This window comes from Mesorhizobium sp. LNHC221B00 (assembly GCF_000502935.1).
Taxonomy (GTDB): domain Bacteria; phylum Pseudomonadota; class Alphaproteobacteria; order Rhizobiales; family Rhizobiaceae; genus Mesorhizobium; species Mesorhizobium opportunistum.
Window position 1 is genome coordinate 111,442 of record NZ_AYWR01000013.1, and the last position, 112,661, is coordinate 224,102.

Genomic DNA, 112,661 nt, shown 5'->3' on the forward strand with positions numbered 1-112,661 from the left:
TCTGAAATGTCGAATTGGCCGATCAGGCTGTTCATGGCGCGTCCATTCGTGGGAAGATTGCTGCTTTCCCCCGATGTAGGCGTGAAGCCGCGCCGAGACAATCGGCAATGGAGATCCATGTCGCCGAATGACAGCGTCCGCTCGATGCGGGCGCCGCTTTCTGGTCATGAAAAACGCGTCATACTCGCGGTTCTGTGCAAGAGGCCGGGATCAGGGCAGCGCGGCAAAACCATCGGCGAAACCCTTGAGGTCTACCGGGATGCCGATGCCTTCCTCAGGTGTCTGGAAGACGATGAACGTCGCCGATGTGCCGGTCTTCAGCGTGTCGAGCAGCGGCTTTTCGAGGATGACCTCGGCATAGCATCCGTCCTGGAAACAGCGCACGAAATAGGCGCGGCCGATATCCTTGCCGTCGACATTGAGGCCGAGCCCGTTCGGCAAAAGCACGCCAAGCGGCGCCAGCACGCGCAGGATCTCGGCCTTGTTGTCAGCGGTGCGCAGCACGACGACCGACAGGCCCATTTCCGGACGGTCCTCGGCGACGACGTTCTGCATCATCACGCATTGTTCCGAGGTGGCGCCGGCCGGCGTGTCGCAGATGATCGACCAGGCGCCATGCGTCGAGCGCACCGTGCCGCTCGGCTGGGCGGCGTTGGCCTGACCGGTGACGAACAGACCGGCCGCCGACAGGGCAGCGACAAGCATGGCCTTGACCAATGTGCTCGAAAGCCCCGGTCTCGTATGCCCCAGTCCTGAAAGCCAAGAGTTCATGACGGCTCCATTGCGAATCACGGCACTTTAAGCCGCGCCAATGCCAAGTAAAGGACGAGACCGCACGCGAACTGTCCCGAAACAGGCGATGCAGCGCTTTTCCCTGCCAATTTCGCCTGAATTACGACGCTCCCCGCGTCCTGCCGACATGAAGCGGGTGGCCTGCCGAACATACGCGTTTCGTCGTCGCGGCCGCTGCCCCGGAGGGGCCATGCCAGCCTGCGCGCAAAAATGCCGCACGGTTTCGGCCGCTCCTTTCTTGCGGAGGGAAAAAGAGTATGGTTTGAACCAGCTTGAGACTGTCGGGATTCCCGTCCCGGCATTGTTCGTTATTCTCGTTGGCATCGCCGCGAGGAACTGGGAGACGAAGAGGGCGATGAGAAATTTTCTAGCTAGCGCCAGGTTTCCAGCAAGTGCCAGGTTTCTGAGTGCCAGGTTTCTGAGCACTTGTGCCGCTGCCACGATTTTTGCCGGCACATCCGCCCGGGCCGATCAGCCGGTGGAATGGGAGACGACCTTCCAGGCGCCGGCGACCGACATGATGCGGCAGATCGAATGGTTCGGAAACTACACGATGTGGTTCATCGCCCCGATCACCATTCTGGTGCTGCTCCTCCTCGCCTATTGCATCGTGAAATTCCGCGCGAGTGTGAACCCGGTTCCCTCCAAGACCAGCCACAACACGCTGATCGAGGTGGTCTGGACCGTCGGCCCCGTCGTGGTCCTGCTTTGCCTCGCCATTCCCTCGTTCCAGCTCCTGACCGCGCAGTACACGCCGCCGGAAGACGCCAAGCTGACCGTCAAGGCCACTGGCAACCAGTGGAACTGGGATTACGAGTACCAGACCGACAACACGCTCTCCTTCAATTCGGCCATCCTCCAGGATGGCGATCGCGCCAAGGCGGGCAAGGAGGATCGCAAGGTCTATCCGCGTCTGCTCGCCGTCGACAACGAACTGGTGGTGCCGGTCAACACGATGACCCGCGTGCTTGTCACCGCGACCGACGTGATCCACTCCTTCGCCATGCCGTCGTTCGGCATCAAGATCGACGCCATTCCGGGACGCACCAACGAGACCTGGTTCAAGGCGGAGAAGGAAGGCCTTTATTATGGCCAGTGCTCGCAGCTTTGCGGCAAGGACCATGCCTTCATGCCGATCGCCATCCGTGTCGTCTCGGACGCGCAGTTCAAGACCTGGCTGGCTTCAGCCAAGACCGATCTGCCCGGCGCCAACAAGACGCTGATGGCCGAGGTCGACGGCCAGAACAAGGTAGCGGCCGCCGGCAATTGATGCCGCGGGTTAGCAAGATTTAGGGAACGGAGCCGAACATGGCAGACGCTGCAGCTCACGACGGGCACGACCACAAGCCTTATCACGGCTGGGTGCGCTGGGTTTATTCGACCAACCACAAGGATATCGGTACGCTCTACCTGATCTTCGCGATCATGGCCGGCATCATCGGCGGCGCGCTGTCGGTTGCGATCCGCATGGAGCTGCAGGAGCCTGGCATCCAGATATTCAGCGGTCTGGCGCAGATGGTCTACGGCATGAACGGTGACGCGGCGGTCGATGGCGGCAAGAGCATGTACAATGCCTTTGCCACCGCCCACGCGCTGATCATGATCTTCTTCATGGTCATGCCCGCGCTCATCGGTGGTTTCGCCAACTGGATGGTGCCGATCATGATCGGCGCTCCCGACATGGCGTTCCCGCGCATGAACAACATCTCCTTCTGGCTGCTGCCGCCGGCCTTCATCCTGCTGCTCACCTCGATGTTCGTGCCGAGCGCGCCGGGTGCCTATGGCGTCGGCGGTGGCTGGACGCTTTATCCGCCGCTGTCGACCTCGGGCCAGCCGGGGCCGGCCATGGATCTGGCGATCCTGTCGATCCACATCGCCGGTGCCTCGTCGATCCTCGGTGCGATCAACTTCATCACCACCATCTTCAACATGCGCGCTCCTGGCATGACGTTGCACAAGATGCCGCTGTTCGCGTGGTCGGTGCTTGTCACCGCATTCCTGCTGCTGTTGTCCCTGCCGGTCCTGGCCGGCGGCATCACCATGCTGCTCACCGACCGCAATTTCGGCACGGCCTTCTTCGCGCCGGACAGCGGCGGCGATCCGCTTCTGTTCCAGCACCTGTTCTGGTTCTTCGGTCACCCGGAAGTCTACATTCTGATCCTGCCGGGCTTCGGCATCATCAGCCATATCGTCTCGACCTTCTCGAAGAAGCCGGTGTTCGGCTATCTCGGCATGGCTTACGCCATGGTGGCGATCGGCGCCGTCGGCTTCATCGTCTGGGCGCACCATATGTACACGACCGGTCTGTCGCTCGACACGCAGCGCTATTTCGTCTTCGCCACGATGGTCATCGCGGTGCCGACCGGCGTGAAGATCTTCTCCTGGATCGCCACGATGTGGGGCGGTTCGATCTCGTTCAAGACTCCGATGCTGTGGGCGCTGGGCTTCATCTTCCTGTTCACCATCGGTGGCGTCACCGGCGTCCAGCTGGCCAATGCCGGCCTCGACCGCTCGCTGCATGACACCTATTTCGTGATCGCCCACTTCCACTACGTCCTGTCGTTGGGCGCGGTATTCGCCATCTTCGCCGGCTGGTACTACTGGTTCCCGAAGATGACCGGCTACATGTACTCGCCGGTGATCGCCAACACCCACTTCTGGGTCACGTTCGTCGGCGTCAACCTGATCTTCTTCCCGCAGCACTTCCTCGGCCTCGCCGGCATGCCGCGCCGCACCATCGACTATCCCGATGCGTTTGCCGGCTGGAACTATGTGTCGTCGATCGGGTCCTATATCTCGGCCGTCGGCGTGGTGATCTTCCTCTACGGCGTGTTCGAAGCCTTCCAGAAGAAGCGGATCGCCGGCGCCAATCCGTGGGGCGAGGGTGCAACGACGCTGGAATGGCAGCTGCCTTCGCCGCCGCCTTTCCACCAGTGGGAACAGCTGCCGAAGATCAAGTAAGGCGGCTGCCCGCTCGAATACGAAGCCGCCGGTCCGCCGGCGGTTTCGGCCAACGGAATAATGGACTTGAGTACGCATGGCCCTAGTCGACGAAACCAGCATTGACGAAGCCGGCTTCCGCATGTCGGAAGCGACGGCGGGCGATTTCTTCGCCCTGCTGAAGCCGCGCGTCATGTCCCTGGTGGTGTTCACGGCCTTTGTCGGCCTGGTCGCGGCGCCAGTGACCATCAATCCGTTGCTGGCGGTGATCGCCATCCTGGCTATTGCCATCGGCGCCGGTGCCTCGGGCGCGCTCAACATGTGGTACGACGCCGACATCGATGCGGTGATGACCAGGACCGCCACCCGTCCGGTGCCGTCCGGCCGCATCCAGCCGCACGAGGCGCTGACCTTCGGCCTGGTGCTGTCGGCGCTGTCGGTGATGACGCTCGGCGTGCTCGCCAACTGGCTGGCGGCGACGCTGCTGGCTTTCACCATCTTCTTCTATGCCGTCGTCTACACGATGTGGCTGAAGCGCTGGACACCGCAGAACATCGTCATCGGCGGCGCGGCCGGTGCGATCCCGCCGGTCATCGGCTGGGCCGCGGTGACCGGGTCGGTCAGCGTCGAAAGCATCGTCCTCTTCCTGATCATCTTCCTGTGGACGCCACCGCATTTCTGGGCCTTGGCGCTGTTCAAGTCCGAGGACTACGAACGCGCCGGCATCCCGATGATGCCGAATGTCGCCGGCCACGCGTCGACCCGCCGTCAGATCTTCGCCTACGCGCTGGTGCTGGCGCCGGTCGGTGTGCTGCCGTGGCTGCTCGGCTACACCACGCCGATCTATGGCGTTGCCGCTGTGCTGCTCGGGGTTGGCTTTGTCTGGTATGCGTGGAAGGTGCTCGGCATGGCCGACGACGACCGCGTCATGAAGCCGGCCAAGGCTTTGTTCGCCTATTCGCTTCTCTATCTCTTCGCCATCTTCGCCGCCTATCTGGCCGATAGCGTGGTCGAACGCGCGCTTGCCATGGGTGGGGCATGACCATGATCGAGGAAAAGCTCGAGACGGTCACCTTGACCGAGCGCCAGAAGAAGGCGCGGCGCAGCCGTTCCGTCGCCATTGGCCTGGCGCTGGCGGTGCTGGTCGTCATTTTCTACATCGCGACGATCATTAAGTTCGGCCACAATTTGGGCACCATGTGATGAGCGCCGGGACATCCAGGCCGGCCGGCAGGAACAGCAACCGCATCGTCGCGGCTGTCTGCCTCGCCTTCTTCACCGGCATGATCGGCATGGCCTACGCCGCCGTTCCGCTCTACAAGATGTTCTGCCAGGCGACTGGCTATGGCGGCACGACGCAACGGGTCGAAAAACAGTATGCCGGCCGCGTGCTAGACCGTGAAATTACCGTCCGCTTCGACGCCAACATCGCGGGCGTGCCATGGGAGTTCCAGCCGGTCCAGCGCTCGATGACGATGAAGATCGGCGAGACGGTGCAGGCGCATTACCAGGCGACCAACAAGTTCGACCGCCCCGTTACCGGCCGCGCCACCTTCAACGTGCAGCCGGAACTGGCTGGCCCGTACTTCAACAAGGTCGAGTGTTTCTGCTTCACCGATACGACGCTGAAGCCCGGCGAGACGCTGGACATGCCGGTCGTCTTCTATGTGGACCCCGACATTGTGAACGTACCGGAACTGAAGGACATGAAGACGATCACGCTGTCCTATACGATGTTCCCGGTCGAGAAGAACAAGCCGGTCGCCTCCTCGGAGCCGGCAAAGGGCAGTAGCAAGACAATTTCAAATACCGAAAATCTCGGGGGTTGATATGGCAGACGCGCACGCACAACATCACGACTATCATCTCGTCGATCCAAGCCCGTGGCCCTTCCTGGGATCGGTGGGGGCGCTCGTCACCGCTTTCGGCGGTGTTTGCCTCATGGAATATTTGAAGGGCGGCTCCTTCCCGATCTTCGGCTTCAACATCGCCAATCCGTGGCTGTTCTTCATCGGCATCGCGATCGTCCTCTACACCATGTTTGCCTGGTGGTCGGACACCATCAAGGAAGCGCATGAGGGCCACCACACGCGGGTCGTGTCGCTGCACCTGCGCTACGGCATGATCATGTTCATCGCCTCGGAGGTGATGTTCTTCGTTGCCTGGTTCTGGGCCTATTTCGACGCCAGCCTTTTTGCCGGCGAGGCACAGAACTACGCGCGCCACGCATTTACCGGTGGCGTTTGGCCGCCGAAGGGCATGGAGGTTCTCGATCCCTTCCACCTGCCGCTCTACAACACCGTCATCCTGCTTCTGTCGGGCACCACGGTCACCTGGGCGCACCATTCGCTCATCCATGGCGATCGCAAGGGGCTGGTCAACGGCCTGGTGCTGACCGTCGGCCTCGGCATGCTCTTCACCATGGTCCAGGCCTACGAGTACATGCACGCTCCGTTCGGCTTCAAGGATTCCATCTACGGCGCCACCTTCTTCATGGCGACCGGCTTCCATGGCTTCCATGTCATCATCGGCACCATCTTCCTGCTGGTCTGCCTGATCCGGGCGATGAAGGGCGACTTCGCCCCCAAGCAGCATTTCGGCTTCGAGGCAGCCGCCTGGTACTGGCACTTCGTCGACGTGGTCTGGCTGTTCCTGTTCGCCTCGATCTATGTCTGGGGATCGGTCGGCGCGGTCATCGAAGGCCACTGACCCAGTCTTTAGCATTTCGATTTCGGGAAGGCGGCCGCGGCGACGCGGTCGCCTTCTTCTTTTCGGCGCCTTCTTCTTTTCGGCGCAATGATCGCCGATCGATTGCCGATGCGGCGGACGGTTTCCCGGGCGATTTGCGCATTTATCCTCCTGGCATTCCCGGCCCTTGCCGCCGAGAAGGTCGATCTGGTGCGTGTCCACAAGGCGGAACGGCGCCTTGAACTGATCGGCGACGACAAGGTGGTGCGCAGCTACGGCATCGCGCTCGGTGGCGCTCCGGTCGGCCACAAACACCAGGAGGGCGATCAGCGCACGCCCGAGGGGCGCTATATCCTCGACTGGCGCAACCCGAACAGCATCGCCTACAAGTCGATCCACGTCTCCTATCCCAATGCCGACGATCTGGCGGCGGCGAAGAGGCGCAATGTCGACGCCGGTGGCATGATCATGATCCACGGCCAGCCAAACGGTTTCGGCTGGTGGGGCTGGCTGCTTCAATTGGTCGACTGGACCGACGGTTGCATTGCCGTTACGGACTCGGACATGGACGAAATCTGGGCAAAGGTGGCCGATGGGACACCCATCGAGATCGGGCAATAAGCATGAGTGACGGGCCATCCATGACTGAAGACAAGGCGATCTGGCCTCCCATCGAGCCGATTTCGGCCGGCCTGCATGGCCGCTGCCCGCGCTGCGGCGAGGGGCGGCTGTTTTCCGGCTTCCTCACCGTCGGCAAACGCTGCGTCAATTGCGGCCTCGATTATTCCTTCGCCGATGCCGGCGACGGGCCGGCGGTCTTCGTCATCCTGATCATCGGCTTCATCATTGTCGGCCTGGCGCTCTGGGTCGAAGTGACGCTGAGTCCGCCGCTCTGGCTGCACCTGCTGGTCTGGATTCCGATGGCCCTGGTGCTGTGCCTGACGGCGCTGCGGCTGATCAAGGGCGTGCTGCTGACGCTGCAATACGCCAACAAGGCGTCCGAGGGCCGGCTGGATCGTGGCGAATGAGCGAGGCCTGCGTCAAAGGCAGCGGCCCCTCGCGGCCACGATCTCTATTGCTGCTCGGCCTTGGCCTTGTGCTGCTGTTGATCCTGCTGGCGCTCGGCACCTGGCAGGTCCAGCGCCTGCACTGGAAGGAAGGCCTTCTGCAGACCATCGACCAGCGCACCCATGCGGTGCCACGGCCGCTGGCCGAGGTGGAAAAGGAATTCGCCTCGACCGGGGATGTCGACTACACGCCGGTCACCGTCAGCGGAACCTTCCTGCACTCGGGCGAGCGGCATTTCTATGCAACCTGGGAAGGCGAGGCCGGCTTCAACGTCTACACGCCGCTGGCGCTGGACGATGGCCGCTTTGTCCTGATCAATCGCGGCTTCGTACCTTACGACCTCAAGGATGCCGCCAAGCGCGCCAAGGGACAGGTGACTGGCAAGGTCACGGTCACCGGGCTTGCCCGCAATCCGCTGCCGGCAAAGCCGTCGATGATGCTTCCCGAGAACGATGTGGCGAAGAACATCTTCTACTGGAAGGATCGCGACGTGATGGCGGGGAGCGCCGGCCTGCCCGCGGGGTACACCCTGGTGCCGATCTTCATCGATGCCGACAAGACGCTGAATCCGGGCGGTCTGCCGGTCGGAGGCGTCACCATCATCGACCTTCCGAACAGCCATCTGCAATATGCTGTCACCTGGTATGGGCTTGCCGCGGCACTGGCAGCCGTGCTCGTCCTGCGGCTTCGCCGTCCCGCGAAAGAGGATTGAAGGTGACCGAACCCCTTTCTACCATTACCCCCCTTTCTATCATTACCCCTTGCTACCATTACCCTTGACAGGGCGGGGGTAGGCACCTCATTTCGGCGCTGACGAACCGGCCAGGATTCAATGCTTCAGACAACCACCAAGCCTCCGCTGACGATCCGGCTCTGCCAGCCGCGCGGCTTTTGCGCCGGCGTCGACCGTGCCATCCAGATCGTCGTGCTGGCGCTGAAGAAATATGGCGCGCCGGTCTATGTCCGCCACGAGATCGTGCACAACCGTTATGTCGTCGAGGGACTGCAAAGCCTTGGCGCCGTCTTTATCGAAGAGCTTTCCGAGATTCCGGCCGAACACCGGCAGTCGCCGGTCGTCTTCTCCGCGCATGGCGTGCCGAAGTCGGTGCCGGCGGATGCCCAGGCGCGCAACCTGTTCTATCTCGACGCCACATGCCCGCTGGTCTCCAAGGTCCACAAGCAGGCGATGCGCCATCAGCGGCTCGGCCGCCATGTCCTCTTGATCGGCCATGCCGGGCATCCCGAGGTGATCGGCACGATGGGGCAACTGCCGGAAGGTGCCGTGACGCTGGTCGAGACCGAGGCCGATGCGGCCAGCCTTGCGCCCGCCGATCCGCATGCGCTCGGCTTCGTCACCCAGACCACGCTGTCGGTCGAGGACACCGCCGGTATCATCCGGGCGCTGCAGGAGCGCTTTCCCGACCTGCAGGCGCCGGCGGCGGAATCGATCTGCTATGCCACCACCAACCGCCAGGAAGCCGTCAAGGATACCGCGCCGGGTGCTGACCTCTATTTGATCGTCGGTGCCCCCAATTCCTCCAATTCGCGCCGCCTTGTCGAAGTGGCGGAGCGAGCCGGCGCCACGATGTCGCTTCTCGTGCAGCGCGCCGCCGAGATTCCGTGGAATGACATCGGCAACATCTCGACGCTTGGCCTGTCCGCGGGGGCGTCGGCACCGGAGATCATCGTCGACGAAATCATCGACGCGTTCCGCCAGCGCTTCGATGTGACCATCGACCTGGCCATCACGGCCACCGAAACGGAGGATTTCCCGGTCATGCGGGTATTGCGCGATGTCGAACTGACGCCGGCCGACATGGCCTTCGTCAACGGGGCTGCGTAAGATCCATGGCTGTCTACACCGATGTTGCGGAAGGCGAACTCGGCGCTTTCCTGAAGCACTACCCGGTCGGCGATCTCCTATCCTACAAGGGCATCGCGGAAGGCACCGAGAATTCGAACTTCCTGCTGCACACCTCCAGCGGCTCCTACATCCTGACGCTTTACGAAAAGCGCGTCGAGAAGGCGGATCTGCCGTTTTTCCTCGGCCTGATGAGGCATCTTGCCAACAAGGGCGTGTCCTGCCCGCTGCCGGTGACCGCGCATGACGGCAGCGTCATCGGTACGCTGGCCGGTCGGCCGGCGGTCATCATCACCTTCCTCGAAGGGCTTTCGCTGCGGCGTCCGGCGGCAGCGCATTGCGCCGAGGTCGGCAGGGCGCTGGCGGCCCTCCATTTGGCCGGTGCCGATTTTTCGATGACCCGCCCCAACGCGCTCGCCATCGACGGTTGGCGCAAGCTGTGGGACGCGTCCCGCGCCCGCGCCGACGAGGTCGAGCCGGGCCTAGCGGCCGAGGTCGACGCCGACTTCGCCGATTTCGAGCGCAACTGGCCGAAGGACCTACCCCAAGGCATCATCCACGCCGATCTGTTCCCGGACAATGTCTTCTTCCTCGGCGAGAAGCTCTCCGGCCTGATCGACTTCTATTTCGCTTGCGACGACCTCTACGCCTACGACGTTGCCACCTGCCTCAACGCCTGGTGCTTCGAAAAGGACTTTTCCTTCAACCTCACCAAGGGCAAGGCACTGCTCGAGGGCTATCAGAGCGTGCGCCCCCTGAGCGACGGGGAAAAGACGGCGCTGCCGATGCTGGCGCGCGGTTCTGCGCTGCGGTTCATGTTGACCCGGCTCTACGACTGGCTCACCGTTCCCGATGGCGGCCTGGTCATGAAACGCGACCCGACCGAATACATCAGACGGATGCGGTTCCATCGGGCGATCAAATCTGCTTCGGAATATGGGCTGGCATGAGCAAGAAAGTTGAAATCTTCACCGACGGCGCCTGTTCGGGCAATCCTGGTCCAGGCGGCTGGGGCGCTATCCTGCGCTTCAACGGCGCCACCAAGGAGCTTTCCGGCGGCGAGGCGGAGACGACCAACAACCGCATGGAGTTGCTGGCGGCCATCTCGGCGCTGAATGCGCTGAAGGAACCCTGCACGGTCGAACTTCATACCGACAGCAAATATGTCATGGACGGCATTTCCAAGTGGATCCACGGCTGGAAGAAGAACGGCTGGAAGACCGCCGACAAGAAGCCGGTCAAGAACGGTGAACTCTGGCAGGCGCTGGACGAGGCCAACCGGCGTCACAAGGTCACCTGGAACTGGGTCAAGGGCCATGATGGCCATGTCGAGAACGAACGCGCCGACGAATTGGCGCGGCAAGGCATGGCGCCGTTCAAGAAAGGCCCGTTCAAACCTGCAGCGCAGCCGAAGCCGGCAGCGCAGGCAAAGCAGCCGGCGGTGGCCAAGGCGCGGCGCTCGACCCAAAGTTACTGAGCTTCGAGGCGTTCCGCTCGCGCGCAGGAGCCTTTGCCGTGTCGACCTTGGTCTACATCACGCATCCCCAGGTTCAGGTCGATGCCAGTGTTCCGGTGCCGGAATGGGGCCTGTCCGACATCGGGCGGGTGCGAGCCATTGCCATGCTCGATCAGCCATGGGTCGGGCCGATCCGGCGTATCGTCTCGTCGGCTGAGCGCAAGGCGGTGGAAACCGCCGAGATCCTGGCAAGGCATCTGCGCCTTGCAGTCGAGGTGAGGCAGCGGATGCATGAGAACGACCGGTCGGCGACAGGCTTCCTGCCGCCGCCGGAGTTCGAAGCCGTCGCGGACCAGTTCTTCGCCAACCCATACGGCAGCATTCGCGGATGGGAGCGGGCGATCGATGCCCAGAACCGGATCGTGAGCGAGGTCGACGCCGTGCTGGCCACCAGGCAGGCCGGCGATATTGCCGTCGTCGGCCATGGCGGCGTCGGCACGCTCCTGCTGCTGTCTCTCACCGGAGGGGAGATCAGCCGCGAAGCGGATCAGCCACCGGGCGGCGGCAACTATTTCGCTTACGATATCGGCGCGCGCCAAGTCATCCACGGATGGCGGCCGATCGACAGGTAGTCTTGACCAGCACCCGTTCAGCCGGCGTAAGCATATGGTCGGCAAGCCCTCTTGGTGGCGTTGGAGTTGCTCAAGGGCGTGGATGGGAGTAATATTTCCTACCATCGAGCAATAGGAAGCTACATGGCAAACGTGGAAAAAATGAGCGTGGCCGTGACCCCGCAACAGGCCGCGATGATGCGAGAGGCGGTGGAAGCGGGCGAGTATGCCACCGCAAGCGAGATTGTGCGCGAAGCGATGCGGGATTGGCTGGCCAAGCGCGAACTGCGGCATGACGATATCCGCCGGCTGAGGCAGCTCTGGGATGAAGGCAAGGCAAGCGGGAGACCGGAGCCTGTGGATTTCGACGCGTTGCGAAAGGAAGCTCGGCAAAAGCTGACGGAAGCCTCGCCGAATGGCCGTTAGGCTTGTCTGGTCACCCACAGCCAAGGCGGATCTCATCGACATCTACGTATGATAGGCAGCGAAAACATACGGGCGGCCGATCGCTACTACGATCAGTTGGAAGCGCGGGCTTACAGCTGGCAGACCAGCCACGCATGGGTGTCAGGCGACCGGACATCAGGCCTTCCGCACGAATGCTGGTGGAGGCGCCGTTTGTACTGCTCTACGAAACGGTACCGGACACCGACGATGGCCCTGTTGAGTGGGTTGAAATCGTTCGTGTGATGGATGGGCGGCGGGATCTGAACCGTCTGTTCTAGTTCTCTAACGGATCAGCAGCGCAGTGCCCCAAAGCCCAATCGCGAACACGGTGTGCGAGACCAGGTTGAGTGCCCGGATCTGCATCGGATTGGGCCGCTTCGACGCCGCCCATCCGGCACCCATCCCAGGCGCCAGCAGGAACCAGCCGGCGCCGACAGTGACGATGCCCAGGATGAAAGCCGGCAGGAAAGTCGGCGCCGCAAGCCAGGCGGCTCCTGCCACCACGACCAGGATGATGCCGTAGACGATGCCGACGAAATAATGAAACGCCCAGCCCAGCGCCACCTCATTCGCGTAGGGCGCGGCCACGCCGATATCGTCGTGGAAGACCTTGTCGCGCAAGTGCCAGACCCAGCGGCCGACAGGCCCCCAATTCGGCCGCGGCTGGCCGAATGCGTAGTGGAGGAAGAAGGCCCAGATATCCATCAGCGCCGTGGCGCCGATGCCGATCGCGACCGCGCGCCAGAGGATGTCAAACATCGTTGTAATCCCCCCAAATTGTCACTTCTGGACTACAAACTCGATCGTCGGGCGAGGGCGGCTACTGTGGCCCCGCACGCCCGACGCCGTCGTTGAGCTCAGAGCTGTCCGAGAATATGAGCCGCACCGGACTCGTCGACGCCGGGCTTGGTCTCGACGTTGACCGCGGTGACCTTGCCGTCGTCGACGATCATCGAAAACCGCTTCGAGCGCAGGCCCATGCCGCCCGCGGAAAGGTCGTTATCGAGGCCGACCGCCTTGGCGAAATCGCCATTGCCGTCGGCAAGGAACAGGATCTTGCCCTCGCCGCCGGTGAAGCGCGCCCAGGCGCCCATGACGTGGACATCGTTGACCGAGACGACGGCGATGGTGTCGACGCCGCGCGCCAGGATGGCGTCGTGGTTCTCGATGTAGCCGGGCAGGTGGTTGTTGCTGCAGGTCGGCGTGAAGGCGCCGGGAACGCCGAACAGCACGACCTTCTTGCCGGAGAAAATCTCGGCTGACGTGATCGCCTTGGCGCCGTCGGCGGTCATCGTCTTGAAGGTCGCTTCAGGCAGCTTGTCGCCAACGGAAATGGTCATGAGTTCCTCGCTTGGGGAATGGGAAGGATGCGTGCCTGCGTAGCGAACTCGGCGGCGTCCTGCAACTCTCGAGGCAGGACATCACGGGAAAGGCAGAAGCCCTTCGACCGCGCCCGCCGAACTCGTCAGTGTATAGTGAAGCCCGCCATCGGTTGGTGTCGTCGAAGGGCGGTCGAGGATCGGTACGGTGAAGATCAGCTTGCCGTCCTTTTCACTGCGCGAAGGGGGGCCGAACATGTAGTCCCGCTCGCCGGCGACGAAGAAATCCGCCGCCTCCGGATCGCCCGGAAAACTCGCCTCGACAACCAGCGTCTCATGATCGCCGGGCAGGACATTGATGCCGAAATCGGACCTTGCCGGTGCGGGCAACGCCGCGAAGCTCGCCTTCACCAGTGCCGCATCCTCGGCATTGTCCGGGTCGGAAGCGGGGTCGACGGTCAGCCGCGTCTGCACGGGGATGCAGATCGTTTCGCAGATGCCGAGAAAGACGTTGGCGTCGATGACGGCCTGATCCTTGGCCGCCGACAGCGTGAACACCACCGGCAGCGACACCGGATAATCGTAACCTGCCCATTTGCCATAACCATCGTCATGACGCTGCGGCGCCGGAAAGGACAGCTTGGCATCTGTGATGTTGGTGCTGGCGGAAACATCGAGTTGCGGCGGCACGCCGGCGTCGCCCGGATCACGCCAGTAGGTCTTCCAGCCCGGCTTTAACGCAATGTCGAGAACGCCCTGGATGCGGCCGGCATTGTCCGGCTTGCCTGACGTCACCAGCCGCACCTTGCCGCCTTCGCTGCTGTACCATGCCGACGAGGACGCTATGGCGGGAACGATGCTTGCCGAAGCGATGACGGCGCCGAGCAACAGGATTTTCAAGCTTTGCATGGCGGTGATTTGATCGTCCGTTCGTGGCGGTGCAATGATTTCATGGCCTTGCCGATATCATATTTGCGTGACCCTTGCGGACAAACTATGCGGGCCTGGCGGCAGGGCTTTGGTCGAATCCACCGCTGCGCATCTTTTCGGCGCCGGGGAAACGCGTTACCCTCGCTGCCATGGATTTGTTGCGCCACAAGAAGACAGCCGCTGGACGCGGCTTTCTCGACGATCAGTTCCTGATTGCCATGCCCGGCATGAAGGACGACCGTTTCACGCGCTCGGTCATCTATGTCTGCGCGCACAGCGATGAAGGCGCGATGGGCCTGATCATCAACCAGACCCAGCAGATGCTGTTTCCGGACCTGTTGGTGCAGCTCGGCATCATGAACGAGCAGGAGGCGATCCGCTTGCCCGCGCAGGCGCGCGATTTCGTCGTGCGCAATGGCGGGCCTGTCGATCGCAGCCGGGGTTTCGTCCTGCATTCGGGCGACTACCGCGTGGAATCGTCGCTGTCCGTTTCCGATGACATCTGCCTGACCGCGACCGTCGACATATTGCGCGCCATTTCGTCGGGTCGCGGGCCTCGCCGCGCGCTGATGGCGCTGGGTTATTCCGGCTGGGGCGCCGGCCAACTGGAAACCGAGATCGCCGAGAATGGCTGGCTGACCTGCCCGGCCAGCCCCGAACTTCTGTTCGACGCCGACATCGAGCGCAAATACGATCGTATCCTCGCCTCGATCGGCATCGATCTGGCGCATCTCAGCCTCGCCGCCGGACACGCCTGACCCATCAGGCCGACACAGAGGCCGTTTCGAAACTCGCTCATGCGAGTCATATGATGGTGATTTCGAGAACCGGAGCGGAGCGTACTTAGGTACGTGAGCACCGGAAGCGCAGAAAGCGCCATCACATGGCCGCAGGAGCAGAGTTTCCAAACGGCCTCTAAGCCTGCGTCAGCGGATATTGCTCCTTCAGCGTCTTCAGCACCTGGTCGCCTGGCATAGGCGCGCCGAACATGAAGCTCTGCACATATTCGCAGCCCATCTGGCGCAGTTCCAGCGCATCGCGTTCGTCTGAAATGCCCTCGGCCACCACCGAAAGGCCGAGCTCATGGGCCATGTTGACCATGGATTTGAGCAGCACGGCGCGCTTAGGTGTGCTGTCGTCGACAAAACTCTTGTCGATCTTGATGGTGTCGAAGGGGAAACGCGTCAGATAGGCGAGCGAGGAATAGCCGGTGCCGAAATCGTCCAGCGACAGGCCGATGCCGAGCTGCTTCAGCTTCGTCAGCACGTGGGCGGTCTGTTCCGGATTGTCCATCACCAGGGATTCGGTGAGTTCGAGCCGGAAGCAGCGCGGCTTCAGGTTGGCCCGTGCGATGACGGAGCGGACGTCGCTGACCAGGTCGCGGCGGATGAGCTGGCGGCTGGACAGGTTGACCGAGACCGACAGCGGCGCGTCGCCGATCTGCTTTTGCCATCCGGCAAGATCCTCGGCCGCCTGCTGCATGGCGAACAGCCCAAGCTGGACGATCAGCCCGCAGCTTTCGGCGACGGGGATGAAATCGGCAGGCGGGATCATGCCGCGGCGCGGATGATCCCAGCGCAGCAAGGCCTCGAAGCCGGCGACGCTGCCGTCCTCCAACCGCACGATCGGCTGGTAGGCAAGCGTGAATTCGCGCCGCTCGATGGCGCGCCGCAGGTCGGATTCGAACTGCAGCCGGTCGGTGCCGACGGTGCGGAAAGCCGGGCGGAACGGCTCGATCCTGTCGCCGCCGAAACGCTTGGCCTGATGCATGGCAAGCTCGGCGTCCTTGACCATGTCCTCGGCCGAGGTCTGCGCCGAGGTCCAGGTGATCAGGCCGATCGAGGCGGTCAGCACGATCTCGCGCTTGGCGAAGGTGATCGGATTGTTAATCGCATGCTTGATGGCATCGGCCACGCCGGCGATGCGGGCAGGGTCTTGTTCGGAAAGCAGCATCAGGGCGAATTGATCGCCGGCGAAGCGTGACAGCGAATCCTTCGGCTTCAAGAGCCGATGCAGCCGGCGCGCGATGGTGAGCAGGATGGTGTCGCCGGCCGAGATGCCTAGCCCGTCATTGACCTGCTTGAAGCGGTCGATGTCGATGACGAATACGGTCGGCCGCACCTTTTCCTCGGTGCGGGCGATCGAGATGATCGCCTCCAGCCGGTTCATGAACAGTTCGCGGTTCGGCAGGCCGGTCAAGTTGTCGTGCACGGCATCGTGCAGCAGCCGTTCCTCGGATTTTTTTTGCTCGGTGACATCGACCATGGTGCCGACGCAGCGGATGACCTCGCCGTCCGATCCGATGACCGGGCGGGCGCGCAAGGCGAACCAGTGATAATGCCCGTCGGCGCCGCGCAGGCGGAAGTTCTGCGACACCCGTCCGCGGCGGTGCTCCAGCACCACGTCGAGCGTCGTGCGGAACGTGTCGCGGTCGTCGGCATGCAGCACCGGCAGCCAGTTGCGTGCCGCACCCCCCAGGCTGTTGGGGGCCAGGCCGAGCTGGATGCTGACATCGGGCTTGGTCACCACGCGGTCGCGCAGCACGTCCCAGTCCCACACCGTATCGCCCGATCCGGCCACCGCCAGCGCCTGGCGCTCGAGGTCGGAGAACAGCCCCTGGTGCAATGCACCGCCGGCAAAGGCGTGCTGCATGACGGTGAAGCCGATCAACAGGATGATCAGTATCAAGCCGCCGCCGAGCGCCGGCTGGGCGATGTCGTTGTCGAGCATGCCGGTGATCGCCATCCACGATCCACAGAGCCACAGCAGCACCATGACCCAACTGGGCACCAGCATGATGGCCCGGTCATAGCCGCGAATCCCGAGGAAGATGATCAGGCCGAGCCCGGTCAGCGCCGTGGCGGCGAAGGATATCCTGGCGATGCCGGCGGCAACCGCCGGATCGACGATGGCGACACCGGCGATCAGCACCAGCCCGAGGATCCAGACCAGCGCGCCATAGCTGAAATGGCCGTGCCATCGGTTGAGGTTGAGATAGGCGAACAGGAAGACCACGAAGGTCGCCGCGAGCGCCACCTCCGTTCCCGCTCGCCACATCTGCTCGTTGCCGGGCGATATCTCTATGATCTTGTTGAGGAAACCGAAATCGACGCAGATATAGGCGAGCACCGCCCAGGCGAGTGCCGCGGTTGCCGGGAACATCGAGGTTCCCTTGACCACGAAAAGGATGGTCAGGAACAGCGCCAGAAGGCCGGCAATGCCGATGACGATGCCGCGAAACAGCGTGTAGGAATTGACCGAGTCCTTGTAGGATTCGGGATCCCACAGATAGACCTGCGGCAGCTTCGGCGAGGCGAGCTCGGCGATGAAGGTGATCACCGTGCCGGGGTTAAGCGTCACCCGGAACACGTCGGCATCCGGGCTGGTCTGGCGGTCGAGCGCGAAGCCTTCGCTGGGCGTGATTGCGGCGATGCGGGTCGAGCCGAGGTCGGGCCAGAAGATGCCGGAATTCACCAGCCTGAAATGCGGCGCGACAATCAGCCGGTCGAGCTGCTGGTCGGTGGTGTTGGCGAGCGCGAACACCGCCCAGTCGCCGGTCGAGCGTGCATCGTTGGCCTCGACCTCGATGCGCCGCACGATGCCGTCCGGCCCGGGTGCGGTCGACACCTGGAAATTCTCGCCCTGGTTGCGGTAGATCTCGACGGCGCCCGAAAGGTCGAGCGCGACGTCGTCGCGGGCAATCTTGATCGGCTCGACGGCGAAGGCCGACGAAGCCGCGCACAGCGTCAGGATCGTCGCAATGATAAAGGCGAACAGCGGCCCGTTTCGCAGGAAATTCGTCAAAATCAGTCCTTCGTTCCAGCGCCCGGCGGATCGTCCGCGATCCGGGCGTAGAGGTAGTGGTCCTGCCAGATGCCATTGATCCTGAGATAGGATCGAAGAAGTCCTTCGCGCTGGAATCCGGCTTTTTCAAGCACGCGGATCGACCGGATATTGTCGGGGATACAAGCCGCTTCGATCCGGTGCAACCTCAGCGTATCGAAGGCGAAGCGGGCCACCAGCTTGACCGCGTCGGTCATCAGGCCACGGCCGCCGAAGCGCTCGCCGATCCAGTAGCCGATATGGCCGCTTTGCGAGACACCGTGGCGAATGTTGCCGAGCGTGATTCCGCCCGCCAGCTTGCCACTCGACTTCTCGAAGATGAAGAAGGCGATCGCTGTTCCTTGTGCATAGTCCTCGCGGTAACGGCTGATGCGCAGCCGCCATGCCGTGCGGTCGAGCTCATCGGGCGTCCAGCGCGGTTCCCACGGTTCCAGGAAGGCGCGGCTTTCGCCGCGCACCGCCGACCACTCGCGATAGTCGTTAGTCAGCGGCACGCGCAACGTCACGCGTTCGCCCTTCAGTGCCGGCAGGTCACGGCGAAAGAAAGGGAGCGCGAACACGACGCTTTGGGGGCTTAGACGGCGAGCCTGCGGGCCGTGGTCTGCGTACCCGGAAGCGAATCGAGGATCGCCTCATATGGTGCCAGCGTACCCACAGGCCCGACAGCGGTAAGCGTCGGCTTGGTCGAGAACATCCGCGACGACAGGTCGGTCAGCCGTTCGATGGTCAGCGCCGACAGGCGCTCCATCAGCTCTTCCTTGGCGATCGGGCGGCCGAACAGAAGCAGTTGCCGCGCGATCTGCGAGGCACGGCTGGCCGGGCTTTCGGCGGACATGATCAGCCCGGCCCGATATTGGGCGCGCGCCCGGTCGAGTTCTTCCTGCAGGATGCTCTCGCCGGCCTTCTGCAGCTCGTCGATGATGACCGGCACGAGCTCCGCGATGTCGCTCTGCCCGGTCGCGGCATGGACGCCGAAGATGCCGGTGTCTGAAAAGCCCCAGTGGAAAGCATAGACCGAATAGCACAGGCCGCGCTTCTCGCGGACTTCCTGGAACAGGCGCGATGACATGCCGCCGCCAAGGATCATCGACAGCACCTGCGAGGCGTAGAAGTCGCGCACATGGTAGGCGCGGCCTTCGAAACCCAGCACAATCTGCGCGTCCATCAGGTCGCGATCCTCGCGGAAATCGCCGCCGACATATTGCGCGTATTGCGGAATGGTGCTGTCGGCCTTGCTGCGGAAGCCGCCGAGCTGCTTTTCGACCTCGCGCACGAAATTGTCATGCTTGATGTCGCCGGCAGCCACGATCACCATCCGCTCGGCGCCATACTGGCGCTCGATGAAATCGTGCAACTGCTTGGACGTGAAGGATTTGACGGTCTCCGGCGTGCCCAGGATCGAGCGGCCGATGGTCTGGTGGCGAAAGGCCGTCTCGGTGAAACGGTCGAAGACGATATCGTCGGGCGTATCGTGCGCGGCGCCGATCTCCTGCAGGATGACGTGCTGCTCGCGCTCGAGTTCCTGCGGGTCGAATTCGGACTCCTGCAGGATGTCGGACAGGATATCGACGGCCAGCGGCACGTCGTCGGACAGCACCCTCGCATAGTAGGACGTCGTCTCGACACTGGTGGCGGCGTTGATCTCGCCGCCGACATCCTCGATTTCCGAGGCTATTTCGAAAGCGCTTCGCCGCTTTGTACCCTTGAACGCCATGTGCTCGAGCAAATGGGCCATGCCATGCTCGTCGTCACGCTCGTTGCGCGCACCGGACTTGACCCAGGCACCAAGGGCAACCGATTCGATACTTGGAAGGGTTTCGGTGGCGACTGTCAGGCCGTTCGACAGACGGCTTACCTCAACACCCATATGGCTCTTACTCCCTAACGCGCCGCTCGCGCGCGGCGGCTGACGTAATCTTCCACCATTTTCAGGTCGGATGGAAGTACCGTGTATTTTTCCTCTGCCGTCATCAACCCGCCTAGCCATGCAGGCAGGGCGGGGTGGATACCGCTGGCGGCTTCGACCGCGGCTGGAAACTTTGCCGGATGAGCCGTGCCCAGCACCACCATCGGCACGGTACCGGCGGGCCTGCCTGCGGCGACGTGGACCGCTGCCGCCGTATGCGGATCGAGCAGGTAATTGCTGGCCGCAAGCGTTGAGCGGATGGTGGCAGCGACTTGGTCCATATCGGCACGGCCGGCGTCGAATTCGGTCCGCATCCCAGTGATTTCCTGGGTTTCTATGCTGAAAGCACCCGACTGCTTGAGCCCCGCCATGTAACGCCGCACGGTCGAGGCATTGCGGCCGGAGGCCTCGAACAGCAGGCGCTCGAAATTCGACGACACCTGGATGTCCATCGACGGCGAGGTGGTCGCGAAGACGCCCTTTGTGCGGTATTCGCCGGTCTCGAAGGTGCGCGCCAATATGTCGTTGTCGTTGGTGGCGATGACCAGCCTTTCGATCGGCAGGCCCATCTTCTTGGCCGCGTAGCCGGCGAAGATATCGCCGAAATTGCCGGTCGGCACGGTGAAGGATACGGGCCTGTCCGGTGCGCCGAGCGACAAGGCCGACGAGAAATAATAGACGATCTGGGCCATGATGCGGGCCCAGTTGATCGAGTTGACCCCCGAAAGTGCCACCCGGTCGCGAAAGCCGTGATCGTTGAACATGTCCTTGAGCAGGCCCTGGCAATCGTCGAAATTGCCTTCGATCGCCAGCGCGTGAACGTTCTGCGCGGTCGATGTCGTCATCTGCCGCTGCTGCACGGGCGAGACGCGGCCATGCGGGAAGAGGATGAAGATGTCGGTGCGGCTGCGCCCGGCAAAGGCGTCGATGGCCGCCCCGCCGGTATCGCCCGACGTGGCGCCGACGTTGGTGGCATGCTGGTCGCGCTCGGCGAGCACATGGTCCATCAGCCGGGCGAGCAACTGCATCGCCACGTCCTTGAAAGCCAGCGTCGGGCCATGGAAAAGTTCGAGGACGAAGGTGTTGGGAGTGATCTGCACCAGCGGGCAGACGGCTTCGTGGCGGAAGGTGGCATAGGCTTCACGCACTAGGCGCTCGAAGACCGGCGCCGGGATTTCGCCGCCAAGGAAGGGCGACAGCACGCGGATCGCAAGGTCGGGATAGGCAAGGCCGCGCATGGCGCGGATCTCGGACGGCGAAAACTGCGGCCACTCGCGCGGCACATAGAGCCCGCCATCACGCGCCAGGCCCGCCAGCACGGCGTCGGAAAATCCAAGCGCGGGCGCTTCCCCACGGGTACTCACATATTGCATGTCACAGATCCGTTTGCCGTGTGGCTTTCCGTTCACCACAAGGTGGTTAATTTCTGCGCTGGCTCAGTCGCATTTTTGCCGCGCCGTTGATATACGTCACCAGCTTTGCGAGAGGGAAGTGGGAGTTTCATGGCGTTTCATACATTTAGCGGTCGCTTTGTGGCGGGTCTGGCGCTTACCGGCTTTATGCTCGCCGCCGCCGGTTGCCAATCGGGCGACAATGGCATCCTTAACCTCGGTTTCGGCAAGAAGGACCCGACCGCGCCGCCACCGCCGCAGGATCCCAAGATTCTGGCCAGCCAGTTGAACGCCTATTGCCCGAGAGTGACGGTGCGCGACGGCACCGCCTTCTTCAACACCTATGCCAACGAAGCTCGGAAGCCCAAGCCCAAGCTCAAGAAGACCGGCGACGCCGAGGCCGACGCTGCCGCCCAGGCTGCGGCCGACGCCGCCGCGGCCACGCCGCCGGACGATTCGGCGAGGATCATCTATCAGGCGTCGATCGCCGACGTGACCCGCGATTGCAGCCGTGCCGACGGGCAGCTGACGATGAAGATCGCGGTCGCCGGCAAGATCGTGCCGGGGCCGAAGTTCTCGCCCGGAACCATCACCATGCCGATCCGCACCGCGGTGATGCACGGCACCGACGTGCTCTATTCGCAGATTCACCAGTATCAGGTCCAGGTCACCGATCCTTCGGTCGCCACACAGTTCGTGTTCACCGATTCCAATGTCGTCGTGCCGGCTCCGACGGCGCCGGACTATCAGGCCTACGCCGGTTATGACGAAACCGCGCCCAAGACGACGACGGACAAGCCGAAGAAGACCCACAGGAAGCGGGCGGCCGCGACAAACTGAGCGGCCTCAGAGCATTTCACCGTTTCACGGAAACGGCGAACCGCTCCATCTCTTTGTTTTTACACAATTCCCAAGGGAAAGCGCTACGCGCTTTTCCCGGGAAAACCGTGTCACACTTTTCCTGGAATTGCTCAAGGCCCGCGTGCATCGGGCTGGACGCTTGTCAGGCGTCCGCCGACCACTCCGACAGTGCGGCGATCACGCTTTTCAGTTCAGCCCAGCGGCGGATCACCGTCTCGGCGCCGGCTTCCGTCAGCGCATCGGCATGGCCGGGGTAGCTGTGGCTGGCGCCGGTGAAGCCGATCACGCGCATGCCGGCGGCCCTGGCGCCATGGACGCCGTGCACGGAATCCTCGATGACGAAAGTATTCGCCGGGTTGGCGTTGAGTTTCTCCGCCGCCAACAGGAAAACGTCCGGAGCCGGCTTCGTTTTGCCGGTGGGCGTTTCCAGCGCCGAGAAGATGCGGCCGGCGAAAAACGGCAGCAGGTGCACCTTCTCCAGCATGAATTCTATCCGCTCCGAGCGTGAATTGGAGCAGATGCAGCGTTGCGTCGTGACCGATGCAACCGCCTCGCGCACGCCTTCGAGGGCACGCACGTCGCTGCGCAGCTTCCGGTCGACCAGTTCTTCGGCGCGATCGATCAGCGACACCTGGAACGGGATTTTGGACTTCTCCTCGATCCGCATCAAAATGTCCTTGAAGGTCAGGCCGGCATAGGTCTCGGCGATTTCCTCGGCCGAGACCTCGTATCCGGCCAGGGTTATCAGTTCGGCCTCGACCCGCGCGGCGATGATTTCGGAATCGACGAGCACGCCGTCGCAATCGAAGATGACAAGATCTGGCTGGGGCATGACGATCCGGGACAAGGAGGATGGAGGGATGGCCGCTACGGGCTCAGGCGGCGCGGCATACACCAATGGCACCGCCTTCGCAAACCCGGCAGGTCGTTGCGCCGGCCTTCACCGAATATTTACGCTGATCGGTAACCATAACAGACGGTAAAAACAGTAACGCGTGCCTGGGGTGTAAAAATGTCTGCAGTGCGTCTTCTCGACGAGCTTTCCCTTGCTCCCCAGCAATCCGAATGGCTGGACACGATCCTCAAGGGCGACTGCGTCGCGGCCCTCGACCGCCTGCCTGAGAAGTCGATCGACGTCATCTTCGCCGATCCGCCTTACAATCTGCAGCTCGACGGCGACCTGCACCGCCCCGACCAGTCCAAGGTCGACGCGGTCGACGACGACTGGGACCAGTTCGAAAGCTTCGAGGCCTACGACGCCTTCACCCGCGCCTGGCTGCTGGCGGCGCGCCGCGTGCTGAAGCCGAATGGCACGATCTGGGTCATCGGCTCCTATCACAACATCTTCCGGGTCGGCGCCAAGATGCAGGACCTGGGCTTCTGGATCCTCAACGACGTCGTCTGGCGCAAGACCAATCCGATGCCGAATTTTCGTGGGCGCCGCTTCCAGAACGCGCATGAGACCATGATCTGGGCCTCGCGCGACCAGAAGGGCAAGGGCTATACGTTCAATTACGAGGCGCTCAAGGCGTCGAATGACGACATCCAGATGCGTTCCGACTGGCTGTTCCCGATCTGCACCGGCGGCGAGCGGCTGAAGAACGACAATGGCGACAAATTGCATCCGACGCAGAAGCCGGAGGCGCTGCTGGCCCGCATCATGATGGCCTCGACCAAGCCGGGCGACATCGTGCTCGACCCCTTCTTCGGCTCCGGCACGACCGGTGCCGTGGCCAAGCGTCTTGGCCGCCACTTCGTCGGCATCGAGCGCGAGCAGGCCTATATCGATGCCGCCAACGAGCGCATTGACGCCGTGCGGCCGCTGGAAGATGCCGACCTGACAGTGCTGACCGGCAAGCGCGCCGAGCCCCGCGTCGCCTTCGTCAGCTTGATCGACACCGGGCTGATGGTTCCGGGTGCGACGCTCTACGACGCCAAGAAGCGCTGGGCGGCCAAGGTGCGCGCCGACGGCACGGTGGCGATCGGCGACAGTGCCGGCTCGATCCACAAGATCGGCGCCGAAGTGCAGGGACTGGACGCCTGCAACGGCTGGACCTTCTGGCATTATGAACGCAGCGGCGGCTTGACCCCGATCGACGAACTTCGCCGCATCGCCCGCCTCGGCATGGAACGGGCAGGGGGCTGAACCCCTGCCACCGGCGCAATTCCTCGTAGATTCAAAATCTCAGCGGATTGCCGGAAGCGATTCAGATCACGCCTTGATTCCGAAGCGCTCAAGGTCTGCTTGAAGCGTCCTGGCGTCGGTGAACAGCACCGATTGCCAGCCTGCCGCCCTGGCGCCATCGACATTCTTCTGGCTGTCGTCGATGAACAGCGTCTCCGATGGCTCGAGGCCGAACGCGGCCACGTGATGGTCGTAGATGTCGCGGTCCGGCTTGATCTTGCCGATCTCGCCGGAGATGGTGACGCCGCGCGGCCGCTCGAGGAAATCGAAGCGTTTGCGGGCCTCGGCAAGCGTGTCGGCGGCGAAGTTGGTCAGCATGGTCACATCGTGGCCGCTCTCGATCAGCCCGAGCATGATGGCGACGCTGTCGTCATAGGCGTGCGGCACCATCTCGTGCCAGTGGCGGCGGAAGCCGCGGATGTTTTCCGCGTGCTCGGGATGATCCGCGATCAGCAGCGCCTCGGCCTCTTCCCAGCTCCGGCCGCGGTCCTGCTCGAGGTTCCAGTCATGCGTGCAGATATTGTCGAAGAACCACTTTCTCTCTTCGGTATCGGGAATGAGGCGGCTGAACGGGATATTTGGGTCGTAGTGGATCAGCACCTTGCCGATGTCGAAAACGATGTGGCGGATTTCAGTCATGGAGCCTCTTTCAATGCGGGCGTGGCTTTTTCGTCGCGCCGGGTATCGCCGCTTCGATTGCCTTTTTCATGACAGTGGGCAGCGCCTCCCCGGAAATTTCATGGGCCAGCGACCAGAAATGCCCCGCTGGCGCGGCGCTGTCCACCTCGGCACGAAAGACGTCGAGTTCGAGCGCGAAATGGGTGAAGACATGCGCGATCTGGCCGGCACGCCGCCAGTTGGCGGGGAAAGGCGCCGCCGCCTCGGTGGTTGCGCCGTCGATCCGCGCGGTCCATGCGGTCGTCGGCACCTCGGTCATGCCGCCGAGCAGGCCCTTGTCCGGCCGCTTGCGCAAAAGAATGGCGCCGTCACCGCGCACGGCCACGAAAGCCGCGCCGCGCCGCTGCGGCTTGTCTGCCTTCGGCAGGCGCACCGGGAAATGCTCGGGGTCACCTGAAACGACGGCGCTGCAGTCTTCGCGCAGCGGACACAGCATGCAGCGTGGCCGGCGCAGGGTGCAGATCGTGGCGCCGAGATCCATCATCGCCTGGGCGAAGTCGCCTGGCCTTGTCGCCGGCACCATGCGTTCGACATGGACCCGGATTTCGCCCTTGGCTTCGCTCAGCGGCGTCGGGATCGAAAACAGCCGGGAGATGACGCGTTCGACATTGCCGTCGACAACGGCGGCGGGGCGATCGAAGGCGATCGCCGTGATGGCCGCCGAAGTATAGGCGCCGATGCCGGGCAGGTCTCGCAGGGCAACCTCCGTGTCGGGAAATTGGCCGCCACGCGCCGCCACCAGATCGGCGCAGGTCTTGAGATTGCGGGCGCGGGAATAGTAGCCGAGCCCCGCCCAGGCCTTCATCACGTCCTCGGTCGGCGCCGCGGCCAGCGCCTCGACATCGGGCCATTTCTCGACAAAGGCGCGGAAATAGGATTTCACCGCCTCGACCGTGGTCTGCTGCAGCATGACTTCGGACAGCCAGATGCGGTAAGGGTCGGGCCGCGCGCCGCGTGCATGTTCGCGCGGGGTCACGCGCCATGGCAATTCGCGGTGGTGCACGTCGTACCAGGCGAGCAGGCGCGACGCGGTATCGTCCGAGATGGTCTTGCCGGTCTGAACCTCGCGAGTCTGGGTCTCGCCAATCTGGGGCTTGCGAGCCTGGGCCTTGCGGGTCTGGTCTGCTGGTGCCATTGATCTCTATGGGCCTGGCCGGTATCTGCTGGGATGATGGCTGGAGAAGGTACATGGCAGGGAGAACGCCCTACGGCAATCCCGTCCCGGTGAGCGATCTTGCGACCAAAATCCTCGATCCGGTGCTGCGCAAGCGGGCGGGCATCTCGATTGGCCTCGTCCAGTCCTGGGAAGAGATCGCGGGCCCGCGCCTCGCCAGCCGCTCGCGGCCTGAAAAGATCCAGTGGCCGCGCCGCCTGCATGAGGACGATCCTTTCGAGCCGGCGGTGCTGGTCATCGCCTGCGAAGGCATGGCCGCGCTTCATCTGCAGCACGAGACCGGCGAGATCATCAACAGGGTGAATGCCTTCCTCGGCTTCAACGCCATTGGCCGCATCAGGATCGTGCAAAAGCCGGTGACAACGGATAAAGGACGGCCCAAGCCGACCTTCAGGCCGTTGACGGCGGCGGAGAAGACGAAATTGTCCGGCACAGTCGAATTGATCGAGGATGAAGGGCTGCGCGCCTCTCTGGAAAGGCTGGGTGCGACGATTCTTGGTGAAAAAAAGTCGAAAACCCCTTGAAGACAGTCATGGATTTGTCGTCAACATCTCGCATTCGTGATCGCCCTTGTCAGGTTTCGCGATTGGATTGGGGACGGAGATGCCTTAATTCGCGCCAACTCTCGCCTTTTCGTGCCTTTGCATTGCAAAATTCAACCCTTGTCAGGTGATTCGTATGAACCGTCCCTCGTTCGGCAAAAGTCTGTCTCGCAGAAACGTCCTGTCTTCGCTGGCCGCCATTCCCGCGGTCGCCCTGCTCGCCGGCTGCAGTGACTCCGGCGAACAGGCCAAGGCTGCGAATGTGAAGCCTGCTGACCCGGCCACTCCCGCAAAGCCGGCCACGCCGGCGGCGGCCCAGGTGCCGGAAGCGCAGGGAACCGTCGACATGGCGGAACTGCTGAAGCCGGGCGCACTGCCCGACAAGCAGCTCGGCAAGGACGACGCCAAGGTCACCATCGTCGAATACGCCTCGATGACCTGCCCGCATTGCGCGCATTTCGCCGAGACCACCTTCCCGGAACTGAAGACGAAGTACATCGACACCGGCAAGGCTCGCTACATCCTGCGCGAATTTCCGTTCGATCCGAGCGCGGAAGCCGGTTTCATGCTGGCGCGCTGCTCCAAGGATAACTATTTCCCGATGGTCGATGTGCTGTTCAGGCAGCAGGCGAACTGGGTTGGCGTCCAGAACACCAAGGATGCGCTGCTGCAAATCTCGAAGCTTGCCGGTTTTACACAGGAGTCCTTCGAGGCCTGCTTGACGGACCAGAAACTTCTGGACGATGTGAGATCGGTCCAGAAGCGTGGCGCCAATGAATTCAAGGTCGACTCGACACCGACCTTCTTCATCAACGGTAAGACCTACAAAGGGGCGATGTCGATTGAGGAAATATCGGCCATCATCGACCCTCTGCTCTGACATCGGCTCAGCGCTGAAGCGGCAGCGTTCCGGCGCTGCCCGCTCTAGCGTTTTGACGCGGTTTCTTGCCGCAAAACCGCGGAACAATTTCGCGGAACCCGCCTTTGAGGCGCGTGAATGAAGTTTTCGCGCCTCCGCCTTCTTGGTTTCAAGTCGTTCGTCGAGCCCGGCGAGTTCGTCATCGAACGCGGCCTGACGGGCATTGTCGGGCCGAACGGCTGCGGCAAGTCGAACCTTGTCGAGGCGCTGCGCTGGGTGATGGGCGAAAGCTCCTACAAGAACATGCGCGCGTCCGGCATGGACGACGTGATCTTTTCCGGTTCGGGCACCCGGCCCGCGCGCAACACCGCCGAGGTCACGCTTTTCCTCGACAACAGCGACCGTTCCGCGCCCGCCGCCTTCAACGATGCCGACGAATTGCAGGTATCGCGCCGCATCGAGCGCGAGGCCGGTTCGCTCTACCGCATCAACGGCAAGGAGGCGCGCGCCAAGGACGTGCAGCTTCTGTTCGCCGACCAGTCGACCGGCGCGCGCTCGCCGTCGATGGTCGGCCAAGGCCGCATCGGCGAACTGATCCAGGCCAAGCCGCAGGCGCGTCGCGCGCTGCTCGAAGAGGCGGCCGGCATTTCCGGCCTGCACACCCGCCGCCACGAAGCCGAACTGCGGCTGAAGGCGGCCGAACAGAACCTTGAGCGCCTGGACGATGTCGTCGGCGAGCTCGAAAGCCAGATCGAAAGCCTGAAGCGCCAGGCGCGCCAGGCATCCCGTTTCAAGAATCTGTCGGCCGATATCCGCAAGGCCGAGGCGACATTGCTGCACCTGCGCTGGACGCTGGCCAAGACGCAGGAAGGCGAGGCGCGCTCGGCGCTGGCTGTCGCCACCGCACTGGTCGGCGACCGCGCCGCCGCGCAGATGAACGCGGCCAAGGAGCAGGGCATCGCCGCCCATCGCTTGCCCGACCTGCGCGACGCTGAAGCCGCCGCCGCCGCCGCATTCCAGCGCCTGTCGATCGCCAGGTCGCAGATCGAGGAGGAGGCGGGCCGCATCCGCGCCCGCCAGGCCGAACTCGAGCGGCGTTTGCAGCAGCTCGACGGTGACATCGCCCGCGAGGAGCGGATGGTGCGCGACAATGCCGATGTTCTCGAGCGCCTGCGCACCGAGGAAGCCACGCTGAATTCCGAGAACGCCGGCGCCGCCGAGCGCGAGGCCACCACCCGCGCGGCATTCGAGCAGGCTGCATCGATGCTTGCCGCCAGCGAAGCCAAATTGGCCACGCTGACTGCCGAACGGGCGGAGGCCGCCGCCTCGCGCCACCAGATCGAACGGACTTTGCGCGAGACCGCCGAGCGCCGCGACCGCTTTGCCCGCCAGCTCGCCGAAGTCGACCGCGAATTGTCGGACATCCTCTCCAAGGTGGCCGGCCTGCCGGATCCGGCCGAAAAGCGCGTGCTGGTCGAACAGGCCATGGCGCTGCTGGAGGAGGCCGAAGCCGCCGTGGCGCAAGCCGAGCAGTCGGTCATCGATACCCGCGCCGCGGAAAGCACTGCCCGCCCGCCGCTTCAGGACGCCAGGGCCGAACTGGCGCGGATCGAGACCGAAGCGCGCACGCTGGCCAAGATCCTGAACGCCGCCAGCGGCGATCTTTTCCCTTCCGTGCTGGAACAGATCAGCGTCGAACGCGGCTTCGAGACGGCGCTGGGCGCCGCCCTTGGCGAAGACCTCGACGTCCCGCTCGACCGCAGCGCGCCGGTGCACTGGGGTGAAAGCGCGATCCAGCCCGGCGACGCTCCCCTGCCCGAAGGCATCAAGAGCCTTGCCAGCGTGGTTCGCGCTCCGGCGCAGCTTGCCCGCCGTCTGGCGCAGATCGGCATTGTCGAAGCCGCGGACGGCCGCCGGCTGCAGGCGCTGCTCGCGCCCGGCCAGAGGCTGGTCAGCCGCGAGGGCGCGCTCTGGCGCTGGGACGGACTTGCCGCCAGCGCCGATGCGCCGACCGCCGCGGCGCAACGCCTGGCGCAGAAGAACCGGCTTGCGGAGGTCGATGCCGAGGCGGGGGCGGCGACNAGAAGAACCGGCTTGCGGAGCTCGATGCCGAGGCGGTGCAGGCGACACTCGTCCTGCGTCACGCCGAGGAGAATTTGGCTGAGGCCGAACAGGCGCTTCGCCTGGCCAGTGAGGCCGAGCGCAACACGCGCCAGGCCGGACGCGACGCCCAGCATCGCCTGGATGCCGCCCGCAACGCGCTGGCCGAGGCCGAGAAGGCCGGTGGCGAATTGTCGAGCCGGCGCGCCGCACTCGACGAGGCACGCGCGCGCATCGTCGACAGCCATGAGGAAACCTCGGCTGCCTTCGTCGAGGCCGAGATGCTGCTGCAGGATGCGCCTGATCTCGGCGACCTGCAATTGCAGCTAGAACAGTCCTCGGCCAATGTCGCCCGCGACCGCGCCACCCTTGCCGACGCCCGCGCCGTCCATGAGGGGTTGCGGCGCGAAGCAGAGGCGCGTGCACGCCGGCTCGATGCCATCGGCGCCGAACGCAGCAATTGGCTAGTGCGCGCCGAAAACGCCTCGACGCAGATCGCATCTCTCAGCGAGCGCAAGGCCGAGGCCGAGGCGGAGCGCGAGCGGCTGGCCGACGCCCCTGACGAAATCGATGCCAAACGGCGCGCGCTGCTGTCGCAGCTCACCGAGGCCGAAACCTTGCGCAAGGCCGCCGCCGACCGCCTGCAGGAAGCGGAAAACAGGCAGGCCGAATTGGACAAGGCGGCCACCGGGGCCATCCAGTCGCTGGCCGAGGCCCGCGAGACCCGCGTCCGCGCCGAAGAACGGCTGACCGCGGCCGACGAGCGCCGGCTGGAGGTCGAGGCGCGCATTCAGGAAACGCTGAACGCGCCGCCGCATCTGGTGATCCGCCATACCGGCCTGGAAGCCGACGATCCGATGCCTGAAATGGGCGAGATCGAACGCCAGCTCGATCGGCTGAAGATCGAACGCGAACGGCTCGGCGCCGTCAATTTGCGCGCCGAGGAAGAGCAGAAGGAGCTGTCCGACCGGCTGGAGGCAATCGTCTCCGAGCGCGAGGACATCATCGAGGCGATCCGCAAGCTCAGGCAAGCGATCCAGAGCCTCAACCGCGAAGGCCGCGAGCGGCTGCTGGCCGCTTTCGATGTCGTCAACAGCCATTTCCAGCGGCTGTTCTCGCATCTGTTCGGTGGCGGCACGGCAGAATTGCAGCTGATCGAATCCGAGGATCCGCTCGAGGCGGGGCTCGAAATCCTGGCCCGCCCGCCCGGCAAGAAGCCGCAGACCATGACGCTTTTGTCGGGCGGCGAGCAGGCGCTGACGGCGATGTCGCTGATCTTCGCCGTGTTCCTGACTAACCCGGCGCCGATCTGCGTGCTCGACGAAGTCGACGCTCCGCTCGACGATCACAATGTCGAACGCTTCTGCAATCTCATGGACGAGATGGCCAAGACCACCGAGACGCGCTTCGTCATCATCACGCACAACCCGATCACCATGGCGCGCATGGACCGGCTGTTCGGCGTGACCATGGCCGAGCAGGGCGTCAGCCAGCTGGTGTCGGTCGATCTGCAGGCCGCCGAGGCGATGCGCGAGGCGAGCTGACGCGACCGGGCCAATAGCGCGCTCCGGACAGCTCGCACAACAGGCTGGATTGGCGGTCAGCCCTTGCGGTGCAGCACCCAGTTTGCACACATCGCGACCAGAGACCGCCGGTCATGCCGATGCAATCGGCAACCCAGTCGAACATGTCGAGATCGCGGTCTATCAGCGTCCCTTGAAGAACTTCAATCGCAGCTCCGACCAGCGCCAGGAAGATGATCAGTCCGACTTTGCGCTGCGGCCAGCCGAGACTTCCAAGCACAGCCAGAGGGCACATCACGAGCATACTGTTGCGCTCGTAGCGGACCGAACGGACCCTAATGCCCTTCCCGAGAGATGGGTGACAGTTCATTCCGGATAGATGGGTTACACTTTCGGCCCTTTGCAAGGAGAGCAAGGTGCCTTGGAAGGAGTGTAACGTCATGGAAGAGCGGCTGAAGTTCGTCGCCCGGTTGCTGGACGGCGAGAAGATGGCGGTGCTTTGCCGGGAGTTCGATATCTCGCGCAAGACCGGCTACAAGATCCTCACGCGCTACAATGACAGCGGCCTTGAAGGGCTGACGGATCGATCGCGCCGGCCCTATCGCCACGCCAATCAGCTTCCGTTTCAAATCGAGAAGCTGATTGTGCGCCTGAAGCAAGATAAGCCGACATGGGGGGCGCCGAAGATACGCGAGCGGCTGGCCCGGCTGTATCCCGATGTGCACCGGCCCGCGATCTCGACAGTGCATGCGGTGCTCGACCGGCACGGCATGGTCGAGCACCGCAAGCGAAGGCGCAACAGGGCGACGGGGACACCGCTTTCAAACGGCTATCGACCCAACGATCTTTGGTGTGCCGACTACAAGGGCGAGTTCATGCTCGCCGACCGACGTTATTGCTATCCCCTGACCATCACCGACTTCGCCAGCCGCTATCTCATCGCCTGCGAGGCGCTGTCGACCACCAAGGAAGCCTTTGCCTTCACCGTGTTCGAAAGCGTTTTCAAAGAGTTCGGCCTGCCCAGCGCGATCAGGACCGACAATGGCGTTCCCTTCGCCAGCCCCAACGCGCTGTTCAACCTCAGCAAGCTGTCGGTCTGGTGGCTGCGCCTGGGCATCGACATCGAGCGCATCAAGCCGGGCTGCCCGCAGCAGAACGGGCGCCATGAACGCATGCACCTCACCCTGAAGAGGGAAGCCACCAAACCGGCAGGCGCCAATTTCCTTCAGCAGCAGGCCAGGTTCGATGACTTCATCGACGAGTTCAACTCAGAACGCCCGCATCAGGCACTCGGCATGGACCGTCCGGCAGAGCGCTACACGCCCTCAACGCGCCCCTACACCGGCCTGCCGGACCTCGACTATCCGTTTCACGACAAGGCTGTCACCGTCACCACCTGCGGCCGCATCTGCTACAATCGCAAGAAGATCAATCTCAGTCTCGTCTTCGCCGGCCAGACCGTCGGCATCAAACAGGTCGAGGACCATATCTGGCTGGCTACCTTCATGGACTATGATTTGGGATATTTCGACGATGAGACATGCAGGCTCGAACCACTCCAAAACCCTTTCGGGCCAAAAGTGTTACCCATGTCTGGAGTGCGCCCCTCGGGCCGGACAGGTTGAACAAGCAGAATTGACTTGGAAGCCGGGCTTTCGAAGGATNATATTTCGACGATGAGACATGCAGGCTCGAACCACTCCAAAACCCTTTCGGGCCAAAAGTGTTACCCATGTCTCCGGTATAAACCGTAACCTATGTGTCCGGAACGGACCTGGAAATGTTGGCTCCCCGGGCCGGATTCGAACCAGCGACCAACCGGTTAACAGCCGGTTGCTCTACCACTGAGCTACCGGGGAACAGAGGCTCTTCAGCAAGTGGCGCAGCCTATAGCAAACCCTTTTCCGCTTTGCAAAGAAGCATTTCGTATTTTTCCGAGACTTTTTCGCTCAGGCGTTTCTCGCAATCGGCGGCGGCCGCCCTCATATTAGCCGTCTTGGCGATCGGCGTGGAACCGAAATGGTGGTCGCGGCTTTCGTAAACAGGTATTGTCGAGGCACAGACGGGACAGCCATTCGCGATGACGGCAGCAGACGAAAACCGGATACCGGCACGAAAGATCTCGGTGTTCGGGCGCGAGTTCACCATGCCGCAGTCGCGCGGGCTCAGAATCGCGATCGGCGTGCTTCTGACGATTGGCGGCATTCTCGGCTTCCTGCCGATTCTCGGCTTCTGGATGGTGCCGCTCGGATTGCTGGTGCTCTCCTATGAATTTGCCATGGTGCGCCGCCACCGTCGCCGCTTCGTCATCTGGTGGGAGCGGCGGCGACGGCCGGATTGAGCGGCCGGGCGCCAGCTGTGTCCTCGATCGCCCTGTCCGTTATGCCCCTGTTCGGGTTTCGGATTTTCGTGGATCCGGTTTGCTTTCCGCGCTTCTTTCCAGGTCCTCGCGGATTTCCTTGAGAACAGCGGCGGCCGAGGCGAGGCGCGCGCGATCACGCGGCGAAAGCCGGCTGGTGCCTTCTATCGAAATGCACTCGATGGCGTAACGCAGCAACTCCTCGCACGCTGATCGCGACAAGCCGTCCCAGGCGCTCGTTCCATTGTTCCGGATTGCCGGCCGCATAGCGCAGTCCTCCTCGTTCCTCAACGGCGGCAGGGGCGTGGAGTTTCTCGCAATCTGCTGGTATACCTAACGCGTTGCTAATGTGCGTCGCGACCACGGTGGCCGCGATGCTCGACACGGAGAGGCAAATTCATGCAGAGGAAACCGCGCGGAATGCGTGGTGGCCGCTTGACGCCATTTTCGCCGCAACCTATTGGAACCGGGTGGAACGCCGGGAGCAATGAGGCCTCGTGGCGGAGTGGTTACGCAGAGGACTGCAAATCCTTGCACCCCGGTTCGATTCCGGGCGAGGCCTCCAATGCCCCAGGCTCCCGCGCGCCAGCGCCGGGGCCTGAAGTTCCAATCGTAATGAACCGCGGTTTGGCGCGGCAAGCGGATTGGTTGGGACATGAACGCTGATTTTTCCGAACTCCGCGTCAAGATGGTCGACGGTCAGGTTCGCACCACCGACGTGACCAGCGCGCCGCTGCTTGACGCGATGCTTTCGGTCCCACGCGAGGATTTTGTCGGCGCTGCCCAGCGTGAGCTTGCCTATATCGACGAAGACATCCGTATCGCCACCGGTGCTGGCGGCGCACGCTACCTGATGGAAGCCTCGCCGCTGGCCAAGCTGATGCAGCTGGCCGAAATCAGCGCGGCCGATTCGGCGCTGGATGTCGGCTGCGGCACCGGCTATGCCTCGGCCCTCCTGTCCCGGCTGGCGAAGTCCGTGGTGGCGCTCGAAAGCGACCCGGCGCTGGCCGAAACCGCCAGGTCGACGCTTTCCTCGCTGGGCTGCGGCAATGTGACCGTGGTCCAAGGGCCGCTGGCGCAGGGCCATGCGGCCAAGGCACCCTACAACGTCATCTTCATCGGCGGCAGCATCGAGAAAGTGCCGGAATCGCTGCTCGATCAGCTCGCCGAAGGTGGACGCCTGGTCGCCGTCGAAGGGCAGGGCAATTCCGGCGTGGCGCGACTTTTTTTCAAGGCTGGGGGGGTTGTAACCGGGAGAAGGGCATTTAATGCGGCAATTAAGCCACTACCCGGATTCGAACGTGAGCATGCTTTTGAATTCTGAATGATTTGGCCTTGCAGCAGAGGCCTTGTCATGGTCGCTTGCATTTGAACAATCGTTGCAAATCCCAAACTGGGGGCACTTTGGGCTGAGCGACGGGGAACATGAAACACGCCACGCCGGTTGCTCCAGGGAGAAACCGGCGCGGCGCGGTTCCCATGGAAAACGAATGAGGGATATACCGTGCCGTCTGTATCCAAGATCCTTTTTGCCGCTGTCCTTGCCTCCGCGACAGCGCTTTCTTCGCTGACCGCCTCGGCGGAAACCATCTCCGGCGCGCTCGCCAAGGCCTATCAGTACAACTCCACGCTGAATGCATCCCGCGCCGGCGTGCGCGTCACCGACGAAGGCGTGGCCATCGCCAAGTCGGGCTGGCGCCCGACGGTTACGGGCTCGGCCAACATCGATTATACGAACACGCGCCGGGCAAATGGTGGCGGCAACTCGAAGCTGACGTCCGGCAGCTACGGCATTCAGATCAACCAGTCGCTGTTCGACGGCTTCCAGACCAGGAACAACGTGGCCGCGGCCGAATCCCAGGTCAAGGCGTCGGTCGAAAGCCTGCGCAACACCGAGGAGAACACCCTGTTCAGCGCGGCCACGGCCTATATGGACGTGATTCGCGATCGGCAGATCGCGGTGCTGACCGAACAGAACCTGCAGTTCCTGACCGAGCAGGCGCGTGCCGCGCGCTCGCGTTTCGAGGTTGGCGAGGGCACCCGCACCGACGTTGCGCAGGCCGACGCGTCGCGCGCCTCGGCGGTGGCCTCGCTCAGCGCCGCCCGCGCGCAGGCGTTGGCCAGTGCCGCGACCTATCACCAGGTGGTCGGCGACGAGCCGGGCAAGTTGAAGCCGGCTTCGCCATTGGGCAGGCTAATGCCGTCGAGCCTCGACGCGGCGATTGCCATCGGATCAAATGAACATCCAGCCATTCTCGCCACCCAGCATCTCGTCGACGCTGCCGCGTTCTCGGTGAAATCGTCCGAGGGCGCGCTATTGCCGCAGCTGTCGGCTTCGGCCGGCATTTCGCAAGATTACCGCAAATCCATTCCCGACGTTACCGGCTCCAACGGCAATTCGACCTCGGCCAATATCGGCGCGACGCTGACCATTCCGATCTATTCGGGAGGCCGGACCTCCGCACTCGTGCGGCAGAGCAAGGAATCGCTCGGCCAAGCCCGTATCCAGGTCGATGTCAGCCGCGACCAGGTGCGTCAGGCCGTCGCCACGGCATGGTCGCAATACACCGCCGCCCAGCAGAGCGTCTCGGCCAACAAGCAGGTGATCGACGCCGCGCAACTGGCGCTGAACGGCGTCATCGAAGAGCGCAATGTCGGTCAGCGGACGACACTCGACGTGCTGAACGCGCAGGCCGCGGTCATCACCGCCAAGATCAACCAGGCCAATTCCGAGCATGATGTGGTGGTGGCGAGCTATGCCATCCTGTCGGCCATGGGGCGCCTGTCGATCGACCGGCTCGCCTTGCAGGTGGCGAAGTACAAGCCCGAGGAGCACTACAACGCCGTCAAGGACAAGTGGATCGGCCTGCGCACCCCGGACGGCCGCTAGAGCATTTCACCGTTTCACGGAAACGGCGAACCGCTCTATCTCTTTGTTTTTACGCAATTCCCAAAGGGAAAGCGCTGTGCGCTTTTCCCGGGAAAACCGTGTCGCACTTGTCCCGGAATGGCTCTAGGCTCCGCCGGGTCGCATTACGACCCTCTTGGTCGAGCGGGATTCGAAAAACTGTCCCGCTTTTTCGGCGCCGCGCTCTATCTCCCTGTTTCGGCGCAATTCCCAAGGGAGGCGCTACGCTTTACCCGGGAAAGCCGTTTCACGCTTTTCCTGGAATTGCTCTAATCTGTTGAAATCCCACATGTCCCCAGATTGGGGATTCTCGTGCGGCGATCCGTCGGTTACGCTGTGGCCATGATTCGAATCCGGCTTTTTGCCGGAACGGAAGACTACTGAGGTCACAAGGGCGGCGGATGTGACGATGGCGACGGCAAGCAGCGCACAGCGCGAACCTTCCATGGAAGAGATACTGGCTTCCATCAGAAGGATCATCGAGGATAGCGACAACGGCCGCAAGCAGCCGGGCGAGGCCGATGAGCTGCGCCAGGATATGGAGCCGGCATCGGGCGCGGCCACAACCACGGACGTCGACGCGTTTCGCGCCGAGTTGCAGGCTGCCCCCGAAATCAGGAAGCCGGTGGCGCTGGCGGAAGCGCCGGTCACGCTTGCCGAAGTGCGAGCGCCATCGCCGGAACGGGCGCCATCGCCGGAACCGGTGATCGCGCGCATGGAATCGCCGCGCGTCGATGCCGCCCCGGTCAAGCCGTCGATGACGCTTGCCGAGGTCAGCGCCAGGATTGCCGCGGAGCCGGCGCCTGCCGTCAGGACGGATGCGGCAATGGTCCCGCAGGTTGGGGCCCCCGAGGCCAGTGCGACGAGCGATGCCATCGTCGCCGATTGGCGGCGCGAGATCGCCGCGGTTGGCGAGCAGGCGAAGGCGATGCCGGACAGGAGCGTCCGCAAGCCGGTTGCCCAACCCGAGGCGCCAGCGGATGAACCGGTGGCGGAGCCTGCTTTCGAGCGGCCTTCTTCAAGCGATGCTCCGGCAGGCACCTCCGAGGTGCGTGCCGCAAATGAAGCGCCCGCGGTCCGCGCCGCAATCCTTTCCGAGCACACGGGCCGGCAGGTGGCCGCTGCCTTCGGTGAGCTGTCCGACGCCTTTGCCAGCCGCAGCAAGAAGACATTCGACGAGATGGCCGAAGAGATGCTGCGGCCGATGCTGCAGGACTGGCTGGACAACAATCTGCCGACGCTGGTCGAAAGACTGGTGCGCGAAGAGATCGAGCGCGTCGCGCGCGGCGCGCAGTAAGGATCACGGCCCATTCAGGAATCAAAGCGTCGCCCTCGATCGGCGCTTTCCTGAAGCCGATGCGCTTTACGGCAGCGCCGGCACGGTGTTGCCGTGATGCCGGTGGTCAAGACGCGACTGGCACTCGCACGACCTTCCGTTGAAATGGACAAGGCCACGCCTATCTGCTTGTGGTGAACCGAGTCCGCCCTTGCGGTTGACTTGGCCAAGGCCTTCCGATTTACACCGAACCAGCAAAAAATCCCGACAGCGCGGACCGTTTCCCCATGCTTGAAAAGACCTACGACGCAAAGACCGTCGAGCCGAAGATCGCCAAGGTGTGGGAAGAGGCAGACGCGTTTCGCGCCGGCGCCGGCGCCGAGGAGGGGGCCGAAGCCTTCACCATCGTCATTCCGCCGCCCAACGTCACCGGCTCGCTGCATATGGGCCACGCGCTCAACAACACACTGCAGGACATTTTGGTGCGCTTCGAGCGCATGCGCGGCAAGAACGTGCTCTGGCAGCCGGGCATGGACCATGCCGGCATCGCCACGCAGATGGTGGTCGAGCGCCAGCTGATGGAAAAGCAGATCCACCGCCGCGACCTGACGCGCGAACAGTTCATCGAGAAAGTGTGGGAATGGAAGGCCGAATCCGGCGGCGCCATCTTCAACCAGCTGAAGCGGCTCGGAGCCTCGGCCGACTGGTCGCGCGAACGCTTCACCATGGACGAGGGCCTTTCCAAGGCCGTGCTCGAAGTGTTCGTCACGCTCTACAAGGAGGGCCTGATCTACAAGGACAAGCGCCTTGTGAACTGGGACCCGAAACTGCTGACCGCGATCTCCGATCTCGAGGTGGAGCAGCAGGAGGTCAACGGCAACCTCTGGCACTTCCGTTATCCGATCGAGGGCGTGGCGTTCGACCCGGAAAACCCCAAAACATTCATCATCGTGGCGACGACGCGTCCCGAGACGATGCTGGGCGACACCGCGGTCGCCGTGCATCCGGATGACGAACGCTTCCAGCATATGGTCGGCAAGAACGTGGTGCTGCCGATCGTCGGCAGAAAGATCCCTGTCGTGGCGGACGAGTATTCCGACCCCGAAAAGGGTTCGGGCGCGGTCAAGATCACGCCGGCGCATGATTTCAACGACTTCGAGGTCGGCAAGCGCCACAAGCTGCCGGCGATCAACATCCTGACCGTCGAAGCCGCCATCAAGCTCAAGGATAATGAGAATTTTCTCGCCGGCCTCGATGTGACGCCCGAACACCAGGCGGTCTGGGACGAACTCGACGGCCTCGACCGTTTCGCCGCACGCAAGAAGATCGTCGAACTGATGGAGGCCGGCGGCTTCCTCGACAAGGTCGAGCCGCATCGCCACGCCGTGCCGCATGGCGATCGCGGCGGCGTGCCGATCGAGCCGTTCCTGACCGAGCAGTGGTATGCAAACGCTGCCGAACTCGCCAAACCGGCGATCGCCTCGGTGCGCGAGGGGCGCACCAAGATCATACCGGGCAACTGGGAGAAAACCTACTTTCAGTGGATGGAAAATATCGAACCTTGGTGCATCTCGCGCCAGCTTTGGTGGGGTCATCAGATACCCGCGTGGTACGGGCCGGACGGGCACGTCTTCGTCGAGAAGACCGAAGAGGAGGCTTTGAGCGCGGCGATAGAATATTATCTGGCCCTGGAAGGGCCGTGGAAGGCCTGGGTCGAGGACAAGCTCGAGAACTACAAGCCGGGTGACATCCTGACCCGGGACGAGGACGTGCTCGACACCTGGTTCTCGTCGGCGCTGTGGCCATTCTCGACGCTGGGCTGGCCGGACCAGACACCGGAGCTGAAGACCTACTACCAGACCGACGTACTGGTGACCGGCTTCGACCTGATCTTCTTCTGGGTCGCTCGCATGATGATGATGGGCCTGCACTTCATGGATGAGGAGCCGTTCCACACGGTCTATATGCACGCGCTGGTGCGCGACAAGAACGGGCAGAAGATGTCGAAGTCGAAAGGCAACGTCGTCGATCCGCTCGACCTCATCGACGAATATGGCGCCGATGCGCTGCGCTTCACATTGGCTGTGATGGCGGCGCAGGGGCGCGACGTGAAGCTCGATCCGGCGCGCATCGCCGGCTACCGCAATTTCGGCACCAAGCTGTGGAACGCGACCCGCTTCGCCGAGATGAACGAAGTCGCCCGCAACGACGATTTCTGGCTGAACGACGCCAAGCTGGCGGTCAACCGCTGGATCCTGACCGAGCTGACGCGCGCGGCGCGCGAGGTCACCGACGGCATCACCTCATACCGCTTCAACGAGGCGGCGGGCGCCGCCTATCGCTTCGTCTGGAACCTGTTCTGTGATTGGTACCTGGAACTGCTGAAGCCCGTGTTCATGGGCACGGACGAGGCCGCCAAGGCCGAAAGCCGCGCCTGCGTCGCCTTCGTGCTCGACGAGATCTACAAGCTCTTGCACCCGATGATGCCGTTCATGACGGAAGAGCTGTGGGCGCAGACGGCGGGCGAGGGCAAGGAGCGTGAGTCGCTGCTGTGCCATGCGGCCTGGCCTTCGCCGGACTTCGAGGACGCGGCCGCGGCCGCCGACATCAACTGGCTGGTCGATCTGGTCTCCGGCATCCGCTCGGTGCGCTCGGAGATGAACGTGCCGCCGGGCGCGATAGCGCCGCTCGTCGTCGTCGGCGCCAACGCCGTGACGCGTGAACGGCTGGTGCGCGAAGAGTCGGCGATCAAGCGCCTGGCGCGCGTCGGCGATATCTCGCTCGCCGATGCCGCACCCAAGGGCTCGGCGCAGATCGTGCTCAATGAGGCGACGATCTGCCTGCCGCTCGGCAGCCTGATCGATCTCGCCGCGGAGGCCTCACGACTGCAGAAGGAACTGGCCAAGGTCACCGAAGAGATCGCACGCCTGCACAAGAAGCTGTCCAACGAAAGATTCGTCGCCAGCGCGCCGGCCGAGATCGTCGAGGCCGAACGCGAGAAGCTCGCCGAATACCGCGATGCGCAGGACAAGCTTTCGGTGGCGCTGACCAGGGTTCGCGACGCCGGTTGAGAGGCAAGATTCGCCGTGACGCCGGAGGAAATTCCCATGCGTCACCTGCCTCGAAAAAGGGCATTCCGTTGCGTTAATTTTGACGTAAACGGAAGTTTTTGCCCCATTGTTGCCATAATGTAACAATGGGGCCAGTAGGCCCATAAAAAGGCTGTTTTTGATCCTTTTCGGCCGGTTTTCTTTCCCTTTCAAGGCCAGGGCAGGCCTTGGTCAGCTATTTTCGGCGTTCTGGCGCCGCGTTGCATTTTGTCGAAAACGCGTTTGGTGAACATGTACAAGTACGCCTCGGAATTCGTTGTTGCGCCGTTAACCCGAATTGGTTCTAGCTTGAGCCACTAGTTATTCGGGGAGGACATCCATGAACACTTTGCGTTTGAAAGCCCTGCTGGGGGCGGGGTGCTTTTCGCTGGCTTTGATCGGGACGGCGATGGGTTCAGCGCATGCTGGCGGCCTGGAGCGCGGCGGCTACGATATCGACTTGCTGTTCGATCCGGCGCCGTTCGCTACGGAGGCGGAAGCGACTTATGTGATGCCAGACCGGAAGTATGAAAATGCGCGGGGTCCGGGCGGCTTCAATTTCCTCAATTCCACGGCGGATGGCGCCGAGGGCTATTGGGTACCCCGTATTGGTGGGAAAGTTCAGGTTGTGCAAGGCGTCGACTGCATGGTCGACTATTCACAGCCGTGGGGCGCCCACACAGCCCCCGGCGCGTCGTGGAATGGCGCGTTTTCCAACGTCGAAACGGATATCAAGAGCAACAATTACGCCGGCACCTGCTCCTACAAGTTCGATGTCGGCAAGGGCCAGCTCCGTTTTATCGGCGGCCTATTCTACCAGGAAATTTCAGGCTTCAAAGAAAGCTTGGTGGGTTTCAATCCATTTGGGCCGTCACCGATCGGCCGCGTCGACCTAGAGGCCAACGGTTGGGGTTGGCGAGCCGGCGTCGCCTACGAAATCCCCGACATCGCATTGCGCGCGAGCCTAGTCTACAATTCGAAAGTCAAGCTCGACAATATCGAGGGAACGCTTGATCTTACCAGTGTTGGCGGGAAAATTACGCCGATCTTCGGTGCGACGGAGTACATGCCGGACTCGGTGGAGTTGAAACTGCAGTCAGGCATCGCGCCCGGCTGGCTCGCTTTCGGCTCGCTCAAGTGGGTCAACTGGAGCTTGCTGCAAAGCGTCCCGATCTGCCCAGTGGGCTTTGCGGCATCGTCATGCGTCACGGGTTCTCCGGTTGCGGTGACTTCGCTCGACCTGATGTACCGCGATGGCTGGACCGTTTCAGGTGGTGTCGGCCACAAATTCAACGATCAGTGGAGCGCCGCCGGCCAGCTTTCCTGGGATCGTGGTACCTCGCATGGCTATGGCGCGCAGTCTGATACGTGGACCCTGGGCGGCGGCGTCGCCTATACGCCGCGGCCCAATATCGAAGTGCGGCTTGCTGGAGCGATCGGCGTGCTGACCAGCGGCCACTCAGGGGAGTTAGCTGGTGAGAACGGATATGTCGCAGGCGAGGATGCTAGCTACGATTTCGGCAACGATCTGATCACAGCGATTTCTGGCGGTATCAAGATCAAGTTCTAAGTAGCTGAAAATTCTAGAAAAAGGCCGGGCAATGCCCGGTCTTTTTCGTTTGAGCCGGCGTCGCCGGTGCGCCCGGTATCCAAGCCGCGTTGCATATAGGCGGCACTGTTGCCGCCTCGTGCGATTGTGACGTTTTGGCAACACTTTCTGAACAACCCCTGGGCTAGAAGCAAGGCCGAGGAAATTGCCCATTTCCCGCCATAAACCCGGCGCACCTCGATCTTGTCTCGGGAAACGCGCCAAAAGGCTCGGCGATGGGAGAGGCCGCACCGCCCCATTTGCAGGGAAGATGGGGCAAGGAAGAGAATGGACGCCAAAGTCATTTCCAAGGCCAAGCTCCCTAGCCGCTATGTGACCGTCGGTCCGGCGCGTGCGCCGCATCGCTCCTATCTCTATGCGATGGGCCTGTCCGCGGCCGAGATCGCGCAGCCGCTGGTCGGCGTCGCGTCCTGCTGGAACGAGGCGGCGCCCTGCAACATCTCGCTGATGCGCCAGGCGCAAGTGGTCAAGAAGGGCGTCGCAGCCGCCAACGGCACGCCGCGCGAATTCTGCACCATCACGGTCACGGACGGCATCGCCATGGGCCACCAGGGCATGAAGTCGTCGCTGGTGTCGCGCGAGGTCATCGCAGATTCGGTCGAACTCACCATGCGCGGCCATTGCTACGACGCGCTGGTCGGCTTGGCCGGCTGCGACAAGTCGCTGCCCGGCATGATGATGGCCATGGTGCGCCTCAACGTGCCGTCGATCTTCATCTATGGCGGTTCGATCCTGCCCGGCAGCTATCGCGGCCGGCAGATCACCGTGCAGGACGTGTTCGAGGCTGTCGGCCAGCACTCGGTCGGCACGATCAGCGATGACGAACTGCTCGAGATCGAGCAGGTCGCGTGTCCCTCGGCCGGCTCCTGCGGGGCCCAGTTCACCGCCAACACCATGGCGACCGTCGCCGAGGCGATCGGCCTGGCGCTGCCTTATTCCTGCGGAGCGCCCGCGCCTTACGAAATGCGGGACCGCTTCAATTTCGCCTCCGGCGAAAAGATCATGGAACTGATCGCGAAAAACATCCGGCCGCGCGACATCATCACGCTGAAGGCGCTGGAGAACGCGGCGACCGTGGTCTCGGCCACCGGCGGCTCGACCAATGCGGCCCTGCATCTGCCGGCGATCGCGCATGAGGCGGGGATAAAGTTCGACCTGTTCGACGTGGCCAGGATTTTCGAGAAGACGCCTTACATCGCCGATCTCAAGCCTGGCGGCAAATATGTCGCCAAGGACATGTTCGAGGCCGGCGGCATTCCGCTGTTGATGAAGACGCTGCTCGACCATGGCTATCTGCACGGCGATTGCCTGACGGTCACTGGCCGCACTTTGGCCGAAAATATGGAGCATGTTTCCTGGAATGAACACCAGGATGTGGTCCGCCCGGCCAACAGACCCATTACCCAAACCGGCGGTGTCGTGGGGTTGAAGGGAAACCTTGCCCCCGAAGGCGCGATCGTGAAGGTCGCGGGCATGACGGAGTTGAAATTCTCCGGCCCGGCGCGCTGCTTCGATTCGGAAGAGGAATGTTTCGAGGCGGTGACGCATCGCAATTACCGGGAAGGCGAGGTTCTCGTCATCCGTTACGAAGGGCCGCGCGGTGGGCCAGGCATGCGCGAGATGCTGTCGACGACGGCAGCGCTCTATGGCCAGGGCATGGGCGGCAAGGTGGCGCTGATCACCGACGGCCGCTTCTCGGGCGCGACACGCGGCTTCTGCATCGGCCATGTCGGCCCGGAAGCGGCGGTTGGCGGTCCGATCGGTCTCATCCGGGATGGCGATGTGATCTCGATCGACGCGGTGAATGGCACGATCGAAGTGGCGCTGACCGAGGCCGAACTGGCGGCGCGGGCAAAGACATGGAAGGCGCGCACGACCGACTATCAGTCGGGCGCGATTTGGAAATACGCACAGACGGTAGGTTCCGCCCGCGACGGCGCGGTCACCCATCCGGGCGGTGCGAAAGAAACACACTGCTATGCGGATATCTGAGTTGTTGAAGTCAACACCAGAGTTGTTGAGGTCATCTGTCCTTCCGGCACTGGTCGCGTTTGCGATCTTTGGCGCGGTGGGCCAGGCTTTGGCCTTCGACGACAAGGTGTTCGACGACAAGACCGGTGTGAAGCCGCAGTCGAGCCCTTGGGCGGTGTTCCAGTTCGGCTTCTCCGCCTATAAGAACGGCCACAAGGAACAGGCCGCCGAGGCCTATAAATATGCCGCCGAAAACGGCCAGATCGGCGCCACCTGGAAGCTTGCCCGCATGTATGCCGAGGGCGACGGTGTGGCGCGCGACGACTATGAAGCGTTCAAGTTCTTCTCGGAGATCGTCGATCAGGACGTCGAGCCTGGTTCGCCCGAGGAAAGCTACGTCTCCGACGCGCTGGTGGCGCTCGGCGATTACCTGCGCAAGGGCATTCCCGGCAGCCCGGTCGCCGAGAACGAGGTGGCGGCCCAGGAATATTACATGCGCGCCGCCGCCAACTACCGCAACCCGAACGCCCAGTTCGAGATGGGGCAGATGTTCCTCAAGGGCGAGGGCGGCGTGAAGGCCAGCGTCAAGCAGGCCGGGCGCTGGTTCCAGCTTGCCGCCGAGAAGGGCCATGCCGGTGCCCAGGCGACGCTTGGCCACCTGCTGTTCCAGAGCGGCAAGATCGTTCGTGGCCTGGCGATGATGACGGCGGCGCTCGAACGCGCCTCGCCGGCCGATCAGCCCTGGATCCGCGGCATGCAGGAAGAGGCCTTCGCCGCCGCCGGCGAAGCCGACCGGCGCACGGCGATCTCGCTCGCCGACGACATCCTGACCAAGGGCACCACCAACGCGGAACAGTAAGGCGTTGACCGCCGAACTGCCGATGTTCCCCGCAAGGGGTGTTTGGACCGGGAGATTGGCAGCTTGGCTGCCGGCGCGTTTTCTTGCAACGTTGGAGATTGGCGAAAACGGTTGTGACAGCCAATCTCCCCCCAAGTGGGGGAGATGTCCGGCAGGACAGAGGGGGGCGCTGTCCCGCCAGCCTTGCTGTTATACTGATGTACCCGCAACACTGGCCACGATTGCAATGTGCTGGCAGACATTGTCGATGTCACGGATGATGTCGTCATTCCAAAAGCGCAGGACGGTCCAGCCATTCTTCCCCAGACGTGATGATCTCGCTTCGTCGCCCGCGACGGCATCGCCTTCCGCGTGTTGGGAGCCATCAACTTCGACGACCAGTTTCTTCTCTGGACAAGCAAAGTCGACAATGTAGCCGGCGATCGGAAATTGCCGCCGGAAGCCAAGCCCCATCAACCGGTGCGCGCGAAGCTCGTTCCAGAGCTTCAACTCGGCGTCGGTCATCACCTTGCGCATCGACTTGGCGTTTGCACGATGGTTTGGAGGCAGAGGCGTGCGAGGCATTCTCGATGCTCGGTTGCTGTTGGGACTGGCGCTCTACGGCGCCCCCCTCTGTCCTGCCGGACATCTCCCCACAAGGGGGGAGATTGGCTTAATTTAGTTCTCGGTGGGTTCCGTCGGCACCATGCTTGGCGCGGGCGTCGAGATCGGGGTAACGTGCAGGTGCGGCGCCATCGTGTTTTCGGGGCAGTTGTCGCCGACCTTCGTCCAGGATGTATTGTTGAGCACCATCTCGCAGCGAGCCAGATGGCTCTGGTCGGCAACGGTCAGGCAGGCGACCTGACCGACCGGATAGGATTTGCCATTGGCAAGACATTCCGGTGCGGCGAAAGCCGGCACCATGGCGGCGGTGGCAAATGCCAAGCCGATCGGACAAACAAGAAATCGAATGCTCATGGGAACCCCAGCCGCCATGATGATCTCCCATCATGGGCCTGAATGTGGCGAGATGAGGTCCAACTCGGCTGTGTCCCGGCATCTGGCCCGGGGGGCGCTTCTCCGTCAGGCAGGCAACAAGGCGAGGTCGATCGCCACCGGCACATGGTCGGACGGCTTTTCCCAGGCGCGCACATGTTTTTCGATCGAGGCGGACGAGAATCGGTTGGCGGCTTCCGGCGACAGCAGCAGATGGTCGATGCGGATGCCGTTGTTCTTCTGCCAGGCGCCGGCCTGGTAATCCCAGAACGTATAGGTGTCCGGCGCATCGGTGACCGCGCGCACCGCCTCGGTGAAGCCGAGGTTGAGCAGCCGCCGGAAAGCTTGCCGCGTCTGCGGCTGGAACAGCGCGTCGCCCAGCCAGTTCTCCGGAAACCGCGCGTCGATCGGCTCGGGAATGACGTTGTAATCGCCAGCCAGCACCAGCGCCTCTTCCAGCCTCAGGCGCTCTTCGGCCCAGCGCTCCAGCCGCGCCATCCAGGACAGCTTGTAGGGAAATTTCTTCTCGTCATCGATCGGATTGCCGTTCGGCAGATAGAGCGAGGCGACGCGAAGCGCGCCTTTGTCGGTCGAGAACACGCCTTCGATGAAGCGCGCCTGTTCGTCGGCGTCGTCGCCCGGCAGGCCCTTGGTAACCTCGTCGAAGCGCAGCTTCGACAGCAGCGCGACGCCATTAAAGCCTTTCTGGCCATGGGTTTCGACATTGTAGCCCAGCGCCTCGATCTCGGCACGCGGGAATTGGTCGTCGACCGTCTTGATTTCCTGCAGGCAAACGATGTCGGGCGCGCTCTCGGTCAGCCAATGGGTGAGGTTGCCGATGCGGGCGCGAACGCCGTTGATGTTCCAGGTGACGAATTTCATGATGGTCTTATTCTTCCTGCGGCGGATGGCGTTCGACGAGGCCGATCGTATTGCCAGCAGGATCTTTTATAAAGGCCATCCACTCGCTTTCTCCCGCCGGACCGAACTGGCCTTCGGTATCGCGATGCACCAGCGTCGGCGGCGCGGTGAAGGGGACCCCCATGGCTTTCGCCTCGGCGTGGAAGGGCTCGAGGCCGGCAATGTCGAGATAAACAGTGCCGGCCGGAACGCCGTCTGTGAACAGAAGGCGCACTTCGCCCGCCATGATGAAGGCGATACCCGGGGGATCGTAGCGGGCGTGAACGCCCATACCGAGCACATCGCGCCAGAAGGCCAGCGTCGAATCAAGGTCGCGTCCGGCCGACAGCGCGACCTGACGGACCGCGCCGACGGCAGGCATCACAATGCCGCTAGATGGAGAAACTGGTGCCGCAGCCGCAGGAGGCGACCGCGTTCGGGTTCTTGATCTGGAAGGATTGGCCCATCAGATCGTCGACGAAGTCGATCACCGAACCGCCCATATAAACCAGCGACAAATCGTCGATCAGCACCGTTGCGCCATCCTTCTCGATGGCGATATCATCGTCATTGCGCGTGTCGACCAGATCGAACTTGTAGGAAAAGCCCGAGCAGCCGCCGCCTTCGACGGAAACGCGCAGCGCCGTCTTGCCGGCTTCGCCAGAAACGATCTTGGCGATCCGCCTGGCGGCGGCTTCGGTCATGTCGACTTTCATGGCAGTCTTGGCATCAGCGCCCATGGGCGTCACCTTGCTTTCGGTTTCACATGATAGGTATGAAGCGAGAGGGGCCAAGTCAACTAGATCAAGTCAACTGCGGCAGCATCAGCCATGACCAACGAGTTGGGCGACATCGGATTCGGCTATCGGCCGCGCGCGGCCTATGCCACGGATCCGGCGCGCTCGCGCGGCCGGCTGTTCGACGAGGTCGAGAGCCCGACCCGCACGCCGTTCCAGCGCGACCGCGATCGCATCATCCATTCGACGGCGTTCCGGCGGCTGAAGCACAAGACGCAGGTCTTCATCGCCCATGAAGGCGACCACTACCGCACGAGGCTGACCCATTCGATCGAAGTGGCGCAGATCGCGCGTGCCCTGGCGCGTGCGCTGCGCGGCGACGAGGATCTGGCCGAGGCGGTGGCGCTGGTGCATGATTTCGGCCACACGCCCTTCGGCCACACCGGCGAGGACGCGCTGAACGAGAAGATGGCCCAATGGGGCGGCTTCGACCACAACGCGCAATCGCTGCGCATCGTGACCAGGCTTGAGGCGCGATACGCTGAATTCGATGGGCTGAACCTGACCTGGGAAACGCTGGAAGGGCTGGTCAAGCACAATGGTCCGCTGACCGACGGCAGTGGCAAGGGCCTGAAAGGAGCCGTGCCGCAGGCAATCCGCGATTACTCGCAGTTGCAGGACCTCGAACTGGACCGGTTCGCCGGCATCGAGGCGCAATGTGCCGCGATCGCCGACGACATCGCCTACAACAACCACGATATCGACGACGGGTTGAGATCAGGGCTGCTGACGCTGGACATGCTGAAGACTGTCTCGCTGCCGGGAACGATCCTGGAGGGTGTACGCGAGCGCTATCCAAGGCTCGATGACGTTCGCACCGGCCATGAGCTGATGCGGCGGCAGATCACCGCCATGGTCGAGGACGTGATCATGTCGACGACAGCCAATCTGGAGCGCGTCAGGCCGCAGAGCGCCGATGCGGTGAGGGCGGCGGGCGAGACGATGGTGACCTTTTCCGCCGAGATGGCAGCGGTCGAGAAGGAACTGAAGGCTTTCCTCTACAAGCACCTCTACCGCCACCAGGAAGTCATGCGGGTGCGCGCCGATGCCGAGCAGATCGTCAGGGACCTGTTCGACGCCTATTTCGCCGACCCGCGCGCCATGCCGGATGGCTGGCGCGAGGGGCTGGACCGGGCTGAAGATCGCATCAAGGCCCGCAGCGTGGCCGACTTTCTGGCCGGGATGACCGACACTTACGCGCTGAAGGAACACCGGCGTTTGTTTGACCGCACCCCGGATTTGAGCTAGGGCGGGCTCGATTTTGCCGGCCAACGAGCCGGATTCGCCATAAAGCCGCCAGAGCAATACCCATGAACATCTTCGCCGATTTCACCGCGCGAGTCATAAAGGCTGTCGAAGCGCTTGATCTGAAAGACAAAGACGGAGTTTCGCCCGATCTGTCGCGCATCGCCGTCGAGCCGCCGCGCGACGCCAGCCATGGCGACCTTGCGACCAATGCTGCAATGGTGCTGGCCAAACCAACGGGGCAGAACCCGCGCGTGCTGGCCGACAGGCTGGCGCTGGCGCTGCGGGATGACGTGGATGTCGCCGCCGCCGAGGTTGCCGGCCCGGGCTTCGTCAATCTCCGGCTCAAGGACGGTTTCTGGCAGGCGCACCTGTCGGCGCTTTTGGGCGAGGGCCGCAACTATGGCCGCTCGACGATCGGCGCCGGCCGGAAAACCAATGTCGAATATGTCTCCGCCAACCCGACCGGGCCGATGCATGTCGGCCATTGCCGGGGCGCGGTTGTCGGTGACGCGCTCGCCAATATCATGGCCTTTGCCGGTTACGACGTGACCAAGGAATATGTCATCAACGATGCGGGCTCGCAGATCGACGTGCTCGGACGCTCGGCCTTCCTGCGCTATAGCGAGGCGCTCGGCGAGGACATCGGCGAGATTCCGCCAGGGCTCTACCCCGGAGACTACCTCGTCCCCGTCGGCGAGGCGCTGGTCAAGGAATTTGGACGCTCCTTGCTGCAGATGCCGGATGACGAGGCGCTGGCCATCGTCAAGGACCGGACCATCGATGCGATGATGGCGATGATCCGCGAGGATCTGGCATTGCTCAACGTGCATCACGACGTGTTCTTCTCCGAGCGCACGCTGCATGCCGATAATGCCAGGAAGATCCGGTCGGCGATCAACGACCTGACGCTGAAGGGCCATATCTACAAGGGCAAGCTGCCGCCGCCCAAGGGCGAGAAGCCGGACGACTGGGAAGACCGTGAGCAGACGCTGTTCCGCTCGACCGCGGTCGGCGACGACATGGATCGGGCTCTGGTCAAGTCCGACGGCTCATTCACCTATTTCGCCGCCGATGTCGCTTACCTGAAGGACAAGGTCGATCGGGGGTTCGTCGACCTGATCTATGTGCTTGGCGCCGACCATGGCGGCTACGTCAAGCGGCTGGAGGCACTGGCGCGGGCAATTGCCGGCGACGACGTCAAGCTCACCGTGCTGCTGTGCAACCTGGTCAAGCTGTTTCGCGATGGCGAGCCGGTTCGCATGTCGAAGCGCTCCGGCGATTTCGTGACGTTGCGCGAAGTGGTGGAGGAAGTCGGGCGCGACCCGATCCGCTTCATGATGCTCTACCGCAAGAACGATGCGCCGCTCGATTTCGACTTCGCCAAGGTGACCGAACAGTCCAAGGACAATCCGGTGTTTTATGTGCAGTACGCCTCGGCGCGCTGCCATTCGGTGTTCCGGCAGGCGAGCGAGCAGTTGGGTGAGGCGAATTTCGACCGCAACAGCCTTGTGGCGGCCGTGACGTCGCTGACCGATGAGGGCGAGATCGGCCTGATCCGCAAGCTCGCCGAATATCCACGTCTCATCGAATCCGCCGCGCTTGCGCTGGAGCCGCATAGGCTGGCATTCTACCTCTACGATCTCGCTTCCAGTTTCCACGGACACTGGAACCGTGGCACAGATAATCCGGACTTACGTTTTGTTAAGGTTAACGACCGAGAATTGACGCATGCCAGACTAGGGCTGGTGCAGGCTGTTTCGGACGTTCTGACGTCCGGCCTGACGCTGATCGGAGCCGCTGCGCCTACCGAAATGCGTTAGGTTTGACTAAAAAACCTGTCACCTTTTGCCCACATTGCGCTGGTAAGGGCCAACCCTGCGCGACGTCCATGGCGTCCGACTGAGTGCGAGTTCGGGAACAATAATGGCAGACAGAACCCAGCTGAGAGTAGCCGACAACAACGACATCGCCGACGATGATCCGTTCGCGGAACTGACCAGGATCATGGGATTCGACCCGCGCCAGCCGGTCAAGCCGAAAGCCGATGTCGCCAGTCAGCCGGCGGATGAGGGCGACTTCGATATCGACCTCGAAAAGGAACTGATGGGCGAGTTCGACGCTGACGACAGCGACGCCGCTCCGGTTGTCGAAGCTTATGAGCCGGCATTCGAAACAGCTCCCGCTCATGAAGGGACGGACGACGATCGTTGCGCGGACGATGATCTTGCGCTTTCGCTCGACGACGATTTCCACCTGGACTTCACGGCTGCCGATGACCAGGCGTCCGTCGCCAGCCATGCGAACCCCAGCGCTGCCGAAGCCGCACCTGCCTTCGACGCCGATTTCGATAATGCCGTCGCCAGTTCGCTCGAAGACGTTTCGCCCTTTGAAGACGATGTGCCGATGGAGGACGAGCTCGCCGCGTCGCTCGATCGGGATTTCCGCATCGAGGACGAAGTCGCCGGGACCCAGCACGCGGTTGCCGAAGTGCCGGTTGTCGAGGCCGCCTCCGATCCTGAATTCGACGACGAGGCCTCGATTTCGCTCGAAGACGAATTGATGCTCGACGACCATCCGGTGGATCAGCGTCATGCGGCTGCGACCACGGTGGAGTACCCAGAGCCGGTGGCGGCCACTCAGGACCAGGACCAGGACCAGGCGATTTCCGACGAGGATTTCGAGGGCCGTTTCGACGACGCCATCGCCGATGTCGATGTGGATTTTGACGTTCCAGCGGACGAGCCGGTGGCCTTCGATCAGGCGGAAGCAGACGAAGTGCGCGCGGATGCCGTGGATACTGGCGAATTTTCAAGCCCTGAAGCCGTGTCGGATGACGCATTTGATCTGAGCTTGGATGACGGTGCTGCCGAGCCTGGCGAAGAGCCCGTCGTTGCCGAGGCCGCGGCCACTCCCGCCTGGCTGGTGGCGCCCGCCGCAACGGCCCCTGCCGCCGATGAACGAAGCCTGGAAGACGAGTTGAACGCGCTGCTGGGTGCCATGACCCAGCGCACGGCTCCGTCGGCCAAGGAAGAGCCCGTCATGGCTCAACCCTTTGTGGCTCAACCCATTGTCGCCCAACCCTTTGTGGCTCAGCCTTCCGCTGCTCCCGCCCAGCCTGCTGCCGCACCAGATACGGTTGCCGACGAGCCCGCCGACCTTGCTGGCGACCTCGACTGGGATCTCGATGAGCCGGCGTCCGAAGAGGCGCATGCCGCCCAGGCCGCCGATGTCGATCTCGACGATATGCTGTTCGATGAGCTCGGGGATCACGGCTCGGATGCCGCCGAGGTCGACGTCGATTTCGACAATGCTGCATTCGACGCCGCCTTGGCCAACAGCCTCGATCCACGTGATGGGGCCGCTTCCCCGCAGGATCGGGATGATTCTCGCGATTGGCTGGCGGAACGTTCCACGCCGACGGAGCCAGCCCGCTCGTGGAGTCGCGTGACGCCGGTTCCCCAGCCGCCGGCGTTTGCCGCGCAGCCGTCCGCTTCGATGGCGGCCAGGACCGCCACACCGGAAGCGGCCCCAGCGGTGGCATCTGTGCCGTCCTACCGTGCGGCCGAACCGGCTGCGGCTGCTGCCTACACAACCCCCATCTCAGCACCGCCGGCGCCGCAGTCCCCGCGCTACGACGAGATGCCCGATGTCGAAACGGTCGATGTGCCCGAGCGCGTCGTGGCGCTGGCTGACGATCTCGACATTCCGGAGCTGCATTTCGAGGACGATGCACCGACGGCTGCCGGCTATGACGATCTCGATGCGGAGTTCGCCAGCCTTTTGACCGAGATGAATTCGGTCGAGGTGGCGCCGGCTTCCGCCGGCAGCGCTTCCTATGCCGACGATTCCTACAATGCCGGTTTCAACCCTGGTGGGCTCAATCCGGCCTATGAAGAGCCAAAACCGGCCTATCAGCCGGAAGCGCGGACCTATGCCGCGCGACCGGCGGAAATGCCGGCCCGTGCGGCGGCGACCGCAAGTTATGCCGATGCCGCTGACGGCTTCGACCTCGACAGCCTGCCAGGCAGCCAGCCGGTTTCGCAGGCGGACGATTTCACCGTCGACGAACTCGACTACGATCCGGAACTCGACGAGGCGATGTCCGTTCCGGGTCTGGGCGAACGCGAGGCGGCCAAGTCGTCGGGGCGTCGCGGCCTGTTCATCGCGGCGATTGTCGGTGCGGTGGCGGTTGCAGGCGGTCTTGGAGCCTTTGCGCTGTCTTTGGGCGGCAAGGGCGGCAGCGAAGCTCCGGTGATCGTCAAGGCCGACAATTCGCCGATCAAGGTCAAGCCTGAGAATCCGGGCGGCACCGTGGTGCCGAACCAGGACAACAAGGTCTATGACGCGGTGGTCAAGGGCGCGAAACCGGCCGAGCCGGTTCAGCAGAAGCTTGTCACCGACGTCGAGGAACCGGTGGATGTGCAGGCGAAGGATCCGGCACGTGCCGTCGATCTTTCCCCCGACCAGAACGCCGCGGCCGACCAGAACGCTGCCGCCGGCGAAACGGGCGACAACAACGCCGCGCAGACGACCGCCAATGCGGCGCCGGCGACTGCCAATGCCGCGCCGACCGGCGTTGCGGCGCCAGCCGACAACGCAGCGCCGGCACCCAAGTCCGAGGATCGCATCGCGCAGGTGCTGCAGGATGCCGAGAAGGGCACCAACGCCGATGTCGTCGCCGTTGCGCCGCGCAAGGTGAGGACCATGGTCGTCAAGTCGGACGGCTCGCTGGTGCCGCGCGAGGACCCGGCTCCGGCCGCACCGCAGGTGGCCGTCACCGAACCGGCCGATCCGGCGCCGCAGCATGTCGCCCCTGCGGCCCAGTCTGATGCCGACCAGACCGGCACCGTGGCGCCCGTCGCCGCACAGTCGGACGACGCGCCGGCCCTCAAGCCGGCAGCCAAACCGGAAAAGGCCCAGTCAGCCAATACGCAGTCAGCCAATACACAGTCAGCCAATACTCCGGCCAAGGTTGCGATCGCGCCGCAGCGTCCGTCCGACCAGCCAGTCGACGTCGTCGGCGAGGTCAAGCCCGATCAGGTCGCCTCCATCGATCCGGCAACGACGGCAACCGGTGGCGGTTCGTGGTCGATGCAGGTTGCTTCGCAGCCGACGGTGGAAAGCGCCCAGTCGAGTTACCAGGATCTGCAGCGTCGTTACGCCAGCGTGCTTTCCGGCCGCAAAGCCAACATCGTCAAGGCCGAGATTGCCGGCAAGGGCACGTTCTACCGCGTTCGCGTCGTGGCCCAGTCGCGCAACGATGCCATCAACCTGTGCACCAACTACAAGGCTGCCGGCGGCAACTGCTTCGTGTCGCGCTAGAGCAATTCCAGGAAAAGCGTGAAGCGATTTTCCGTTCGGAATTGCGTCAAAACCAAGAGTTGGAGCGGTTTGCCGTTTCCGTGAAACGGTGACCCGCTCTAGTCACCGGTCAACCAATCAAGCCGGCGCGGTCTAAGACCGCGCCGGCTTTTTTCATGTGGAAGCCGTTCTGGCGCCGGGCGGCGGTGATCCCGGGACGATTCCCTTTCGTCGCGCGAAGTCCTAGACTCCGGGCATGACCGAATCAAAATCCATGATCCTCGGCTGTGCCGGGAAATCGCTCACCCGCGAAGAAATCAATTTCTATCGCAATGAATGCCCGTGGGCCTTCATCCTGTTTGCCCGCAACATCGGCGAGACCGAGCAGATCCGCGACCTGGTCGCCGAGATGCGCGACTGCATCGGGCGTCCCGATGCGCTGGTGTTCATCGACCAGGAGGGTGGCCGGGTGCAGCGCCTGCGGCCGCCGCTGGCGCCGAACTATCCCTCGGGCGGCGCGCTTGGCGCGTTGTGGCGCGACGATCATGACGCCGGTGCCCGCGCGGCCTGGCTGTTGGCGCGCCTGCACGCCTTCGACTTGCTGCGCTACGGCATCACGGCGGATTGCCTGCCGGTGCTGGACGTGCCGATCGAGGGCGCCAGCGACGTCATCGGCGCGCGCGCCTACGGCAAGGAGCCGCGTCCGGTCATCGAACTCGGCCGCGCCGCTGCGGAAGGCTTGATGTCGGGCGGCGTGCTGCCGGTGATGAAACACATTCCGGGCCATGGCAGGGCCTTCGCCGACACGCATTTCGAGCTGCCCGTCGTCAACGCCTCGCTCGGTGATCTGCAGCGGCACGACTTTGCTCCGTTCCGGGAGCTCAACCATCTGCCGATGGCGATGACGGCGCATGTCGTCTACAGCGCCATCGATCCCAACAACCCGGCGACGACGTCCGGCAAGGTCATCGACGAGATCATCCGCCGCGAGATCGGCTTTGATGGGCTCCTGATGAGCGACGACACCTCGATGAAGGCACTTTCTGGGGATTTCCCGACAAAGGCGGCCTCGATCCTTGCGGCGGGCTGCGATCTGGTCCTTCACTGCAACGGCGTTTTCGAGGAGATGGCGGGCATCGCGTCGCGGACCAAAGGGCTTGAGGGCAAGTCGCTGGAGCGCGCAAAGCGCGCGATGACCTATATAGAGAAACGCGACGCGGCCGAAGAAATAGAGATACGCGCCGAATTCGCCACCTATTTCGATGCGGTGGCCTAGTTGAAAGGGAAGTGACGAGCAGTGGCGGAAACATTGGAAAGCAAGGCCGCGAAGGCCGCACCGATGGACCGCCTGTGGGCCGAGAACGACGATTCACGGCTGACGGGCGACCCGTCGCTGGTCGTCGACGTGGCCGGCTTCGAAGGTCCGCTCGACCTTCTCCTGCACCTTGCCCGCACCCAGAAGGTCGATCTGGCGCGCATCTCCATCCTGGCGCTGGTCGAGCAGTATCTGGCCTTCGTCGAGACGGCGAGGACGCTGCGGCTGGAGCTTGCCGCCGACTATCTGGTGATGGCGGCGTGGCTTGCCTTCCTGAAGTCGAAGCTCCTGATCCCCAAGCAGCCGGGCGATGAAGGCGAAAGCGGCGAGGAACTGGCGGCGGTTCTGCAGTTCCGGCTGAAGCGCCTGGAAGCCATGCGCGACGCGGCGGCGCGTCTGGTCAACCGCAACCGGCTCGGCCGCGACGTGTTCGCGCGCGGCATGCCCGAAATGGTCATCATCGAGAAGCGCAACGCCTATTCGGCGTCGCTCTACGATCTCTTGACCGCCTATGCCCAGCAGCGGCAGAAGCAGGCAATCAACAATGTGACGATCGCCAGGCGTGGCGTCTGGTCGCTCAAGGACGCGCGCGACGTCCTGACCCGCCTGGTCGGGGCTGTTAGCGACTGGACGACGCTGGAAAGTTTCCTGATCGCGTACATGACCAGTCCCGAGGAAAGGCGCACGGCGATCGCCAGTTCCTTTGCGGCGACATTGGAGCTGGTGCGTGACGGCACGATGGACGTTCGTCAGGATCAGACGTTCGCACCGATCTATCTGCGCGGCCGGGTGCAGCCGATCAAGGCAGTCGAGGTGGCAACATGAGCGAACGCGCCAATGCTTCCGTGATCCCGTTCAAGGTCGAAGATGAGCCGGAGCAGGAGCTTGTTGCCGAGGGGGGCGCCGAGCAGGTCCAGAATCCTGCCGAGCGGCTGCATATGGCGGAGGCCGTGCGCATGGCAGAGGCGATCGTGTTCGCCAGCGCCGAACCTGTCAGCGAAAAGCAGCTTGCCGCGCGCCTTCCCGACGGCATCAACGTCACCCTCGCGATGGTCGAGCTGCAGCAGATCTATGCCCGGCGGGGCGTCAATCTGGTGCGCGTCGGCGATGGCTGGGCGTTCCGCACCGCCGGCGACCTGGCCTTCCTGATGAGCCGCGATACGGTGCAGCAGCGCAAGCTGTCGCGGGCGGCGCTCGAAGTGCTGGCGATCATCGCTTATCACCAGCCGGTGACGCGCGCCGAGATCGAGGACATCCGGGGTGTCGAGACCTCGAAAGGCACGCTCGACATGCTGCTCGAGACGGAATGGGTGCGCATGCGCGGCCGCCGCAAGACGCCCGGCCGTCCGGTCACCTACGGCACCACCGAAACCTTCCTCGACCATTTCGCGCTCGAGGAAATCCGTGATCTCCCCGGCATGGAAGAATTGAAGGGCGCCGGCCTGCTTTCGGGCCGCATGCCGTCTAATTTCTCCATACCGCAGCCGCCGGCCGACCCGGATGCGCTGGCCGAGGACGAGGATCCGTTGACCGACATCGATCTCGAGGAACTCGGCCTGCTGACGCCGCGCGTCACGGAAGATTGACCGCGAAATCTGTTTCAAAAGCAGTCGGCAGACTGTACATGCGCGGATTCGTAGCGGGCCATCACACTGAAAATGCGTGACAACCGCCACCCTTTCATAAACTCTGTCGCTGTTGTGTTTGAATCCCAACGCGAAAACGCATAGATCATCGCCAGGGAAAACGTTCGAGAGAGATTAGCTATGGGTTCATTTTCGATTTGGCACTGGATGATCGTGCTGGTGATCGTGCTGCTGGTGTTCGGCCGCGGCAAGATTCCGGAACTGATGGGCGACATGGCCAAGGGTATCAAGAGCTTCAAGAAGGGCATGGCGGATGACGACGTCGCCGAAGACAAGCGCACCGTCGAACACCGTGCCGACGAGACCGTTTCGGCCGTGAAGGAAAAAGCCAGCAAGAGCTGAGCCAGAAAGTTCTAGTCGGAACAGATTGCCATGTTTGAAGTCGGCTGGACCGAAATGCTGGTGATCGCGATCGTCATGATCGTGGTCGTCGGGCCGAAGGATTTGCCCAACATGCTGCGCACCTTCGGTCGCACGACGGCGAAGCTGCGCGCCATGGCCGCCGATTTTCAGAAGCAGTTCAACGAAGCGCTGAAGGAAGCAGAGCTCGACGACGTCAAGAAGTCGGTCGACGAGCTCAGGGGCCTCAGCCCCGTTGCCGAGATCAAGAAGCAGCTCAATCCCTTCGAGCAGGCGGCAGCCGATGTGCGCGCCGGCGTCGACGCGGCGATGAAGCCGAAGCCGGCCCCTGATCCGGCAACGCCCGCACCCTCTACACCCGTGGCGGCCGAGCCGTTGAAGAACGGCGCGACGACCATGCCTGGCGGCGCGGAGGTCGCGCCGGTGACTTTCCCGGCAATGACCGATGAATCGGTGGTGGCACCGCCTGCGAGTGCGTCGCCGAAGGCGACCGCGGCGAAGAAGGCGACCAAAGCTGCGCCGGTAAAGGCTGGGCCGGTTGCAAAAGCGTCGGCGGCAAAAGCTTCTGCGCCTGTGAAAGCGAAGACCGCGCCTGCGCCAAAGCCTGAAGCGGCGAAACCTGCTGTGGCCAAGACGATTGCTGCCAAGACCGTGGCGAAGGCCGAACCGAAACCTGCGCCAGTGAAGAAGCCGGCAGCCAAAAAGACGGCGGGAGCCGCCAAGTGAGCGTTTCGGACAAGGAAAAGGACGAGATCGAAAAATCGTCCGCTCCACTGATGGAGCATCTCATCGAACTGCGTCGGCGGCTGATCTGGTCGCTCGGCGGCTTCTTCGTCGCCTTCCTGGTCTGCTTCTTCTTCGCCAAGAAGCTGTTCAACCTTCTGGTCGTCCCGTTCAAATGGGCGACGAAATGGGCGGGGCTCGATCCGCACAAGGTCGAACTGATCTACACCGCGCCGCAGGAGTTCTTCTTCACGCAGGTCAAGCTCGCCATGTTCGGCGGCATGGTGATCGCCTTTCCGCTGATCGCCACGCAGATCTACAAGTTCATCGCGCCCGGCCTCTACAAGAACGAGCGCAACGCTTTCCTGCCGTTCCTGATCGCGTCGCCCATTCTGTTCCTGATGGGTGCCTCGCTGGTCTATTTCTTCTTCACGCCGATGGTGATGTGGTTCTTCCTCGCCATGCAGCAGGCCGGCACCGACGATCAGGTGCAAATCTCGCTCCTGCCGAAAGTGTCGGAGTATCTCAGCCTCATCATGACGCTGATTTTCTCCTTCGGCCTGGTATTCCAGTTGCCGGTGGTGACCAGCCTGATGACGCGCGTCGGCATGCTGTCGTCCAAGGCGTTGGCGGAAAAGCGCAAATGGGCGATCGTCATTGCCTTCATCGTTGCCGCCGTGCTGACACCGCCGGATCCGATGAGCCAGATCGGCTTGGCTATTCCGACCATCCTTCTCTACGAGGTCTCGATCTGGGCCGCGCGGTGGATCGAGCGGGATCAGGAAAAGCAGCGGCTGGCGCGCGAGAAGCAGGAAGCCGGCGAGACCGTGGCCGATAAAGCGCCGGACGAGCCTCCGACGCCGGCTGCTTCGTAAGACAACAGGCAGCGCCTGAAATAGACAGTCGCTGCCCGCTCTATCTTGCATCAATCAAGGATGCGGTTTACGCCCTCTCGCATAGCTGAGGACGGATAGACCATGCTTGACATCAAATGGATTCGCGACAACCCGAAGGCCCTTGTCGAGGCGCTGGTCAAGCGCTCGTGGTCGGCGGCTGAGGCGCAGTCCACGGTTGATGAATTGATCGCCAGGGACGAGGCGCGGCGCGAGCATGTCACCGAGTTGCAGACCAGGCAGGAGCGCCGCAACGCCGCCTCGAAGGAGATCGGCAACGCCATGCGTTCGGGCGACGGTGCCCTTGCGGAAAAACTGAAAGCCGAAGTCGGCGAGATCAAAACCTTCATCCAGAATGGCGAGGCGCGCGAACGCGAGCTCGACAAGGCGCTGAACGACGCGCTTGCCGTGCTGCCCAATGTGCCGTTCGACGACGTGCCGATCGGCAAGGACGAGCACGACAATGTGGTCAAGCATATCGTCGGCGAAGTGCCGACGCGCCGGAACTGGGTGAAGGAGCATTTCGAGATCGGCGAAGCGCTCGGCATGATGGATTTCGAGCGCGCGGCAAAACTGTCGGGCTCACGCTTCACCGTGCTGAAGGGCGGATTGGCGCGGATGGAGCGCGCGATCGGCCAGTTCATGCTCGACCTGCACACCAATGAGCACGGTTATGAGGAAATCATCCCGCCTCTGATGGTCAAGGACGAAGTCCTTTTCGGCACCAACCAGCTGCCGAAATTCGAGGAGGATCTGTTTTTTACAGACCCTCGCACACCTGAGTACAATGAGTGGACCGCCAAGTTCGCGCGAAAAGTCGCTCTTGAAGGAACATTCCTAGGCGGCCCCCCAACGACAATGGAACAGGCAGTGGATCGCGTCATCCGATTTTTTCGTGACGCTGAATATGAGGCCACCAACTTTACTCCTGATGAGTATCAACACTCAAAAAGGCGCCTTGGCTTGATCCCAACCGCAGAGGTTCCACTCACTAATCTGGTGCGCGAGGAAATCACCGCCCACGAAAAATTACCGCTGCGCTATACGGCGCTGACGCCGTGCTTTCGCTCCGAAGCGGGTTCGGCCGGGCGCGACACGCGCGGCATGCTGCGCCAGCACCAGTTCTACAAGGTCGAGCTGGTCTCGATCACCGACAAGGAATCGTCGCTCGCCGAGCATGAGCGGATGACGCAATGCGCCGAGGAAGTGCTGAAGCGACTCGGTCTGCCGTTCCGGACCATGGTGCTGTGCACCGGCGACATGGGTTTTGGCGCACGCAAGACCTATGACATCGAGGTCTGGTTGCCCGGCCAGAACGCCTATCGCGAAATCTCGTCCTGCTCTGTCTGCGGCGATTTCCAGGCGCGCCGCATGGACGCTCGCTACAAGGACAAGGACGGCAAGGGCAACCGCTTCGTCCATACGCTGAACGGTTCGGGCACCGCTGTCGGCCGCGCGCTCATAGCTGTCATCGAAAACTACCAGAATGAGGATGGCAGCGTAACCATTCCTGAAGTGCTGCGGCCTTACATGGGCGGACTGGAAAAGATCGAATCGAAATAATGCGCATTCTTCTGACCAATGACGACGGCATCCATGCCGAGGGCCTGGCGTCGCTCGAACGCGTTGCCCGCACGCTCTCCGACGATGTCTGGGTGGTGGCGCCGGAGCAGGACCAGTCCGGCTATGCGCATTCGCTCTCGATCTCGGAGCCGCTGCGGCTGCGCAAGATCGGCGAGAAGCATTTTGCCGTTCGCGGCACGCCGACCGATTGCGTCATCATGGGCGTGAAGAAGATCCTGCCCGGCGCGCCCGACCTGATCCTGTCAGGCATCAATTCGGGCGCCAACATCGCCGACGACGTGACCTATTCGGGAACCGTCGCAGGCGCCATGGAAGGCGCGCTGCTCGGCATCCGCTCGATCGCGCTCAGCCAGGGCTACAGCACTGTCGGCGAGGATCGCGTGGTTCCCTATGAGACCACCGAGGCGCTGGCGCCGGCGCTGCTGAAGAAGCTTGTCGCGACGCCGCTGCCCGATGGCGTGCTGCTCAATGTCAATTTTCCGAACTGCCTTCCCGAGGAAGTCGTAGGCACCGTGGTCACCTCGCAGGGCAAGCTCGTGCACAGCCTCTGGGTCGACGAGCGGCGTGACGGGCGCGGCCTGCCTTACTATTGGCTGCGCTTCGGCCGCGAGCCGGTCGAGGGCAAGCAAGGCACCGATCTCTACGCACTGCGCAACCGCCTGGTGTCGGTGACGCCGTTGCAGCTCGACCTCACCGCGCATGAGATACGTGACCAATTGAGCAAGGCGCTTGCATGAACCAGGGCTTTCCAATCGACGATCGCGAAGGATTTGCGGCTTTCCTTTTGCGCCTGCGCGGCAGGGGAACGGTGCCGAAGGCCCTGATCGCGGCTTTCGAAGCGACGCCGCGGCGTGGCTTCCTGGCGGCGCAGTTCCATCAGATCGCCTGGTCGGACCGCATGCTGCCGATCGAATGCGGCGAGGCGATCGAAGGGGCGGACATGCAAGCGGCAGTGATCGCCGCACTCGCCATCGAAGCGGGAAACCGCGTGCTCGAGATCGGCACCGGCTCCGCCTATACGGCGGCGGTGATGTCACGGCTGGCAGCGCGGGTCGTCACCGTCGACCGCTACAAGACGCTCGTCGAACAGGCGAGGCAACGTTTCGAGGCGCTCGGCATCGGCAATGTCATCGTGCGCCAGGCGGACGGCTCCGGCGGTTTGCCCAATGAGGGGCCATTCGACCGCATCGTCGCCTGGGCCGCCTTCGACAGCCTGCCGCGCTTCCTGCTTGACCAATTGTCGAGCGGCGGCATCGTCATCGCGCCGATCGGGCCGGACGAAGGCGAGCAGGTGCTGGCCAAGCTGACCAAGGTCGGCAGCCGTTTCGAGCGCGAGGATATCGGCCTGGTGCGCTTGCAGCCGATCTTGCGCAGCGTCGCCGCGGTGATCTAGGCGCATGAGATTGAGGCCGGCCTGCAAATAGCTGATATCCGCGCTTCCAGCGCTCGCGTACTGAAGTACGCTCCGCTCCGGTTCTCGGTATCAACCATTTTCGACCCGGCCTGACCTGAATCTCAAAGCGCCTCCGGCGCACTCGAAAATGTTTTAAGAAAATTTTCGTCGGATTCTAATGGGTTAACCGACCAGTAACATTAACGCGCTTTAATCCTGTCCAGTTGGTTCAGCGTTTGTGCGGGTTAGTGCGATGCAATTCAGTGTTTTGAAGGCAAATAGTCGCAATCTGGCGCGGGGCTGCGCTGTTCTCATGATTGCAGGCGCGGCGGCAGGGTGCAGTTCCCAGGCTTCGCGGTTCAACAGTGTCGATGACGTCTTCACCTCTTCGACCAACAATCAGCGTGCCATCATCAACAAGCAGGATGCCGTACAGCCCTATCCGGGCGACGTCTCGGCCGCTCCGCTCGATGGCAGCCATACGCAGTCGGTGAGCCGCTCCAGCCTCGATCCGGTTTCGAGCCGGCCGTTGCCGCCGCCCGCCACAGCCCAGGCGCAACCAGAGCCGGCGCTCGCGCCTGCCGCCAATCCGGTGCGTGTCGCATCGGCGCCGGCCATGGTCCGGCCAGCTCCTCATGTCGACAGGACGACAACCGGCACCGTCGCGCCGGCCGCGAAGCCGTTCAAGGAAGCGCAGCCCGATGCGCCGAAGGTGGCGGAGGCGGGCAGGCCGCACGCGACCGAAATCGTGGTCAGGGACGGTGAGACCATTTCCGGCCTGGCAGCGCATTACAAGGTGCCGGCCGATGTCATCATGAAGGTGAATGGCCTCAGCCCGACCAAGGGGCTGAAGAGGGGCCAGAAGATCGTCATCCCGGCCTATGCCTATTCGAGCAAGGCCGAGCCGAAGGTCGCCGATGCAAAGCCGGCGAAGGACGGGAAGGATAACCTGCCGGCCACCGCGCCGGAGAAGGTCGCGGTGCTGCCGCAGCAGCCGAAGCTCAAAGAAGGCAAGACCGCCACTCAGGTCGACACGTCGGCCGCCGCAAGCCAGCCCAAGGAGCCCAAGCCGACGCAGGTGGCCAAGGCAACCAGTGCGGCTGGCACCTATACGGTCCAGTCGGGCGATACGATGTCGTCGATCGCCAGGAAGACCGGCGTCGGCGTCGTTGCGCTGAAGCAGGCCAACGGCATGAAGGATGGCTTGCTCAAGATCGGCCAGACCTTGAAAGTGCCAGCCGGCGGAACCGCGACTGTCGCCAGCGCCAAGCCGGCGAAGGTCGATCCGGTGACGACAGCAACGACGCAGCCTGCGGCAAAGACAACGCCGTCGGAAACGCTGGCATCCTACACGCCGCCGAAGAAGGATGCGAAGGTCATCCAGCAGGCCGAGGACGACGACGCGGTGGCGCCGGATGCCACGGGCATCGGCAAGATGCGTTGGCCGGTGCGCGGCCGGGTGATCTCTGGTTTCGGATCCGGCAAGGACGGCGTCGACATCGCCGTGCCCTCGGGCACGCCGATCAAGGCGGCCGAGAACGGCGTCGTCATCTACGCCGGGGACGGCCTCAAGGAATTCGGCAACACGGTGCTGGTGCGCCACGAGAACGGCCTGGTCACGGTCTACGGCCACGCCAGTTCGATCGAGGTGCAGCGCGGCCAGAAGGTCAAGCGCGGACAGGAAATTGCGCTGTCTGGCATGAGCGGTACGACGGACTCGCCGAAGCTGCACTTCGAGGTGCGCAAGAACTCGGCCCCGGTCGATCCCTCGACCTATCTCGAATAGAAGAAAAAAAGCAATTTTGCGGGCCGTCTGACCTCCAGTCCAGCCCGCCGGCTCAGCCCGCCCCGCAAGGAGCGGGCTTTTTCAGTTGCTGCCCAACACCCATTCCCTCAAGGCTCAAAGATGAACACGCAGCGTGTCGGCGATCATCGTCTCAAGGCTGCTCGCCTTCACGCCGAGAAGCGTGTTGCGACGTCGCGTCGAACGTGCGCGCATTCTGCTGCGGCAAGGCGATCTCAACACAGCGAGGTGGCGGAATTGACGGCTTCGCGCACCAGTCACACCTGGCGCATTGGATGCGCCGCGAGATCGGCCAAACACCGCGCGACTTGCGACGGGCGCAGCCGCCCAAATGATCTTGACGTTAGATGGCGTTGGCGACGCAATCCGATGCATCAATCCTTGAGTGGCTTGCCTAGCCGGCCTGCCAGGTCCTGCGTGAACTGCCAGGCGACGCGGCCCGAGCGGCTGCCGCGGGTCGTTGCCCATTCCAGCGCCTCGGCGCGCAACTGCTCGGGGTCTACGTCGAGGCCGTGATGGCTGGCATAGCCGTTGATCATGTCGAGATATTCGTCCTGCGAGCATTTGTGGAAGCCAAGCCACAGGCCGAAACGATCGGACAGCGAGACCTTTTCCTCGACCGCCTCCGACGGGTTGATGGCGGTCGAGCGCTCATTGTCGATCATGTCGCGCGGCAACAGATGGCGGCGGTTCGAGGTGGCGTAGAAGATGACGTTGGCCGGGCGGCCTTCGACGCCACCTTCGAGTGCCGCCTTCAGCGACTTGTAGGACGTGTCATCGTGATCGAAGGACAGATCATCGCAAAACAGGATGAAGCGGAAGGGAGCCGCCTTCAGCAAGCCCATCAGCTTCGGCAGCGTGTCGATGTCCTCGCGGTGAATCTCGATCAGCTTGAGCGGCAGGTCGGACCTGGATTGGTCGGGCTTGGACTGGTCGGACTTGGATTGGTCCGACTTGGCTTTGGCATTGATTTCCGCATGCACGGCCTTGACCAGCGACGATTTGCCCATGCCGCGCGCGCCCCACAAGAGCACGTTGTTGGCCGGGTGGCCGGCGGCGAAGCGTTCGGTGTTGTCGACCAGGATGTCGCGGACACGGTCGACGCCGCGGATCAGGCCGATGTCGACGCGGTTGACCTTGCGCACCGGCTCCAGATAGCCGGGATCGGCCTGCCAGACGAAGCAGTCGGCTTCGCCGAGGTCGGTTTGGGGCACCGGCGGCGGGGCGAGGCGGCTGACGGCCTCGATCAGCCTGTCGAGTTTCTTGTTGAGGGCGTCGATGCTGCTGTCGGTCATTTCAGGTCTTTTGCTTCGTTTCCTGGGGCAGGTGGAAGCGATCTTTTCGAATCCGTCGGGTTCGAAACTGGTTCCAACCTTTTGTTCGAGCGTGATCTTTTCGGAAAACCGGCTCGCGCTTTTCGCGATCCTGCTCTAACACGGCTCAACAGGCCGGAAAAGCAGCCGATTTGCCGGGCCGCGCAGTTGCATTGACAACTTTACCGACTATATTCCGGCCAAATTTCAAGGGGGCCGTTCGCGGCCGTTTTCAAAATTCAGGAGTACCTCGATGTTCGTGACACCGGCATACGCCCAAGGCATCGGCGGCGCCTCTCCCGATATGTTCATCAGCATTTTGCCGTTTGTCCTGATTTTCGTGATCATGTATTTTCTGATCATCCGCCCGCAGCGCACGCAGCTGAAGAAGCGCGGCGAGATGCTGGCGGCGGTCCGTCGCGGCGACACGGTCGTCACCGGCGGCGGTTTCGTCGGCAAGGTGACGAAGGTGATCGACGACAATGAGCTCGAGATCGATCTCGGCGGCGGCACCAAGGTGACGGCGCTGCGCTCGACAATCGCCGATGTGCGCGTCAAGGGCGAACCGGTGGCCAACCAGAACGCCAAGAAATAACCCAATTCCAGGCGGAGCGATCCGCGGACACGCTCTGACGGACGACGCCATATGCTGTATTTTTCGCGCTTCAAGATGATCCTGATCTGGGTGGCCGTGGCCATCACAGTGATCCTCGCCGCGCCCAATCTGTTCCCTGCCAGCACGCTGGCCCAACTTCCGAGCTGGGTTCCGAAGCGGCAGATGACGCTCGGCCTCGATTTGCAGGGCGGCTCGCACATCTTGCTGGAGATGAACCAGAACGACCTGATCAAGGATCGGCTGGAGACGACGCGCGACGAAATCCGCACACTGCTGCGTGACGCCAAGATCGGCTATACCGGTCTTGCCGGCAACGGGCGGACCTTGCAGGTGCGCATCACCGACCCCGCCCAGCTCGATGCCGCCAAGAAGGCCTTGAAAACCTTGACCGACCCGGTTGCCGCCGGCCTGTTCACCGGCGGCTCCATCCAGGAAATGTCGCTGGATGAATCCGAGCCCGGTCTGCTCAAGTTCACTGTGACCGACGCCGGCATCAAATACCGCACGTCGACCGCGTTGGCACAGTCGATCGAGGTGGTCGAGCGTCGAGTCAACGAGCTCGGCACCACCGAACCGATCGTTCAGCGGCAGGGCGACGACCGCATCCTTGTCCAGGTGCCTGGCCTGCAGGATCCACAGCGGCTGAAGGAAATCCTCGGCCAGACCGCGAAGCTGACGTTCCAGATGGTCGACCAGTCGATGCCGGTGCAGGACGCCCTCAAGGGACGCCCGCCCGCAGGCTCGTCGGTGCTCTATTCGCAGGACGATCCGCCGGTTCCGTATCTGATCGAGAACCGCGTCATCGTGTCGGGCGAAAACCTCGTCGACGCGCAGGCAACGTACAATTCGCAGAACAACGAGCCGGTGGTTTCATTCCGCTTCGATTCGAAGGGTGCCGCGCGCTTCGGCCAGGCGACCGCGCAGAATGTCGGCAAGCTGTTCGCCATCATCCTCGACAACCAGGTGATTTCGGCGCCGCAGATCCGCGAGCCGATCCTCGGCGGCACCGGCCAGATCTCCGGCAATTTCACCGCCCAGAGCGCCAACGATCTCGCCGTGCTGCTGCGCGCCGGCGCGCTGCCCGCGACGCTGACTGTGATCGAGGAACGTACCGTGGGTCCGGGCCTCGGCCAGGATTCGATCCATGCCGGCAAGGTCGCCGGCATTATCGGCTCGATCCTCGTCGTCGCCTTCATGTTCGTCGCCTACGGCTTCCTGGGCTTCCTCGCCAACATCGCGCTTGCCGTGCACGTGGCGATGATCGTCGGCGTACTCTCCTTGCTCGGCGCGACACTGACCTTGCCCGGCATTGCCGGTATCGTGCTGACCATCGGCATGGCGGTCGATTCCAACGTGCTGATCTACGAACGCATCCGCGAGGAGCGACGTGCCGGCCGCTCCGTGATCCAGGCGATCGACACCGGTTTCACCAAGGCGCTGGCGACCATCGTCGATTCCAACGTCACCTCGCTGATCGCCACCGTGGTGCTGTTCTATCTCGGCACCGGACCGGTGAAGGGCTTTGCCATCACCTACGCCATCGGCATTCTGACCACGGTCTTCACCGCTTTCACCTTCACCCGTCTGCTGGTGTCGATCTGGCTGCGTCGCGCTCGCCCGAAGGAGTTGCCGAAGGCACCGGTGACCTTCGTTCCGCCCGGCACGAAAATTCCGTTCATGGGCATCCGTCGGTGGACGTTCGCGCTGTCGAGCACCTTGTCGATACTGTCGGTCGTGCTGTTCATGAGCGTCGGCATCAACTACGGCATCGATTTCAAGGGCGGCTCGCTGATCGAGGTGCAGTCCAAGAGCGGCGACGCCAATCTTGGCGATATCCGCAACCGATTGACGGAACTCAACATCGGCGAAGTGCAGGTGCAGCAGTTCGGTGCTCCGAACGACGTGCTGATCCGCGTCGGCACGCAAGATGCCGGTGAGAATGCCGAGCAGACGGTGATCGACAAGGTCCGCGGCGAGTTGCAGGACCAGTATGATTTCCGCCGCGTCGAGGTGGTGGGGCCGACGGTTTCCGGCGAATTGGCCAAGCAAGGCACCATCGCCATGATCGTCGCGCTGGTCGGCATCCTTGTCTATGTCTGGTTCCGTTTCGAATGGCAGTTCGCGGTTGGCGCCATCGTCGCGACGGTGCACGACGTGGTCATGACGCTCGGCTTCTTCGTCATCACCGGGCTGGAGTTCAACCAGTCATCGCTGGCCGCGATCCTGACCATCATCGGCTACTCGCTGAACGACACGATCGTGGTCTATGACCGTGTTCGAGAGGACCTGCGAAAATACAAGCGAATGCCGTTGCCGCAGCTGCTGAACAACGCCATCAACGAAACGCTGTCGAGAACGACGCTGACCTCCGTCACGACCAGCTTGGCGCTGCTGGCGCTGGTGCTGTTCGGCGGCGAAGTCATCCGCTCCTTCACGCTGGCGATGTTGTTCGGCGTTGTCTTCGGCACCTATTCGTCGATCTTCATCGCGGCGCCGCTGCTGATCCTGTTCAAGCTGCGGCCGCAGGCTTCGGCCGACGAGGAGAAGCCGGTCGGCGGCGGCAAGGCGGTCGCGACCTGACGCGCGGCGCTGAAGGGGTGACAAAGTGGTGACCGGCAAAGGCATCGTCATCCGCGAGGCGCATTTCCCTGGTCGCGCGCCGATCGAGGCCTACGGCAATGGCGGCTTCCGCTTTGCCGACATGTCGCATCGCGGCTCGCTCCTGTGCCTGCCGTCAGGAATCCATGGCTGGGAGCCGGCAGACCCCTCGGCACTGACCGTGGCGGATTTCGACAGGCTGCTGGCCGAGGCGGACAAGGTCGAGATCCTGCTGGTCGGCATGGGCAGGGATTTGAGGCCATTGCCGGCGGCGCTGCGGGCGGCGCTGAAGAATGCAGGCATAGCCTCCGATCCGATGTCGACGGGCGCTGCCGTGCGGACCTACAACGTGCTCCTGGCCGAGGACCGCGCCGTGGCCGCCGCGCTTATCGCCGTCGACTGACATGTCCCGGAACACCGAGATCGTCATGGACACGGTGCGCGCCGCCGACCACGACCGCTACCTGACCGCGCTCTATGCGCCGGCCGACAAGCGCGACGCGCTGTTTTCGCTCTACGCCTTCAATGCCGAAATTGCCGGCATTCGCGACCGCATCCACGAACCGTTGCCGGGCGAGGTGCGGCTGCAATGGTGGCGCGATGTGATCGCCGCCGGCGGCGAGGCGGGCGCGGGTCATCCGGTTGCCGAAACCTTGAATGCCACCATCGCAGCGTTCAAATTGCCGAAGCTGGCCTTCGAAAACATGCTCGAAGCCCGCATCTTCGATCTCTACGACGACCCGATGCCGTCGCGCACCGATCTGGAAGGTTATTGCGGCGAGACGGCAGCAGCACTCATCCAGCTTGCCGCGATGGTGCTCGATCCCGTCGCGGCGCCAAGGTTCGCCGAGCTGGCGGGCAGGGCAGGCTGTGCGCAGGCAATGACCGGCGTGTTGCTTCTGCTGCCGCTGCACCGCAAGCGCGGGCAGTGTTTTGTCCCGGCCGATATCCTGGCGGCGGCGGGCTCATCGCCGGAGGAGTTTGTCGCTGGCGATGGCGGGCCTGGTGCGCAGCGCGCGGTGGCGGCGATGATGGCGCTGGCGCGCGAGCATCTTTCCGCCTTCGAGCAGTACGCCGCAGCGCTGCCGGCGACCTTGCGTGCGGCGTTTCTGCCGTTGGCGCTGCCGCGCGCTTATCTCGGCAAGATGGAACGGTCGCGCCAATCACCGCTCGATGGCGTCGTACGGCTGTCCGCCTTGCGCCGGCATTGGCTGCTGCTGCGTCGTGCAAGCAAGGGCTGGCCGGCACTTTGACGTAAACGTCAACCGTGTTAAGGATTCGGCCGGGCCGAGAACTGCCGCCGAAGACGACAGGCCGGCCGGAGGAAATCCATCCATGAGCTTGCCTGTGCTGGTCGTCCTTGTCGTGTTCGGCATTGCGCTGTCGGTCGCCGCCGTGCATTTCACCGGCGGCAGCAGGACGGCGATGCTTGCCGGCGCAGATCAGGCGCTGAGCCGTTTCGCCGAGGATTTTCCAGACGAAGTGGCCGCGAAAGTCCAGCTGACGGCGGATGCCAGGACGGCATTTCTGGATATCGGGCGCGGGCGCATCGGCATCGTGCACAGCGTCGGCGACTGCTTTTTGACCCGCATCGTCACGGCTTCGGACGTCTCCGTGTCCGATTCCGACGAAACGAACACGATTCTGATGCGCCTGGCGGACTTTACCTGGAAGGGCGGCAGCTTCCGCTTTGCCAGTGCCGGCGATGCTCAGGCTTTGATGAATGCTCTTGGCGCGCATCAATCAAATTCCACTGCGGAGGCCGCTTGATGGACAGCTATGATTTCCCGCAGGTCACGCAGCTTGCCATCCCGTTCTTCGTCACCGCCATCCTGATCGAGCTCTGGCTGGTGCGCACCGGTCGTGCCAAGGGAGCGTTCGAGACGCGCGACACACTGACCAGCCTGATGATGGGCACCGGCAATGTCGTCGCCGGACTGCTGCTTGGCGTCGTCTCCTACTGGGCGCTGCTGTGGCTGTGGCAGTTCCGCGCCTTCAACCTCGGCCTGTCGGTCTGGGTGTTCCTGGCCGCGTTCCTGCTCGATGATCTGCGCTACTACGTCTATCACCGCATCGCGCACCGGGTGCGCTGGGTTTGGGCCGAGCACGTCAACCATCACTCCAGCCAGCACTACAATTTGTCGACCGCGCTCAGGCAAAGCTGGACCGGCCTGTTCACCTTCATGTTCGTGCTGCAGACGCCGCTGGTGCTGCTCGGCTTCCATCCGGCGGTGATTGCCTTCACCTTCGGCTTCAATCTGGTCTGGCAGTTCTGGATCCACACAGAGACCATCGGCAAGATGTGGGGCTGGTTCGAATTCGTCTTCAACACGCCTTCGCACCACCGCGTCCACCACGCCACCAATCCGCGCTATCTCGACGCCAACTATGCCGGCACACTGATCATCTGGGACCGCATGTTCGGCACCTTCGTCGAGGAACTGGAAGAGGACCGGCCGCGCTACGGCATCGTCAAGAATCTCGGCACCTTCAACCCGCTGAAAGTGGCGTTCCACGAATGGATCGGCATGTTCAGGGACGCTTTTGCGCCAGGTCTTTCGATTGGCGATCGCATCAACTATCTAATCAAGCCGCCAGGCTGGAGCCATGACGGTTCGCGCGATACGTCGGAGAGCTTGAAGGCCGCCTATGTCAGGCGAAATCCAAGCGAGGCGGGGAAGCCGGGGTTGCCGATGGCGGCAGGGGAGCCGGCCGAGTAGGCGTCGTCACTCGGCAGCTTCCGCGGTTTGTGAAGGTAGCCCAAGCCACTCCCTGCAATCACCCAGCGCGCGCGAGGTAATCGCATGGCGCTTGGCGACGGTCTTGTCCTTGCCGCGCAGGCGTTTGCCTTCGATCTTCACCGCTTCGACCGGCGGGAACAGGCCGAAATTAACGTTCATCGGCTGGAATGACCGCTTGCCCGGCTCATCGTCGGACACGATATGGCCGCCGGTGATGTGGTTGAGCAGGGCGCCGAACGCTGTCGTCAGCGGCGGCAGCGACGGCGCATGGCCGAGCCGTTCAGCGGCGGCGAAGCGGCCGGCGAGCAGGCCGATCGCAGCGCTCTCGACATAGCCTTCGCAGCCGGTTATCTGGCCGGCGAAACGAAGGCCAGGCCGCGACTTCAACTGAAGTGACGCGTCGAGCAAGGTAGGCGAGTTGATGTAGGTGTTGCGGTGCAGACCGCCCAGCCGTGCGAAATCGGCATTTTCGAGCCCCGGAATGGTGCGGAACACGCGTACCTGCTCGGCATGCTTCAACTTGGTCTGGAAACCGACCATGTTGTAGAGCGTGCCCAGTGCATTGTCCTGGCGCAGCTGCACCACGGCGTAGGCCTTGACGGTCGGGTTGTGGGCATTGGTCAGGCCCATCGGCTTCATCGGTCCGTAGCGCAGCGTCTCGACGCCACGCTCGGCCATGATCTCGATCGGCAAGCAGCCATCGAAATAGGGCGTGCCTTCCCATTGCTTGAACTCGGTCTTCTGGCCGTCGACCAGCGCTTGCACGAAGGCGAGGTACTGGTCCTTGTCCATCGGACAGTTGATGTAGTCCTTGCCGGTGCCGCCCGGGCCGACCTTGTCGTAGCGCGACTGGAACCAGCAAATGTCCATGTCGATCGTGTCGAAATGGATGATCGGCGCGATGGCGTCGAAGAAGGCGAGCGCATCGGCGCCGGTCGCGTCCGCGATCGACTGGGCAAGCGACGGTGCGGTCAGCGGGCCCGTGGCGATGATTGCCTGGTCCCAATCCGCCGACGGCAAGCCCGGTACTTCCTCGCGCTGGATGGTGATCAGCGGGTGCGCTTCGAGCTTTTTCGTCACCGCCTCAGAGAAACCGTCGCGGTCGACGGCCAGCGCGCCGCCTGCCGGCACCTGGTTGGCGTCGCCGGCGCTCATGATCAGCGAACCGGCCAGCCGCATCTCGGCATGCAGCAGGCCGACGGCGTTGTTCTCGGCATCGTCGGAGCGGAAGGAATTGGAACAGACGAGTTCGGCCAGCCCTTCGGTCTTGTGCGCGTCGGTGCTGCGAACGGGCCGCATTTCATGCAAGATGACCGATACGCCGGCTTGCGCCGCCTGCCATGCGGCTTCGGAACCGGCAAGACCGCCGCCGATGATATGGATGGGATTTTTGCTCATGAGCGCCGGAATAATCGCTTGATGCGGCGATTGCAATTGCCGTGCCTGGTGTTGGGTAAACCGCGGAGGGCGAAACCAGGCGCTGAATACAACAACACCCGCCGGGGGAGGAGGTCCGGCGGGTGTCGTTTTGGGGGTCGATCCTCGGGAGGAGGTGAAGACCGACCGTATTCGTCATTGCCGGGGAGGAGGTCGGCTTTGACGAAATCTCTTTTGCTATCTTTTGAAAGGGGCAAAACCCTTTGGAGCAAAATTCATTCGCTCCGGGGAAACAACGCCCGCCGCGGGAGGAGGTGCGGCGGGCGCCGTTTGGTTGGCCGACCCTCGGGAGGAGGTGAAGGTCGGGCCTATTCGTCATCGCCGGGGAGGAGGTCGGCTTTGACGAAATCTCTTTCGCGTTTTGAAAAGGGGCGAAACCTTTGGAGCAAAATTCATTTCGCTCCGGGGAAACAACGCCCGCCGCGGGAGGAGGTGCGGCGGGCGCCGTTTTGGTGGTCAACCCTCGGGAGGAGGATAAGGGCTGACCGTACGCTGGAGGTCGGGGAGGAGGTCGACCCCAGCGAAATTCCTGTTAGATCGCGCGGCGGGCGACGACCTTGATTTCGTCGCGGACGATACCGAGATCATGTAGCTGGCGGTTCGAAAGGCGACCCAGCTCGGTAACCGTCTCGCGATAGACGCGCCAGTTACGATAGTTGCGGATCAGGTTCATTGTCGTTCTCTTTTCAAAACTGGTTCGGACCATTCGCGGTCCGAAGAATTAGACCGCCTTGCGAGCGACGTAAGGAATGTCGCTGCGGCTGATGCCGAGGTCGGTCAGTTCACGGTTGCTCAGGCGGCTCAGCTCGGACACGGTGTCCCTGTAGCGGCGCCAGTTGCGATAGTTGCGGATCAAGTTCATGGTAGTTCTCGTTTCGTCTTTCTTGCGGATCATTCCGTTTGTGTACGAACCATAAATAGGGGGACCCATATCGATTTAAAAGCGCTATGGCTGCATGGCAGCAATGCAAATTGTGCAATGCAACATTAACGCGCCTTCACGGGCCTGACACAAAGAAGCCAGAATCAGAAAGTGCCGCTGCGTCAAAGGTTTGACCGGGCCGGCTGAAAAAAAGACGAAACTTGGGGGAGAAGCGGGATGGCAGGTTATTCGTCACGAGTAAGGTTGGATATCGCGCGGTGGCGGCAGGCGGGCCTGATCGACGCGGCGACAGCCGATACATTAACGCGTGACGTCGAGGCCAACGAGCGCAATTCGCTCAGTTTCGGTTCGATCCTGGCAATGATGGCCGCCTTGCTGTTCGGCGCCGCCATCCTGATCTTCGTCGCCGCCAACTGGGACGCGATCCCGCGGCTGGCGCGGGTCGTAGCCCTTTTCGCCATCATCCTTGGCGGTTATGTCGGCGGCGCCGTGCTGAAGACGCGCGACCATGCGGCAATTGGCGAGGCCCTGTGGATCGTGGCCGCCGCCGCTTTCGGCGGTTCGATCGCGCTGATTGGCCAAATGTATCATCTCTCGGGCGACGAGGCTTCCGCCCTGATCACGTGGGGCGCCGGCACGGCGCTGGCGGCGGTGGTATTGCGGTCGAACCCGCTGACGGTTGCCGCGGTCGGCATCGCCGATGCCTGGCTGTTCCTGAGAGGGTTCGACTATTTCTATCGCAATGAATTTCCGCACGCCTTCGTCATCATGGCGGCCGTACTGTTTGCCGTCTCGTTCTGGACCCGCAGCCAGCCGGCACGCCATTTGATCGTCCTGTCGCTCATCTTCTATCTCGTGCTGTTGGCGATGAACCACGCGACGCTGCCCGTGGCGATCCCTCTGGTCATTGTCTCTGCCGCGCTTTTCGCGGCTGCCGTGTTCGCACCGGAGCCGGTCGACAGGATCGTCCAGCTTGGCGGCCGCTTGCCCTTGCACGCACTGCTCGGCTTCCTCACCGGCCTGGCATTCATCCAGTTCGAACTGGCCGACGAGAGCACCTACAACAGCGGCTTTGCCATCGCTTCCGTCGTCGCGCTGGCCGGCATCGTCGCGGCGATCGTGCTGGCAGGACGGGAGAGCCGTGGCCTGCGCTGGCTTGCCTATCTCGGTTTCGCCTTCGAACTCGCCATCATCTATGTGGTGACCTTGCAGTCGATGCTCGACACTGCCGGCTTCTTCCTTGCCGCCGCCGTGCTGCTCGGCATCCTCGCGGTCGTCATCATCCGCGTCGAAAAACGCATGAAGGGTCCAGTCACCACGGGAGCGACGGCATGATGACCGGAAAGCGACTGATCATTTCGGCGCTGGTGCTGGCGCTCGTCCAGATAGGGTTCCTGAGCTGGATCATCGCCGGCCGAGCGGCGATCCTGCGCAACGGCAAGGACGTGCTGTTGAAGATCGAACCCGTCGATCCGCGCGACCTGCTGCGCGGCGACTATATTATCCTCGGCTACGAGATTTCGCGCATCCCGGTGAAGATGATCGCCAACATTCCTGCCGGCAAATTTTCGAGCGACGATACGCCGATCGCGGTCCGCCTGAGGAAGGGCCCCGACGGCTATTGGACACCAACCACCGCCTGGTTCGGTAAGGCGCCGACGCCGGCGGGTACCGACGAGGCGGATATATCAGGGCATGTCACCGAGGGCTGGGATCTTCGCGGGGAGAGCGCGACGATCGCACCGGACTACGGCATCGAGCGCTTCTACCTGCCCGAAGGCGAAGGGATGGCGATCCAGAACGACATGCGGGTGCGCCCCTTCGGGGTCAGACTTGCCCTTGCCAGCGACGGCAAGGCGCAGATCAAGGCGCTGGTCGACGGCGACAAGACGCTGTTCGAGGAGCCGCTCTATTAGAGATAGAGCCTCAGGGTGGCCTGCCACCCGAAGCTCGCTGGAGCGAAGGGTGGTGCGGGTAGAGGGACTCGAACCCCCACGATCTCTCGCCAGAACCTAAATCTGGTGCGTCTACCAGTTCCGCCATACCCGCATTGCCCGGCAATCTCATGTAGCCATCATTCTGTCAATGTCGGGGCGGAAATGTTGGGTCAGGATCAAAGAATGTTGGTTATTGGCCGAAATGCGAAGACTGTTGAAAATTAGCCTCGCGTGTGACAAAAGGCGTGTCAAATGTGACGGGACGCGACGATCCGCTTCTACAGAATGTGATAAGAAGTAGGAAAAACAAGAACTTATTCACATTTTGGAACGCAGTTTGGGAAAGTTTGAGCCGTATTTTCGGTCAAACCGCCAGGTTCCGTACCAAAAGCCATTCCCGGCAAGACTATACCGGCAGGCTGTGAACGGCAGGGAGCCGTTTGGCAGCCTCATTGGTGAAAACAAAGGTTTTACGATGCAGGTCACCGAAACACTCAACTCCGGTCTCAAGCGCGAGATCAAGATCACCGTGCCGGCTGGTGACATGGAAGCCAAGCTGATGGCGCGGCTGTCGGACGCCCGCAACAAGGTTCGCATCAACGGCTTCCGGCCGGGCAAGGTGCCGGTGCAGCACCTGCGCAAGGTCTATGGCAAGTCGTTCATGGCCGAAGTGGTCAACGAGATCCTCAACGATTCGACCCGGTCGATCATCACGGGCCGCGGCGAGAAGGCGGCCATGCAGCCCGAGGTCATCATGACCGAGGACGAGAAGGAGGCCGAGAAGATCCTGGCCGGTGGCGCCGACTTCGAATTCCGCCTCAACTACGAGGTCATTCCGGCGATCGAGATCAAGGATTTCTCCGACATCAAGGTAACGCGTCAGGTGTACGACGTGCCCGAAACGGAGATCGACGAGCAGGTCAAGCGGGTCGCCGAATCGGCGCGCAGCTACGAGCCGAAGACCGGCAAGGCCGCCGAGGGCGACCGCGTGAGCATCGACTATGTCGGCAAGATCGACGGCGAGGCCTTTGCCGGCGGCGCCGGCAACGATCAGCCGCTGGTGCTGGGCTCCAAGGAATTCATTCCCGGCTTCGAGGATCAGCTTGTCGGCACCAAGGCCGGCGACGAAAAGCAGGTTACGGTGACCTTCCCCGAAAACTACCAGGCGGCGCATCTGGCCGGCAAGGAAGCCACCTTCGACGTCACCGTCAAGGAAGTGTCGAAGCCCGGCGAACTCGAAATCAACGACGAGACCGCCAAGAATCTTGGCCTGGAATCGCTGGAGCGCCTGCGCGAGATCGTGCGCGGTCAGATCGAGAACCAGTTCGGCTCGATGACGCGCCAGAAGGTCAAGCGCCAGTTGCTCGACCAGCTCGATGCGGCTTATTCGTTCGAGGCCCCGTCGAAGCTCGTCGAGGCTGAGTTCAACAACATCTGGGCGCAGGTCAACCGCGATCTGGAAGCGGCCGGCCGCACCTTCGCCGACGAAGAGACGACCGAGGAAGAGGCTCGCGCCGAGTATATGCGTCTTGCCGAGCGCCGCGTGCGCCTTGGCCTGGTGCTGGCCGAGATCGGCGAGAAGGCCGGCGTCACGGTATCGGACGAAGAGCTGCAGCGCGGCCTGTTCGAGCAGGTTCGCCGCTTCCCGGCCAACCAGCAGCAGGAGGCCTTCGAGTTCTACCGCAACAACCCCGAGGCGCTGAATGCGCTGCGGGCGCCGATGTTCGAGGAGAAGGTCGTAGACCATCTGCTCGGCCAGATCTCGGTCACCGACGTCAAGGTCAGCAAGGAAGAGCTGATGGCCGATGACGAGGAAGCGGAAACCACGACCAAGGCCAAGCCGGCCAAGAAAGCCGTGGCCAAGAAGGCTGAAGACAAGAAGGCCGACGCCAAGTCTGGCGATGAGGCGGAAGAGCCGAAGAAGAAGGCTGCGCCTAAGAAGAAGGCGGCCGCCAAGGACGCCGAATAAGTCTCGGCACTTGATGAAATTGACGAAGGCCGCCCCCGGGGCGGCCTTTTTCGTTGCGAAACTGCAACAGGCGGCCGGCTTCTCAGGCCGTGGCACTTGGCGATACCAAGCGTTGATCACTATCTGCGCTTCTGCTGCAAATTCCTGGAGGGGGCGTTGAGCCTATTCTTCGAAACGGGGCGTGCTGTCGTCCTGACGCTCGTCCTGGCCTTCGCCTGCAATCTTGCCCCCGCCGACGCGATTGCCGGCGACTGGCGCTTCGGCACGGCTGACGATGGGCTGGTCACGGCTTCGCTCCATGCCACCAACAAGCTGATCACCGGCGGTGGCGCCTTGAGCTACAGCCCGGTCCTGACCATAGCCTGCCGGGCAGGCGAACCGCGCTGGACCGAATGGCTGCAATTGAACGACGCGGTTTCGGCCAGCCGCAAGATCACGATGTCGGTTGCCGTCGACGGCGACAAGTTCGACGAGAGTTGGTCGGTCGGGTCGCGCGGCAGGATGCTGGTGCTTGACGGCGCCGATGCGATCAAGCGCCTCGTTTCCGCAAGCCGGCTGTCGCTTTCCTGGCGGTTCGGACTGTTGTCAGGGCGCGGCCAGGCGGATTTCGATCTTGCGGGGTTTGAAGAGGCGGTCGAGCAGATCGCCGGGAACTGCCATATCGATCCGCCGTAACTATCGTCCTCGACCCTGGGGCGAAAGCCCGAGTCGGCTTCGCAGTCCTATTTCAGCAGGCCGACCAGGACGTCGAAGGCCGCGTCGATGTCGGCGCGGATTGCCTGGCGGACGGCTTCGACATCGCGGTTGCGCAATGCAGCGAACATCTCTTGGTGGTGCTCGTTGGCGGTCGAGTAGTTTCCGGAATCATGCAGCATGTTGAAATAGGGGCTGATCTGCAGCCACAGGTTTTCGATGATGTTGAGGATGTTCTCGGAGCCCGCCGCCCGGTAGATGGAGAAATGAAAGGCGTAGTTGGCGCGCAGATAGGATTTGACGTCTCCCGCCGCGTTGGCCTGTTCGAGCGCATTGAGGTGCAGGCCGAGCTGCGCGATGTCCTGGTCGTCCATGCGCTCGGCCGCCCATGCGGCGGCGATCGCTTCGATCTCGAAGCGGACATTCCTGAGATCGATGAGGCGTGCGCGGCTGAGCGCGGGAATTCCGATCGAGCGGCCTGAAACAACCATCAAGGCGTTGGCCGCCGTCAGCCGCCGCAACGCCTCCCTGACCGGCATCGGACTGACCCCGAAGGCGTCGGCCAGGCTTTGCACGGTCACCATCTCGCCAGGCACGATGCTGCCGTCGAGGATCAATTCGGTGACATGGCGATAGACCCTGTCCTGCAGGGTTTCCCTGGACAGGGGCACGATCTCGACACCAGGCTTCCTGAACGCCGCTCCGGCCATCTCCCCATCAACCTTTCCGCGCAAGGCCGCGCCACAATCCGTTCCCGGAATGCAAGGTTCCGGCAGCGGCGTCAAGCGTCCGCGACTGTCGCCTGACCGTCAAGACATTTCATCATTGATCTTTGATCAAATCGTGATACGGTTTCCAATATCGGATGGCGAGGGCTAGCTTTTCGTGCCCTCGGGAGGCATTCGGTCATTCGGATCGGGAGGAATTTCACATGGGTATCGGATTGAAAGTCCGGCGGCTCACGCTGCTGGCAGGCATGGCTATGTGTACTTTTGGCATGTCCGCGGCTGACGCGGCCCAGAAGCACAAGATCTTTCTCAGCATGAGTTATATCGGCAATGACTGGCAGGCGGAGGCAGCCAACATGGTCAAGGCCATCGCGGCCCACAAAAGCCTGGCTGACAAGGTCGACCTGCAGGTCCAGGTCGCAGGACCCAACGCGCAACGCCAGATCCAGCAGATCAACGCCATGGTGCAGAGCGGCGCAGAGGCGATCGTCGTGTATCCGATCTCGCCGACGGCGCTCAACCAGGTCGTCAAGAATGCCTGCGACAAGGGCGTGAAGGTCTTTGCCTATGACGCCGAGATCACCGAGCCTTGTGCCTACAATGTCCATATCGACCAGCTGGAAGCGGGCAGGGTGACCGCCGAATGGCTCGTCAAGAAGCTCAACGGCAAGGGCAACATCATCGCCATCACCGGTGTTCCCGGAACATCCGTGGACGACCAGCGCACCAAGGCCGCCAAGGAAGTCTTCGCCAAATATCCCGACATCAAGATCGTCGGCGAGGCTGTCGGCATGTGGAGCCAGGCGGTCGCCCGCACCGAACTGTCCAAGATCCTCGCCACGCGCAGTTGGGGCGACATCAACGGCCTGTGGATGCAGGTCGGCTGCTTCACCGCCAACTCCATGCAGCTCGAGGCCGGCAAGAAGGACAGCGAACTCCTGCCTTGCGCCGGCGAGGGCTCGAATGGCGGCCGCATCCAGATGCTGCCGGAGGGCACCGAAGTCGAAGGTGCCGCTCCTCCCTATGCACCGGCGGGCGCGCAACGCATTTCCTATGCCTCGCCGCCCTATTCCGGCGCGTTGGCGTTGAAGCTTGCCGTCGAGGCGATCGAAGGCAAGGACGTGCCGAAGACGACGATCCTGCCGTTGCCGGTCGTCACCAACGAGACGATCAAGCTTTGCAACGAGGGCACCTGGGCGGAGATGAAGGCCGGCTGCAACGTCTTCAAGCCGTCACTGGTTTCCAATCCCGGCTGGTTCGCTTCGATCTTTTCGGACCAGACGCCCGAGATCGGCCTCAACGCCGCCCTCGTCGGACAGCCCGAGAACTAGCCTCCCAAGGCAAACCCTGACGATGCGCGGACATCTTGTCCGTGCATCGTCGATCCGCGCTAATGCGTGTCGCCCAGAAATGCGCAGCCCGGCGATCGAGGACATGACAGAACACCCAGCGCTTCCCGCCATCGAGATCGACGGCATCGGCAAGGCCTTCGGGCCAACGGTGGCGCTGGATGGCGTGTCGTTCCGCATTGCGCCCGGCAGTGTCCACGCACTACTGGGCGAGAACGGAGCCGGCAAGTCGACGCTGGTGAAACTGCTGTCCGGGCTGGTGCGGCCGAGTTCCGGCCATGTCCGTGTCTTTGGCAAGGAGATCGGCTACGGCGCACCGCGCGCGGCACACGCGCTGGGCGTGCAGACGGCGTTCCAGGAGATGACGCCGGTGCGCGATCTCTCGGTCCTCGACAACATGCTGATGCCTTATGCTCCGGTCGGCGTCTCCGGCCTGATCCGGCGCGCCGCGGCGCGCAAGGCGGTCCGTCGCCATATCGACGAGCTCGGTTTTTCCGTCGATCTCGATGCCGAGGTCGGCGAGCTCGAGCTTTCCGTGCGCCAGAAGATCGAGATCGCGCGCGCCGTCTACCGCAAGCCGCGCATCCTGCTGCTCGATGAGCCGACCTCGACGCTCGCCGGTCGCGATGTCGAGTGGCTGGGCGACATCATCGCGAGGCTGAAGGCGGCAGGCACCACCATCGTCTTCATCACCCATCGCATGCGCGAGGTCCGCGCCTTCTGCGACACGCTGACGATCCTGAGGAATGGCCGCCATATCGTCACCGCGCCAGTTGCCGATGTCTCGGACGCCGACGTCATCGAAAAGATCATCGGCCGCAGCATCGAACAGACCTTTCCGCCCAAGCCCGATGGCGCCCAGGCTTTCGGTCCGCCGGTCCTGGGCGTGCGTGACTTGAAGGTCGGGCGCAAGCTCGACGGCGCGAGCTTCGATCTGCGCCGCGGTGAGATCCTGGGCATTGCCGGGCTGCAGGGCATGGGCCAGCAGGATCTGTTCCTGGCCTGCTTCGGCATGGCCGAAATCACCCGCGGCGACGTCCTTGTCGATGGCCGAAAGGTCTGGCTCGGCTCTCCGGCGGATGCCTTGCTGCCCAATATGGCCATCGGCCTGGTGCCGGAGGACCGCAAATCCGAAGGCCTGTTCCTGAAACTGCCGGGTAGCCAGAACGCCACGCTGCCGGTGGTGTCGCGCTTCACACGCTTCGGCCTTGTCGATGTTGTGGCCGAGACGCGCGCCGTCGAGGCGGCGTTCGCAACCGTCGAGGTCGACCGACGGGCGCTGTGGACGCGGGCCGGGGCTTTTTCCGGCGGCAACCAGCAGAAGATCGCCATCGCCAAATGGCTGGTGGCGCAGAGCCGCATCCTGCTGCTGTTCGACCCGACGCGCGGCATCGATGTCGGCACCAAGCACGAGCTCTACGTGATGATGCGAAACTACGTCGCCGCCGGCGGCTCGATCCTGTTGCACTCGACCGAGATTCCCGAACTGGTCCACCAGTGCGACCGGGTCCTGGTTCTCTATGACGGGCGCATCGCGGCCGAGCTCGAAGGCGACGCCATCACCGAGCCCGCCATCATGCGGCCGGCACTTGGACATGGCGGGGATGTAGCCGCATGAGCAGCGTCTCCTCCTCTGCTTCCGCCGGATTCGGGCTGCGCCGTGCGCTGATACGCAATCGTGGGGCGCTGATCGCCGCGGGCGTTCTTGCGATCCTGCTTTTCATCGTCGACTGGATCAGCGCCGGGCCGCTGACCTACTTCGACGTGTCGTTCCTGTCCAGCGGCGGCGCGACCTCGGCGCTCGCGGCGATCGGCCAGACGATCGTGATCCTGTCGGGCGGCTTCGACCTGTCCGCCGGCGCGGTGATATCGCTGGTCAATGCAGTGCTGGCATCGAGCATGGATCCGATGGCGCCAGGCGCAAGCATCCTCTTGTGGACGGCCGTCGGCATCGGTGTCGGCATGGCGGTCGGTGCCTTCAATGGCTTCTTCATCGCGGTGCTGCGCATGCAGCCCATCGTGGTGACGCTGTCCACCATGTTCATCCTGCAAGGCGTGACGCTGCTGGTGATGGACAAGCCCGGCGGCTTCGTGTCGCCCGATCTCGGCACCTTCTATTTGGGCGACGCGATCACCGGCTGGCTGCCAATGCCGCTGGTGGTGATCGGCGTCGTCCTGCTCGCCTGGTTTTGGCTGAAGGGAACCCGTTTCGGCACGGCGCTTTATGCGGTCGGCAGCGATGCGGATTCGGCTGCCGCAGTCGGCATCAACGTCGTCCTGGTGCGCTTTGCCGTTTATGTGATCGCCGGCGGCTGCTACGGCCTTGCCGGCGTCTTCATCAGCGCGCAGACCGGCAGCGGCGACCCGCTGGTCGGCAATCCGCTGCTTCTGTCTATGTTCGCGGCGGTGGTCGTCGGCGGCACGCGCCTGGGCGGCGGGCAGGGTGGTCCGGTGGGCACCGTCTTCGGTGCCTACATCCTGATGATTGTGGTGAACATCCTGCTGGTGCTCAATGTATCGGCCTATTATTCGACCATCGCCGAAGGCACCATCCTGGTGCTGGCGGCCCTTGCCGGATCCTTGTCTCACGCATCGGTGCTTGCCGTGCAGCTGCGCGCGGCGCGCGCCCGGCTGGCCGCCTGGGGGGCGGGTATTCTGCCCTCGCAGCTTGAACCGATCGACCGGCGGCTCAAGATTGTCGGACCCTCGCATGGCAAGCCCGACACGGTGTCTCCGCGTCCCGCCTTCCATGTTCGCAACGCGGAGACGCTGCGCTACGCGCTGCCCGCCTATATCTGCCTGCTTATCATCGTGGTCGTCACCCAGATCTGGCTCGGCCGTGCCATCCTCAATCCCGGTTACTGGAATTCGCTGCTGGTGCTGTCGTCCTTTCTCGCCGTGCTGGCGCTCGGACAGGGAACGGTCATCCTGACGGGCGGCCTCGATCTCTCCGTGCCGTGGACGATCGGTATTTCCGGCATCATCCTGGCCGGCATGGTCAACGGTTCCGATGCGGCACTCCTCTACGCCTTGCCGGTCGTGCTGGTGATGGCCTGCGCCATCGGCTTCGCCAACGGCTTCGGCATCGTCTATCTCGGCATCTCGCCGATCGTCATGACGCTTGCCACCAACGGCATCCTGCAAGGCTTCGCGCTACTCTATTCGCAGGGTACGCCGGCCGGTTTTTCCTCGCCCATGCTGCGCTGGTTCATGACCGCCAAGCTCGGTTTCGTGACCCCGGTGGTCCTGCTGATGGTCGTCTTCGTGGTCGTGGCGGTGCTGCTGCTTGGACGCACGCCGTTCGGGCGCCGGGTCTACGGCATCGGCAATGGGCTGCGCGCGGCGCGCCTGTCCGGCATCGGCGTCGAGCGCACGCTGATCCTGGTCTATATGCTGTCGGCCGTCTGCGCCGCTGTCGTCGGCATCATGCTGACCGGCTTCTCCGGCCAGGCGAGCCTCGGCATGGGCGACGACTACCTCTTGCCGTCGATCGCCGTCGTGGTGGTGGGCGGTGCGCTGATCACCGGCGGGCGCGGCCATTATCTCGGCATGCTCGGCGGCGTGCTGCTTTTGACGGCGCTTCAGATGCTGCTGGCCGGCACCACGCTGCCCTACGCCACGAGGGCAATTCTCTACGGACTGGTCGTTCTGGGCGCCGTCATGGCGCTGCGCGAACGGCAGTTGCAATGAAAAGGACGGAACCATGAGCGCAAAGGCACCTCAAACGGCGGACGAATTCCTGGCCGGGCTGAAAGGACAGCGCGTGCTGGTGACGGCGGGCGCCGGCGGCATTGGCTTTGCCATCGCCGACACGCTCTCGCGGCTTGGCGCGCGTGTCGTCGTCTGCGACGTTTCCGACGAGGCGCTGGCCGCCGCGCCGGACAAGATCGACCTGGTCGCGGCGGTCAAGGCCGATGTCTCGCGCGACGACGACGTCGACCGGTTGTTCGAGGCGGTTGAGAAAAAACTCGGCGGGCTGGACGCACTGATCAACAATGCCGGCATCGCCGGGCCGACCGGTGGTGTCGACGAGATCGAGCCGGACGACTGGCGGCGCTGCATCGATATCTGTCTCACAGGCCAGTTCCTGTGTGCGCGGCGCGCCGTGCCGCTGATCAAGGCGGCGGGGGGCGGCTCGATCGTGTCGATGTCATCGGCGGCCGGCCGCCACGGCTATGCCTTCCGCACGCCCTATTCGGCGGCCAAGTTCGGCGNTCGGCGGCCGGCCGCCACGGCTATGCCTTCCGCACGCCCTATTCGGCGGCCAAGTTCGGCGTCATCGGTTTTACCCAAAGTCTCGCCAAGGAGCTTGGGCCGCACGGCATCAGGGTCAACGCCATCCTGCCGGGCATCATCGAAGGGCCGCGCATCGAGGGGGTCATCGCGGCGCGCGCAAGGCAGGTCGGCATCAGCCACGAGGAGATGACCGCGCGCTACCTGCAGAACATTTCGCTGCGCCGCATGACCAGCCCTTATGACGTCGCGTCGATGGTCGCGTTCCTGCTGTCGGACGCCGGCATCAACATTTCCGGGCAGTCGCTCGGCGTCGACGGCAACGTCGAAACGCTCTAGGGAGGGCCGATCCATGGCAAAGGTTGCGATTGTCGGCAGCGGTTTCATCGGGCGGGCCTGGGCGATCAGCTTCGCCCGAGCCGGCCATGACGTACGGATGTGGGACCAGTCGCCCGCCGCGACGGACGGCGCGCGCGACTACATAGAAGGCGTGCTTGGCGATCTTTCTTCGAACGACCTGCTGCGCGGGCAGTCCGTCGACACCGTGCTTGGCCGCATCGCCATCGCGGCCGAACTGGAGGAGGCGCTGGCCGGGGCAATCCATGTCCAGGAGAACACGCCTGAAAACCTCGATGTGAAGCGGGAAGTGTTCTCCCTGATCGACAGTCTGGCCGGCCCGCAAACGGTGATAGCCAGCTCCACCTCGGCGCTGTTGCCGTCGAAGTTCACCGACCATCTGCAGGGACGGCACCGCTGCCTGGTGGTGCATCCGATCAATCCGCCCTACCTCATTCCGGCGGCCGAGGTGGTGCCGGCGCCGTGGACGTCCGCCGAGACGCTTGAAAGAACCCGCGCCTTCCTCATCGATGCCGGCCATGCGCCGCTGGTGATGAAGCGCGAGCTCGACGGCTTCATCATGAACCGCCTGCAGGGTGCCTTGCTTGAGGAAGCCTTCCGGCTCGTCGCCGACGGCTATGCCAGCGTCGAGGATGTCGACATCGGCATCCGCGACGGGTTGGCGCTGCGCTGGTCGTTCATGGGGCCGTTCGAGACTATCGACCTCAATGCGCCCGGCGGCGTGCGCGATTATGTCGATCGCTACCAGGGCATCTATTCCAATATCTTCCCGCAGATGCTGCGCCGGGTCGACTGGGCGGGCGAGGTCATGGCAACCGTCGAGGCCGAGCGCAGCAAGCGTTTGCCGAGGGAAAATCTGGGCGGGCGGCAGGTCTGGCGGGACCGCCGGCTGATGGCGCTGGCGGCACACAAGAAAAAATCGGATCAGGAGTTCGGACAATGAAGGAAACCAGCCGCAAGCCCGGCGCAACGGCGACCAGGGGCAAGGTCATCATCACCTGCGCGGTGACGGGGGCGATCCACACCCCGACCATGTCGCCCTACCTGCCGATCACGCCGGACCAAATCGCGTCGGAGGCGATCGCCGCGGCCGAGGCCGGTGCCGCGATCCTTCATCTGCACGCGCGAGACCCGGAAACCGGCAAGCCTGACCAGACGCCCGAGGCCTTTGCCCGCTTCCTGTCACGCGTCAAACAGGGCACCAATGCCGCCATCAACATCACCACCGGCGGCAGCCCCTACATGAAGGTAGAGGAGCGCGTGCGTCCTGCCGCCCAGTTCAAGCCGGAAGTCGCTTCGCTCAACATGGGCTCGATCAATTTCGGGCTCTATCACCTCGCCGACAAATACGAGACCTTCAAGTTCGACTGGGAAAAGCCGCATCTGGAGGCGACGCGCGACCTGGTCTTCCGCAACTCGTTCAAGGACATCGAGTACATTCTGGCGACCTGCTACGACAATGGCACGCGCTTCGAGTTCGAGTGCTACGACATAGCCCATCTCTACAACCTCGCCCATTTCGCCGATCGCGGGCTGGTTAAGCCGCCGTTCTTCGTGCAGTCGGTGTTCGGCCTGCTCGGCGGCATCGGCACCCATCCGGAAGACGTCGCCCATATGAAGCGGACCGCCGACCGGCTGTTCGGCGACCAGTTCCGCTGGTCAGTGCTCGGCGCGGGCGCCAGCCAACTGCGCATCGCCGCGCAATCGGCGGCACTCGGCGGCAACATCCGGGTCGGGCTGGAGGACAGCCTGTGGGCCGGCAAGGGCAAGCTCGCCAAGTCGAACGCCGAACAGGTTGTGCTGGCGCGCAAGATCATCGAGGGGCTCGGCATGGAGGTGGCGACGCCGGACGAGGCGCGCGAAATCTTATCCCTGAAGGGTGGCGACAAGGTTGCCTTCTGAGGCCGGACCAATCACCGCGCGGATGCCTATGGAGAGGAGGACAGCATGAAGATCGAAGTCGTGGTAGATGTGAAGACCACACTGGGCGAGGGTCCGCTTTGGGACGTCAAACAGGAGCGCCTTTACTGGATCGACAGTTTCGACGGGCGGGTGTTCCGGGCGACCGCCGACGGTCGTGAAATCCGCTCCTGGGACGTGCCGATGAAGATCGGCTCAATGGCGCTGCGCAAGGACGGCGGCGGCGCCGTCGTCTCACTGCAGCGCGGCTTCCATCTGCTCGATTTCGCCACCGGCGAGGTGACGCTGATCCATGATCCGGAGCCGGACAAGCCGATGAACCGGCTGAACGACGGCAAGGTCGACCGGCGCGGGCGCTTCTTCGCCGGCTCGATGGATACGATGGAGGAGGGACCTTCAGGCGGGCTCTACCGGCTCGATCCGGATTTTTCCGTCACCCGGATCGATACCGGCATCATCTGCTCCAACGGCCCGTGCTGGAGCCCCGACGACCGCACCTTCTACTTCGCCGACACCTGGACCGGCGAGATCTGGGCCTACGACTACGACATCGCCACCGGCGCGGCCACGAACCGCCGCACCTTTACCCGCGTCGACACCAGCCGGGGCGGTGCGGCCGATGGCTCGACCGTCGACGCCGAGGGCTATCTGTGGAATGCCCTGGTCTATGACGGAAGGCTGGTGCGTTACGCGCCGGACGGCACTGTCGACCGCATCGTCGACATGCCGGTGAAGAAGATCACCAGCGTCATGTTCGGCGGCCCGAAGCTCGACACGCTCTACGTCACCTCGATGGCCAAGCCGCCGCTGCCGCGCTTTCCTGGCGACGGTGTCCTGCGCGGCAGCCTGTTCGCCATCACCGGCCTCGGTGTTACGGGCGTGGCGGAGCCGCGGTTTGGCGGGTGAAGTTCGGCGCACGACGGATCGCCCAAGCCGCCGCGGATAGCCGCTCTTTACCTTCAGCAACCAGCAATGCCGCCGGCAAACCGGCGGCATTGTGACTGGCGGCTCCTGCCGTTTTCGATCGTTATGCCTTAAGGCGTCGTTTCCGCTTCGATCTTGGCGGCCGTCTGGTCGATCTTGTCGGCAAGGACTCCTTGGGCCCAAGTCGTGACCTCGGCGTCTATGGGCTTGTTGGCCATGTTTGCCAGCGCAGCGTCGAGTGATGCCTGATCGGTGCCGACGGTCGCCGTGGTAGCTGCTGCCTCAGCTTCGGCGGCGGCCGAGTTGGCGTCGGCGACAACGGCCGTCTGAGCCGTGATCTGCTCATTCAAGGCTTGGATCTGTGTGGCGTTGGCGACAGGGTCCACCTGCGCTGCCGTCAGCTGCGCATTCAGGTCATCCAGTTTGGCCTGGGCCGCTGCCGCTGTGGCTGCTGCCGTCTCAGCCGCGGCTTGCGCGACCTTGGCTTTCGCGGATTGCGTCACGAATGCCTGAATACCGGCGAACTTCTTGCTCTTGGAGTTCATATAGGCGTTTATGTTGCGCTGCAGAGAGTTCAGCCGGCCAAGCTTGGCGTGGATGTTCTTGTCCTTGGTCACCGACGAGACCTGCGTGCTCGTGTCGACCGTCGTGTCCTTTTGCGCCTTGGCTACCTGCCCCGGGGCCGACGACGACTTGCCATGCGTAGCGCTGCTGTTGCCGTGCGCGGCGCCTGAATTGCCACCGCCGTTGCCGTTGCCACCGCCGTTACCACCGCCGTTACCACCGCCGTTACCACCGCCATTGCCGCCGCCATTGCCACCACCGTGCCCGTTGCCACCGGCGAGCGCCGGAGTTGCCAGGAGCGCCAGTGAGGCAAGGGCCGCAAACAAAGTCTTTCGGGTTGTCATGGTAATCTCCTCGAGGAATCGCCATCCGCCCGACAGCTAAGAAAGGCTCGTATGAGAAATCGCTAATTCTACAGAGTAAACTTTAGTCAAATGCCGTATCAATACGCGAGCCCGCAGCCCGCAGACGCGGTAACGGTTTGATAATACAAAGAAATCGGCGCCATAAAGCTGATGCAGTACTGAAGTCCCATGTCGGCGGGACCTTGGTCCTAGTTGCCAACCGCGGCACTGCTACGCCAAGCGCGAACGCCTGGTTTCGTCTTGGCGAAGACGATTTCACAACATGTGTTTTGTTGCCCTAGATCAGCAACAAACCCTTCATGCTGGCGTATCCCTTTCGCCCGATGATGAGGTGATCGTGCACGGAAATTCCGAGGGGCTTAGCCGTATCGATGATCTGCTTGGTCATCTCGATGTCCGCGTGCGATGGCGTTGGGTCGCCTGACGGGTGATTGTGGACCAGGATAATCGCGGTCGCCGACAGTTCGAGCGCCCGCTTGACCACTTCCCTGGGGTAGACGGGCGTGTGATCGACCGTGCCCGTCTGTTGCACCTCGTCGGCGATCAGTGCGTTCTTCTTGTCAAGGAACAGGATGCGGAACTGCTCGCGCGCCTCGAAAGCCATGGCCGAACGGCAATAATCGAGAAGCTGCTGCCAGGAGGAGAGGACCTCGCGGCCGTGGATCTCGCTGCGCGCCATGCGCTGCGCGGTCGCCGCGACGATTTTCAAGTCGAGCGCCACCGTGGGGCCAATGCCCTTGACCTCCTGCAACAGCCCGACGGGCGCGCCAAGCACTTCGGCCAGCGTGCCGAAGCGCGCCAGCAGCGCCTTGGCGGCCGGCTTGGTGTCGGCGCGCGGGATCAGCCGGAAGAGCAAAAGTTCCAGGAGCTCGTAATCGGGCAGGGCGTCGGGACCGGCCGAGGCAAAGCGCTCGCGCAAACGGTCGCGATGGCCGAGATAGTGCGGCTTCTCCTCGATCGCCGGCCTGGCCTTCGCGGCCGGCCGGGCCGGCACCTCGGAGAAGAAACTCCGCTCGTCGTCGTCGCTTGCCTTGCCCATCCGCCCCCGCATCCGGCAATCAATCGGGCAAAGCAGTCGCCCGAAATGTCAAGAATATCAGGCCGGCAGGCCGGGGCGGTCGAGTTTGTTCGGCGAGAGCGTGAAAATCTCGCAGCCCGTGTCGGTCACCCCGATCGTGTGCTCGTACTGCGCCGAAAGCGAGCGGTCGCGTGTCACGGCCGTCCAGCCATCTGACAGGACCTTCACATGCGGGCGGCCGAGATTGATCATCGGCTCGATGGTGAAGATCATGCCGGGCCGCATTTCCACGCCTTCATTGGCGTTGCCGTAGTGCAAGATGTTCGGGGCGTCGTGGAAGAGCTGGCCGACGCCATGGCCGCAGAAATCACGCACCACCGAGCAGCGCTCCGCCTCGGCATAGGTCTGGATGGCGGCGCCGATGGCGCCGGTGCGTGCGCCCGGCCTGACTGCGGCGATGCCGCGCATCAGGCATTCATGGGTGACCTCTAGCAGGCGTTCCGCCGCGCGCTTGATGGTGCCGACCGGATACATGCGCGAGGAATCGCCGTGCCAGCCGTCGAGGATGTAGGTGACGTCGATGTTGACGATGTCGCCATCCTTCAACGGCTTGCTGTCGGGAATGCCATGGCAGACGACGTGGTTGATCGAGGTGCACGATGACTTGGTGTAGCCGCGATAGTTGAGTGTCGCCGGCAGTGCGCCGTGATCCATGCCGAATTCGAAAACGAAACGGTCGATCGTGTCCGTGGTGACGCCGGGAGCGACCATCGGCACCAATTCGTCCAGACACCGCGCGGTGAGGTCGCATGCCCTGCGCATGCCGGCAAAGCCTTCCTCGCCATAGAGGCGGATCTGGCCGGTGTTTCTGAGTGGTGCCGTGGCGGCGTCGAGATAGGTGACCATTTTGTCCGTATAGAGCTGGGGAGCTGCAAGAGTGCTGGCGTGAAGATGCCACCAGATTTGGCACTTGGGGGCGAAAGGTTCAAGGAAGAACTGCCTGATACGGCCCACGCCGCCGGGATATTCGTCTCGTTGGTGCGATCTCTTGCCGGTTTTGCACGGCTGCTTTGCTTTCTGGACATCATGCCCTTGGGACGCCCGAGCGGGTCAGATCGCCCGAAGCGTCGCTGATGGCAGCCTGCTCATGGGCCACTTCCGCAGTGACGACACATTTGCATGGCACAAAACCGTCAAGGCAACTTTTGACGACGAACGGCGTTGCTTGGGCGACACCGGTTCGGGAGACGACGGATGGACAGATTGCAGTTCGAGGTGCCGGTGCGCATTGCCCAAGGCCCCGGCTTGCCCGTCGAGGAGATCTACAGTGTCGAGCAGGCGCTCGACTTTCTCCAGGACTGGCCAGCACGCCGGCAAGGACCGGTATATCAGAAAGCCTTCAATGCCTGTTTTGGCGCCACGGTGGACGTGGTCAAGACCGAGGATGCCTGCCGGGCATTCATGGCGTTCTGCCGTGTCACCGGACTGATGGCCGGCGACATGCTGGCTCCGCGCAAGCGCGGCGGCGAGCCGAGGGCACTGCAGGCCTGAGAGCCATAGCGGCGGTCACAGGCGAACGGCAATAACCGCTTAAATACGCGGCCATGCAGTGGCCGGGGCGCCGCACACTTAGCATCCACGAAGACGCGTCGACGGCGTCGTTAAGCTTCCGTTTCCACCTTAACGGCTACGCCATTGCTGTTCAGCGATGGTTGATTCGTTGCGTCAGTTCAGGGTTCGGAAGATGTCCTCAGAAAAAGTTCGTGCGTTCCCGATCGACCGTCAGGTATTCCTGGTCCGGGAAGTTGCCGCCAGGCTCGACAGCCTGCAAGGCGAAACTGCCGCCTCGTTCTGGAGGGCAAAAGCGGCGGAGTTGCTCGATCTCGTTGTCGGATCGGGAAGGGATAAAGCCGCAGCCACTGATGAAGTACGCAGGTTTTTCCTGGCCGTGCAAACAGAACTGTTGGCCGGAGTGACGGCTCAGCCGGCGCCAGTTCTTTCCGCCTGAGGCAGGGTCTACTATTTTCCTGGCGGGGATGAACCAACGGGCGGTCCCTACGCCATTGTTATCTGACGTGTCCTGCGCCGTGCTTTCCGTGGTATCGATCAGGGAAATTTTACCAAAGACGTCAACAACCTTTAAACTTCTTACCGCTACTACCAGTTGCATGGCCTCGTGGCGGAGCGGCTACGCTAGAGACGGCAAATCTCGGAAGCCTCGGTTCGATTCCGAGGCGAGGCCTCCAATCTCCTAAAGCAAGTAACGGGACGGCAGAGTCGGCTGCAATTCGATGCCGCCGTCGGCGTGTTTGAAACGCGCACGGCCCAATCGAGGCGGCCTGGAATGTCGTTGGCGACATCCAAGAGGCGAATCCTATCCCATTCCGAAGGTTCGATATTCATGGCTGCCGTTGAGATAGCGGGGCCGTCATGGCGATGGTGAACTGCCTTGCATATACCCGCTCTTTTACCGCCACGGGTTGATCGAGCTGCTGCGCGTTGGCAGCTTGAGAGGCTGTCGAGGCGAAGAGGATTGTCTGAGTCAGGAGAGCCGAATAGACAGCGACCTGGATCAGCACGGCAGCAAAAGCGATCTGTTTGAGCATGCCATAGAACGCGCTGGCCTGTATCGGGTTCCCGGCTCTCGCATTCGCCCGCAGCCGCTCGGTGGCGGCTTTTCCAATGGCTGGAGTTCGATCTGCCTTCGGCCAAATTGGTCAGTGAGGAGTCTTCCGGTTGCCCGCTATGCCTCCTCCCACGTCGGCGGCAGATCGCCGACTGCCGAGAGCTTGAGGATGAGAACGTAGTCTCGGGGGCTATAGACCGGAGCGGCCGGCCAACGGGTGGTGTCCGTCATCGCCTTGCCTCGCTCTATGAGGCGCTTAGAATACCATGGTCATTTCAGGACGAAGTAGAGCGGAACGAGCAACGCGAATGCAGCGACACCCGTGAGAAACAGGTTTGTGGTCATGTCGTGTGGCCCCCCGGCCGTTTTCATAGACCATACAGCCACGCAATTTAGCTAAAATGCAAGCGACCTTGCTCCATCGCCCGCCTCGCTCTCTTGCCTATAAGTCGAGACTTATGCAATATCGCCTCGTTCCCAACTACGAGGCGCGGCGTGCGCGACAGCGAATTGACCGAGCGGCCCGGCAAGGGCTGGACGCCATGGCGGGAAGGCGTCCTGACCGAGTCTGCTAGTCCTCAGCGGGCAAGAAAGCATCCTTGACGGACGGTATCCTGGTAGCATTTGTCGGAAAATCCGGGATGACGCTGGCGAAGTTTGTCGACGATCTCGGGATGTGAAAATCTCTGGGCGAGCGCATCCTCGCCGGCTTGGAAGGCGTCTTGAAAAAGTGCGCGCGCCCGGCGGCGTGCGTCTTCGATTTGGACCTCTGAAAAGCGATCTCTTAGGACGCGTAAGTCAATTGGAAGAGGCCCCTCACCGAGGGGGCCGAACCGTTGATGAGAGCTGTTATGAGAAATAATTGCAAACGCCGCATCGAGCAGCTTGGCGTTTCGCGCTTCTGTCACGACCTTGGCTCGGGCAGCGGTGCGAAGTTGTTCGACGTGTTGCTCATCGATCATCGGATCTTGCCCACGGCGCACCCAAAGAGAGAATGCTTCTATTCGACGATGGTGTCCATACATCAGGGGGTGTGCCGATGCGTTGACGAGCATACAGAGCGTCCCGGCCGAGGGCGCGACATGCTCGCACGGACTCCCTTGACGGAAGTAGAGATCGGATGGCGTCGGCACGTCTCGGCTACCAGGCGAGCGGGACGCAGTGGGCGGGTGAACCGAGCGTCGGCGGGTCGAGACATGCGTCCGCCCGACTATCGCAACCAACCCTGCCGAGAGCGCCTAGACTCGCACGATCCTATCGAGGTGCAGGCGTATCCGCTGGCCTTCCGCAAAGTTCAAGGCGAACGATTCCAGCTCGAATGAACGGGTAAGTTCCTGGTCTTCCTCGACCACGCGAACGGACCATTCGCCGCTGGCTTCGGCCACTTCGACACAAGGCAATTCCTTGCGGATTGGAACCACGCTACCCATCACAGCCTCTCTACGAAAAGCAATGGCTACGCGATTTTTATAAGTCCGCCGAACTCGGGGTTTCAACAGGAAAAGACTGTACGGTTTTTACCAAGGAGTTGCCGACCCAACGGCATGCTCTAGCTCCGGCAGGTGGCAATTCCCTCAAGTTGCCGCAGTGGCCGGCGCTCTAGGCGGATTGCTTTCATCTGCAATCGCGCCGGCCGCTCTCCCAGAGCGTCATTTCGGTCGCTTCGGGAAGTTGATTATCTTGGCGCTTCATAAGGCCTAGATCGGAACTTTAGCGTTCTCTCATGGTTCTCCCTTCGATGTTGTCGAACCTAGGATCGGTAGAGCGATGGCTGTGTTGGCCTTTGATTTCATCCATTGCCCGAGTGTGACCCCGGACGAAATATTAGTCGGGGTTTTGTCCGTGGCAGCGTGCTTGCTGTTTTTCAATGTTTTTGCGACCAACCGTCCAAATCGATAGGCCGCAGGGGCGTCGTTGAGGAACATTAGCTATTTCGAAAGGTTGGGATCACGCGACCGGATGTCGCTGCTTGGCATCCGAGCAGGCTGGTGCGGCAAACATCAGCCGGCCCGCGTCATCGGTCCCTCCGTGGCGCGGGCTTTTTCTCCAGGTCAGGAGAGGCGGAGGGTCGTCTTGTTGTCTTGGCCGCCGAACAGTTGTCGCCACCGACGTAAAACGGCGCCAGCGCACGTTTGTCCCTAGTCTCTGTCCTACGCCGCGCTTCCTGCCCGCGACGCCTGGCGTCTACCCTCGCTGCTGCGACGGTTGAGGTGCAAGTCACGATCCCGACATTTCGCCGGCGACGCCCTCCTGATGCCCCTGCCGGTTAGGCCCGGTGCTTACTGGCCCGCCCGCCCCAAGTGCCGGGCCGCTGCTTCCGATAAGTGCCTCAAGTTCACCAAGCGTAAATTCAATCAGGTACCGGTATTTTGAATCATTCGAGTAAATGCCCTCGGCATCAATCGATATCATCGGGCCGCCCGCCCCAGATTTGACATCGCCATCAATCAGCGGTCGATCGAAGATGGTTCGAGAAGTTCCTTCCCGTTTGGCAGGCCTGACCAGCATCCGCATTGCGTTACCCCGTTATATCTGCCCTGTGCGCCGGGCAAAGCCTGCGAACATTCCGGAAAAGCCTGCCGCTCCACTATCGTTCCAGCCTGTTTGGCGCGTCAGACCTTTGCGCCATCGTCTAGGGACCTTAGCCCTACCTGCTGGCTTGTGCGGTCAATGCCATCGCCGAAACTGAAGCCGGTAGATCAAGCGGGATGACATCATGGCACATGTGCGCGAGAAGTTCGGTGCTGCACTTTCGCACTTACGATCTGATCATTACGTGCACAAAGATTTCCGAATCAGAAGCGGCGACTCGGCCGAAGTGAGAGCACAAATCTCACGACCAGGCCGACAATGAGGCCCAGCGGACCGGTTATGAAGATGCCAAGCAGCGGACCCTGGTTGGCATCAGGCGCGAAAATGATTGGCCCGACGAACCCCGCCGACAAAGCCGATGATGCCCAGGATCACGCCCCAGCGAAACATGGTGGCGATCATGGGGATGTCTTCCGCAGCCTGACCCCGGCGCCGCCGCCATTCTCAGGGATGAACTCGACGCCGGCCGCTTCTAAAGCCGCTTGCACCGCAGCCATTGAGTGGCCTGGCGCCGTGGCCTCGGTCTTGATCCTGGTGACGGTGTTCCGGTGCACGCCAGATTTCTATTCGCCAAAAATTGGACAGGTGATGGGCCAATGCCGCTAAGTGCTTGAGATCTCTGGTACGCCCAAGGGGAATCGAACCCCTGTTACCGCCGTGAAAGGGCGGTGTCCTGACCGCTAGACGATGGGCGCGCTCAGATGAGAGCGGCTTATACTGGCGTTGCGCGCAACCGGCAACCCGTCAGGTGCCGCCTTGGACAACTTTTTTCCAGCCCGCCAAATCGGCGATTTCATCAGCATCGGCAAGGTGTTGATATCTGTCCGGCCGCTCGCCATGCCAAGGTCTCCGCGAAAGAACTTCGCCTGAGTGACGACTTTGCCGCTAGCCGTCGTCACCGCCGCTGCGGCGCCGGCAGCGCCAGTTCCAGTCGCGCTCGGGGCCGACGTCGATGTGGACCGATTCGGTGTGGCAGTAGGTGCCGACGCCGCCGCGGCCGGGCATCGTCCTGATGTAGCTCGCCAGCTCCCATTTGGAGACGCCGGGCACCTGGATGTCGGCGGCGGCGCAGTACATGTGCAGTGAATTCTTGGCGCCGTTGGCGCGACGGTTGCGGGCCGGGTCGCGATAGCCCGAGGTCACCATCATCTTGCGGCCGTAGTGGCCTTCGATCGTCTTCAGCACGCGCACCAGCGAAGGCTTCAGGCAAGCGACGTCGACGCTTTCGTTCTGCTTCAGCAAACCATTGGGCGCGAGCCGCGCCATGCCGGCGGCGGACGCGACCTGGTAGGAGCCGCCCGAGCCTTCGTCCTCGTTGAGATCGACGTCGCTTTCGTCGTCGATGCCGGATTTTCGCTTGATCTCGAACAGGGCGGTCTGGCGCACGCCGGGCAAGGCATCGCTGCCGGTGATGTGGCCGGCTTCATCCCCCGTGGAAGCCAATTGTATCGGTTTTGCCGTGGAATCGGCCGAGGCCAGCGTGATGATCGGCTTTGCCGCCGCCGGCGCCGGCTTGGCTTGTACGGCCGGCTGCTCGCCCGATCGCGCGTTGATCAGAGGAGCGGGCGCCGCCGAAGCGGGCGTGGCGCCGAACATCGAGGCCAGGAAGCCTTTTTTCTTGGGCGCCTCGGCTTGCGGCATTTCCCCGGCGGTCACATAGACGGGATTGTTCATCGCCGGTGCCGCGGCCGGCTTCGTCACGCCGGCATCGGCAGCGGCGATCTTCTGGGCGACAGCATCGGTCTGTTGCGCCGTCTGGGCGGGCTGCTGCAGGGCCTGCGGTGTTTGTCCCGCGATGGTTTCAACGCCGGCCGGCATCGTCAGCGGAAACGCGGCCTGGGGCTTGGCCACCGGCACGTAGGCGACCTTTTCCGGCAGCGCCGTATCGCTTTCGCTCATCACGGTCGTCTGCGTGGTCGCCATCTGAGACGACGAATCGGCGCCGGCGGCCGGTTTGCCGGAGGAGGTGTTGATGTCCGATGCGGAGGCATTGTAGCCGGGTATTCCGACCGACATCGTCTGGTCGCCAGCCGATGTGCAGGAGGCCAGGAGCACCGAGCAGAGCGCTGCCACAACGGCGCGGCGTTCTCCCTTTGCGAGGCTCCATCCTGCTGATTTCAAAGTCAAATTCCCCCTCGATGTCCGGTCGGTATGTCCTAGGCTCAGAACCAGTATGTCCGCGCCAAGGTGACCTTTGTCTCCGATCCGGAAACGAGACCTGTGTCAAATCCGCAAGCCTGGAAGTATTTTTGCAGGGATCGCCGAATTACGGCCGCTGAAGGTTAACGACACCATTTCGCCCGCTTTTGACGGCTCGTCAACTCACCACACATTACAGTCCGTTACACACGCACCTTCACATAGGTGCCGGGAGCATCGCCCAAGGTTTTCATATGCTTGCCGGGTTTGCGGGCAGGCACGCGGGTGTTGTCCTTGGCCTCTATCCAGCTTTGCCAATGCGGCCACCAGGAGCCCGGATGGTCGGTGGCGGCGGCGATCCACTGGTTGAAATCGCCCGTCGGCGGGCCGCCCGTCCAGTACTGATACTTGTTGGACGCGGGCGGATTGACGACACCGGCGATATGGCCGGAGCCCGCCATCACATACTCGACCTTGCCGCCGAAATATTTCGAGCCGAGGAAGACGGACAGTGCCGGCGCAATGTGATCTTCCCTCGAGGCGAGGTTGTAGATCGGAATGGTGACATCGCCGAGCGAGACCGTGTGGCCCGCCAGTTCCATCGTGCCGCGCGAGAGGTTGTTCTCGAGATAGCAGTTGCGCAGGTAGAAAGAGTGGTTGGCGGCCGCCATGCGGGTCGAATCGGCATTCCAGTAGAGCAGATCGAAGGGCAGGGGATCCTTGCCGCGCATGTAGTTGTTGACGACATAGGGCCAGATCAGGTCGCCGGAGCGCAGCATGTTGAAGGCGGTCGCCATCTTGGTGCCGTCGAGATAGCCCTTTTCGTTCATCGACTTTTCCACCGCCGCGACCTGTTCTTCGTCGACGAACACTTTCAGGTCGCCGGCATAGGTGAAATCGACCTGCGTGGTGAAGAGGGTCGCCGACTTGATGCGGTCGTCACCTTCCTTGGCCATCAGCGCCAGGGCGGCAGCCAGCAGCGTGCCGCCGACGCAATAGCCGATCGCGTTGACGTCGCGCTCGCCAGTTGCCTTCTCGATCGTGTCGAGGCCGTATTGCAGACCTTCCCGGATATAGGCTTCCCAGCTCTTGGCGCCGTGGCGTTCGTCCGGATTGATCCAGGAGATGACGAAGACGGTGTGGCCTTGCTCGATCGCCCAGCGAATGAAGGATTTCTGCGGGTTGAGGTCGAGAATGTAGAACTTGTTGATCCAGGGCGGGCAGATCAGCAGCGGTCGTTTCAGCACCGTCTCGGTCGCCGGATCATACTGGATGATCTCGGCCACATCGCTGCGGCCGACCACCTTGCCGGGCGTGGTGGCGATGTTCCTGCCGATCTCGAAGGGCGAATAGTCTGCCTGACGCAGCTTCAGGTCGCCCTTGCCGGCGGCGATGTCCTCGGCCAGCATCTTCATGCCGCGCACCAGGTTCTCGCCGTTCGAGGCAACGGTTTCGCGAAACAGTTCCGGATTGGTCAAGATGAAATTCGACGGCGAGATGGCGTTGGATACCTGCTTGACGTAGAAGCTGGCCTTGTGGCGGGTGTGCTCGTCCAGACCTTCGGCGTGCTCGACCAGTTCGGACGCCCAGCGCGAGGTGACGAGATAGGCCTGCTTGAGAAAATCGAAGAAGGCGTTGCGGCCCCATTCCGGATCCTGGAAACGCTTGTCGCCGCGCTCCGGCTTGACGGCATCGTCGGCGCCCTCGGCGCTGGGGCTGACGCGCTGGATGGCGTTCGCCCAAACGGTCATGTAGCCGGCGAACAGCCGCGTCTGCGCTTCGAGCGCGCGTTGCGGATCGGCAAGCCAGTATTCGCTGAGCTTGGAGAAGGTCTTGACCATGTCGACGACGGGTTCGGCGACGTGGTCGCGCACTTCGCCCCTTTCGCGCGGTTCGGCCCAAGCGGAGGCCGCCTTGCCGGCCTGCTCGATCATGCGCGCCATATTCAACGCGAAGCGTTCCGGATCCTTCACCAGATATTGCTCGACGGTCGAAGGCTCGTCATCTTCCGCTTTGCCCGAATCGGGTGTTTTGGCCATGGTTCGCGGGGTTCCTCCCGAAGCGTTTTCTTGACATATTAACATGGGACATCCGGCAGGGTCCAATCTCGCTCTACCCCGGCTGCCAAGGAAACAATATGACGATTAAGATTGGCGAGACTGTTTTTTTTGACGCCGGACGCTTTTGCCGCATCGGCGCGGCGATCGTGCTGCTGGGCATTGCCGGGTGTTCGAGCACCAACACCAGCGGACCGGTGCCGTTGGCGACGGATGCGGGCCCGAAGGACACAGGCTCCTTTCCGAACCTGAACATCAAACCGCAAGTGGCGGCCCAACAGTTCACGGAAGCGGAGAGGAACGCCAAGCTTGCCGAACTGAAGGCCGATGAGAATGCGCAGGGCGCCAAAGGCGGCGCTGCCAACGTCTCCAATCAGGCGGCGCTGTCGGACCTTGCGAAGAAACACGGCCCCCAGACGTTGAAGCAGATCGAGGGCAAATGCGATCCCGCCCTCGACCCTACCTGCAAATGAGTATATAGCGCGCGCCCAACGCCTCGGATGTCCGGGGCCCTTCGATGTCTGGAACTGCCATGGAAGAATTTCACAAGGTCCGCCGACTTCCGCCCTATGTCTTCGAGCAGGTCAACCGGCTCAAGGCCAGCGCCCGTTCGCGCGGCGCCGACATCATCGACCTCGGCATGGGCAATCCGGACCTGCCGACGCCAAAGGCCATCGTCGACAAATTGTGCGAGGTGGTGCGCGATCCGCGCACGCATCGCTATTCCTCCTCGCGCGGCATTCCGGGCCTGCGCCGCGCCCAGGCCGCCTACTATCAGCGCCGCTTCGGCGTGAAGCTCAACCCCGACACGCAAGTGGTGGCCACGCTCGGCTCGAAGGAAGGCTTCGCCAACATGGCGCAGGCGATCACCGCGCCCGGCGATGTGATCCTGTGTCCCAATCCGACCTATCCGATCCATGCCTTCGGCTTCATCATGTCGGGCGGCGTCATCCGCTCGCTGCAGGTCGAGCCCGATGACGGCTTCATCCCAGCGGTCGAGCGCGGCATCCGCCATTCGATTCCGAAACCGCTGGCGCTGATCCTCAACTATCCGTCGAACCCGACGGCGCTGGTCGCTTCGCTCGATTTCTACAAGGATGTGGTGGCGTTCGCGAAGAAGAACGACATCATCATCCTGTCCGACCTTGCCTATTCGGAGATTTATTTCGACGGCAACCCGCCGCCTTCGGTGCTGCAGGTTCCCGGTGCCATCGATATCTGCGTCGAGTTCACCTCGATGTCGAAGACCTTCTCCATGCCCGGCTGGCGCATGGGCTTTGCCGTCGGCAACGAGCGGCTGATTTCGGCGCTGACGCGGGTGAAGTCCTATCTCGACTACGGCGCCTTCACGCCGATCCAGGTGGCGGCGGCGCACGCGCTCAACGGCGACGGCGCCGATATCGCCGAGGTCCGCGACATCTACCACAAGCGCCGCGACGTGATGGTCGATGCCTTCGGCCGCGCCGGCTGGACCATTCCGGCCCCGGCCGCCTCGATGTTCGCCTGGGCACCGATCCCGGAGCCGTTCCGCCATCTCGGCTCGCTCGAATTCTCCAAGCTGCTGATCGAGCACGCCGACGTGGCGGTGGCGCCCGGTGTTGGCTTTGGCGAACATGGCGACGATTTCGTGCGTGTCGCGCTGGTCGAGAACGAGCACCGGATCCGGCAGGCGGCGCGCAACATCAAGCGCTTCCTGTCGACCAGCGCCAAGCAGCCCAACAATGTGGTTCCGCTTTCCGCCCACCGGTAAATACAATTCCGATCTGATTTGAGGGACGTCGCCTTCCATGGCTGAAGCATTGCGTGTTGGAATTGCCGGACTTGGCACGGTCGGCGCGTCCGTGGCGCGCGTGCTGCGCGACAAGGCGGCGGAACTGACCCGGCAATGCGGGCGCGACATCATCGTGTCAGCGGTTTCGGCGCGCGACCAGAAACGCGACCGCGGCGTCGATCTCGGTTCGGCAACTTGGTTCGACGATCCGGTCAAGATGGCGCAGACGGCCGACATCGACGTGTTCGTCGAACTGATCGGCGGCGACGAAGGCCCGGCGCGATCGTCGGTGAAGGCCGCACTCGAAGCAGGCCGCCACGTCGTCACCGCCAACAAGGCGCTGCTCGCCAAGCATGGCGTGGCACTTGCCGAGATAGCCGAGAAGAAGGGCGTGCTGCTCAACTACGAGGCTGCGGTGGCCGGCGGCATTCCCGTCATCAAGACGATGCGCGAAGCGATGGCCGGCAATTCGGTCACCCGCGTGTTCGGCATCCTCAACGGCACCTGCAACTACATCCTGACCCGCATGGAGGCCGAGGGTATCTCGTTCGACGCCTGCCTGAAGGACGCGCAGCGGCTGGGCTATGCCGAAGCCGACCCGACCTTCGACATCGAGGGCCACGACACTGCTCACAAGCTGTCGATCCTGACCAGCCTTGCCTTCGGCACGAAGATCGCGGCCAACGACATCTACATGGAAGGCATTTCCAACATCACCCAGGCCGACATCCGCGCTGCCGGCGATCTCGGCTACCGGATCAAGCTGCTCGGCGTCGCCCAGCGCACCGAAAGCGGCATCGAGCAGCGCGTGCATCCGACCATGGTGCCGACGGCTTCGGTCATCGCGCAGGTGCATGGCGTCACCAATGCGGTGGCGATCGAGACCGACATCCTCGGCGAGCTGCTGCTTTCAGGCCCCGGCGCCGGCGGCAACGCCACCGCTTCGGCCGTCATCGGCGACATCGCCGACATCGCCAAGAGCCGGCCCGGCTTCCAGCACGGGCCCGTCTTCGGCAGGCCGGCGAAGGAGTTGAGGCCCTACAAGAAGGCGCAGATGCGCAGCCATGCCGGCGGCTACTTTATCCGGCTGACCGTGCATGATCGCATTGGCGTGTTCGCCGCGATCGCCAAGCGCATGGCCGACAACGACATTTCGCTGGAATCGATCGTCCAGCAGGCGATCGGCGGCGAGGCGGTGGCGCAGAAGACGGTGATCCTGGTCACGCACGAGACGACAGAGGCGGCCGTGCGCAAGGCCGTTGACGGCATCACCAAGGACGGTCACCTGACCGACAAGCCGCAGGTCATCCGCATCGAGCGGGCTGGATAGCGCCGCGCCATCGCGCTTTGGCTGGTCGGGTGGCGGTCGGGATTGCCGGAACCAATCCTTGCCGGCGTCGTTCTCCTGAGGTCCCCAAACCGAAGGAACCGCAATGGCCGAAGCATCGAAATCCGATAGCCCTCAAATCGACGATGTCCAGAAGACGCTGGAAAAGCAGATCGCCGAACTGCGCAAGGAGATCACCAAGATCAACAAGAGCATCTCGGCGCGCGGTGCCGAAATGCTCGACGATGCCAGCGAGCAGGCTTCCGATTTCTACGATACGGCGGCATCCCGCGCATCACGGACGGCACAGCAGTTGCGCAGCCAGGCCCAGTCGGTTTCGGAAGTCGCGCGCGAAAATCCCGGCACGACGACCGCCGTGGTTGGCGTGATCGGCCTGCTCGGCTTTCTCGCCGGCCTGGCCGTCGGCCAATCGATGAACGACACATCGCGCCGCTGGTATTGACGGCGCCGGTACTCAGCCGGCGTTGCCGGCTCGTTTCCCTGCTTCAGGAAATCATTTCAAGGAGGGTACCATGGCTTCGTCCGCGCTGATCGGCATCCTGATCACGTTCCTCGTCATCATTCTCGTCCTCTATTTGGTGCAACGCCTGCCGCTCGACGCCAGGATGAGACAGATCGCCCAGATCATCGTCATCATCATAGGCATCGTTTCGCTGCTCAAATATCTCGCGGTTTTCTAGGCTACGAAGGGCAGGGATTTTCCCGTTTCAAGCCGGCGCGGTCCCCGTGACCGGGCTGGCATTGTTAAAAATGCTGCTTAATCGATTGATACTGCTGGTCTTTCGATAAAACTTCCGGCAGGTCTTGCCGTTGTCATGCTCGTTTGACAAATAAGGCTCGCCTCTGGCGGGAGGTGGCATGCGAACGAGGATTGTCCGAATGAACGTGGCCCAGAACATCGTCGCCGGCCTTGACCGGATACTCACCATGGAACTGGTGCGCGTCACCGAACGGGCCGCCGTTGCGGCCGCCAGGCTGCGCGGCCGTGGCGACGAGAAGGCGGCCGACCAGGTTGCCGTGGACGCCATGCGCCAGGAGCTCAACCGGCTCGCAATCAAGGGCACGGTGGTGATCGGCGAGGGCGAGCGGGACGAGGCGCCGATGCTCTATATCGGCGAGGAGGTCGGCACCGGCAAAGGTCCGGCGGTCGATATCGCGCTCGATCCGCTCGAGGGCACGACGATCTGCGCCAAGAACCTGCCGAACGCGCTCGCCGTCATCGCGATCGCCGAGAAGGGCAGCCTTTTGTTCGCGCCCGACGTCTATATGGACAAGATCGCCATCGGCCCGGGTTATGCCGAAGGCGTCATCGACATCGATGCGTCGCCGGCCGACAACATCGCCAGCCTCGCCAGGGCCAAGGGCGTCGCTGTCTCCGACATAACGGCCTGCATCCTCGACCGGCCGCGCCACGCCAAGCTGATCGACGCCGTGCGCGCCACCGGAGCCGCGATCCGGCTGATTGGCGACGGCGACGTCGCCGGCGTCATTCACACCACCGACGCGGAAGAAACCGGCATCGATATCTATCTCGGCATCGGGGGGGCGCCGGAAGGCGTGCTGGCCGCGGCGGCGCTGCGTTGCACCGGCGGCCAGATGCAGGGCCGGCTGATCCTCGACACACAGGAGAAGGTCGCACGCGCGGCCAAGATGGGCATTTCCGATCCGAAGCGCGTCTATCGGGCCGAAGACATGGCGCGCGGCGATGTGCTGTTCGCGGCCACCGGCGTCACCGACGGGAACATGCTGGCGGGAGTGAAGTTCGGCCGCACCACCATCACCACCCATACGATCGTGCTGCGCTCGTCGTCGCGGACCGTGCGCGAGATCAAGGCCAGGCATCAGGATCTGGATAAGTTCTGACACTCGCTTGCGAAGCCCCGCTACAGTTGCTAGCCATTCAGAGGCGAGCCTGAAGCTGGCCGCAAGGATTTGACGATGAAGGCGTTCGACTGACACGCGGAGCCGATTTCGCGTGCCATTACGAAATCCTATCGCAACACCTAGAATGTGCGTCGCTCTCTCACCCGCGAATGCGGCGATGCGTTCAGGTTCGATCGGCCTTTCATGGCCTGGCTCGAGGACGGTCGGGGAAAGACGATGGGGGACGCCGCCGACGAATGGATCCGGCGCCAGGCTGAAAAGCGGAAAGCGTAGTTTTTCTTGAATTGTCCCGTGACGTCTGCCGGCGTGAAGCTTGGTTTTGCCGGCCTTCGGCCTATCCTGCACCGAACTATGAGTCGGCAAAGCGCATGATGGGCGAAAGGCGCCTCTTCCTCGATGTCAGGCAGTCGGCCACCGGTCTCGCCTGGGAGCACCGGCTGACCGAACGGCAGGACATGATCGCGCTCGCCATCGCGCAAGGCCATGGGGTGCCCGACATCGTCGCGCGCGTGCTGGCCGGACGCGGCGTTACCGCCGATGAGACCGAGCGGTTTCTCGACCCGACAATTCGCGACCTGTTGCCGGATCCGGCATCGCTGACCGACATGGACAGGGCAGCGGCCCGCATCGCGGCGGCGGTGATGGCCAAGGAAAAGGTGGCGATCTTCGGCGACTACGATGTCGACGGCGCCGCCTCGTCCGCCTTGCTGAAGAGGTTCCTGACGCATTTCTCGGTGCCGTCCGAAATCTACATCCCGGATCGCATCTTCGAGGGCTATGGCCCCAATCCCGATGCCATGCGCGAACTCGTCTCGCGCGGCGCAACGCTGATCGTCACCGTCGATTGCGGCACCAACAGCGCGGTCTCGGTCGATGCGGCCAATGCGGCCGGCGCCGACGTGGTGGTGCTCGATCACCATCAGGTTGGCGGCGCCTTGCCGGCGGCGATCGCCGTCGTCAATCCCAATCGCGACGATGACCTTTCCGGGCAGGGCCATCTGTGCGCCGCCGGTGTCGTCTTCCTTGCCCTGGTGCAGACTGCAAGGGTCTTGCGCGGTCTGACCGACGCGCCGCCGCCGGACCTGCTTTCGCTGCTCGATCTCGCGGCACTTGCCACCGTGTGCGACGTGGTGCCGCTCACCGGCGTCAACCGCGCTTTTGTGGTCAAGGGGCTGCAGGTTGCGCGCCAGCAGAAGAATGAGGGGCTGGCGGCACTGGCGCGGGTCTCGCGCATCGGCGAACCAATCAGCACCTTTCATCTCGCCTATCTGATCGGTCCGCGCATCAATGCCGGCGGACGCATCGGCGATGCGGCACTCGGCAGCCGCCTGCTTGCGACCGACGATCCGGTCGAGGCCCGCACCATCGCCGAGACGCTCGACCGCCTCAACCAGGAGCGGCAGCTGATGGAGCAGGAGATGCTGGCGGCGGCCCGTGTCGAGGCCGATGCCGAGCTTGCCGGTGGCAGCGGTCCGGCGATCGTCGTTACCGCCAGCAACAACTGGCATCCCGGCATAGTCGGCCTGCTCGCCTCGCGGCTCAAGGATCACGCGCGCCGACCGGCTTTCGCCATCGCCTTCAATGCCGTGGGCGTCGGTACCGGTTCGGGTCGTTCGGTGTCGGGCTTCGACCTCGGCCGGCTTGTGCGCGAAGCCGCCACCGCCGGGCTGATCGTCAAGGGCGGCGGCCATGGCATGGCGGCCGGCATCACCGTGGAGCGCGCCAGGCTCGGCGAGCTCAGGGCGTTTTTCGAGGAGCGGGCGGCCGCCGACGTGTTTCGGCTGCAGGACGAGGAAAGCCTCGCGATCGACGGCGCGCTTGCCGCCGAAGGCGCGACGCTCGGCCTGCTCGATGCGCTGGAAAAGGCGGGGCCATTCGGCGCCGGCCACGTGGCGCCGGTTTTCGTGCTGCCGCGGCATCGGCTGGCCGACGCCAGNGCCATTCGGCGCCGGCCACGTGGCGCCGGTTTTCGTGCTGCCGCGGCATCGGCTGGCCGACGCCAGGCCGGTCGGCACCAACCACATCCGCTGCGAATTGCAGTCCGACAGCGGCGGTCGCATCCAGGCGATCGCCTTTCGCGCCGTCGACACGGTGCTGGGAGAATTCCTGTTCAAGAACCGGGGCAAGACGGTGCACGTCGCCGGCTCGCTGTCGGGCAATCACTGGAACGGCAACCGCACGGTGCAATTCCGCATCATCGACGCTGCGCAAGCGTAGTCGCGCCCGAGGCCGTCGAATTCAGCTGGCCGGCGCATAACGCAGCAGCATCACGCCCTGGCTCAGGCTTTCCGTCCCAAGCGGTCTCAGCGTCAGCGACTGGCCGGACTGGAAGTATGGCTTGCCGCCGCCAAGCACGACGGGATGCATGTAAAGCCTGAATTCGTCGACGAGACCGGCACGCGACAGGGAGGCGGCAAGATCGGCGCCGCCGAGGATGACGAGCCCATCCGTCTCGGCCTTGAGAGACCTTACCGTGGTCTCGGCATCGCCATCCACCAGCCGGGCATTGGGCCCGACCTCTCGGAGCGTGGTCGAGAATACGATTTTTGGCGTCTCTCGCCACGCGCGGGCAAAATCCCGCTCGACCTCAGTGTCGCCGGTCTCGCGGTCAGGGCTGTCCCAGAAGCGCATCATCTCGTACATGCGCCGTCCGGCTAGGACGACCGAGGCCTGTCGCATCATGTCGTTGAAATGCTGGTGCAGCTCTGCTTCGGGAACGGGCAGGGCGATGTCCCCCTCCGGTCCGGCGATGTAGCCATCCAAGGATGTCAGCATGGAATAGACGATTTTGGCCATCGGCGTGCCTCCGTTCCATCTCCTGTAAACGAGCATAACCAATTGCATTTTGCAATTGGTTTATCTCATGCAGGCAAAATGGAATTGACGCAAAGCCGGTCGGACGAAGCATCTCCTTGGACAAGAGATGGCAGCGGCGCCTTTCAAGCCATTGACGTATTCTAAGCCAGAACCGTCTGAAGCCGGGCCAGTTCGCCGATCTGCGCCATGGTCGCCTGGTAGCCGAGCTGGATCGCCTCGTCGGCACGGTGGAACTCGGTCAGGCCGATATGGCTAAGCTTGGGCTGCAGCGACATGTCGGGCGGATCGCCGGCGAGCCTGGCGCGCGAAATCCGGTCCTGGATGATGTTGAAAGCCTCGACCATGACGCCGGTGATGCCGAGGCGGCTTTGATGCGACTGGTGCTCCGGGTCCGAGTGGCCGAGACGCGGCGCGTCCTTTTCGACAACCAGCTCGCCGGCGCTGTGTTTGATCACGGCGGCACGGCCGAACAGGTCGTAGTGAAGGTTGGCCGCCACGACCAACGGCTGCTCGTAGGCGCGGCAGACCGACACCGGGACCGGATTGACCAGCGCGCCGTCGACCAGTACGCGGCCGTTGCAATTCACCGGTTCGAACACGCCAGGCAGTGCATAGGAAGCGCGCATGGCTGTAATCAGCGAGCCGCTCGACAGCCAGATTTCGTGGCCAGTGCGGATCTCGGAAGTGACCGCGACGAACGGCTTGGGCAGGTCCTCAAAGCGAACGCCCGCCACATGTTCGCGCAGGCGCGCATCGAGTTTCATGCCGCCGAACAGACCGCTGCCGCGCAAATTGAGATCGAGCAGGCCGAAGATGCGCCGCCTCGTAAGGCTGCGGGCGAACTCTTCCAGCTCGTCCAGTTTGCCGGCAAGATAACAGCCGCCGACCAGCGCGCCGATCGAGGTGCCGGCGATCATCGACACTTCGATGCCGGCCTCATCGAGCGCGCGCAGCACGCCGATATGGGCCCAGCCTCTGGCGCAACCACCGCCAAGGGCGAGCGAAATGCCTGTTTTCCTGGGAGATTTGGTTTCGGATGCGCCACCGGGCGAGGACAGGCCGTTGGCCTCCCTGACATCTGGTCTGTTACGCAATGACGCCCACTCGAGCATCATGATCTCCCTTGTCCCATGTCCTTTGTAGCGGAAGGACGTTTGAGAATAGTGAACATGAGTGGTTTGTGAATATTGAATGGTTCACAGAGGCTTCCGATACGTTTCTTCCGCATCGAACAGCGGCTTGCTGCCATCGTCGGCAAGCGTCCCCTTGCCATCGACCAGCCCCACCGTCCGATAAAAACATGAACGCCGGCCCGTGTGACAGGTTGCGTCGTGGCCCAACACTTTGACGCGCAACCATATGGCGTCCTGGTCACAATCCGTGAGCATCTCGACGACATGCTGGAGATTGCCCGAGGTTTCGCCCTTTTTCCAAAGTGCGTTGCGCGACCGCGACCAGTAGTGCGCGATGCCCGTTTCCAACGTCAGCGCCAGCGCTTGCGCGTTCATGTGCGCGACCATCAAGAGCATACCGTCGGCGGCGTCGGTGACGACGACGGTCACAAGGCCAGAGGCATCGAAGCGCGGTGAAAACACCGCGCCTTCTTCCAAGGCCTTCTTGTCTGACGGAGCTTTTGGAAATTCCACTGCCGACATCGCCGATTTATTTCCTGGCCGGGTTATTTTCCTGTTTGACCATGATCTCTGGACAAACGTTTTCGTTTGTCGGCGAAAACCGGTTTCCACTTTTCGGAATCATGGTCGGGCAATGCCGGTGACGGGGCTTATATCCCGCCGCCACGCACCATGGTGACAAAACGAACCTGCTCCTCGGGCGTGTCCTTGAAGACGCCGGTGAAGGTGGAGGTCAGCGTGGTGGAGCCCTGCTTGCGGATACCGCGCATGGCCATGCACATGTGCTCGGCCTCGATCATGACGGCGACGCCGCGAGGATTGAGCACATCCTGGATGACGCCGGCGATCTGCGCGGTCAGGGCTTCCTGCGTCTGCAGGCGATGGGCAAAGATATCGACGACGCGCGCGATCTTGGACAGACCGACGACCTTGCCGTCCGGCAAATAGCCGACATGCGCCTTGCCGATGATCGGCACCATGTGATGCTCGCAATGCGAATGGAACTGGATGTCCTTGACGATGACGAGATCATCATAGCCGGCGACTTCCTCGAAGGTGCGGCCGAGTTCCTCCGCGGGGCACATGTCGTAGCCGCCGAACATTTCGCGATAGGCCTTGGCCACGCGCTTGGGCGTGTCGACCAGTCCTTCGCGATCCGGGTTGTCGCCGGTCCAGCGCAGCAATGTGCGCACGGCGGCCTCGACTTCGGCTTCGCTCGGCCGGTCGGTGACCGGCTTTTCCATGTAGGCGGACTGGGGCATGAGTTTCTTGATGACGGCATCCATAAAAAGGCGTCTCCCGTAGTTCCTCTCACAGGAGGAACGAGTTGAACGGACCACGACCTTTCGGTGTCGGAAACTCGCCCCGTTTCCAGCCCCGTAAGCGGCGTGAACTTCCCGGCAAGGACATTGGCTTCCGCAGCCTTGTCGATACCGATCTGCCAGCATTATATAAGGTCATGGCGAGCGAAAGGAAGACACGGCAGCGGCAATCGCTGTTCGCTTGGCGGCGACGGATTGGAAAATAATGATCAACGACGTCTACAATGCGAAAATTCTCGGTTTTGCCGGAAATATCGCGCGCATCGGCCGGCTCGATCACCCCGACGCGACCGCAAAAGCCCATTCCAAGCTGTGTGGGTCGACCGTCACCGTCGACCTCAAGATGCAGGATGGCGTGGTCACAGACTTCGCCCATGACGTGAAGGCGTGCGCGCTCGGCCAGGCCTCGTCCTCTATCATGGCGCAGCATGTCGTCGGCGCGAATGCCGAGGAATTGCGCGCGGTGCGCGAGACCATGCTGAAGATGTTGAAGGAAAATGGCGAGCCGCCCGAGGGGCGCTTCGCCGACCTGAAGTATCTGGAACCGGTGCGCGACTACAAGGCACGCCATGCCTCGACCATGCTGACCTTTGACGCCGTGGTCGACGCCATCGGCCAGATCGAGAAGAAGCGCGCCGAAGAAGCGGCCTAGGCCTCGCTGGAAGCGCGCCTGCTTTCGGCGAATTCGCTTCTAACCCAGTCGGCGAAGGCCAAGGCCGGCTCCGAGAGACCGCGCAGACTTCTGGCCACCAGCCAATAGGCGCCTGACGCGACGTCGATGTCGAATGGCTTAATCAGTGCGCCGGATGCGACTTCTCCACCGATCTGCAAGAGATCGCCAAGCGCTACGCCATGTCCGAGCAAGGCGGCCTGCTTTGAAAGCGATGCGTCCGCCAGCATGGGGCCTCGCGCGGGTACGGCATCGGGCGGCACGCCGGCTGCCTCGAACCAGCGTGTCCATCCCTGGCGATTCTCCTCATGCAAAAGTGTGTAGTTGGCAAGGTCGATCGGCTTCTCAAGAGGAGGGCCTGAGGCAAGCAGGGCCGGCGACAGAACCGGGGAGTCGACCGTCGAGGCAAGCCGCTCGGCCTGGCTGCGGGGCCACGAGGAAGCGTGGGCGCTGAAGCGAAGGGCGAGTTCAGGCTGACCGCCGCGGAATTCGATCAGTCTGGGATCGACTTCGAGGGAAACGTCGATATCGGGCCGCATCTGACGAAACCGGTTGAGCCGCGGGACCAGCCACACCGATGCCAGCGACGGCTCGACGCTGACACGAACCACGGACTGCGCCGGAATCGCGACCAATTCCGACAGCAATTTGTCGATGCCGTCGAAACTCCTGACCAATTGGGAAAGCAGCCGCCGGCCTGCATCCGTCAGTTCGACGCGGCGGTGATGGCGTTCGAACAGGGGCTGGTGCAGGAAGGTTTCGAGTTCGCGGATCTGTCGGCTGATCGCCGCCTGCGAAACGAAAAGTTCTTCGGCCGCGCGGCTGAAGCTCAAAAGACGGCCGGCAGCCTCGAAACTCCTCAGTGCCGTCAGGGGAAGTCGTCCGCGCTTCATTCGTATAATCTCAAGTTATCCCAAGTGGAAATTATACTCGTTTGAAGGCGAAGGCCAGCGGCGGTCTAATCCATGTCAAAGGAGACACGGGTCATGATCCAGTTCCTGAGCATCCTCGGCGATGTCATGCGGATCGCAACGTTTCAGTGGCGCGACGAGAGGCAGCACCCAAAGCGATGTGAAGAGCCGGCCAGCCATGACCGGTGGACACATGCGGCCGGCCGGCAGCCATGTCGCCGTTTCCGTTCGTGACAGCAAGGCGGTGGGATTGCGTTCTCCCGCGCATGCCCACATCTATCGCGTGGAAACGCGATACGGAGACAGCAGTGGGCGACTGGCACGGGCATGTGCATCCAGCGAAACAGCCGAGGCGCGGCCGCAACTGGCCCGGTCCGTGGCGCAAGACGCCTGGCCGTCTCCTCGGCACGTCGATCGTACGCCTCTACCAGCTGACGCTGTCCGGCTTTGTCGGCAACTCCTGCCGTCATCTGCCGACCTGTTCGGAATACGCGCATGAGGCGATCGCCAGGCATGGCCTGTGGGCCGGCGGCTGGATGGGATTTTTCCGGGTGCTGCGCTGTGGGCCATTCGGCACGCATGGCGTCGACCTCGTGCCGGAAGCGCTGGCGGATCGCTATGTCTGGTTCATGCCCTGGCGGTACTGGCGGATCGGCAAGAAACGCCGGCAGGGGTGATTGTGCCGATGCGCCGGTGGGTCGTTTTTACGATCCGGTAGGGTTAACGCAAGCCTGCACAAAGACTGCGCATTTGAGACAAAATCGAGACAAGAGACCTCGTTAAGCCGCTCGCGAACACCCTTCTGGAGCGAGCATCCCATGCGCAATTTCGACCGTCTTCCGTTCATCCTTGCCGGCGTCCTGTTCCTGCTTGCCTGGCTGCTGGGATTTCCGATGCGCGCGCAGTCGGCGCCGCTTGGCGATGTGCAGTGCACGCTGATCGCCGATGCGGCAAGCGGCAAGACGCTTTACCAGGACGGGACCTGCGACCAGCGGTTCAGCCCGGCCTCGACATTCAAGGTGCCACTCTCGCTAATCGGCTACGATGCCGGGATCCTGAGCGACGAGCACACGCCGGCCTGGGACTACAAGCCTGAATTCAAGGCGGCGAAGCGGGATCAAAAAACCGTCGATCCGGTGATCTGGGAGCGGGACTCGATCATCTGGTACTCGCGGGAGATCACCCGCCGGCTCGGCAATGAGAAATTTGCCGGCTATGTCTCGAAACTCGGCTACGGCAACAGCGACGTGTCCGGCAATCCCGGCAAGGACGATGGCTTGACCCATTCCTGGGTGAATTCCTCGCTCAAGATCACGCCGGTCGAGCAGGTCGATTTCCTGCGCAAGCTGCTTGCCCGCCAACTGCCGGTGTCGGCCAAGGCGTATGACATGACATCGGCCATCATCCCGACGTTCCAGGCCGGCGGCTGGACCGTGCAGGGCAAGACCGGCAGCACCAGGCTTGGCGGTGACGCGGACAAGGACAAGCGCTCGCTGGGCTGGTTCGTCGGCTGGGCGAAAAAGGACGGCCGCCAGATTGTCTTCGCGCGGTTGGTCGTCGAT

107 protein-coding genes, 5 tRNA genes and 4 pseudogenes (2 of these 116 only partly in view) are annotated in these 112,661 nt (G+C 63.0%); 75 read left to right on the forward strand and 41 right to left on the reverse strand.

Features of this window, described 5'->3' with window-relative positions:
* Both tldD and X741_RS148885 read right to left on the reverse strand, forming a co-directional pair.
* Positions 1-35 carry the 5' portion of a metalloprotease TldD gene (gene tldD / locus X741_RS148890; protein ID WP_023764493.1) on the reverse strand. The gene continues 1,378 nt to the left of window position 1, outside the view, so 35 of the gene's 1,413 nt are visible here — the first part of the coding sequence; it begins with the start codon at positions 33-35; its stop codon lies off the left edge, out of view.
* Positions 36-210: 175 nt separating this feature from the next.
* Complete coding sequence (locus X741_RS148885; protein WP_031250202.1) at positions 211-771, reverse strand: invasion associated locus B family protein; 561 nt, start codon at positions 769-771, stop codon at positions 211-213.
* A gap of 259 nt (positions 772-1,030) precedes the next feature.
* On the opposite strand from X741_RS148885, the gene coxB reads away from it, so the two are divergent.
* From coxB to X741_RS1000000171075, 15 genes and pseudogenes are all read left to right on the forward strand, one after another.
* Positions 1,031-2,062 carry a cytochrome c oxidase subunit II gene (coxB, locus tag X741_RS148880; RefSeq protein WP_031250203.1) on the forward strand — a complete coding sequence of 344 codons (1,032 nt, stop codon included), beginning with the start codon at positions 1,031-1,033 and terminating at the stop codon, positions 2,060-2,062.
* A gap of 38 nt (positions 2,063-2,100) precedes the next feature.
* Positions 2,101-3,753, forward strand: a complete 1,653-nt coding sequence (gene ctaD / locus X741_RS148875; protein ID WP_023764490.1) for a cytochrome c oxidase subunit I — start codon at positions 2,101-2,103, stop codon at positions 3,751-3,753.
* A gap of 76 nt (positions 3,754-3,829) precedes the next feature.
* Positions 3,830-4,774, forward strand: a complete 945-nt coding sequence (locus X741_RS148870) for a heme o synthase (protein ID WP_023778691.1) — start codon at positions 3,830-3,832, stop codon at positions 4,772-4,774.
* Entirely contained in the window at positions 4,771-4,935 is a 165-nt protein-coding gene (locus X741_RS148865; RefSeq protein WP_013896657.1) for a hypothetical protein, read from the forward strand. Before X741_RS148870 ends, X741_RS148865 begins: the two co-directional genes overlap by 4 nt.
* Positions 4,935-5,561 (forward strand): cytochrome c oxidase assembly protein, encoded by a 627-nt coding sequence (locus X741_RS148860; RefSeq protein WP_023778692.1) that lies wholly within the window; start codon positions 4,935-4,937, stop codon positions 5,559-5,561. The genes X741_RS148865 and X741_RS148860 overlap by 1 nt, the downstream gene beginning before the upstream one ends.
* Position 5,562: 1 nt before the next feature.
* Entirely contained in the window at positions 5,563-6,441 is an 879-nt protein-coding gene (locus X741_RS148855) for a cytochrome c oxidase subunit 3 (protein WP_023778693.1), read from the forward strand.
* A gap of 108 nt (positions 6,442-6,549) precedes the next feature.
* A complete protein-coding gene (locus X741_RS148850; RefSeq protein ID WP_023778694.1) occupies positions 6,550-7,041 on the forward strand; it encodes a L,D-transpeptidase family protein in 492 nt (163 codons plus the stop codon).
* Positions 7,042-7,061: 20 nt separating this feature from the next.
* Positions 7,062-7,448 carry a DUF983 domain-containing protein gene (locus tag X741_RS148845; protein ID WP_023764484.1) on the forward strand — a complete coding sequence of 129 codons (387 nt, stop codon included), beginning with the start codon at positions 7,062-7,064 and terminating at the stop codon, positions 7,446-7,448.
* Positions 7,445-8,200: an SURF1 family protein gene (locus tag X741_RS148840; RefSeq protein WP_023778695.1), complete on the forward strand. Its 756-nt coding sequence runs from the start codon at positions 7,445-7,447 to the stop codon at positions 8,198-8,200. The genes X741_RS148845 and X741_RS148840 overlap by 4 nt, the downstream gene beginning before the upstream one ends.
* Before the next feature lie 120 nt (positions 8,201-8,320).
* Positions 8,321-9,331, forward strand: coding sequence for a 4-hydroxy-3-methylbut-2-enyl diphosphate reductase (gene ispH / locus X741_RS148835; RefSeq protein ID WP_023778696.1), 1,011 nt, complete (start codon positions 8,321-8,323; stop codon positions 9,329-9,331).
* A 5-nt stretch (positions 9,332-9,336) separates the two neighbouring features.
* Complete coding sequence (locus tag X741_RS148830; RefSeq protein WP_023764481.1) at positions 9,337-10,299, forward strand: homoserine kinase; 963 nt, start codon at positions 9,337-9,339, stop codon at positions 10,297-10,299.
* Positions 10,296-10,826, forward strand: a complete 531-nt coding sequence (gene rnhA, locus X741_RS148825) for a ribonuclease HI (RefSeq protein ID WP_023778697.1) — start codon at positions 10,296-10,298, stop codon at positions 10,824-10,826. Before X741_RS148830 ends, rnhA begins: the two co-directional genes overlap by 4 nt.
* Before the next feature lie 38 nt (positions 10,827-10,864).
* Positions 10,865-11,437, forward strand: coding sequence for a histidine phosphatase family protein (locus X741_RS148820; RefSeq protein ID WP_023778698.1), 573 nt, complete (start codon positions 10,865-10,867; stop codon positions 11,435-11,437).
* A gap of 123 nt (positions 11,438-11,560) precedes the next feature.
* On the forward strand, positions 11,561-11,842 hold the full coding sequence (locus X741_RS148815) for a type II toxin-antitoxin system ParD family antitoxin (protein WP_023778699.1): 282 nt from the start codon (positions 11,561-11,563) through the stop codon (positions 11,840-11,842).
* Positions 11,832-12,141 (forward strand): annotated as a pseudogene (locus X741_RS1000000171075) (type II toxin-antitoxin system RelE/ParE family toxin). The gene X741_RS148815 and the pseudogene X741_RS1000000171075 overlap by 11 nt, the downstream one beginning before the upstream one ends.
* 4 nt (positions 12,142-12,145) lie before the next feature.
* Here the strand turns inward: X741_RS1000000171075 and X741_RS148810 are convergent.
* From X741_RS148810 to X741_RS148800, 3 genes are all read right to left on the reverse strand, one after another.
* Positions 12,146-12,622 (reverse strand): DUF2938 domain-containing protein, encoded by a 477-nt coding sequence (locus tag X741_RS148810; RefSeq protein ID WP_023778700.1) that lies wholly within the window; start codon positions 12,620-12,622, stop codon positions 12,146-12,148.
* 98 nt (positions 12,623-12,720) lie between these two features.
* A complete protein-coding gene (locus X741_RS148805) occupies positions 12,721-13,203 on the reverse strand; it encodes a peroxiredoxin (protein ID WP_023778701.1) in 483 nt (160 codons plus the stop codon).
* Positions 13,204-13,284: 81 nt separating this feature from the next.
* Positions 13,285-14,091 carry a protein-disulfide reductase DsbD domain-containing protein gene (locus X741_RS148800; RefSeq protein WP_023778702.1) on the reverse strand — a complete coding sequence of 269 codons (807 nt, stop codon included), beginning with the start codon at positions 14,089-14,091 and terminating at the stop codon, positions 13,285-13,287.
* Between the two features lie 170 nt (positions 14,092-14,261).
* On the opposite strand from X741_RS148800, the gene X741_RS148795 reads away from it, so the two are divergent.
* On the forward strand, positions 14,262-14,870 hold the full coding sequence (locus X741_RS148795; RefSeq protein WP_013896642.1) for a YqgE/AlgH family protein: 609 nt from the start codon (positions 14,262-14,264) through the stop codon (positions 14,868-14,870).
* A 157-nt stretch (positions 14,871-15,027) separates the two neighbouring features.
* On the opposite strand, the gene X741_RS148790 is transcribed toward X741_RS148795, so the two are convergent.
* Genes X741_RS148790 through thrC form a run of 4 tightly spaced genes read right to left on the reverse strand, consistent with a single transcriptional unit; the run spans position 15,028 to position 21,234 of the window.
* Positions 15,028-17,916 (reverse strand): EAL domain-containing protein, encoded by a 2,889-nt coding sequence (locus X741_RS148790; protein WP_013896641.1) that lies wholly within the window; start codon positions 17,914-17,916, stop codon positions 15,028-15,030.
* A gap of 2 nt (positions 17,917-17,918) precedes the next feature.
* Positions 17,919-18,515: a GNAT family protein gene (locus tag X741_RS148785; RefSeq protein WP_023764475.1), complete on the reverse strand. Its 597-nt coding sequence runs from the start codon at positions 18,513-18,515 to the stop codon at positions 17,919-17,921.
* A 14-nt stretch (positions 18,516-18,529) separates the two neighbouring features.
* Complete coding sequence (locus tag X741_RS148780) at positions 18,530-19,822, reverse strand: pitrilysin family protein (RefSeq protein WP_013896639.1); 1,293 nt, start codon at positions 19,820-19,822, stop codon at positions 18,530-18,532.
* A gap of 14 nt (positions 19,823-19,836) precedes the next feature.
* The gene (gene thrC, locus X741_RS148775; RefSeq protein WP_023778703.1) at positions 19,837-21,234 is read right to left on the reverse strand and encodes a threonine synthase; all 1,398 of its coding nucleotides are present in this window, start codon (positions 21,232-21,234) and stop codon (positions 19,837-19,839) included.
* 129 nt (positions 21,235-21,363) lie between these two features.
* Here thrC and X741_RS148770 point away from each other — a divergent pair, with 129 nt between their 5' ends.
* Positions 21,364-22,092 (forward strand): hypothetical protein, encoded by a 729-nt coding sequence (locus X741_RS148770; protein WP_023778704.1) that lies wholly within the window; start codon positions 21,364-21,366, stop codon positions 22,090-22,092.
* Positions 22,093-22,255: 163 nt separating this feature from the next.
* Here the strand turns inward: X741_RS148770 and X741_RS148765 are convergent, their stop codons facing one another.
* Positions 22,256-22,945, reverse strand: a complete 690-nt coding sequence (locus X741_RS148765; protein ID WP_023778705.1) for an HAD family phosphatase — start codon at positions 22,943-22,945, stop codon at positions 22,256-22,258.
* A gap of 180 nt (positions 22,946-23,125) precedes the next feature.
* Between X741_RS148765 and X741_RS148760 the strand changes: the two genes are divergently transcribed.
* The gene (locus tag X741_RS148760) at positions 23,126-24,259 is read left to right on the forward strand and encodes a site-specific DNA-methyltransferase (RefSeq protein WP_023764471.1); all 1,134 of its coding nucleotides are present in this window, start codon (positions 23,126-23,128) and stop codon (positions 24,257-24,259) included.
* A 66-nt stretch (positions 24,260-24,325) separates the two neighbouring features.
* Here the strand turns inward: X741_RS148760 and X741_RS148755 are convergent, their stop codons facing one another.
* Both X741_RS148755 and mutY read right to left on the reverse strand, forming a co-directional pair.
* The gene (locus X741_RS148755) at positions 24,326-24,937 is read right to left on the reverse strand and encodes an HAD family phosphatase (protein WP_023764470.1); all 612 of its coding nucleotides are present in this window, start codon (positions 24,935-24,937) and stop codon (positions 24,326-24,328) included.
* 10 nt (positions 24,938-24,947) lie between these two features.
* The gene (mutY, locus tag X741_RS148750) at positions 24,948-26,111 is read right to left on the reverse strand and encodes an A/G-specific adenine glycosylase (RefSeq protein WP_023778706.1); all 1,164 of its coding nucleotides are present in this window, start codon (positions 26,109-26,111) and stop codon (positions 24,948-24,950) included.
* A 53-nt stretch (positions 26,112-26,164) separates the two neighbouring features.
* Between mutY and X741_RS148745 the strand changes: the two genes are divergently transcribed.
* The 4 genes and pseudogenes from X741_RS148745 (at position 26,165) to X741_RS148735 (ending at position 32,799) form a co-directional block, all read left to right on the forward strand.
* Positions 26,165-26,674 (forward strand): DUF721 domain-containing protein, encoded by a 510-nt coding sequence (locus X741_RS148745; RefSeq protein WP_023764468.1) that lies wholly within the window; start codon positions 26,165-26,167, stop codon positions 26,672-26,674.
* A 154-nt stretch (positions 26,675-26,828) separates the two neighbouring features.
* On the forward strand, positions 26,829-27,572 hold the full coding sequence (locus X741_RS148740) for a DsbA family protein (protein ID WP_023764467.1): 744 nt from the start codon (positions 26,829-26,831) through the stop codon (positions 27,570-27,572).
* Between the two features lie 117 nt (positions 27,573-27,689).
* A pseudogene (gene smc, locus X741_RS01000000166890) lies at positions 27,690-31,195 on the forward strand (chromosome segregation protein SMC).
* Between the two features lie 419 nt (positions 31,196-31,614).
* Positions 31,615-32,799, forward strand: coding sequence for an IS481 family transposase (locus X741_RS148735; protein ID WP_031250205.1), 1,185 nt, complete (start codon positions 31,615-31,617; stop codon positions 32,797-32,799).
* A 159-nt stretch (positions 32,800-32,958) separates the two neighbouring features.
* On the opposite strand, the gene X741_RS148730 is transcribed toward X741_RS148735, so the two are convergent.
* Positions 32,959-33,033, reverse strand: a tRNA-Asn gene (locus X741_RS148730).
* A 221-nt stretch (positions 33,034-33,254) separates the two neighbouring features.
* Between X741_RS148730 and X741_RS0135260 the strand changes: the two genes are divergently transcribed.
* Positions 33,255-33,515 (forward strand): hypothetical protein, encoded by a 261-nt coding sequence (locus X741_RS0135260; protein ID WP_031250206.1) that lies wholly within the window; start codon positions 33,255-33,257, stop codon positions 33,513-33,515.
* A gap of 39 nt (positions 33,516-33,554) precedes the next feature.
* Here the strand turns inward: X741_RS0135260 and X741_RS1000000169895 are convergent, their stop codons facing one another.
* The gene (locus X741_RS1000000169895; RefSeq protein ID WP_031250207.1) at positions 33,555-33,800 is read right to left on the reverse strand and encodes a hypothetical protein; all 246 of its coding nucleotides are present in this window, start codon (positions 33,798-33,800) and stop codon (positions 33,555-33,557) included.
* 224 nt (positions 33,801-34,024) lie between these two features.
* Here X741_RS1000000169895 and X741_RS148725 point away from each other — a divergent pair.
* The 3 genes from X741_RS148725 (at position 34,025) to X741_RS148715 (ending at position 36,423) form a co-directional block, all read left to right on the forward strand.
* A tRNA-Cys gene (locus X741_RS148725) sits at positions 34,025-34,098 on the forward strand.
* Positions 34,099-34,188: 90 nt separating this feature from the next.
* The gene (locus tag X741_RS148720; protein ID WP_023778708.1) at positions 34,189-34,857 is read left to right on the forward strand and encodes a protein-L-isoaspartate O-methyltransferase; all 669 of its coding nucleotides are present in this window, start codon (positions 34,189-34,191) and stop codon (positions 34,855-34,857) included.
* Positions 34,858-35,037: 180 nt separating this feature from the next.
* Positions 35,038-36,423 carry a TolC family outer membrane protein gene (locus X741_RS148715; protein WP_023778709.1) on the forward strand — a complete coding sequence of 462 codons (1,386 nt, stop codon included), beginning with the start codon at positions 35,038-35,040 and terminating at the stop codon, positions 36,421-36,423.
* 240 nt (positions 36,424-36,663) lie between these two features.
* Here the strand turns inward: X741_RS148715 and X741_RS1000000170440 are convergent, their stop codons facing one another.
* A complete protein-coding gene (locus X741_RS1000000170440; RefSeq protein WP_198023975.1) occupies positions 36,664-36,909 on the reverse strand; it encodes a hypothetical protein in 246 nt (81 codons plus the stop codon).
* On the opposite strand from X741_RS1000000170440, the gene X741_RS148710 reads away from it, so the two are divergent.
* The 5 genes from X741_RS148710 (at position 36,851) to X741_RS148690 (ending at position 45,245) form a co-directional block, all read left to right on the forward strand.
* Positions 36,851-37,738: a PopZ family protein gene (locus tag X741_RS148710; RefSeq protein ID WP_023778711.1), complete on the forward strand. Its 888-nt coding sequence runs from the start codon at positions 36,851-36,853 to the stop codon at positions 37,736-37,738. The two genes, X741_RS1000000170440 and X741_RS148710, sit on opposite strands and share 59 nt — an antisense overlap.
* Positions 37,739-38,004: 266 nt before the next feature.
* The gene (locus tag X741_RS148705; protein WP_023778712.1) at positions 38,005-40,788 is read left to right on the forward strand and encodes a valine--tRNA ligase; all 2,784 of its coding nucleotides are present in this window, start codon (positions 38,005-38,007) and stop codon (positions 40,786-40,788) included.
* A gap of 358 nt (positions 40,789-41,146) precedes the next feature.
* Positions 41,147-42,376, forward strand: a complete 1,230-nt coding sequence (locus X741_RS148700) for an OmpP1/FadL family transporter (protein ID WP_023778713.1) — start codon at positions 41,147-41,149, stop codon at positions 42,374-42,376.
* Between the two features lie 306 nt (positions 42,377-42,682).
* Complete coding sequence (gene ilvD / locus X741_RS148695) at positions 42,683-44,407, forward strand: dihydroxy-acid dehydratase (RefSeq protein ID WP_023778714.1); 1,725 nt, start codon at positions 42,683-42,685, stop codon at positions 44,405-44,407.
* Positions 44,394-45,245 carry a tetratricopeptide repeat protein gene (locus X741_RS148690; RefSeq protein ID WP_031250208.1) on the forward strand — a complete coding sequence of 284 codons (852 nt, stop codon included), beginning with the start codon at positions 44,394-44,396 and terminating at the stop codon, positions 45,243-45,245. Before ilvD ends, X741_RS148690 begins: the two co-directional genes overlap by 14 nt.
* 189 nt (positions 45,246-45,434) lie before the next feature.
* Here the strand turns inward: X741_RS148690 and X741_RS148685 are convergent, their stop codons facing one another.
* The 5 genes from X741_RS148685 to erpA form a co-directional block, all read right to left on the reverse strand.
* Positions 45,435-45,809, reverse strand: a complete 375-nt coding sequence (locus tag X741_RS148685; RefSeq protein ID WP_023778715.1) for an endonuclease domain-containing protein — start codon at positions 45,807-45,809, stop codon at positions 45,435-45,437.
* 93 nt (positions 45,810-45,902) lie between these two features.
* The gene (locus X741_RS148680) at positions 45,903-46,220 is read right to left on the reverse strand and encodes a hypothetical protein (RefSeq protein ID WP_023778716.1); all 318 of its coding nucleotides are present in this window, start codon (positions 46,218-46,220) and stop codon (positions 45,903-45,905) included.
* Between the two features lie 87 nt (positions 46,221-46,307).
* A complete protein-coding gene (gene xth, locus X741_RS148675) occupies positions 46,308-47,102 on the reverse strand; it encodes an exodeoxyribonuclease III (protein WP_023778717.1) in 795 nt (264 codons plus the stop codon).
* 7 nt (positions 47,103-47,109) lie between these two features.
* Positions 47,110-47,502, reverse strand: coding sequence for a VOC family protein (locus tag X741_RS148670; protein WP_023778718.1), 393 nt, complete (start codon positions 47,500-47,502; stop codon positions 47,110-47,112).
* Between the two features lie 10 nt (positions 47,503-47,512).
* Entirely contained in the window at positions 47,513-47,860 is a 348-nt protein-coding gene (erpA, locus tag X741_RS148665) for an iron-sulfur cluster insertion protein ErpA (protein WP_031250209.1), read from the reverse strand.
* 90 nt (positions 47,861-47,950) lie between these two features.
* Between erpA and X741_RS148660 the strand changes: the two genes are divergently transcribed.
* The 13 genes from X741_RS148660 to X741_RS148600 all read left to right on the forward strand — a co-directional run bounded on the left by X741_RS148660 (position 47,951) and on the right by X741_RS148600 (position 64,166).
* Positions 47,951-49,165 carry a deoxyguanosinetriphosphate triphosphohydrolase gene (locus X741_RS148660; RefSeq protein ID WP_023778720.1) on the forward strand — a complete coding sequence of 405 codons (1,215 nt, stop codon included), beginning with the start codon at positions 47,951-47,953 and terminating at the stop codon, positions 49,163-49,165.
* A 62-nt stretch (positions 49,166-49,227) separates the two neighbouring features.
* Positions 49,228-50,985 (forward strand): arginine--tRNA ligase, encoded by a 1,758-nt coding sequence (gene argS / locus X741_RS148655; protein WP_023778721.1) that lies wholly within the window; start codon positions 49,228-49,230, stop codon positions 50,983-50,985.
* Positions 50,986-51,088: 103 nt separating this feature from the next.
* Positions 51,089-54,487 (forward strand): SPOR domain-containing protein, encoded by a 3,399-nt coding sequence (locus X741_RS148650; RefSeq protein ID WP_023778722.1) that lies wholly within the window; start codon positions 51,089-51,091, stop codon positions 54,485-54,487.
* Between the two features lie 235 nt (positions 54,488-54,722).
* Positions 54,723-55,742, forward strand: a complete 1,020-nt coding sequence (gene nagZ, locus X741_RS148645; RefSeq protein ID WP_023778723.1) for a beta-N-acetylhexosaminidase — start codon at positions 54,723-54,725, stop codon at positions 55,740-55,742.
* Between the two features lie 63 nt (positions 55,743-55,805).
* On the forward strand, positions 55,806-56,606 hold the full coding sequence (locus tag X741_RS148640; RefSeq protein ID WP_023778724.1) for a ScpA family protein: 801 nt from the start codon (positions 55,806-55,808) through the stop codon (positions 56,604-56,606).
* Complete coding sequence (gene scpB, locus X741_RS148635; RefSeq protein ID WP_023778725.1) at positions 56,603-57,367, forward strand: SMC-Scp complex subunit ScpB; 765 nt, start codon at positions 56,603-56,605, stop codon at positions 57,365-57,367. Before X741_RS148640 ends, scpB begins: the two co-directional genes overlap by 4 nt.
* A 180-nt stretch (positions 57,368-57,547) precedes the next feature.
* Positions 57,548-57,769, forward strand: a complete 222-nt coding sequence (locus X741_RS148630) for a twin-arginine translocase TatA/TatE family subunit (RefSeq protein ID WP_013895102.1) — start codon at positions 57,548-57,550, stop codon at positions 57,767-57,769.
* A gap of 30 nt (positions 57,770-57,799) precedes the next feature.
* On the forward strand, positions 57,800-58,513 hold the full coding sequence (gene tatB / locus X741_RS148625) for a Sec-independent protein translocase protein TatB (protein WP_023778726.1): 714 nt from the start codon (positions 57,800-57,802) through the stop codon (positions 58,511-58,513).
* Positions 58,510-59,385 carry a twin-arginine translocase subunit TatC gene (gene tatC, locus X741_RS148620; protein ID WP_023778727.1) on the forward strand — a complete coding sequence of 292 codons (876 nt, stop codon included), beginning with the start codon at positions 58,510-58,512 and terminating at the stop codon, positions 59,383-59,385. Before tatB ends, tatC begins: the two co-directional genes overlap by 4 nt.
* A 102-nt stretch (positions 59,386-59,487) precedes the next feature.
* On the forward strand, positions 59,488-60,966 hold the full coding sequence (gene serS / locus X741_RS148615) for a serine--tRNA ligase (RefSeq protein ID WP_023778728.1): 1,479 nt from the start codon (positions 59,488-59,490) through the stop codon (positions 60,964-60,966).
* Positions 60,966-61,724 (forward strand): 5'/3'-nucleotidase SurE, encoded by a 759-nt coding sequence (gene surE / locus X741_RS148610; protein ID WP_023778729.1) that lies wholly within the window; start codon positions 60,966-60,968, stop codon positions 61,722-61,724. The genes serS and surE overlap by 1 nt, the downstream gene beginning before the upstream one ends.
* A complete protein-coding gene (locus X741_RS148605) occupies positions 61,721-62,380 on the forward strand; it encodes a protein-L-isoaspartate(D-aspartate) O-methyltransferase (protein WP_023778730.1) in 660 nt (219 codons plus the stop codon). Before surE ends, X741_RS148605 begins: the two co-directional genes overlap by 4 nt.
* A 253-nt stretch (positions 62,381-62,633) precedes the next feature.
* Positions 62,634-64,166 carry a peptidoglycan DD-metalloendopeptidase family protein gene (locus X741_RS148600; protein WP_023778731.1) on the forward strand — a complete coding sequence of 511 codons (1,533 nt, stop codon included), beginning with the start codon at positions 62,634-62,636 and terminating at the stop codon, positions 64,164-64,166.
* Between the two features lie 392 nt (positions 64,167-64,558).
* On the opposite strand, the gene X741_RS148595 is transcribed toward X741_RS148600, so the two are convergent.
* The gene (locus X741_RS148595) at positions 64,559-65,479 is read right to left on the reverse strand and encodes an ATP-binding protein (protein ID WP_023778733.1); all 921 of its coding nucleotides are present in this window, start codon (positions 65,477-65,479) and stop codon (positions 64,559-64,561) included.
* A 271-nt stretch (positions 65,480-65,750) separates the two neighbouring features.
* Here X741_RS148595 and yajC point away from each other — a divergent pair, with 271 nt between their 5' ends.
* The 6 genes from yajC (at position 65,751) to X741_RS148565 (ending at position 71,431) form a co-directional block, all read left to right on the forward strand.
* The gene (gene yajC / locus X741_RS148590; RefSeq protein WP_010909882.1) at positions 65,751-66,092 is read left to right on the forward strand and encodes a preprotein translocase subunit YajC; all 342 of its coding nucleotides are present in this window, start codon (positions 65,751-65,753) and stop codon (positions 66,090-66,092) included.
* Positions 66,093-66,143: 51 nt separating this feature from the next.
* Positions 66,144-68,693 (forward strand): protein translocase subunit SecDF, encoded by a 2,550-nt coding sequence (gene secDF, locus X741_RS148585; protein WP_023778735.1) that lies wholly within the window; start codon positions 66,144-66,146, stop codon positions 68,691-68,693.
* 25 nt (positions 68,694-68,718) lie between these two features.
* On the forward strand, positions 68,719-69,114 hold the full coding sequence (locus X741_RS148580; protein WP_032928014.1) for an Mth938-like domain-containing protein: 396 nt from the start codon (positions 68,719-68,721) through the stop codon (positions 69,112-69,114).
* 1 nt (position 69,115) lies between these two features.
* On the forward strand, positions 69,116-69,964 hold the full coding sequence (locus X741_RS148575) for a phytoene/squalene synthase family protein (protein WP_031250210.1): 849 nt from the start codon (positions 69,116-69,118) through the stop codon (positions 69,962-69,964).
* An 82-nt stretch (positions 69,965-70,046) separates the two neighbouring features.
* Positions 70,047-70,481 (forward strand): hypothetical protein, encoded by a 435-nt coding sequence (locus X741_RS148570; protein WP_023778738.1) that lies wholly within the window; start codon positions 70,047-70,049, stop codon positions 70,479-70,481.
* Positions 70,481-71,431 (forward strand): sterol desaturase family protein, encoded by a 951-nt coding sequence (locus X741_RS148565; protein ID WP_023778739.1) that lies wholly within the window; start codon positions 70,481-70,483, stop codon positions 71,429-71,431. Before X741_RS148570 ends, X741_RS148565 begins: the two co-directional genes overlap by 1 nt.
* 6 nt (positions 71,432-71,437) lie before the next feature.
* Here X741_RS148565 and trmFO read toward each other — a convergent pair whose 3' ends face one another.
* The 3 genes from trmFO to X741_RS1000000168695 form a co-directional block, all read right to left on the reverse strand.
* Positions 71,438-72,850, reverse strand: a complete 1,413-nt coding sequence (gene trmFO, locus X741_RS148560; RefSeq protein ID WP_023778740.1) for a methylenetetrahydrofolate--tRNA-(uracil(54)-C(5))-methyltransferase (FADH(2)-oxidizing) TrmFO — start codon at positions 72,848-72,850, stop codon at positions 71,438-71,440.
* 571 nt (positions 72,851-73,421) lie between these two features.
* Positions 73,422-73,562, reverse strand: a complete 141-nt coding sequence (locus tag X741_RS1000000168690; protein ID WP_023778741.1) for a DUF1127 domain-containing protein — start codon at positions 73,560-73,562, stop codon at positions 73,422-73,424.
* A gap of 48 nt (positions 73,563-73,610) precedes the next feature.
* Positions 73,611-73,751 carry a DUF1127 domain-containing protein gene (locus X741_RS1000000168695; protein ID WP_013531315.1) on the reverse strand — a complete coding sequence of 47 codons (141 nt, stop codon included), beginning with the start codon at positions 73,749-73,751 and terminating at the stop codon, positions 73,611-73,613.
* Positions 73,752-73,988: 237 nt separating this feature from the next.
* Here X741_RS1000000168695 and X741_RS148555 point away from each other — a divergent pair, with 237 nt between their 5' ends.
* Entirely contained in the window at positions 73,989-75,107 is a 1,119-nt protein-coding gene (locus tag X741_RS148555) for a DUF2157 domain-containing protein (protein WP_023778742.1), read from the forward strand.
* Positions 75,104-75,688: a GDYXXLXY domain-containing protein gene (locus tag X741_RS148550; RefSeq protein WP_031250211.1), complete on the forward strand. Its 585-nt coding sequence runs from the start codon at positions 75,104-75,106 to the stop codon at positions 75,686-75,688. Before X741_RS148555 ends, X741_RS148550 begins: the two co-directional genes overlap by 4 nt.
* A gap of 50 nt (positions 75,689-75,738) precedes the next feature.
* Here the strand turns inward: X741_RS148550 and X741_RS148545 are convergent.
* Positions 75,739-75,821, reverse strand: a tRNA-Leu gene (locus X741_RS148545).
* A 363-nt stretch (positions 75,822-76,184) separates the two neighbouring features.
* Here X741_RS148545 and tig point away from each other — a divergent pair.
* Entirely contained in the window at positions 76,185-77,678 is a 1,494-nt protein-coding gene (gene tig, locus X741_RS148540) for a trigger factor (RefSeq protein WP_023778744.1), read from the forward strand.
* A 156-nt stretch (positions 77,679-77,834) separates the two neighbouring features.
* Entirely contained in the window at positions 77,835-78,353 is a 519-nt protein-coding gene (locus tag X741_RS148535; protein WP_023778745.1) for a hypothetical protein, read from the forward strand.
* Between the two features lie 47 nt (positions 78,354-78,400).
* Here the strand turns inward: X741_RS148535 and X741_RS148530 are convergent, their stop codons facing one another.
* Positions 78,401-79,081, reverse strand: coding sequence for a GntR family transcriptional regulator (locus tag X741_RS148530; protein ID WP_023778746.1), 681 nt, complete (start codon positions 79,079-79,081; stop codon positions 78,401-78,403).
* A 221-nt stretch (positions 79,082-79,302) separates the two neighbouring features.
* Between X741_RS148530 and X741_RS148525 the strand changes: the two genes are divergently transcribed.
* The 7 genes and pseudogenes from X741_RS148525 to X741_RS148500 all read left to right on the forward strand — a co-directional run bounded on the left by X741_RS148525 (position 79,303) and on the right by X741_RS148500 (position 87,864).
* Positions 79,303-80,430: a sugar ABC transporter substrate-binding protein gene (locus X741_RS148525; protein WP_023778747.1), complete on the forward strand. Its 1,128-nt coding sequence runs from the start codon at positions 79,303-79,305 to the stop codon at positions 80,428-80,430.
* A gap of 103 nt (positions 80,431-80,533) precedes the next feature.
* Positions 80,534-82,066: a sugar ABC transporter ATP-binding protein gene (locus X741_RS148520; RefSeq protein WP_023778748.1), complete on the forward strand. Its 1,533-nt coding sequence runs from the start codon at positions 80,534-80,536 to the stop codon at positions 82,064-82,066.
* On the forward strand, positions 82,063-84,138 hold the full coding sequence (locus tag X741_RS148515; RefSeq protein WP_023778749.1) for an ABC transporter permease: 2,076 nt from the start codon (positions 82,063-82,065) through the stop codon (positions 84,136-84,138). The genes X741_RS148520 and X741_RS148515 overlap by 4 nt, the downstream gene beginning before the upstream one ends.
* Before the next feature lie 13 nt (positions 84,139-84,151).
* Positions 84,152-85,020 (forward strand): annotated as a pseudogene (locus X741_RS01000000166895) (SDR family oxidoreductase).
* Positions 85,021-85,033: 13 nt separating this feature from the next.
* Positions 85,034-85,981, forward strand: a complete 948-nt coding sequence (locus X741_RS148510) for a 3-hydroxyacyl-CoA dehydrogenase (protein WP_023778750.1) — start codon at positions 85,034-85,036, stop codon at positions 85,979-85,981.
* The gene (locus X741_RS148505; RefSeq protein WP_023778751.1) at positions 85,978-86,940 is read left to right on the forward strand and encodes a 3-keto-5-aminohexanoate cleavage protein; all 963 of its coding nucleotides are present in this window, start codon (positions 85,978-85,980) and stop codon (positions 86,938-86,940) included. The genes X741_RS148510 and X741_RS148505 overlap by 4 nt, the downstream gene beginning before the upstream one ends.
* Positions 86,941-86,985: 45 nt before the next feature.
* Entirely contained in the window at positions 86,986-87,864 is an 879-nt protein-coding gene (locus X741_RS148500; RefSeq protein WP_023778752.1) for an SMP-30/gluconolactonase/LRE family protein, read from the forward strand.
* Positions 87,865-87,992: 128 nt separating this feature from the next.
* Here the strand turns inward: X741_RS148500 and X741_RS1000000170445 are convergent, their stop codons facing one another.
* The 3 genes from X741_RS1000000170445 to map all read right to left on the reverse strand — a co-directional run bounded on the left by X741_RS1000000170445 (position 87,993) and on the right by map (position 90,735).
* The gene (locus X741_RS1000000170445; protein WP_023778753.1) at positions 87,993-88,790 is read right to left on the reverse strand and encodes a hypothetical protein; all 798 of its coding nucleotides are present in this window, start codon (positions 88,788-88,790) and stop codon (positions 87,993-87,995) included.
* A 298-nt stretch (positions 88,791-89,088) separates the two neighbouring features.
* Positions 89,089-89,850, reverse strand: coding sequence for a DNA repair protein RadC (radC, locus tag X741_RS148490; RefSeq protein ID WP_023778754.1), 762 nt, complete (start codon positions 89,848-89,850; stop codon positions 89,089-89,091).
* A 57-nt stretch (positions 89,851-89,907) separates the two neighbouring features.
* The gene (gene map, locus X741_RS148485; protein ID WP_023763563.1) at positions 89,908-90,735 is read right to left on the reverse strand and encodes a type I methionyl aminopeptidase; all 828 of its coding nucleotides are present in this window, start codon (positions 90,733-90,735) and stop codon (positions 89,908-89,910) included.
* 348 nt (positions 90,736-91,083) lie between these two features.
* On the opposite strand from map, the gene X741_RS148480 reads away from it, so the two are divergent.
* The 3 genes from X741_RS148480 to X741_RS148475 all read left to right on the forward strand — a co-directional run bounded on the left by X741_RS148480 (position 91,084) and on the right by X741_RS148475 (position 92,075).
* On the forward strand, positions 91,084-91,380 hold the full coding sequence (locus tag X741_RS148480; protein ID WP_023763564.1) for a DUF982 domain-containing protein: 297 nt from the start codon (positions 91,084-91,086) through the stop codon (positions 91,378-91,380).
* 193 nt (positions 91,381-91,573) lie between these two features.
* A complete protein-coding gene (locus X741_RS1000000171085) occupies positions 91,574-91,837 on the forward strand; it encodes a DUF6074 family protein (RefSeq protein WP_023778755.1) in 264 nt (87 codons plus the stop codon).
* A gap of 162 nt (positions 91,838-91,999) precedes the next feature.
* A tRNA-Cys gene (locus X741_RS148475) sits at positions 92,000-92,075 on the forward strand.
* Positions 92,076-92,228: 153 nt separating this feature from the next.
* Here X741_RS148475 and X741_RS0135280 read toward each other — a convergent pair.
* The 7 genes from X741_RS0135280 to phaC all read right to left on the reverse strand — a co-directional run bounded on the left by X741_RS0135280 (position 92,229) and on the right by phaC (position 99,225).
* On the reverse strand, positions 92,229-92,435 hold the full coding sequence (locus X741_RS0135280) for a hypothetical protein (protein ID WP_023778756.1): 207 nt from the start codon (positions 92,433-92,435) through the stop codon (positions 92,229-92,231).
* Positions 92,436-93,033: 598 nt separating this feature from the next.
* Positions 93,034-93,510, reverse strand: a complete 477-nt coding sequence (locus X741_RS148470; protein WP_156937915.1) for a hypothetical protein — start codon at positions 93,508-93,510, stop codon at positions 93,034-93,036.
* 183 nt (positions 93,511-93,693) lie between these two features.
* Entirely contained in the window at positions 93,694-93,885 is a 192-nt protein-coding gene (locus X741_RS148465) for a hypothetical protein (protein WP_023778759.1), read from the reverse strand.
* A 787-nt stretch (positions 93,886-94,672) separates the two neighbouring features.
* A complete protein-coding gene (locus tag X741_RS148460; RefSeq protein WP_023778760.1) occupies positions 94,673-94,969 on the reverse strand; it encodes a hypothetical protein in 297 nt (98 codons plus the stop codon).
* Between the two features lie 698 nt (positions 94,970-95,667).
* Positions 95,668-95,742 (reverse strand) — tRNA-Glu (locus tag X741_RS148455).
* Positions 95,743-95,932: 190 nt separating this feature from the next.
* Positions 95,933-97,174, reverse strand: coding sequence for a YcbK family protein (locus X741_RS148450; RefSeq protein WP_023778764.1), 1,242 nt, complete (start codon positions 97,172-97,174; stop codon positions 95,933-95,935).
* Between the two features lie 215 nt (positions 97,175-97,389).
* Positions 97,390-99,225, reverse strand: coding sequence for a class I poly(R)-hydroxyalkanoic acid synthase (phaC, locus tag X741_RS148445; protein ID WP_023778765.1), 1,836 nt, complete (start codon positions 99,223-99,225; stop codon positions 97,390-97,392).
* Between the two features lie 98 nt (positions 99,226-99,323).
* On the opposite strand from phaC, the gene X741_RS01000000166905 reads away from it, so the two are divergent.
* The 8 genes and pseudogenes from X741_RS01000000166905 to recJ all read left to right on the forward strand — a co-directional run bounded on the left by X741_RS01000000166905 (position 99,324) and on the right by recJ (position 106,463).
* Positions 99,324-99,716 carry a hypothetical protein gene (locus X741_RS01000000166905; protein ID WP_013895147.1) on the forward strand — a complete coding sequence of 131 codons (393 nt, stop codon included), beginning with the start codon at positions 99,324-99,326 and terminating at the stop codon, positions 99,714-99,716.
* A 59-nt stretch (positions 99,717-99,775) separates the two neighbouring features.
* The gene (locus tag X741_RS148440) at positions 99,776-100,993 is read left to right on the forward strand and encodes an LL-diaminopimelate aminotransferase (protein WP_023778766.1); all 1,218 of its coding nucleotides are present in this window, start codon (positions 99,776-99,778) and stop codon (positions 100,991-100,993) included.
* A 37-nt stretch (positions 100,994-101,030) separates the two neighbouring features.
* On the forward strand, positions 101,031-102,344 hold the full coding sequence (locus X741_RS148435; RefSeq protein WP_023778767.1) for a homoserine dehydrogenase: 1,314 nt from the start codon (positions 101,031-101,033) through the stop codon (positions 102,342-102,344).
* A gap of 103 nt (positions 102,345-102,447) precedes the next feature.
* Entirely contained in the window at positions 102,448-102,804 is a 357-nt protein-coding gene (locus X741_RS148430) for a hypothetical protein (protein ID WP_023763576.1), read from the forward strand.
* A 70-nt stretch (positions 102,805-102,874) separates the two neighbouring features.
* Complete coding sequence (locus X741_RS1000000168700) at positions 102,875-103,042, forward strand: Thivi_2564 family membrane protein (protein ID WP_023763577.1); 168 nt, start codon at positions 102,875-102,877, stop codon at positions 103,040-103,042.
* 199 nt (positions 103,043-103,241) lie between these two features.
* Positions 103,242-104,225 carry a class II fructose-bisphosphatase gene (glpX, locus tag X741_RS148425; protein WP_023763578.1) on the forward strand — a complete coding sequence of 328 codons (984 nt, stop codon included), beginning with the start codon at positions 103,242-103,244 and terminating at the stop codon, positions 104,223-104,225.
* A 147-nt stretch (positions 104,226-104,372) separates the two neighbouring features.
* Positions 104,373-104,519, forward strand: coding sequence for a DUF6434 domain-containing protein (locus tag X741_RS1000000171500; RefSeq protein WP_280940340.1), 147 nt, complete (start codon positions 104,373-104,375; stop codon positions 104,517-104,519).
* 95 nt (positions 104,520-104,614) lie between these two features.
* Positions 104,615-106,463 (forward strand): annotated as a pseudogene (recJ, locus tag X741_RS01000000166910) (single-stranded-DNA-specific exonuclease RecJ).
* Between the two features lie 21 nt (positions 106,464-106,484).
* Here the strand turns inward: recJ and X741_RS148420 are convergent.
* The 4 genes from X741_RS148420 to folE all read right to left on the reverse strand — a co-directional run bounded on the left by X741_RS148420 (position 106,485) and on the right by folE (position 109,482).
* Positions 106,485-107,042, reverse strand: a complete 558-nt coding sequence (locus tag X741_RS148420) for a dihydrofolate reductase family protein (RefSeq protein ID WP_023778768.1) — start codon at positions 107,040-107,042, stop codon at positions 106,485-106,487.
* Positions 107,043-107,203: 161 nt separating this feature from the next.
* On the reverse strand, positions 107,204-108,178 hold the full coding sequence (locus X741_RS148415; RefSeq protein ID WP_198023972.1) for a patatin family protein: 975 nt from the start codon (positions 108,176-108,178) through the stop codon (positions 107,204-107,206).
* An 81-nt stretch (positions 108,179-108,259) separates the two neighbouring features.
* Complete coding sequence (gene hisI / locus X741_RS148410; RefSeq protein WP_023778770.1) at positions 108,260-108,718, reverse strand: phosphoribosyl-AMP cyclohydrolase; 459 nt, start codon at positions 108,716-108,718, stop codon at positions 108,260-108,262.
* A 128-nt stretch (positions 108,719-108,846) separates the two neighbouring features.
* Entirely contained in the window at positions 108,847-109,482 is a 636-nt protein-coding gene (gene folE / locus X741_RS148405; protein WP_013895157.1) for a GTP cyclohydrolase I FolE, read from the reverse strand.
* 241 nt (positions 109,483-109,723) lie between these two features.
* Between folE and X741_RS148400 the strand changes: the two genes are divergently transcribed.
* Positions 109,724-110,170: an iron-sulfur cluster assembly scaffold protein gene (locus tag X741_RS148400; RefSeq protein WP_023778771.1), complete on the forward strand. Its 447-nt coding sequence runs from the start codon at positions 109,724-109,726 to the stop codon at positions 110,168-110,170.
* Here the strand turns inward: X741_RS148400 and X741_RS148395 are convergent.
* Entirely contained in the window at positions 110,167-111,081 is a 915-nt protein-coding gene (locus X741_RS148395) for a LysR substrate-binding domain-containing protein (RefSeq protein ID WP_023778772.1), read from the reverse strand. The genes X741_RS148400 and X741_RS148395 overlap by 4 nt on opposite strands.
* Positions 111,082-111,407: 326 nt before the next feature.
* Here X741_RS148395 and yidD point away from each other — a divergent pair, with 326 nt between their 5' ends.
* Entirely contained in the window at positions 111,408-111,776 is a 369-nt protein-coding gene (gene yidD, locus X741_RS148390) for a membrane protein insertion efficiency factor YidD (protein WP_023778773.1), read from the forward strand.
* Positions 111,777-111,917: 141 nt separating this feature from the next.
* Positions 111,918-112,661, forward strand: the 5' portion of a protein-coding gene (blaOXA, locus tag X741_RS148385; RefSeq protein ID WP_023778774.1) for a class D beta-lactamase. Its footprint extends 78 nt past the window's final position; 744 of the gene's 822 nt are visible here — the first part of the coding sequence; its start codon is at positions 111,918-111,920; its stop codon lies off the right edge, out of view.

Excerpts from the sequence above, each read along its gene's own strand:
- X741_RS148885 (WP_031250202.1), bottom strand. The coding sequence starts at position 771 with ATGAACTCTTGGCTTTCAGGACTGGGGCATACGAGACCGGGGCTTTCG.
- ctaD (WP_023764490.1), top strand. The coding sequence starts at position 2,101 with ATGGCAGACGCTGCAGCTCACGACGGGCACGACCACAAGCCTTATCAC.
- X741_RS148870 (WP_023778691.1), top strand. The coding sequence starts at position 3,830 with ATGGCCCTAGTCGACGAAACCAGCATTGACGAAGCCGGCTTCCGCATG.
- X741_RS148865 (WP_013896657.1), top strand. The coding sequence starts at position 4,771 with ATGACCATGATCGAGGAAAAGCTCGAGACGGTCACCTTGACCGAGCGC.
- X741_RS148860 (WP_023778692.1), top strand. The coding sequence starts at position 4,935 with ATGAGCGCCGGGACATCCAGGCCGGCCGGCAGGAACAGCAACCGCATC.
- X741_RS148855 (WP_023778693.1), top strand. The coding sequence starts at position 5,563 with ATGGCAGACGCGCACGCACAACATCACGACTATCATCTCGTCGATCCA.
- X741_RS148850 (WP_023778694.1), top strand. The coding sequence starts at position 6,550 with ATGCGGCGGACGGTTTCCCGGGCGATTTGCGCATTTATCCTCCTGGCA.
- X741_RS148845 (WP_023764484.1), top strand. The coding sequence starts at position 7,062 with ATGACTGAAGACAAGGCGATCTGGCCTCCCATCGAGCCGATTTCGGCC.
- X741_RS148840 (WP_023778695.1), top strand. The coding sequence starts at position 7,445 with ATGAGCGAGGCCTGCGTCAAAGGCAGCGGCCCCTCGCGGCCACGATCT.
- ispH (WP_023778696.1), top strand. The coding sequence starts at position 8,321 with ATGCTTCAGACAACCACCAAGCCTCCGCTGACGATCCGGCTCTGCCAG.
- X741_RS148830 (WP_023764481.1), top strand. The coding sequence starts at position 9,337 with ATGGCTGTCTACACCGATGTTGCGGAAGGCGAACTCGGCGCTTTCCTG.
- rnhA (WP_023778697.1), top strand. The coding sequence starts at position 10,296 with ATGAGCAAGAAAGTTGAAATCTTCACCGACGGCGCCTGTTCGGGCAAT.
- X741_RS148815 (WP_023778699.1), top strand. The coding sequence starts at position 11,561 with ATGGCAAACGTGGAAAAAATGAGCGTGGCCGTGACCCCGCAACAGGCC.
- X741_RS148810 (WP_023778700.1), bottom strand. The coding sequence starts at position 12,622 with ATGTTTGACATCCTCTGGCGCGCGGTCGCGATCGGCATCGGCGCCACG.
- X741_RS148805 (WP_023778701.1), bottom strand. The coding sequence starts at position 13,203 with ATGACCATTTCCGTTGGCGACAAGCTGCCTGAAGCGACCTTCAAGACG.
- X741_RS148800 (WP_023778702.1), bottom strand. The coding sequence starts at position 14,091 with ATGCAAAGCTTGAAAATCCTGTTGCTCGGCGCCGTCATCGCTTCGGCA.
- X741_RS148795 (WP_013896642.1), top strand. The coding sequence starts at position 14,262 with ATGGATTTGTTGCGCCACAAGAAGACAGCCGCTGGACGCGGCTTTCTC.
- X741_RS148780 (WP_013896639.1), bottom strand. The coding sequence starts at position 19,822 with ATGGGTGTTGAGGTAAGCCGTCTGTCGAACGGCCTGACAGTCGCCACC.
- thrC (WP_023778703.1), bottom strand. The coding sequence starts at position 21,234 with ATGCAATATGTGAGTACCCGTGGGGAAGCGCCCGCGCTTGGATTTTCC.
- X741_RS148770 (WP_023778704.1), top strand. The coding sequence starts at position 21,364 with ATGGCGTTTCATACATTTAGCGGTCGCTTTGTGGCGGGTCTGGCGCTT.
- X741_RS148765 (WP_023778705.1), bottom strand. The coding sequence starts at position 22,945 with ATGCCCCAGCCAGATCTTGTCATCTTCGATTGCGACGGCGTGCTCGTC.
- X741_RS148760 (WP_023764471.1), top strand. The coding sequence starts at position 23,126 with ATGTCTGCAGTGCGTCTTCTCGACGAGCTTTCCCTTGCTCCCCAGCAA.
- X741_RS148755 (WP_023764470.1), bottom strand. The coding sequence starts at position 24,937 with ATGACTGAAATCCGCCACATCGTTTTCGACATCGGCAAGGTGCTGATC.
- mutY (WP_023778706.1), bottom strand. The coding sequence starts at position 26,111 with ATGGCACCAGCAGACCAGACCCGCAAGGCCCAGGCTCGCAAGCCCCAG.
- X741_RS148745 (WP_023764468.1), top strand. The coding sequence starts at position 26,165 with ATGGCAGGGAGAACGCCCTACGGCAATCCCGTCCCGGTGAGCGATCTT.
- X741_RS148740 (WP_023764467.1), top strand. The coding sequence starts at position 26,829 with ATGAACCGTCCCTCGTTCGGCAAAAGTCTGTCTCGCAGAAACGTCCTG.
- X741_RS148735 (WP_031250205.1), top strand. The coding sequence starts at position 31,615 with ATGGAAGAGCGGCTGAAGTTCGTCGCCCGGTTGCTGGACGGCGAGAAG.
- X741_RS0135260 (WP_031250206.1), top strand. The coding sequence starts at position 33,255 with ATGACGGCAGCAGACGAAAACCGGATACCGGCACGAAAGATCTCGGTG.
- X741_RS1000000169895 (WP_031250207.1), bottom strand. The coding sequence starts at position 33,800 with ATGCGGCCGGCAATCCGGAACAATGGAACGAGCGCCTGGGACGGCTTG.
- X741_RS148720 (WP_023778708.1), top strand. The coding sequence starts at position 34,189 with ATGAACGCTGATTTTTCCGAACTCCGCGTCAAGATGGTCGACGGTCAG.
- X741_RS148710 (WP_023778711.1), top strand. The coding sequence starts at position 36,851 with ATGGCGACGGCAAGCAGCGCACAGCGCGAACCTTCCATGGAAGAGATA.
- X741_RS1000000170440 (WP_198023975.1), bottom strand. The coding sequence starts at position 36,909 with ATGGAAGCCAGTATCTCTTCCATGGAAGGTTCGCGCTGTGCGCTGCTT.
- X741_RS148705 (WP_023778712.1), top strand. The coding sequence starts at position 38,005 with ATGCTTGAAAAGACCTACGACGCAAAGACCGTCGAGCCGAAGATCGCC.
- X741_RS148700 (WP_023778713.1), top strand. The coding sequence starts at position 41,147 with ATGAACACTTTGCGTTTGAAAGCCCTGCTGGGGGCGGGGTGCTTTTCG.
- ilvD (WP_023778714.1), top strand. The coding sequence starts at position 42,683 with ATGGACGCCAAAGTCATTTCCAAGGCCAAGCTCCCTAGCCGCTATGTG.
- X741_RS148690 (WP_031250208.1), top strand. The coding sequence starts at position 44,394 with ATGCGGATATCTGAGTTGTTGAAGTCAACACCAGAGTTGTTGAGGTCA.
- X741_RS148685 (WP_023778715.1), bottom strand. The coding sequence starts at position 45,809 with ATGCCTCGCACGCCTCTGCCTCCAAACCATCGTGCAAACGCCAAGTCG.
- X741_RS148680 (WP_023778716.1), bottom strand. The coding sequence starts at position 46,220 with ATGGCGGCTGGGGTTCCCATGAGCATTCGATTTCTTGTTTGTCCGATC.
- xth (WP_023778717.1), bottom strand. The coding sequence starts at position 47,102 with ATGAAATTCGTCACCTGGAACATCAACGGCGTTCGCGCCCGCATCGGC.
- X741_RS148670 (WP_023778718.1), bottom strand. The coding sequence starts at position 47,502 with ATGCCTGCCGTCGGCGCGGTCCGTCAGGTCGCGCTGTCGGCCGGACGC.
- erpA (WP_031250209.1), bottom strand. The coding sequence starts at position 47,860 with ATGGGCGCTGATGCCAAGACTGCCATGAAAGTCGACATGACCGAAGCC.
- X741_RS148660 (WP_023778720.1), top strand. The coding sequence starts at position 47,951 with ATGACCAACGAGTTGGGCGACATCGGATTCGGCTATCGGCCGCGCGCG.
- argS (WP_023778721.1), top strand. The coding sequence starts at position 49,228 with ATGAACATCTTCGCCGATTTCACCGCGCGAGTCATAAAGGCTGTCGAA.
- X741_RS148650 (WP_023778722.1), top strand. The coding sequence starts at position 51,089 with ATGGCAGACAGAACCCAGCTGAGAGTAGCCGACAACAACGACATCGCC.
- nagZ (WP_023778723.1), top strand. The coding sequence starts at position 54,723 with ATGACCGAATCAAAATCCATGATCCTCGGCTGTGCCGGGAAATCGCTC.
- X741_RS148640 (WP_023778724.1), top strand. The coding sequence starts at position 55,806 with ATGGACCGCCTGTGGGCCGAGAACGACGATTCACGGCTGACGGGCGAC.
- scpB (WP_023778725.1), top strand. The coding sequence starts at position 56,603 with ATGAGCGAACGCGCCAATGCTTCCGTGATCCCGTTCAAGGTCGAAGAT.
- X741_RS148630 (WP_013895102.1), top strand. The coding sequence starts at position 57,548 with ATGGGTTCATTTTCGATTTGGCACTGGATGATCGTGCTGGTGATCGTG.
- tatB (WP_023778726.1), top strand. The coding sequence starts at position 57,800 with ATGTTTGAAGTCGGCTGGACCGAAATGCTGGTGATCGCGATCGTCATG.
- serS (WP_023778728.1), top strand. The coding sequence starts at position 59,488 with ATGCTTGACATCAAATGGATTCGCGACAACCCGAAGGCCCTTGTCGAG.
- surE (WP_023778729.1), top strand. The coding sequence starts at position 60,966 with ATGCGCATTCTTCTGACCAATGACGACGGCATCCATGCCGAGGGCCTG.
- X741_RS148605 (WP_023778730.1), top strand. The coding sequence starts at position 61,721 with ATGAACCAGGGCTTTCCAATCGACGATCGCGAAGGATTTGCGGCTTTC.
- X741_RS148600 (WP_023778731.1), top strand. The coding sequence starts at position 62,634 with ATGCAATTCAGTGTTTTGAAGGCAAATAGTCGCAATCTGGCGCGGGGC.
- X741_RS148595 (WP_023778733.1), bottom strand. The coding sequence starts at position 65,479 with ATGACCGACAGCAGCATCGACGCCCTCAACAAGAAACTCGACAGGCTG.
- yajC (WP_010909882.1), top strand. The coding sequence starts at position 65,751 with ATGTTCGTGACACCGGCATACGCCCAAGGCATCGGCGGCGCCTCTCCC.
- secDF (WP_023778735.1), top strand. The coding sequence starts at position 66,144 with ATGCTGTATTTTTCGCGCTTCAAGATGATCCTGATCTGGGTGGCCGTG.
- X741_RS148575 (WP_031250210.1), top strand. The coding sequence starts at position 69,116 with ATGTCCCGGAACACCGAGATCGTCATGGACACGGTGCGCGCCGCCGAC.
- X741_RS148570 (WP_023778738.1), top strand. The coding sequence starts at position 70,047 with ATGAGCTTGCCTGTGCTGGTCGTCCTTGTCGTGTTCGGCATTGCGCTG.
- X741_RS148565 (WP_023778739.1), top strand. The coding sequence starts at position 70,481 with ATGGACAGCTATGATTTCCCGCAGGTCACGCAGCTTGCCATCCCGTTC.
- trmFO (WP_023778740.1), bottom strand. The coding sequence starts at position 72,850 with ATGAGCAAAAATCCCATCCATATCATCGGCGGCGGTCTTGCCGGTTCC.
- X741_RS1000000168690 (WP_023778741.1), bottom strand. The coding sequence starts at position 73,562 with ATGAACCTGATCCGCAACTATCGTAACTGGCGCGTCTATCGCGAGACG.
- X741_RS1000000168695 (WP_013531315.1), bottom strand. The coding sequence starts at position 73,751 with ATGAACTTGATCCGCAACTATCGCAACTGGCGCCGCTACAGGGACACC.
- X741_RS148555 (WP_023778742.1), top strand. The coding sequence starts at position 73,989 with ATGGCAGGTTATTCGTCACGAGTAAGGTTGGATATCGCGCGGTGGCGG.
- X741_RS148550 (WP_031250211.1), top strand. The coding sequence starts at position 75,104 with ATGATGACCGGAAAGCGACTGATCATTTCGGCGCTGGTGCTGGCGCTC.
- tig (WP_023778744.1), top strand. The coding sequence starts at position 76,185 with ATGCAGGTCACCGAAACACTCAACTCCGGTCTCAAGCGCGAGATCAAG.
- X741_RS148530 (WP_023778746.1), bottom strand. The coding sequence starts at position 79,081 with ATGGCCGGAGCGGCGTTCAGGAAGCCTGGTGTCGAGATCGTGCCCCTG.
- X741_RS148525 (WP_023778747.1), top strand. The coding sequence starts at position 79,303 with ATGGGTATCGGATTGAAAGTCCGGCGGCTCACGCTGCTGGCAGGCATG.
- X741_RS148520 (WP_023778748.1), top strand. The coding sequence starts at position 80,534 with ATGACAGAACACCCAGCGCTTCCCGCCATCGAGATCGACGGCATCGGC.
- X741_RS148515 (WP_023778749.1), top strand. The coding sequence starts at position 82,063 with ATGAGCAGCGTCTCCTCCTCTGCTTCCGCCGGATTCGGGCTGCGCCGT.
- X741_RS148510 (WP_023778750.1), top strand. The coding sequence starts at position 85,034 with ATGGCAAAGGTTGCGATTGTCGGCAGCGGTTTCATCGGGCGGGCCTGG.
- X741_RS148505 (WP_023778751.1), top strand. The coding sequence starts at position 85,978 with ATGAAGGAAACCAGCCGCAAGCCCGGCGCAACGGCGACCAGGGGCAAG.
- X741_RS148500 (WP_023778752.1), top strand. The coding sequence starts at position 86,986 with ATGAAGATCGAAGTCGTGGTAGATGTGAAGACCACACTGGGCGAGGGT.
- X741_RS1000000170445 (WP_023778753.1), bottom strand. The coding sequence starts at position 88,790 with ATGACAACCCGAAAGACTTTGTTTGCGGCCCTTGCCTCACTGGCGCTC.
- radC (WP_023778754.1), bottom strand. The coding sequence starts at position 89,850 with ATGGGCAAGGCAAGCGACGACGACGAGCGGAGTTTCTTCTCCGAGGTG.
- map (WP_023763563.1), bottom strand. The coding sequence starts at position 90,735 with ATGGTCACCTATCTCGACGCCGCCACGGCACCACTCAGAAACACCGGC.
- X741_RS148480 (WP_023763564.1), top strand. The coding sequence starts at position 91,084 with ATGGACAGATTGCAGTTCGAGGTGCCGGTGCGCATTGCCCAAGGCCCC.
- X741_RS1000000171085 (WP_023778755.1), top strand. The coding sequence starts at position 91,574 with ATGTCCTCAGAAAAAGTTCGTGCGTTCCCGATCGACCGTCAGGTATTC.
- X741_RS0135280 (WP_023778756.1), bottom strand. The coding sequence starts at position 92,435 with ATGCTCAAACAGATCGCTTTTGCTGCCGTGCTGATCCAGGTCGCTGTC.
- X741_RS148470 (WP_156937915.1), bottom strand. The coding sequence starts at position 93,510 with ATGCTCGTCAACGCATCGGCACACCCCCTGATGTATGGACACCATCGT.
- X741_RS148465 (WP_023778759.1), bottom strand. The coding sequence starts at position 93,885 with ATGGGTAGCGTGGTTCCAATCCGCAAGGAATTGCCTTGTGTCGAAGTG.
- X741_RS148460 (WP_023778760.1), bottom strand. The coding sequence starts at position 94,969 with ATGCGGATGCTGGTCAGGCCTGCCAAACGGGAAGGAACTTCTCGAACC.
- phaC (WP_023778765.1), bottom strand. The coding sequence starts at position 99,225 with ATGGCCAAAACACCCGATTCGGGCAAAGCGGAAGATGACGAGCCTTCG.
- X741_RS01000000166905 (WP_013895147.1), top strand. The coding sequence starts at position 99,324 with ATGACGATTAAGATTGGCGAGACTGTTTTTTTTGACGCCGGACGCTTT.
- X741_RS148440 (WP_023778766.1), top strand. The coding sequence starts at position 99,776 with ATGGAAGAATTTCACAAGGTCCGCCGACTTCCGCCCTATGTCTTCGAG.
- X741_RS148435 (WP_023778767.1), top strand. The coding sequence starts at position 101,031 with ATGGCTGAAGCATTGCGTGTTGGAATTGCCGGACTTGGCACGGTCGGC.
- X741_RS148430 (WP_023763576.1), top strand. The coding sequence starts at position 102,448 with ATGGCCGAAGCATCGAAATCCGATAGCCCTCAAATCGACGATGTCCAG.
- X741_RS1000000168700 (WP_023763577.1), top strand. The coding sequence starts at position 102,875 with ATGGCTTCGTCCGCGCTGATCGGCATCCTGATCACGTTCCTCGTCATC.
- glpX (WP_023763578.1), top strand. The coding sequence starts at position 103,242 with ATGAACGTGGCCCAGAACATCGTCGCCGGCCTTGACCGGATACTCACC.
- X741_RS148420 (WP_023778768.1), bottom strand. The coding sequence starts at position 107,042 with ATGGCCAAAATCGTCTATTCCATGCTGACATCCTTGGATGGCTACATC.
- X741_RS148415 (WP_198023972.1), bottom strand. The coding sequence starts at position 108,178 with ATGATGCTCGAGTGGGCGTCATTGCGTAACAGACCAGATGTCAGGGAG.
- hisI (WP_023778770.1), bottom strand. The coding sequence starts at position 108,718 with ATGTCGGCAGTGGAATTTCCAAAAGCTCCGTCAGACAAGAAGGCCTTG.
- folE (WP_013895157.1), bottom strand. The coding sequence starts at position 109,482 with ATGGATGCCGTCATCAAGAAACTCATGCCCCAGTCCGCCTACATGGAA.
- X741_RS148400 (WP_023778771.1), top strand. The coding sequence starts at position 109,724 with ATGATCAACGACGTCTACAATGCGAAAATTCTCGGTTTTGCCGGAAAT.
- X741_RS148395 (WP_023778772.1), bottom strand. The coding sequence starts at position 111,081 with ATGAAGCGCGGACGACTTCCCCTGACGGCACTGAGGAGTTTCGAGGCT.